The organism is Streptomyces sp. NPDC030021 (assembly GCF_055574035.1).
The window spans coordinates 184571-294381 of the sequence record NZ_JBVIAH010000006.1; the positions used below are offsets into that span (position 1 = coordinate 184571).

The window sequence follows — 109811 nt, forward strand, 5'->3', positions numbered from 1 at the left end:
CCAGGAACGACACGAAGTCGGAGACCAGGATCGTGCGACGGGCACGCGGCCAGGCGCGCTCGACGGCCGGACGCAGGGTGCGGCCCTCGCGGATCTCGTCCCGGATGCGCTCGAAGTACACGATGAACGAGTCCGCCGTGATGCCGATCGCCACGATCGCGCCGCAGACGGCCGGCAGGTTCAGCGCGAAGCCGATGCCCTTTCCGAGCAGCGACATGATCGTGTAGGTCAGGATCGCGGAGACCAGGAGGCTGACGATGGCGATGAACGCCAGGCCCCGGTAGTACATGAGCAGGTAGATCACCACGAGGGCGAGGCCGATGGCGCCGGCGATCAGGCCGGCCTTCAGCTGCTCGCCGCCGAGCGCGGCGGTGACGGTGGTGACGCTGTCCTCGCTGAAGGAGAGCGGCAGGGCGCCGTACGAGAGCATGTTGCCCAGGTCCTGCGCGGACTGCTGGGTGAAGCCGCCCGAGATCTCGGCGTTGCCACCGGTCAGCGCCTGGCTCACGGACGGGTCGGAGATGACCCGGCCGTCGAGCACGATCGCGAACTGGTTCTGCGGCATCTGCTTGGTGGCCAGCTCACCGGTGATCTTGGCGAACTTGTCGGCGCCCTTGTCGGTGAACTGCATGGTGACGATCCACTGGCCGCGCTGGGGGTCGATGACTCCCTTGGCTTCCTTCACGTCCTGGCCGTTGACCTGGGCCGGGCCGAGCACCCACTTGCCCCAGGCGTCGCCGCGCTGACCGCAGGCGATCATCGGCTCCTCGGGCTTGGCGCCCTGGCCGGCGGCGGCGCGCTGCGCCTCGTTGTTGCAGTCCAGCGCCGCGAACTTGGCCTGGAGGGCCGCGGCGGCGGCCTCGTCGCCGGTCGGCGGCGTGGAGGCGGAGGCGGACGGCGACGGAGCCTTGGTGTCGTCTGCCTTCTTCGACTCACTCGCCGAGGGCGAGGGAGTGGGCGCGGCCGGGGCCTTGAGGGCCTCACTGAGCGCGCGGCCCTGGGAAGTGGCGCTGGACGACGGGGTGGCGGAGGGGCTGGTCTTGCCGTCTCCGGCCTTGGGAGCCCCGGAGCCGCTCGCGGAGGGGCTCGGGCTCGCGGTGCCCTCGGGAGCGGCCGGGGAGCCGTCCGCAAAGGCGATGACCGGGCGGAAGTACAGCTGGGCGGTGGTACCGACCTGCTCGCGCGCCTGCTGCTCGTTCGTCCCCTTGGGGATGTTCACGATGATGTGGTCGCGGCCCTGGGTCTGGACCTCTGCCTCGGACACGCCGAGACCGTTGACGCGGCGGTCGATGATGCCGACCGCCGTGTTCATGTTGGTCTCGTTGATGGCGCTCTCTTTGCCGGGCTCGCTCTTGGCCTTGAGCGTGATGCTCGTGCCGCCGGCGAGGTCGATGCCCAGCCTGGGAGTCGTCTGCTTGGAGAGGAACATCCCCGCGGTGAGCGCCACCATCGCGATCAGGATGATCGCCAGGGCGCGCCCCGGCCTCCCCTGAGCCCCCGTGGGCCGCCGGCCCTTCTTCGGTGCTGCCACCTTGTCGTTTCTCCCTGTCCAACCGTCCCGCGCCGGGTCAGCGCGGGGACGGCCACGAAATGTGTGGTGGGGACCCCTGCCCCCCGCAGAAGTGTCACAGACGGGGACCGTGCCGGTCGCCGGTCGGGCGCCTCCACGGTCCCCCGCCGAGCGTTACTTCGCGCCGGCCTCGCCGTCGGACTTGCCGTCCTTGGGCTCGTCGTCGCCCTTGGGCGCGTCCTCGTCCTTCTTGCCCAGGTCGAGCTTGGGAGCCTCGTCCTCGTCCTTGGTGAGGTCCGCCTTCGGCGCCTCGGTCAGCGAGGAGGCGTCGTCCGGGACGACCGGCGTGTCGGTCTCCTCGTCGTCGGCGATGCCGTGGACGATGCGGTTGTACTCCGCGTCCTCCAGGACGGCACCGATGGAGTTCTTCGCGAAGATCGCGTGGACGCCGGGAGCCAGCTCGAGAGTGACCGTGTCGTCACCGATCTCCTTCACCGTGGCGTACATGCCGCCGATGGTGCGGACCCCGGTGCCGGGCGTCATGTGGTCGCGCATCTGCGCGGCTGCCTGCTGCTTCTTCTTCGCGGAGCGGGTCATCAGGAACATCGCCCCGATGAGCACGATGAACGGGAGGAGTGTCACGAGATTCACGGGACGGAGATCCTTCGCACGACCGCACGCGGACGGCGGCCTTTTCTACGGGGGTGGGCACACCGACCCGAAGGGTCGGCATCGGCGGAGTCTAGGCGAGTCCGCACCGATGGAACAACGCCCAGCATGGCACCGCAGTTCCTGAGGGGTCGAACCTCCGCGCCGTCAGGCCCCGAACAAGCCCTGTTGTCCGCTTGATCCACTCCCGCCGTGCTGCGGCGGTACGAGTCCCAGGTGAGCCCATGCGGCGGGCGTCGCCACCCGTCCCCGGGGGGTGCGCGCGAGCAGCCCCTCGCGGACCAGGAACGGCTCCGCGACCTCCTCCACGGTCTCCCGCTCCTCGCCGACGGCCACGGCGAGGGTGGACAGGCCCACGGGTCCGCCGCCGAACAGCTTGAGCAGGGCTTCGAGAACGGCGCGATCCAGTCGGTCGAGGCCGCGCCCGTCCACCTCGTACACCTGGAGGGCGGTACCGGCCACCTCGCGGTTGATCACGCCGTCCGCCCGGACCTGGGCGTAGTCGCGGACGCGGCGCAGCAGGCGGTTGGCGATGCGCGGGGTGCCGCGGGAGCGTCCGGCGATCTCGGCGGCGCCGGCGGTGTCGATCTCCACGTCGAGGAGGCGGGCGGAGCGGTGGATGACGCGCTCCAGCTCCTCGGGGGCGTAGAACTCCATGTGCCCGGTGAAGCCGAAGCGGTCCCGCAGCGGCGGGGGCAGCAGTCCGGCCCTGGTGGTGGCGCCGACCAGGGTGAAGGGCGGCAGCTCCAGCGGGATGGCGGTGGCCCCGGGTCCCTTGCCGACGATCACGTCGACGCGGAAGTCCTCCATGGCCATGTAGAGCATCTCCTCGGCGGGCCGGGACATGCGGTGGATCTCGTCGAGGAAGAGGACCTCGCCTTCCTGGAGGGAGGAGAGGATCGCGGCGAGGTCGCCGGCGTGCTGGATGGCGGGGCCGGAGGTGATGCGGATGGGCGCGCCCATCTCGGCCGCGATGATCATGGACAGGGTGGTCTTGCCGAGGCCGGGCGCGCCGGAGAGCAGGACGTGGTCGGCGGTGGCTCCGCGCTGGCGGGCCGCCTTGAGGACGAGGTCCAGCTGCTGGCGGACCTTCTCCTGGCCGACGAACTCGCCGAGGTCCTTGGGGCGCAGCGCCGCCTCGACGGCGGTGTCCTCGCCGTCGGCCGAGGCCGCGACGAGTCGCTCGCTCTCGTCTGCGTTGGTCTCGTCGTCCCAGTTCACGCTGTCAGTCTGCCTTCTCGGTTCGTACGGTGGTCGGTCGCCTGCGGGCCGGTCCCTGCGGGGCTTTCCCCACTCCGCCCCTTCGCCGCTTCCCGGGCGCTGCCCGGACCCGCTCCTCAATCGCCGGAGGGGCTGCGAGTGGCGGAGGGCGGCTAGCGGGCCCGGTTCAGGGACTGGAGGGCGGCTCGCAGGAGCTGCGGAACCGGGGCCGAACCGCCGGCGGCGATGGCGGCCTCGGCCTGCGGGGTGACGGCCGCGACCGCGTCCTCCGCGTCGCGCGAGGCGTAGCCGAGGCCGATCAGGGCGGCGGAGAGCTGCTCGGTCCAGGGGGCGGGCCCGGAGGCCGCGGCGCGCTGGGCGCCCACGAGGCCGCTGCTGCCCAGCGGAGCCCCCAGCTTGCCCTTCAGTTCGAGGAGTAGTTTCTGGGCGCCCTTCTTGCCGATGCCCGGCACAGCCACCAGCGCCTTCTCGTCGCCGGTGGAGACGGCCAGGCGCAGGGCGTCGGGGCTGTGCACGCCGAGCATCGCCTGGGCGAGCCTCGGCCCGACCCCGCTGGCGGTCTGCAGGATCTCGAAGACCTGGCGCTCGTCGTCGTCGGCGAAGCCGTACAGGGTCAGCGAGTCCTCGCGTACGACCAGGGAGGTGGCCAGCCGGGCCTGCTCCCCCATCCGCAGGCCGGAGATGGTGGTGGGCGTGCACTGCACGGCCATGCCCACTCCCCCGACCTCGATCACGGCAAGGGTGGGGGCGAGTGCGGCGACCGGGCCGCTGACGAAGGCGATCATCGGGTACGGCCTTTCGAGGCGTGCAGGGCGACCGCCTGCTGGAGGCGGTTCTGGGCGGGGGCTCGCCAGATGTGGCAGATGGCGAGGGCGAGGGCGTCGGCGGCGTCCGCCGGCTTGGGTGGCGCGTCCAGCCTCAGCAGCCGGGTGACCATGACGCCGACCTGGGCCTTGTCGGCCCGGCCGCTGCCGGTGACGGCGGCCTTGACCTCGCTGGGGGTGTGCAGGGCTACCGGTATGCCGCGGCGGGCGGCGCACAGCATCGCGACGGCGCTCGCCTGGGCGGTGCCCATCACTGTGCTGACGTTGTGCTGGCTGAACACCCGCTCCACGGCGACGACTTCGGGCCGGTGCGTGTCGAGCCATTCCTCGATGCCCTGCTCGATGGCGACGAGCCGGTGGCCCAACTCGGCGTCCGCGGGCGTCCGTACGACCCCCACGCCGATCATGGTCAGCGGCCGTCCGGCCACGCCCTCGACGACGCCGACACCGCACCGCGTCAGCCCGGGGTCAACACCCAGTACTCGCACCACCGCCACCTCCTTCTTCGCGCAGGTGTGCAGGCTACCGGCCGCCTGTGACAGTGCACCGACAGCAGGGACCGACCCGCCGGGCGGAGGGACGCGCCGGAAGTGGCGGGGACGGAAACGACGGTGGGCCGACGGGGTGTCCCCGTCGGCCCACCGTTGACGTCCGGTCAGGCGTCGACCTTCTCCATGACCTCGTCCGAGACGTCGAAGTTGGCGAAGACGTTCTGCACGTCGTCGCTGTCCTCCAGCGCGTCGATCAGCTTGAAGATCTTGCGCGCGCCCTCTTCGTCCAGCTCGACCTGCATGGTCGGCAGGAAGTTGGAGTCGGCCGAGTCGTAGTCGATGCCGGCCGCCTGGAGCGCGGTACGGACCGCGACCATGTCGGTGGCCTCGCTGATGATCTCGAAGCTGTCGCCGAGGTCGTTGACCTCTTCGGCACCCGCGTCGAGCACCGTCTCCAGGACGTCGTCCTCGGAGAGCTCACCCTTGGGCAGCAGGACGACGCCCTTGCGGTTGAACAAGTACGAGACCGAGCCCGGGTCGGCCATCGAACCGCCGTTGCGGGTCATGGCGACACGCACGTCGGACGCGGCACGGTTGCGGTTGTCGGTGAGGCACTCGATGAGCACCGCGACACCGTTCGGACCGTAGCCTTCGTACATGATCGTCTCGTAGTCGGCGCCGCCGGCCTCAAGACCACCGCCGCGCTTGACCGCGGAGTCGATGTTCTTGTTCGGGACCGAGCTCTTCTTGGCCTTCTGGATGGCGTCGAAGAGCGTCGGGTTGCCATCGATGTCGGCGCCGCCCATACGGGCCGCGACCTCGATGTTCTTGATCAGCTTCGCGAAGAGCTTGCCGCGCTTGGCGTCAACCACGGCCTTCTTGTGCTTCGTCGTAGCCCATTTAGAGTGGCCGGACATCTGCCTGTCTCCTTCGCGTCACCAACAATGTTCGCCTCAGATCCTACCGGGACGCCGTTACAGCCCCGCGCGCACCATGTCGACGAAGTACGCGTGAACGCGGTCGTCTCCGGTCAGCTCGGGGTGGAACGAGGTCGCCAGGACGTTGCCCTGGCGCACGGCGACCGTGTGGCCGTCGTACGTGGCGAGCACCTCGGCGGAGGCACCGACGGACTCGACCCAGGGGGCGCGGATGAAGACGCCCTCGACCGGGCCGCCCGCTATGCCCGCAAAGTCGATCTTCGCTTCGAAGGACTCGTTCTGGCGGCCGAACGCGTTGCGGCGGACGATCATGTCGATGCCGCCCAGGGTCTCCTGGTCCTCACGGCCGTCCAGGAGCTTGTCCGCCAGCATGATCATGCCGGCGCAGGTGCCGTACACGGGCATGCCGGCGGCCACGCGCTCGCGCAGCGGCTCCAGCATGCCGAACAGCACGGCGAGCTTCGACATGGTGGTGGACTCGCCGCCGGGGATCACCAGGGCGTCGACCTCGGCGAGCTCCTCGGGACGCCTGATCGGCCTGGCCACGGCGTCCGCCGCGGCCAGGGCGATCAGGTGTTCCCGGACGTCGCCCTGGAGTGCCAGGACACCGATCACGGGGGTGTTCGTCATGACCGATTACCAGCCGCGGTTGGCGTAGCGCTCGGACTCGGGGAGGGTGTCGCAGTTGATGCCGACCATGGCCTCGCCCAGGTTGCGGGAGGCGTCCGCGATGATCTTCGGGTCGTCGTAGAAGGTGGTGGCCTTCACGATGGCGGCGGCGCGCTTGGCCGGGTCGCCCGACTTGAAGATGCCGGAGCCGACGAAGACGCCCTCGGCGCCGAGCTGGCGCATGAGCGCGGCGTCGGCCGGGGTGGCGACGCCACCGGCGGAGAACAGCACGACCGGGAGCTTGCCGAGCTCGGCAACTTCCTTGACGAGCTCGTACGGGGCGCGCAGCTCCTTGGCGGCGGCGAACAGCTCGTTGTTGTCGTAGCCGCGCAGGCGGGCGATCTCGTTCTTGATCTGGCGCAGGTGGCGGACGGCCTCGACCACGTTGCCGGTGCCGGCCTCGCCCTTCGAGCGGATCATGGCCGCGCCCTCGGCGATGCGGCGCAGGGCCTCGCCCAGGTTGGTGGCACCACAGACGAAGGGGGTGGTGAACGCCCACTTGTCGGAGTGGTTGACCTCGTCGGCCGGGGTCAGGACCTCGGACTCGTCGATGTAGTCGACGCCGAGGGACTGCAGGACCTGGGCCTCGACGAAGTGGCCGATGCGGGACTTGGCCATGACCGGGATCGAGACGGCCTCGATGATCTCTTCGATCATGTTCGGGTCGGACATGCGTGCGACGCCGCCGTCCTTGCGGATGTCGGCCGGGACCCGCTCCAGGGCCATGACGGCCACGGCGCCGGCGTCCTCGGCGATCTTCGCCTGCTCGGCGTTGACCACGTCCATGATCACGCCGCCCTTCAGCTGCTCGGCCATGCCGCGCTTGACACGCGAGGTGCCGATCGCCGACTCGGCGGACTGGGGGGAGGTGGGAAGCGTGCTCACGGATTGACCTCACTCGAAAGGAAGACGGGGTACTGCTCTTACTACTCGGCTGAGCAAACCCCAGGGGATCAGTCCACTACAAGGGCCAATGTGGAGCCTGTGGCTCCTTGATTTGTCCCTCGCGGCCCTTGGAAGCCCTAAGTCGGCCGATCCGCAAGATCCACCGGAGGCTCGTCGTCCATTTCGAAGGCGAGCGGGAACGGCGCGTGCCCCGCCAGTCTGAACCAGCGGACCTTGCGATGCCTGCGCAGCGCGCGGGCGGCCCGTACCGAGTCGTTGAGGAAGCGCCGCGCCATCGGTACCCGGCGGACGGCCGCCGCCAGTTCCTCGGTGGCCTCCGCCCCGCCGGGGGCCGCCTTGAGCACGTCGACCTGGTCGGCATCGGCGAAGACCGCCCGCAGCGCCTGGCTCAGCTCGCTCTCGGCCACCTCACGGTGGTCCTCCTCGGCCTGCCGGGCGGCGTGCGCGGCCTCGTAGAGCACCAGCGAGGAGGCGGGGTCGAGCACCCCGGAGGTGGCCACCTCCAGCACGACGGAGGCCCGGCGCACGAGCTGCGCGTCGAGCGCGGCCCGCGCGGCGTCCATCCGCGAGTGCAGCCGGTCGAGCCGACCGGCGGTCCAGCTGAGGTAGACCCCGATGACTCCGAGAGCCAGGGCGATCCAGACAAGGGTTTCGATCACGCTGCGCGACCCTACCGCTCCACGCGCCCCCGGCCCCCATCGGCCCTGGCCCGGGCCGCTCCCGGACCCGTAGGGTTCATGATCCATAGCTATTGGGGGGACACGACCTATGAGATCGCGCCGCAGAACGTCGGCACTGACACTTCTGGCGATGGCCGCCGCCCTTGTGGCCGGCGCCTTGGTGGCGGGCGTCCTGGCCGCTTGCCTCTGGGGCGGTTCGGACGGCGGTCTCGTCGTCCTTGGCAAGGTGCGCGGCCACTTCGTCACGATGGGCTGGGTGACGCTGGTCGCCCTGATCGGGGCGGTCCTGCTGGGAGCACGGAAACCGGCGACGCGCCTCGCCGTCGGCCTTCCGTTGGTCGTGATCGGCGTCCCGGTCCTGAGCATCGCCACCTTGTTGGCCATGCTGACGGGCGGGGACGCACGGACGCGGGACCTGGCGTCCCCCGGCCGGGACGACCGACGACTGGTCATCGAACAGGGGCTGGCCGGGATCGACCCGGTGTGGACGGTGTACGTCCACCAGGGCAGCGGGCTCCTGGAGCGCCGCTGGACCGTCGGCTCCTTCAACGGCGACGCGCCCCACTACGCACTGCGCGAGACCGTGTGGACGGCCCCCGACCGGATCCGCATGACCACCGGGGGCGGGGAGGTCCACGAAGTGACCGTCGCCCCCGGCGGGCGGCCCGACCGGACTGTCTCCGCCGGGTGGTGAACCCTCAGGACGAGGTGGTGTCCTTCGAGAAGCCCAGGCGGGTGCGGAGCGGGACGCGTTCGTCCGCGGCCACCGCCGCCGCGCCGTCCGTCACCGTTTCGTAGACGGCCAGGATGTCCGCCCCGACCGTGGACCAGTCGAAGCGGCGGACGTGCGCCGAGCCGCGGGTGCTGAGCTCGGCCCGGCGCTCCGGGTCCCGCAGCAGGGTGATCGCCGCCGTCGCCAGCGCGTCGGCGTTCTCGTTCGCGAAGAGGTCGCCCGCCCCGCCCTGGTCCAGGACCTGCGCGAAGGCGTCCAGGTCCGACGCGAGCACGGCCGCGCCCGCCGACAGGGCCTCCACCAGGATGATGCCGAAGCTCTCGCCGCCGGTGTTCGGGGCGACGTACACGTCCACGCTGCGCAGCAGCCGCGCCTTGTCCTCGTCCGAGACCATGCCGAGGAACTCGACGCGGGAGCGGAGGTCCGCCGGGAGGGAGGCCACCGCCTCCTCCTCGTCACCGCGGCCCGCCACCAGCAGGCGTACGTCCGGGCAGGCCTCCGCGATCTTCGGGAAGGCCGCCATCAGCACCGGCAGGCCCTTGCGGGGCTCGTCGATCCGGCCGATGAAGCCCAGGGTCTGCCCCGACCAGTCGGGGTTGGCCTCGGCCTTGGCGAAGAAGTCCACGTCGACGCCGTTGGGAATGACGACCGCGTCGCCGCCCAGGTGCTCCACCAGCGTGCGGCGCGCGTACTCGCTCACCGCGATCCGCGCGTTGATCTTCTCCAGGGCCGGCTGCAGGATCGGGTACGCCGCGATCATCGCCCGGGACCGGGGGTTCGAGGTGTGGAAGGTCGCCACGATCGGCCCCTGCGCCGCCCAGCAGGACAGCAGCCCCAGCGAGGGCGAGGCCGGCTCGTGGATGTGGATCACGTCGAAGGTGCCGTCGTGGAGCCAGCGCCGGACCCGGGCCGCCGACAGGAAGCCGAAGTTCAGCCGGGCCACCGAGCCGTTGTACGGAACCGGCACCGCCCGCCCGGCCGAGACCACGTACGGCGGCAGCGGGGTCTCGTCGTCCGCCGGGGCGAGCACCGACACCTCGTGGCCGAGGCGGATCAGGTGCTCCGCCAGGTCCCGGATGTGGAACTGGACGCCACCGGGCACGTCCCACGAGTACGGGCACACGATGCCGATCTTCACTACGGGCGCTCCTCCAGGTCGTCCAGCCACAGCCGCTGCAGCATGTGCCAGTCCTCCGGGTGCTCGGCGATGCCCCACGCGAAGGTGTCCGCCACCGCCTGGGTCATGTGGGTGGTCTTCTCGGTCCGGGTCCCGGTCTTCGGCACCTTCACCTCGGGGTGGATCCGGCCGTACAGCTTCGGCGTGTCGCCGTAGTGCAGGGTCGCCGGGAGCAGCACCGCGCCGGTCTGCTGGGCCAGCAGCGCCGGTCCGGCCGGCATGCGCGCCGTGGCGCCGAAGAAGTCCACCTCGACCCCGGAGGCCGACAGGTCCCGGTCCGCGACCAGGCAGACCATGCCGCCGGAGCGCAGCCGCCGGGCGAGGGTGCCGAAGGCGGCGCCGCCGCTGTGCGGCAGGACTTCCATGCCCAGGCTCTCCCGGTAGGCCACGAAACGGTCGTAGAGGGTCTCGGGCTTCAGCCGCTCGGCGACCGTGGTGAAGGGCGCCTTCATGTGGCCGATGGCCCAGGCCCCGGCGAGGTCCCAGTTGGCGAGGTGCGGCAGGGCCACGATCACGCCGCGCCCGGAGTCGAGGGCCTCGCGCAGCAGGTGCTCGTCCGTGAACTGGACGTCGGTGCTGAAGCGCTCCGGGTCCATGGTCGGCAGCCGGAAGGACTCCATCCAGTACCGCATGTACGAGCGCATGCCCGCCTGCGACAGCTCGCGCAGCCGCTCCGGACCGGCGTCCGGCACCACCCGGGCCAGGTTCGACTCCAGCCGCAGCACGCTCTTGCCGCGCCGCTTCCACGCGAAGTCGGCGATGCGCCGGCCCAGGGCCACGGCGGCCGGTTCGGGCAGCTTCTTGACTCCGGCCCAGCCGAGTCCGTACAGCGAGTCGACCAGCTTGTCCTGTAGGGCGCCCATCAGGCCGCGCCGCCCTCGGCGGCCGCCGCCGCGGCGTCGGCCTCGGCCGACTCGCGGCGTACGGTGACCACCCGCTGGATCAGGGTGACGAGCGAGCCCACCGCCACGATCCACAGCGCGATCGGCAGCAGCACACCGATCCAGGACGGCACACCGAAGGTCTGCAGCCCGGACAGGCCGGCCGCGACCAGCGAGATCACCAGTCGCTCGGCCCGCTCGATGAGCCCGTTGACGGCCACCGGAAGTCCGATCGACTCGCCGCGCGCCTTGGTGTACGAGACCACCTGGCCGCTGGCCAGGCAGAAGATCGCCACCGCGCACAGCGCGTTGTCGTTCCCGTTGCCCGCGTACCAGAGCGCGAGGCCGCCGAAGATCGCCGCGTCCGCCACCCGGTCGAGGGTGGAGTCGAGGAAGGCTCCCCATCTGCTGGAGATACCGGCCTGGCGGGCCATGTTCCCGTCCACCAGGTCGGAGAAGACGAAGAGGGTGATGGTGATCGTGCCCCAGAAGAACTCGCCGCGGGGGAAGAACCACAGCGCTCCGGCCACCACTCCGGCCGTGCCGATCAGGGTGACCGCGTCCGGGCTCACCCCCCGCCGGAGCAGAAAAGCGGCGAATGGCGTGAGAACACGCGTGAAGAATGCACGCGCGTACTTGTTCAGCATGGCCTTCCCGGAGGGTCGCTGGGCCGCACGGCCACCACGGCCACCGGCTGGCCCATCGTAGCCAGCACGCCACCGCGCGGACGCCGCGCACCCACCGGTTCGTGCCACGTAAGACGTACTTCACGCCGTGGACCGCCTCCGGTGGGCCCCGGGTACGTCCCCGGTACGACGTATGGACGGGATGTGACACCAGTGCAAAGCTCGAAGAATCCCGCATTCCTCCTCCGCGGAGGCGGCCGGGACACCGATCCGGACACCGATCCCCTCACCACCCGCCCCTCCTCACCGTCACCACCGGGAGGCATGAGCATCATGGGAGCCACATCACACCAAGCCGGAGCCGCCGGCAGGGCACTGACGGCCGACCGCCCCTCTTCCATCCGGAATGTCGTGCTGGTCGGCCACAGCGGATCCGGTAAGACCACGCTGGTCGAAGCCCTCGCCCTGACCGCGGGCGCGGTCAACCGGGCCGGCCGGGTCGAGGACGGCGCCACCGTCTCCGACTACGACGAGATCGAGCACCGCAGGCAGCGCTCCGTCCAGCTGTCCCTCGTTCCCGTCGAATGGGGCGGAATCAAGATCAATATCCTGGACACCCCCGGATACGCCGACTTCGTCGGGGAACTCAGGGCCGGTCTGCGCGCCGCGGACGCGGCCCTTTTCGTCGTCTCGGCCTCGGACGGGATCGACGGCGCCACCCGCATGGTCTGGGACGAGTGCGAGGCCGTCGGCATGCCCCGCGCCATCGTCGTGACCCATCTGGAGGCCGCCCGCTCCGACTACACGCAGATGACCGCCGTCTGCGGCGAGATCTTCGGCGCCGACGACCCCGACGCGGTCATCCCCCTCTACCTCCCCCTGCACGGCCCGCCCGGCCCCGACGGGCACGCCCCCGTCACCGGCCTGCTCGGCCTGCTCTCCCGGCGCGTCTACGAGTACGCCTCCGGCGAGCGCGTGGAGCGCGACCCGGACCCGGCCGAGCTCGCCCTCATCACCGACGCCCGCGCCCGGCTCATCGAGGGGATCATCGCCGAGAGCGAGGACGAGAGCCTCATGGACCGCTACCTGGGCGGCGAGGAGATCGACCTCAAGACCCTCGTCGACGACCTGGAGCGGGCGGTGGCGCGGGGCACCTTCCACCCCGTCCTGATGGCCGCCCCCGCCACCGACGGCGCCCGCCAGGGCCTGGGCACCGTGGAACTCCTCGAACTGGTCACCGGCGGCTTCCCCACCCCCCTGGAGCGCTCCGCCGTCGCCGTCACCCGCCCCGACGGTTCCGCCCGCCCGGACGTCACCTGCGATCCCGACGGCTCCCTCGTCGCCGAGGTCGTCAAGACCTCCTCCGACCCCTACGTCGGCCGGGTCTCCCTCGTGCGCGTCTTCTCCGGCACCCTGAAGGCCGAGGAGACCGTCCACGTCAGCGGGCACGGCCTGGCCGACCGCGGGCACGAGGACCACGATATCGACGAGCGGGTCGGCGCCCTCTCCTCCCCCTTCGGCAAACAGCAGCGCGTCCTCACCCGGTGCATCGCGGGCGACCTGGCCTGCGTGGCCAAACTCACCCGCGCGGAGACCGGCGACACCCTCTCCGCCAAGGACGACCCGCTCCTGATGGCGCCGTGGACCATGCCCGACCCCCTGCTCCCCCTCGCCATCGAGGCCCACAGCAAGGCCGACGAGGACAAGCTGTCCCAGGGCCTGGCCCGGCTCGTCGCCGAGGACCCGACCATGCGGCTGGAGCAGAACCCGCACACCCACCAGGTCGTCCTGTGGTGCCTCGGCGAGGCCCACCAGGACGTCGCCCTGGAGCGGCTGCGCACCCGCTACGGCGTCCAGGTCGACCCCGTCCCGCACAAGGTGAGCCTGCGCGAGACCTTCGGCGCCAAGGCCGCCGGGCGCGGCCGGCACGTCAAACAGTCCGGCGGCCACGGCCAGTTCGCCATCTGCGAGATCGAGGTGGAGCCGCTCCCGCCCGGCAGCGGCATCGAGTTCGTCGACAAGGTCGTCGGAGGCTCCGTGCCCCGCCAGTTCATCCCGTCCGTGGAGAAGGGCGTACGCACCCAGGCCGCCCGCGGGGTCGCCGCCGGCTACCCGCTGGTCGACGTGCGCATCACCCTCCTCGACGGCAAGGCGCACTCGGTGGACTCCTCCGACGCCGCCTTCCAGACGGCCGGCGCCCTCGCCCTGCGCGAAGCCGCCGCCGAGGCCCGGATCGACCTCCTCGAACCGGTCGCCGAGCTCGCCGTCGTCGTCCCCGACGAATACGTGGGCCCGGTCATGAGCGACCTCGCCGGCCGCCGCGGCCGCGTCGTCGGCACCGACCAGGCCGCGCCGGGGCGCACCCGGGTCCGCGCCGAGATCCCGGAGATCGAGATCGGCCGCTACGCCGTCGAGCTGCGCTCCGTCTCGCACGGCACCGGCCGCTTCGCGCGGGCGTACGCACGCCACGAACCGATGCCGCCGCAGATCGCGGAAAAGGTGCGGGAACAGACCGAGAAGGGAAGCTGATTGATGTAGCACCGGGTCGGCCGCCCACCCAACCAGCTTGCGGTGGGCGGCATTTCCCTGTCCCATGACCATGGGGTGAGATCCGCCGATAGGCTCGTCGGCGCATCAAAAGAGCACGAACGCACAGCGATGGGGGCAGCGGTGGCGGACGACGGATTCGACTTCAGGCCCGGAGCACAGGTTCCGCTGCAGGGAGGCGGCGGTCAGACGGCGGCGACCAACGCCCTCGCCTCCGCCGCGTACCGGGACGGCGGCAAGGACAGCAAGCTGGAGAAGATACTCACCGCCAACGGCGAGAACCACCCGGCGACGGTCAAACCACCGAAGATCTCCCTCTTCGAGCCCAGCCTCGGCGAGGCCTTCTGCCGGGCCGTGGAGGCCCGCACCCTCGGTCCGGGCCGCAAGCCCCTCATCCAGTCCTTCGGCGCCGATCCGCAGACGGTGGTGGAGCACTGCCTGGCCGCCTCGCACATCCGCAAGGAGCGCGACCGCAGGCTCCGGCTGATCATGCTGGTCTGCGGTGTGCTGTTCCTGCCCGGCCTGCTGCTGTGGCTGGGGCTCTTCCAGCTCCGCAAGAGCCTGAGCGCCAAGGAGGGCAAGCACAGCTCCTGGATCGGCACCGCGGTCCTGGTCGGCATCGGCGCCGTGGCGGCCCTCCTGATGTTCAAGCTGCCGCTGACCGGCTTCCTCGGCCTCTACGCCCGCGGCATGATCATCGCCCCGGCCCTGGGCTGGCTGCTCGCCCGCCGCACCTGCGAGGCCACCGCCCGGGACCTGCGCGCCCGCTGGGACGGGCTGCTGTCGGGCGGCGGGGTCGGCGCCAAGATCCCCGAGGCCGTGCCCGGCAACCCCGACGAGAAGGCGCGCGAGGACCTGCGCCACCAGCTCGCCAAGCTGACCGCCGAGGACCGCAGCAACCAGGTCTTCTACGCGGGCCCGAAGGGGATCCTGGGCATGGGCACCCGGTGGGGCAGCTGGCAGATGGCCGAGGAGCTGACCCCCAAGAGCGAGGGCATGGAGATCCACCCCTTCCGCAGCTGGGACGTCATACGCGGGATCGACGCCCAGCTCCGCAAGCTGGAGCGGGGGCCCCTGCACACCGGCGGCTTCCCGCCCGCCGCGATCCAGCACTGGATCGTCACCCCGATCGGTGAGGGCGCCGCCGAGGTGGCCCGCCCCACCGGTGAGAACGTGGACGCCTTCCTCATCAAGCCGCACGAGATCACCCGGATCTGCAACGAGCAGCAGTTCAGTGCCGGCAACCGGCACTACCTGGGCATCCAGTACCCACTCTGGGACGGCCAGCTGGTCATCAACATGCTGGTCACGGTCACCGTGCTCTACAAGACGCTGCGCGTGGACGTCACCGCGCACGCCCTGGGCCCCGTGCACGGGCTGTTCACCAGCAAGTCCGCGGCCCCGACCGTGGAGGTGCCCAAGAGCATCCGCTTCTGGGAGACCGTGGAGCGCCCGCTGCCGCTGGTGGACGCGCAGGAGGTGGTACGCCTCGCCGTGCGGGCCCCGCTGACCTGGTACCCGCCGATCCTGGAGTTCTTCGGCGGCAAGCTGGTCCTGCCCGAGCCCTTCGGCCTGCGCCACGTCTGGGCGAGCTCGATGTGGCGGCACCGGTTCATGGCGGACGACGCCCTGCGTACGGTGGCGCCGGTCCTGCGGTCGATCCACGCGGCGACCTTCAAGGTGCTGGAGGAGAACGGCGTCGACACCGACCGCTTCACCAACCGTTCCTCGATCATGAGCGGGCTCATCCAGGAGCCGTCCCCGCGCAAGGCCGACGTCTACGACGCGTGACGCGCAGGCACGCCCGGCGACGCCCGGCGACGCGCAGGGACGCGTGGGTAGGCTGGAACGACGGCCGAGGAGGGACTATGACCGAGCGCAAACCACCGGGTGTCGGCGTCGAGTCCTGGGTGGACCGGCAGATCCGGGAGGCCACCGAGCGGGGCGAGTTCGAGAATCTGCCGGGCTGGGGGAAACCGCTGGCCTCGCTGGACGCGCCCTACGACGAGCTGTGGTGGATCAGGGGCAAGATGCACCGCGAGGGCTTCGCCGTCCTGCCGCCGGCGCTCGCGCTGCGCAAGGAGGCCGAGGAGGCCGTGGAGAAGGTCCGTGCGGCCCGCTCCGAACGCCAGGTACGGGACGTCCTCACGGAGATCAACAAGAAGATCGCCGCGGCCCTGCGCATGCCCCCGCCGGGCCCGCCCCTGGGCCTGACGGAGTTCGACGTGGAGGCCGAGGTGGAAACGTGGCGCCGGGGCCGCTCTGGCCGGACCTGACCAGGCCTGCGGCCCGGATCAGGCAAGATCCGGAAGAGACGGCCTAGTCGACGGGCCAGGCGTCGGCGAGCATCTGGCGGGTGTCCGCCAGGAGTTGGGGCAGCACCTTGGTGTGGCCCACGACCGGCATGAAGTTCGTGTCCCCGCCCCAGCGGGGCACGATGTGCTGGTGCAGGTGCGCGGCGATGCCGGCGCCGGCCGCCGCGCCCTGGTTCATGCCGATGTTGAACCCGTGCGCGCCCGAGGCCTTGCGCAGCGCGACCATCGCCCGCTTGGTGAGGTCGGCGAGCTCGGCCGTCTCCGGCCCGTCCAGCTCGGTGTAGTCGGCGACGTGCCGGTACGGGACGACCATCAGGTGGCCGCCGTTGTACGGGTAGAGGTTCAGCACCGCGTACACGTGCCGGCCCCGCGCGACGACCAGGCCGTCCTGGTCGGACATGTCCGGAATCCCGCAGAAGGGACAGCCGTCTCCGGCCTCCGGGCCGGTCGGCTTGTTCTCCCCCTGGATGTAGGCCATCCGGTGGGGCGTCCACAGTCGCTGGAAGGCGTCCTGCGTGCCCACACCGATCTGCTGCTCCGGCTGAGTCGTCATGGCGGCAAGCATATGACCTTGGCCTGGCGTACGAGGAAGGCCCCCGGAAAGTGATCACTTTCCGGGGGCCTCCGGGTGCTCCGGGTGCCGGATCGGACGATCAGACCTGGACGCGGTCCGCGACGACCTTGGCCAGCTTGGCCAGCGCCTCGTCCTTGGCGATGCCGTTCTCCTGCGAACCGTCGCGGTAGCGGAAGGAGACGGTGCCCGCGGCCATGTCCTCGTCACCGACGATGATCATGAACGGGACCTTGAGCTTCTGGTGGTTGCGGATCTTCTTCTGCATGCGGTCCGAGGAGGCGTCCACCTCGACCCGCAGGCCCTGCTTCTTCGCCGCCGCGGCGAACTCCTGCAGGTACTCGACGTGCCCGTCACCGATCGGGATGCCGACCGCCTGGACCGGGGCCAGCCACGGCGGCATGGCGCCCGCGTAGTGCTCCAGCAGCACGGCGAAGAACCGCTCGATCGAACCGAACAGCGCGCGGTGGATCATGACCGGCCGCTGGCGGGAGCCGTCGGGGGCGGTGTACTCCAGGTTGAACCGCTCCGGCAGGTTGAAGTCGAGCTGCACGGTCGACATCTGCCAGGTGCGGCCGATGGCGTCCTTGCACTGCACCGAGATCTTCGGACCGTAGAAGGCGGCGCCGCCCGGGTCCGGGACCAGCGGGAGACCCTGCTTCTCGGCGACCTGCGCGAGGACGGCGGTCGCCTCCTCCCAGGCCTCGTCCGAGCCGACGAACTTCTCCGGGTCCTTGGTGGACAGCTCCAGGTAGAAGTCGGTCAGGCCGTAGTCGCGCAGCAGGTTGAGCACGAAGGTGAGGGTCGTGTCGAGCTCCTCCGCCATCTGCTCGCGGGTGCAGTAGATGTGCGCGTCGTCCTGGGTGAAGCCGCGGGCGCGGGTCAGGCCGTGGACGACACCCGACTTCTCGTACCGGTACACGGTGCCGAACTCGAACAGGCGCAGCGGCAGTTCGCGGTAGGAGCGGCCGCGCGCGTCGAAGATCAGGTTGTGCATCGGGCAGTTCATGGGCTTGAGGTAGTAGTCGGTACCACCGTCGAGCTGCATGGGGGGGTACATGCCCTCCGCGTACCAGTCCAGGTGGCCGCTCTTCTCGAAGAGGGCGCCCTTGGTGGCGTGCGGGGAGTAGACGAACTCGTAGCCCTCCTCCTCGTGCCGCTTGCGCGAGTAGTCCTCCATCACCCGGCGGATGATGCCGCCGCGCGGGTGGAAGACGGCGAGGCCGGAGCCGATCTCGTCCGGGATGGAGAAGAGGTCGAGCTCGTTGCCGAGCTTGCGGTGGTCGCGCTTCTCGGCCTCGGCGAGGAAGTCGAGGTGGGCCTTCAGCTCTTCCTTCGACGGCCACGCGGTGCCGTAGATGCGCTGGAGCATCGGGTTCTTCTCGCTGCCGCGCCAGTAGGCGGCCGCGTTGCGCATGAGCTTGAACGCCGGGATGTTCCGGGTGGTGGGCAGGTGGGGACCGCGGCAGAGGTCCTTCCAGCACAGGTCGCCGGTCTTCGCGTCCAGGTTGTCGTAGATGGTCAGCTCGCCGCCGCCCACCTCGACGTTCGCGCCGTCGTCGGTCGACGCGGAGCCCTTGATGCCGATGAGCTCCAGCTTGTACGGCTCGTCGGCGAGCTCCTCGCGGGCCGCCTCGTCGGTGACCACGCGGCGGGAGAACCGCTGGCCGCGCTTCTGGATCTCCTGCATCTTCTTCTCGATGGCCTTCAGGTCCTCCGGGGTGAAGGGCCGGGCCACGTCGAAGTCGTAGTAGAAGCCGTTCTGGACCGGCGGGCCGATGCCCAGCTTGGCCTCGGGGAAGAGCTCCTGCACGGCCTGGGCCATGACGTGCGCGGTCGAGTGGCGCAGGATGTTCAGGCCGTCCTCGGAGGAGATCTCCACCGGCTCGACGGTCTCGCCGTCCTTCACCTCGTACGCGAGGTCCTTGAGCTCGCCCGCGATGCGCGCGGCGACGATGGTGCGCTCGCCGGCGAAGAGCTCCGCCGCCGTAGTGCCCGTGGCCACCACGCGCTCGTCCCGCTCGGAATCGCGTTGGATGATCACACGGACGTCTGACACCGGTCTCTCCTGACTCAGGGGGTGCGCGGGCGAACGCCGCGCGCCTGAATCGTACCGAGCGGAGTGGCTGCGCCGCTAAACGGTTACCGCCCGGGCCTGCTCAGCGGGTCCCCCGCACGCCGGAGCCGACGCGGGCGGGCCCGGGGGCCGGGCCCCCGGGGCGTCTCCTCGGCCCCGTGGGGCGCTGCCCCACCGCGAAGCGGAGCCGTGGCTCCGGCCGGGCCGGCGCAGGCGGGCCCGTGGGGCGGGGGCCCGCCGGGGCGTCTCCTCGGCTCGCGAACCGTTCGCCGGACCGGCCCGTGCCCCGGCGGTGGGTTCGCTCGGCCTGCGGGGACGCCCCGGTGTGCCCCCGCCCCACCCGAAATTCCGGGCCTGTGGGCGCGAGCCGCGGGTAGCGTGGCCCGCATGCCGCAGATACGTCCGCTGGACCTGACCGACGATGCCGCCGCGACGGCCGTACACCGGATCGGGCGGGCCGCCTACGCGGTGGAGGCGGAGCTGATCGGCTTCGACGGCATACCGGCGCTCGGCGAGAGCCTCGCCGAGATGAGGGCCCGGCCTCTGAACTGGATCGGCGCGGTCTCGGGGGACGGCTCGCTCGACGGCTTCCTCGCCTGGGAGGAAGAGGGCGAGGGGATCTCCATCGACCGGCTGTGCGTGGAACCCGGGCAGTTCCGGCGGGGCGTCGCCTCCCTGCTGCTGCGCCACGTCCTGACCGAGCTGTTCCCGGGCCGCCTGGTCGAGGTCACCACGGGCGCGGCGAACGCCCCCGCGGTGACCCTCTACGAACGTCTCGGCTTCACCCGCGGCCCTGACTTCTCCCCCGTGCCGGGGCTGACCATGGCCTCCTTCGGCCGGGCCGCCGGAGGCACCCCGTGCGATGGTGGAAGGGGATCTTCCGACCTGGCATGAGGTGACACCCATGAGAGTGACCAGGAAGACGGCTGCCCTGGGCGCCGCGACGGCCCTGCTTGCGGGCGGACTGCTCGCCGGCACCCCCGCCACGGCGGCGGCGCCGGCCGCGGCGTGTACCGGGGACCAGCTATCCGCCACCGGTGCGGAGCGGCCCGACACCACGCACGTGCGGTTCACGGTGGTCAACAACGGCCCGGCCTGTCAGCTGCGGGGCTTCCCGACGGTCGCTCTCGCGGGCCAGGGTTCTCCGGATCAGAACAAGCCGCTGCGCGTCGTCCCCCGGGGGCAGGCCCGGCCCGTGCTGCTGTCCCAGGGCGCGAGTGCCTCGACGGTACTGACCTTCACCCCGGTCCTCGGCGAGGCGGACGGCTACTGCGCCTCCGGCGCCGATCCGACCGTCGCCCCCTCGCTCGTGGTGGGCGTCGCGGGCACCGGTTTCCAGGTGGCCCCCGACGACGGCGGCCAGTTCGCCCTGTGCGGCGACACCGTCCGCGCCACCGCCTTCCGCTGACCCCTCGCACCGCCTTCGCCGGCGCCGCGCCCCTGAACCCGCGGCCCGGGTCCCGCAGCCCGGGTCCCGGAGCGGCGCCTCGCCCCGGAACGCGTCCGGTCGGGATGTCCTGTACCGGGCCGACTTCGCCGCTCCGGGTGCCCAGCCGGTGAAGATCGCCGAGCTGGAGGTGCCCATGGACGGCGCCGACAAGCACCAGCTCTCGCTGGTCGCCTGGAACTGACCGGCCTAGTCGTCGGACGGCAGCGCGTCCTCGGGGTCGAAGGCCGCGTCCAGGGACTTCATCAGCCGGTCCCGCTCGACCTCGTCCATCGGTACCGGCGTCACGTCCGCCGCGTCGGACAGCCGCCGGAAGCCGCCGCGGCGTTGCAGCCGGCCGGTGACCCGGACCGGCAGGCCCACCAGGTGGGCGTGGCCCGCGATGCGGTACGCCTCCTCGTCGAGGGCGGCCCGGACGTACGGGACCTCCGCTCCGGCCAGCACCCGCAGCCGTACGGTCCCTCCGCCCCCGGCGGCCTTGCGCCGCATCCGCACCACGGCCCCGGCGAGCCGGACCGGTACGGCGGGTTCCGCGCGGGTGTAACGGGCGGCGGCCTCGCGCAGCACGGGCAGGTCCCCCGGGGAGAACTCCACCGGTTCGGGGCGGGCCGCGCAGCCCGCCGGGACCCCGGCGGCCGGCGCCCACGCCAGGGCGATCCGGGCGCCCTCCGAGCCCCGGACCAGGGCGATGAGCGCCTCGGCGAGTTCCCGGCTGACCCCAGCGGCCACCGCCGCGTCGAAGGCCTCCATGCCGCCGGTGGCCCGCTGGTAGTCCGCCGCCTCGCGGGCCGCGTGCAGGGCGTGGTGCAGCCGGGTCACGGGTCCCCGGCCGCCGTCCACGGGGACGTACGCGGTCAGCCGGCGCCCGCCCGGGGAGGGCCCCACCAGGACCCCGTCCAGGGTGCGCTCGGCCTGCGCCTGGTGGCGGGCCCCGTAATACCCGGCCCGGGCCCGGTCCGCGAGGGCCCCCGCGATCAGGAGCCGGCGGGCGGCCGAGCGCAGCTGTTCCTGCACGGGCCAGGAGGCCTCGCCCTGGTACCCGTAGGGCCCCTCCGGGATCTCCCGCTCCCAGCGGATCTCGTCGCTGGGCACGCTCAGCCCGAGGAGCACCTCGCGCGCCGAGGGGAGTCCGCCGTGCGCGAGGGCGGTGAGCGCCTCCTCCAGCAGGTCCGCGCAGTCGGGGAAGGCGCGGCTCTCCGGGACGAGCAGGCTGGTGCCCGAGCGGCCGGGCGGGGTCCAGCGGCCGTACCGGCCTGCCGCGCCGCCGCGCCGCAGCCATCCGTGCCGGTGCAGCAGCGCTCCCAGCACCTGCGGGTCGACCTGCGCGGGATCGGGACCTCCGGGGGTGTACCGCGGGGACGGGAGCGGTTCGAGGTGCGGTGAGTGCAGGTTCATCAGGGTGTCCCTCCCGACCCGACCCGGGTCATGATCTCGCACAGCGCACGGTCGTCGAAGATCCGCGTGGTCGGGATCCGTACGGTGGTGCGGCGCCGGCCGGTCACGGGGTGTCCGGCGAGGTTGGTCCAGTAGCAGCAGTGCCTCAGGTCGAGCCGGTCGTGTCCGGCGGCGAGCCACTGCTCGCGCTCCCTCGGTACGAGCATCACGACGAGGATCTTGTGGACGGCGACGGGCGTCCGGGCCAGCTTCACCAGGTGCTCGTTGTCGAGGGTGAAGGCGAACGTGGCCCCGGCCGGCCGGGGCGGTATCTGGTAGGTCGCCTTGAGCTGCACCTTGATGGTGACCTCGTCGTCGACGACGTGTTCGGGCGCTCCGTGGGAGACGTGCCAGTCGATGCCGTTGTCCGGGAAGGGCTGGGAGAGCGAGCACCCGGCGGCGGCCGCGACGGCGTGCAGGTATCCCACCTGGAGGGTCTCCATGCAGGCGGTGGTGGCGAGCGTGCCGCGCAGGGCGCCGGTCCGCGGACCTGTCCCCTCGTGCAGCACCCCGCCCGGTTCGGGCTGTGTGAGCGCCATGGCCGGCTCCCCCATGCCTTGCGGGCTCTGCCGCGAGCGGTGCTGGGTGACGACCGGTCATACGTACGGTCCCCCAAGGAAGTTGTCTCCGCACCCGACTGCCCGCAAACGGCGTACGGGGCAAACAGCCCGGGTATCACCGATGCGGCGGGGGTCGTGTGTTCAGGAAGCTCCACCCGCCGCTCGGGGACGAGGAGTTCGCCATGACACGCTGGTACGAGGGCCCGCTGGCCGCATTCGACACGGAGACCACCGGGGTGGACGTCGAGCAGGACCGGATCGTGTCCGCCGCGCTCATCGTCCAGGAGTGTGCGGGCGGCCGGGTCCGCACCACGCGCTGGCTGGTCAATCCCGGTGTTCCGGTGCCCCCGGGCGCTACGGAAGTGCACGGGCTGACCGACGAGCACCTGCAGCGTCACGGGCGCTGGCCCGCGCCGGTGGTGGAGGAGATAGCCCGGGCGCTCGGGGAACAGCAGGTGGCGGGCCGGCCGGTGGTGGTGATGAACGCGCCGTTCGATCTGACGCTGCTGGACCGGGAGTTGCGCCGGCACCGGGCGTCGTCGCTGTCGCGGTACCTGGACAACCGGCCGCTGACGGTGCTGGACCCGCGGGTGCTGGACAAGCACCTGGACCGGTACCGCAAGGGCCGCCGGACGCTGACGGACCTGTGCGCGCACTACGGGATCGAGCTGGAGGGCGCGCACGACGCGGCGGCGGACGCGATGGCCTCGCTGGAACTGGTCCGGGCGGTGGGGCGGCGGTTCGCGGCCCGGCTGGAGCGGCTGACGCCGGCCGAGCTGCACACGCTGCAGGCGGTGTGGCACGCGGCGCAGGCGCGAGGCCTGCAGGCGTGGTTCGCGCGTCAGGGGACGCCGGAGCCGGTGGATCCGCACTGGCCGCTGCGGCCGGACCTGTCGACGGCGGCGTAGGGCGGAGGCACAGGACGGGGGCGGTGCCCGAACATGCGGAAGGCCGGTCCGTCAGTGACGGACCGGCCTGTCCCGGTGGGCGATACTGGGATCGAACCAGTGACCCCTTCGGTGTGAACGAAGTGCTCTCCCGCTGAGCTAATCGCCCGGGAACGGAGTGAACAATACAGAAGGCTCGGGGCTGGTTCAAACCGCTTCTCCCGGGCGGGCCCCCGGGCCGCACGTCAGGTACCTACTCAGGGCGCATCTGAGTACGCACGCCCATGTCCTGACTGCGTGACCGCCGCCACACTCCGGATATGAACACGCCTCTGCCGCCCGCCGAAGAGCTGGCGCTCATCGACCGCGAGCTGGCCCAACTCGATGCCCGGCGGCTGTATTTGCTGGGCCGCCGGGACTGGCTGCTGCGTCTGCTGCTCCAGCCCGGGTCCGGTCCCGCTCCCGTCCGCTGGGGGTCCGCGGTGTCCGCCGGGCCCGCCGGGTCCGCCGGGTCCGCGAAGGAGGCCTCCGCCCCGAGCGCGCAGAACGTGCTGCTCACCCTGGGCGCGGTGCTGCTGGCGGTCGCCGCGCTCGCGTTCACGCTGGTCAGCTGGGGGTCCATGGGGATCGCCGGGCGCTCGGCGGTGCTCGCCGCGGTGACGGCGGCGGCGCTGGGCGCGCCCGTGCTCCTGCTGCGCCGCGGGCTGCGGTCGACGGCGGAGTCGGTCGCGGCGGTCGGCCTGCTGCTGACGGTGCTCGACGCGTACGCGCTGTACGCGGTCGGCATGCCGGACACGAACGGCACCGGTTACGCGGCGGGGGCGGCAGCCGTGCTGGCGGCGGCGTGGGCCGGCTACGGCTCGGGGCTGCGGAAGCTGCGGAGCCCGCTGCCGGCCGCGGTGCTGGCGGCGCAGTTCGCGCTGCCGCTGGCGGCGCTGGCCGCGCGGCCGGGCCCGCAGGCGCTCGGCTGGGCGCTGCTCGCGACGGCGGCGCTGGACGCGGCGCTCGCCCTGCGGGTCAGGGCGGCGGCGATCCCGGCGGCCGTGACGGGCGCGGGCGCGCTGCTGATCGGGGTGGCCCAGTCGTGGTCGGCCGGGTCGGCGGCGCAGGCCGTGGCCCCGGCGGCGCTGCTGCTGGCGGGCGCGGCCCTCGGCGTGGCGGCGGCCTGGCGGGAGCCGCGCGCCTCGGCCGCGGCGCTGGTGGGCGCCCTGGCGGCGGTGGCCGGCCTGGGCGGGGTGGCCCGGCCGGACCTGGACCCGGCGTGGACGGTGCTGGTGCACCTGCTGCTGGCGCTGCCGCTGCTGGCGGCGGTACGGGTCTCCGCGCTCCCGGCGGCGGTCCGACGCGGGTCGGCCCGGGCCGGGGCCGCGGTGGCGTCCCTGGCGGCGCTGTCGGCGGGTGCCGTGGTGGCCACGGCCCTGGTGGCCCGGTTCCGGGTGCTGGGTGAGGTGTGGGCGGCGACGGCCCCGGACCTGGACCCGTACGGGTCGGGGGCCGCGGCCGCGGCGACCCTGCTGATCGCGGCCGGGGCGGCCCGGTGGCTCGCACGGGCGCTGTCCCGGCCGGAGCCGTTGGTGGTGGCGGTGGCCCTGGCCTGGGCAGGGCTGTTCGCGGCCCCGGTGCTGCTCGGGTTCCCGGTGGCGGCGGTGTTCGCGGCGCAGCTCGCGGTGACGGGCGCGGCGGGCGTGCTCGCCCTGCGCTCCCCGGCGCGCGGGGCCCGGATCGCGGCCGCCGTGTGCGCGCTGACGGGGGCCGCGAACGTGTCCCTGGGCGCGCTGGACGGCCGGACGGCGACGTTCGCAGTCTGGGGGCTGCTGGGCGCGGGCTGCGCGGCGGCAGCGGCCTACGGGGCGGCTTCGCGCCCGCTCCGGTCGGGGGCGGCCGTGTGCGCCGTCGGGTACGCCACGGGCCTCCTGGTGGCGGCGGGAGCGGTGTCGGACCTGGCGGTGGTCTGGTGGGCGCTGCCGGTGCTGGCGGTCCCGGCGCTGGCAGCCGCCCTCGGGCCGCGGCTGGGCGGGGTCCGGCTTCCCGTCGAGATCGCGGCGGGCGTGGCGGGCGTACTGGCGGTGGGCCTGTCGGCCGGGCGGGCCGGAACCCTGGCGCTGGTCCTGGCGCTGGCCGGGGTGGTCTGCGCGGGCGCCGCGGTGCGGCCGGACCGGCGGGTGCTGGGCTGGGCGGCGGGGGCGCTGTTCGCGGCGGCGACCTGGGTGCGGCTGGCGGAGGCCGGGGTGAGCGCGCCGGAGGCCTACACGCTGCCGGTGACGGTGCCCGCCCTCGTGGTGGGACTGCTGCGGCGGCGCCGGGACCCGCAGGCCTCGTCCTGGACGGCGTACGGCCCGGGCCTGGCGGCGACGCTGGTGCCGAGCCTGCTGGCGGCCTGGGGGGACCCTGGCTGGATGCGCCCGCTGCTGCTGGGGGCGGCCGCGCTGGTGGTGACCCTGCTGGGCGCCCGGGGGCGGCTCCAGGCTCCGCTCCTGCTCGGCGGGGCCGTGCTGGCGGCGGTGGCGGTGCACGAGCTGGCCCCGTACGTGGTGCAGGTCGCGGGTGCGCTCCCGCGCTGGGTGCCGCCGGCCCTGGCGGGCCTGCTGCTGCTGGCGGTGGGGGCGACGTACGAGCGGCGGCTGCGTGACGCCCGCCGGCTGCGGGCCGCGATCGGCCGGCTCCGGTGAAAACGCCTGAGGCCCGGAGACTGTGAAAGTCTCCGGGCCTCAGGTCCGGGTGGGCGATACTGGGTTCGAACCAGTGACCCCTTCGGTGTGAACGAAGTGCTCTCCCACTGAGCTAATCGCCCGGACGCACCGCAAACATTACCGCATGTCAGCGGTGCTCCTTGACCATCACTGGTCCTTGAGGTTCCAGGGCAGGACGAGCCCGTACTTCCACAGGTAGAAACCGATCAGCGCGCCCGCGATGACGAGGCCCACGCTGGTCAGGATGATGTTGCGGCGGCGGACCTTCGGGTCGAGCGCCTTCTGTGCGGCCTCGGTGACCTTCCGCTTGGTCCAGCGCAGCACGAGGTGGGCCCAGGCGAACTCGGTGGCCCAGATCGCCAGGCCCGCGAAGATCGCGACCCAGCCGGGGCCGGGCAGCACGAGCATCGCGACGCCGGCGGCGATCACCGCGAGGCCGACGATGAAGACGCCGACCTGCCAGCTCAGGTGCAGGCTCTTGTTCGACTTGATGAAGGCCGGGGCCTTCGATACGTGCGGCGCCTCGGCGGCGGCTTCCGCGGTGGCATCCGCGGCGGCATCCGCCGCCGGTTCGGTGGTGGCTTCGGTGGCGGCTTCGTCAGCGGCGGACCCTTGGGTTCCGCGGTCACTCCCCGTATTCATGGAGCCGAATCTACCGGAGCTCGATGCACACGGGAATGTGGGTTTGGATCCGCCGTCCGAGGGACCCAGAGGTCCGCAAAACGGTCAGAGGGGTTTACAACGGCACCGTAGGTGGCATGTCGATTTCGCCGACGTGCGAATCCCCGAGCGCACACTGAGCGAAAGGCCCTGGCGCTTATGAACACCACGGTCAGCTGCGAGCTGCACCTGCGCCTCGTTGTGTCGAGCGAGTCCTCACTGCCTGTTCCCGCGGGCCTGCGGTATGACACGGCCGACCCCTACGCCGTGCACGCCACCTTCCACACCGGCGCCGAGGAAACGGTCGAATGGGTATTCGCCCGCGACCTCCTCGCGGAGGGCCTCCACCGGCCCACCGGTACCGGCGACGTCCGCGTCTGGCCGTCCCGCAGCCACGGTCAGGGCGTCGTCTGCATCGCCCTGAGCTCACCGGAGGGAGAAGCGCTGCTCGAAGCACCCGCCCGAGCACTCGAGTCGTTCCTCAAGCGGACGGACGCCGCGGTTCCACCCGGGACCGAGCACCGGCACTTCGACCTCGACAAGGAGCTCTCCCACATCCTGGCCGAAAGCTGAGCCAGGCCCACAGCCGCTCGACACCGTCCGACTCGGGGCGACGGTGCGTGGCGGACAACCACATACGGCAATGCCGGCGCTGTTCCCGCGGAAGCCACCCGCGAGAACGGCGCCGGTGTGCTCTGCGGGACCCGCTATTGTCGGGCGGCAGCGGCGACGGCCCCCGTCGTCGCAGGCCCGGCCCCTGAGGGAGACCCCGTGCAGATCCCCCACGACACCCGTCGCGCGCTCGACGTCGTCGTCGCGCTGGTGAACACCGCGGCCGAGGCCGACCAGCCCGACGGGCTCTCGGACATCGGCGCCCTGCGCGGATTCGTCCAGGAGTACTCGATCAGCGACGTCGGCGAGCTCAGCGCCCGCGACCTGGCCGGCGTCAGGACCGTGCGCGGAAAGTTCGCCCAGGTCTTCGCCTCCCCGAACCCGCGTGCGGCTTCCATACTGATCAACGAGCTCGTGGCCACGGCCGGCACCACCCCGCAGCTGACCGACCACGACGGCTACGACTGGCACGTGCACTACTTCGCGCCGGGCGCGTCGGTGGGCGACCACCTGGCGGCCGACGGCGGCATGGCGCTGGCCTTCATCGTGGTCTCCGGCGAACAGGAGCGGCTGCGCCGCTGCGAAGCCCCGGACTGCCGGCGGGCCTTCGTCGACCTCTCCCGCAACCGGTCCCGGCGCTACTGCGACAGCCGGACCTGCGGGAACCGGCTGCACGTGGCGGCGTACCGGGCCCGGCGCAAGGAGGCCGACGCGGAGGCGTCAGAGCAGGAAGAGATCGTGCACGGCGGCGAGCAGCAGCAGGATGCCGATCACGGCTAGGAAGATCATCAGGGGCGGTTGGGAGAGCGCGAAGAGGCAGCCTCGCGGCTCCTCCACCACAGGGGCGGGTACCGGCGGGTCACTGTGCGATGTGTCGAACATGTCGGGCCGATGATGACGCAGCGCACCACCGACCGGCCCTCAACACGCCAACCTCCGCGCGGGAGTTCGCTCGATCTTGTGGACGAGGCCCGGTCCGGGCCGGATCCCGTGCTCAGATCCCGTGCTTCTTGAGGATGGCCTCGATGTCGGAGAAGTCCTCCGCGGGAGCGGCGGACTGCGCCTGCGAACCGGCCCGGGCGGCGCCCAGGGACGGCGCGGAGGCGGCCGGCGCGACGGCCCCGGCGGCCGGGCTCCCCTTGGCCTTCTTCCCGGACTTTCCGGGCTCCGCGGGCTCCCCGGACGCGGCGAGGCCGCGGCGCTCGATCGCGCGGGTGGTCATGAAGAGCAGCCAGGACAGCCCCAGCAGTCCGAAGCCGGCCCAGACGGTCGGGTTGAAGACCATCCCGGACACCCACTCCACGAACCCCGTCATCACCAGGGCGACCGGCACGAGCGCGTAAGCGGCGATCCGCGTGGCGGCCAGGAAGCGCTTGCGGTAGGCGGTGACCGCGGCGATGCCCAGGCCCGCCACTGACACCGCGGAGCAAATGGTCTCGGCAAGCATGCGGTCCTCCGGACTCTCGGCGGCTCGGCGATCTGTCCCTATCCATCCTGCACCGGCATCCGCCGCGGCGGCCAGGTTCCGGGCCCCGCCCGGACGGATCTCCGGGACATCTCCGGGTCGCGCCTCCTCCCTGGGTCCAGGTCGCCAGGCGCAGGTCCCGGTCGGTGGGGCGGGCGGGGGCTGGGAGACTGTCCGTATGACCGATTCCGTGATCCTCGACGTCTGGTGCGAACTGCAGTGCCCGGACTGCCACCGCGCCCTGGACGACGTACGCGCCCTGCGGGCCCGCTACGGCGACCGGCTGGACATCCGGCTGCGCCACTTCCCCCTGGAGAAGCACAAGCACGCCTTCGCCGCGGCGCAGGCCGCCGAGGAGGCCGTCGAGCAGGGCCAGGGCTGGCCCTACGCGGAGGCCGTGCTGGCGCGCACCGCGGAGCTGGCCGGGCGCGGTGAGCCGGTCCTGCTGGACGTGGCACGTGAACTGGGGCTCGACGTCGAGGAGTTCGACACCGCCCTGGTCGACGGGCGGCACATCCTGATCGTCGACGCGGACCAGGCCGAGGGCAAGGCGATCGGCGTGACCGGCACCCCGACGTACGTGATCGACGGGCAGCGCCTCGACGGCGGTAAGAGCCAGGACGGCCTGCGCGCCCGTATCGAGGAGATCGCCGACCGCCTGCTGGCGGACGCCGGAGACTCCCTCTAGATCAGGTCCTTGGCGTAGTTGAAGCTGGTGGGCCGGTAGCCGAGGGAGACGTACAGCCTCAGGGCCGGGGTGTTGTCGGTGAAGACCTGGAGCGCCAGCAGGCGGTGGCCGGCGGCGAGGGCGGCGCGCTCGGCGAGCGCCATCAGGTGGCGGCCGTGCCCGCGTCCCCGGTGCTCGGCCCGGACCTCGACGTCGTAGATGTACGAGCCCGCCCCGCGCGGTGCGAGCCACACGTGACCGACGGGCACCCCGGCCGCCTCCAGAACGAGGAAGACGGCTCCCGGGGTGGCCAGGCCCCGGGGCAGCTCGCTCTCGTGGTCGGCCACCGATTTGGCGCGGGCGGCCTCGGCGGACATGCCGCGGCTGTTCCAGTTCGCGGCGTAGGCCTCGACGGCCCCGGCGTACCAGCCCTCGTACTCGGCCTCCGTCATGGGGCGGCCGAGCACCCCCTCGGGGAGGGCGGGCGGCTCGGCCTGCAGGTCCTTGGCCATGTTCCGGCCGTACTCGGTGTACCCGAGGGCCTCTGCCATGCACAGGCCTGCCTCCGAGTCCGCCGGGACCGAGACGCGGACCCGACGGCAGCCCCAGCCGCGCAACACTTCCTCGGCGGCGAGCGCGGCCACGGTGGCCCTCCCCCGCCGCCGGTCGCCCTGCTCGACGTCCAGGTCGCGGATCTCGCCGACCGTCGGCCCGAACGGGGTGTCGGAGGCGATCAGCAGGGCGCCGACCCGCCTGCTGTTGACCCGGATCTCGTACGGGCGCGAACGCGCGCCGTCCGCCGTGTGCTGGAGCGGCCCGGACGGCCGCAGGGTGGTGGTCATCCCTTGAGTTCTACCCGTCCCGCGGCCGCCGCGACAGCCCTCTTCCGGCGGAAGCCGCCCGGGCCCTGCCGCTCTACGGGTCGAGGTCCGCGCCCGCCTTCACCTCGAAGATCCGCATCACTTCGGCCGTGACCGGTCCGGGGGCGGTCCCCAGCTCGCGGTCGTCGATCCGCAGCACCGCCTGGGCATCGCGCAGCGAGGAGGTCACGAAGACCTCCTCGGCCCGCTCCAGCACCTCGAAGGGCAGGTCGGTCTCCTTGACACCGGCCCAGTCGACGATCAGGGCCCGGGTGATACCGGCCAGGCAGCCCGAGGCGAGCGGCGGGGTGTGCAGTTCGCCGTCGAGTACGACGAAGACGTTGGAGCCGGTGCCCTCGCAGAGCCGGCCGAGGGTGTTGGCGAGGAGCGCCTCGGAGGCCCCGGCGCGGTGTGCGGCGGCGAGGGCGACCACGTTCTCGGCGTACGAGGTGGTCTTGAGCCCGGCCACGGCGGACCGCTCGTTGCGGACCCAGGGCACCGTGACGACGGCGGTGGTGTCCGGGCGGCGGGGGGAGTCCGCGACGGCGGCGATCAGGGTGGTCCCGGCGTCCCCGCGGTCGGAGCCGAGCGGGGAGACTCCGCCGGTGTAGGTGATGCGCAGCCGCCCGTGCTCCAGCGGGTTGGCCTCCAGTACGGCGGCGCAGGCGCGGCGGACCTCGTCGAGGTCGGGGTCCGGCAGGCCCAGGCCCCGGGCCGAGCGGGTGAGCCGTTCCAGGTGCCGGGTGAGCGCGAAGGCGCGGCCGCGCTCCGCCTTCAGCGTCTCGAAGACGCCGTCGCCCACGGTCAGACCGTGGTCGAGGACGGACACCTTCGCGGCGTCCATCTCGGTCAGGGCTCCGTCGAGCCAGATTTTCATGGTGCGGTCCTTCCGATCGTGTCGTTCGTCCCCTGCGTGCCGCTCACCTCGTGGCCCATGGCCACCCGCAGGAGCCGGGCGGCCTTGAGTTCGGTCTCCGCCCACTCGCGGTCGGGATCGGAGCCCCAGGTGATGCCCGCTCCGGTGCCGAAGAGCAGACGGGGGCCGCCGGCGGCCTCGCGGTCGATCCAGAAGGTACGGATACCGACGGCGAGCTCGGCGGTGCCCCGGTCCGCGTCGACCCAGCCGATGCCTCCGCAGTAGGGGCCGCGCGGGGCGGTTTCCAGGGCTTCGATGATCCGCAGGGCGGAGGACTTGGGGGCGCCCGTGACGGAACCGGGCGGGAAGGTGGCGGCGAGCAGCTCGGGCCAGCCGGCGCCGTCGGCGAGTTCGCCGCTCACGACGGAGACGAGGTGGACCAGGCCCGGGTGCTCCTCGACGGCGCACAGCTCGGGGACGGCGACGGAGCCCGTCGCGCAGACCCGGCCGAGGTCGTTGCGCACGAGGTCGACGATCATCACGTTCTCGGCGTGGTCCTTGGGGAGCAGGTCGTCGACGGTGCGGCCGGTCCCCTTGATGGGGCCGGACTCGATGTGCCGGCCGGACCGGCGCAGGAACAGCTCGGGGGAGGCGGTGGCGATCTCGACACCGTGGGCGGCCAGGCGAATCGTTCCTGCGAAGGGTGCGGGGTTGCCGCGCGCGAGGAGCGCGGTGAGCGCGTCGACATCGGCGCGGTCGGGGTGGGGCAGCGGCGCGGACATCACCCGGCAGAGATTGGCCTGGTAGACCTCACCGGCGGCGATGTACTCACGGACGCGCCGTACGCCGGCCACGTAGGCGGCGCGGTCGAGGGAGGAGGTCCACCGGTCGGCGTCGGGTCCGCGCCAGGCACCCGGAACGGGCGCGGGGACCGGCTCGCGGCGTACGTCGCCGAAGCGCGCGCAGACGAGCCGCCCTTCGAAGTCGGCGGACACCGCCCAGAAGCCGGTGGAGTCGAGGGCGGCGGGATCGCTGGTGACGTCACGGAGGTCGGTCGCGAGAAGGCCGCCGAAGCGGGCCATGGGAGGCAGGTCGTGCACGGCTGCGAGTCTATGACCGGTGACGGCACGGCGCCGGTGCGGTGACGGGAGGGTGACCTGTGGTGATCGAGCGGCAGCACGCTGCGGAAACGCGTTTTTGAGCTGGCCCGGTAATCCGCTAGAGTTCAACTCGTCGCCAGGGAGCGAAGGGGCAAAACCCCGGAGCGAACACGGTGACCTGCGGACGTAGCTCAGTTGGTAGAGCACCACCTTGCCAAGGTGGATGTCGCGAGTTCGAGTCTCGTCGTCCGCTCGAAGTGGGGGATCTTCCCGAGAACCCCTGCAGCTCCATGGTGGAGTGGCCGAGAGGCGAGGCAACGGCCTGCAAAGCCGTCTACACGGGTTCAAATCCCGTCTCCACCTCCAAGGACGATTAGCTCAGCGGGAGAGCGCTTCCCTGACACGGAAGAGGTCACTGGTTCAATCCCAGTATCGTCCACTGATCCGCAAGGATCCCCGCGCGATTAGCTCAGCGGGAGAGCGCTTCCCTGACACGGAAGAGGTCACTGGTTCAATCCCAGTATCGCGCACGCAGCACCTGCACCTTGTTCCACCTGCGGCTTTCGAGCTGCGGAGCCCGCGCGATTAGCTCAGCGGGAGAGCGCTTCCCTGACACGGAAGAGGTCACTGGTTCAATCCCAGTATCGCGCACCACCTGAAAGCCCCGGCCGTTCCCACGGTCGGGGCTTTCGCGTTCCCCCGCACGAGTGGGCCGGGCCCGCGGAAGCGGTACATGAAAAAGGGTGCTGCCCGTCCGACTCCCCAGTCGTACGGGCAGCACCCTTCACCTGCCGTCCGTCCGCCGCTCCCCCGTCCCCACGGGGTTCGACAGGCCGATGTCCCGGTCCGGGCCGCTCTCCCGGACCTGGAGCGCCGCTCAGCGCCCCAGCATCACGCCCACGGACGACGCCTGCGCCGCCAGCTGATCGAAGCCTCCGAAGAGGAAGAGCAGCAGAGCGGCCAGGGGGAGCACCATGGCCGCGGCCACCAGGGGGTGGCGGGTACCGGACTCGTGGCCGTTGAACGCGAATGCCTTGCGTCCTTGCCGTGCGATGTCCGCCATGGTCCTCTCCCTGTCGTCTGGCAGCGGCGGGCTCGTGACCTCGGGGGACGAGTGCGCCACCCGCCGCTTGTCTTCAACACTAGGCGGGCGGGCGGCTCCTGGCCTCATGCCCTCGTACCCATTGCCGGGCCTCCAGGAGGATGACGGGCCCTCCCCCGTGTACTCCCCTGGGTGGAGACGACTCCCCCGTTATGGGGGACTTCCCGGAGGGGATGACCGGAGGGTAGTGACTTCGCTCACTTGCGTCACTCCCTGTTGCCGCGTGTCCGCCCACCGGCCGTCGGCAAGATCGACTCGGCCGCGAGCCGCGTGCGGGCGCACCGGAGCGGGTCCGGAGCTGCTCCTGGGCTCCAATCCCCTTGGCGCAAGGGGTGCTTGGCCGGGCGGACCACCCCGGGAGCGCTCGCGGACCGCAGCGCCGACGCCCCCTCAAGTGTGCTGTGGCGCACTGACAATCGAATCCCCCGGCGAGGGCGCGGCCTCTGAGCACGCATGCCGGATGGTCCGTAAGCTGTGCCACGTCAACAGGACGACCGGTCAGCGGGGTGGACATGGCGATGATGCGGCTCCGGCGCGAGGACCCGCGTGTCGTCGGCTCGTTCAGACTGCACCGGCGGCTCGGCGCCGGCGGCATGGGCGTGGTCTACCTGGGATCGGACCGGCGCGGGCAGCGTGTCGCGCTCAAGGTCATCCGGCCGGATCTGGCCGAGGACCAGGAGTTCCGCTCGCGGTTCGCCCGTGAGGTGTCCGCCGCCCGGCGGATCCGGGGCGGTTGCACCGCACGCCTGGTGGCGGCGGACCTGGAGGCCGAGCGCCCCTGGTTCGCGACCCAGTACGTGCCCGGTCCCTCGCTGCACGACAAGGTGGCCGAGGAAGGTCCCCTGACGGCCGCGCAGATCGCCGCCGTGGGCGCCGCGCTCTCCGAGGGCCTGGTCGCCGTCCACGAGGCGGGGGTCGTGCACCGCGACCTCAAGCCCTCGAACATCCTGCTGTCGCCCAAGGGCCCCCGGATCATCGACTTCGGCATCGCCTGGGCCACCGGGGCGAGCACCCTCACCCATGTGGGTACGGCCGTCGGCTCGCCCGGATTCCTCGCACCCGAGCAGGTGCGCGGCGCCGCCGTCACCCCGGCCACCGACGTCTTCGCCCTCGGCGCCACCCTGGCCTACGCGGCCACTGCCGACTCGCCCTTCGGGCACGGCAGTTCCGAGGTCATGCTGTACCGCGTGGTACACGAGGAGCCGCACCTGCAGGGCGTGCCGGACGCGCTGGCGCCCCTGGTGCGGGCCTGCCTCGCCAAGGACCCCGAGGAGCGGCCCAGCACGCTCCAGCTGTCGATGCGGCTCAAGGAGATCGCAGCCCGCGAGGCGCAGGGGCTCTCGGACGGGCGCCCGCCGGCCCAGCGGGCCCGGGTCGAGCGGCCGACCGGGCGGCTGCCCGAGGCCGAGCGGATCGGCGGGGCCGAGGAGTACCCCGGCCGGCGTACGGAGCGGCGTACGGACGGCAGCACCACGCCCCGGGCCCAGGGCGGCTCCCCGAGCGGTCCGCACGCGCGGCCCTCGTCCTCCCGTCACCCGCAGCACCCCGGCGGCCCGTCCTCCCGGCCGACCTCGGGGCGTACGGGCGGCCGTCCGGCCCCCAGGACGACGGGGACGGGACGGCGACCCTCGCGGCCGGATCCGAAGCTGATGCGGCAGCGGCTGATCGTGTTCGTCGTGGTGACGCTGATCGTCGCGCTGGGCATCGCGGCGGCCCAGAAGCTGTAGCCCCGGCGTTCGGCAGGGCCTACTGGGCGGCGCGGCCCTGGGCCACCGCGTAGAAGGCGACCGCGGCCGCCGCGCCCACGTTCAGCGAATCCACGCCGTGCGCCATGGGGATCCGCACCCACTCGTCGGCGGCGACCAGCGCGGGCGTGGACAGGCCGTCGCCCTCGGCGCCCAGCATCAGCGCGACCCGTTCCAGGGACTGCGGAGCGGCCACGTCGATCGGCGTGGCCTTCTCGTGCGGGGTGAGGGCGAGCAGCTTGAAGCCCGCCTCGCGCACCGAGTCCAGGCTCTTCGGCCAGGCCTCCAGGCGGGCGTAGGGGACGGAGAACACCGCTCCCATGGAGACCTTCACCGAGCGGCGGTAGAGCGGGTCCGCGCAGTCGGGCGACAGCAGCACCGCGTCCATGCCGAGGGCGGCGGCGCTGCGGAAGATGGCCCCGATGTTGGTGTGGTCGTTGACCGCTTCCATGACGACCACCCGGCGGGTCGTGGAGAGCAGTTCCTCGGCCGTGGGCAGCGGCTTGCGCTGCATGGAGGCCAGGGCGCCGCGGTGCACGTGGTAGCCGGTGACGCGCTCGGCGAGCTCGGGGCTCACGGCGTAGACCGGCGCCGGGAGTTCGTCGATGACGTCGCGCATGACGTCGACCCACTTGGCGGAGAGCAGCATCGAGCGCATCTCGTACCCGGCGTCCTTGGCGCGTCTGATGACCTTCTCGCCCTCGGCGATGAAAAGGCCCTCCGCGGGCTCGCGCCTGCGCCGGAGTTCGACGTCGGTCAGGCCCGTGTAGTCGCGCAGGCGCGGGTCGTCGGGGTCGGTCACGGTGATGAGATCAGCCACAGGGTGATACTGCCTTGTCCTGGGTACGGTGCCAACGGCCTGTCAGGCGCTGGTGGTGGGGAGCGTGCGGTCGCCCGGGCCGTTCACGCGGACGACCTCGCCGATGACGATGACGGCCGGCGGACGGACCGCTTCGGCGCGCACGGTCTCGCCGACCGTGGCCAGGGTGGCGTCCACCCGGCGCTGGGTGGCGGTGGTGCCCTCCTGGATCACCGCGACGGGGGTGTCCGCGGAGCGGCCGTGGCGCACCAGCGCCTCGGCGATCAGACCGATCTTGTCGACGCCCATCAGGATCACCAGGGTGCCGGTGAGCTTGGCGAGGGAGGCCCAGTCCACGAGCGAGCGCGGGTCGTCGGGGCCGACGTGGCCGCTGACCACGGTGAACTCGTGCGCCACACCGCGGTGGGTGACCGGGATGCCGACGGCGCCGGGCACCGAGATGGAGCTGGAGATGCCGGGGACGACGGTGCAGGGGATGCCGGCCTCGGCGAGGGCCTGGAGCTCCTCCATGCCGCGGCCGAAGACGTACGGGTCCCCGCCCTTGAGCCGGACCACGGCCTTGCCGGCCTTGGCGTGCTCGATCAGGGCGTTGTTGATGGCCTCCTGGGCCATGAACCGGCCGTACGGGATCTTCGCGGCGTCGATGACCTCGACGTGCGGCGGAAGCTCGTCGAGCAGGTCACGGGGGCCGAGCCGGTCGGCGATGACCACGTCGGCCTCGGCGAGGAGGCGGCGGCCGCGCACGGTGATCAGGTCCGGGTCGCCCGGGCCGCCGCCGACGAGGGCCACGCCGGGGGTGGCCTTGTGCCGGTGGGCGGGAGCGGTGAGGGTGCCGTCGCGCAGGCCCTCCACGACGGCGTCGCGGACGGCCGCGGAGCGGCGGGGATCGTTACCGGTCAGCACGGCGACGGTGACGCCCTCGATGCGGCCGGTCGCCGGGGTCCAGGCGGTGGCGGCGGAGGCGTCGTCGGCGCGGACGCACCAGACGCGTTCGCGCTCGGCCTCGGCGGAGGCGCGCTCGTTGTCCTCGCGGTTCTGGGTGGCGATCAGCGCGTACCAGGCGTCGGCGAGGTCGCCGTCCTGGTAGCGGCGGCGCTCCCAGCGGATCTCACCGGTCTCGGCCATGGCGTCCACGGAGGGGGTGGCGGAGGGCGAGATGAGCAGGACATCGGCGCCGGCCGCGATGAGCGCGGGAAGGCGACGCTGCGCGACCTGTCCGCCGCCGATGACGACGACGCGGCGGCCGGCGAGGCGGAGTCCTACGGGGTAGGCGGGGGTGTCGGCCATGACGGTGCGGCTCCTGGTGCGGCAGTCGTTCTGTCTTGCCGCTGCGGCTCTGGAGCGGCGGTGTGCTGACGTGCGGATTCTTGGTGCGGGTCCACCATACGGCGCGGGCCGTCCCGAGGCGCGGACGGGGGCTGCGCCCCCGGACCCCGGGCCCCGCCCCGGACCTCGCGGGTCCGGCCTCTGCCGTGCGTGGGTGCCGGTCAAGGATCGGGGCTCCGCCCCGGGCCCCGCGCCTCAAACGCCGGCGGGGCTGGGGTGGGGTGGGCAGGACCGGTCTGCTGACCGGCGGTGGGTTCGCTCGGCCTGCGGGGACATCCCGGAGTGCCCCCGCCCCACGGCGGACCCGAGCACGGGCCGGATCCCCGACGGGACCCTGCCGCCGGGCCGGAGACCGACGTCTCCGGACCGGCACGGGTTACTTCTCCGTGACGCCCGCCGAGTCGAACGTGGCGACCTCGTGCATCGCGCGGGCCGCGCTCTGGACCAGGGGGAGGGCGAGCAGGGCGCCCGTGCCCTCGCCGAGGCGGAGGTCCAGGTCGACCAGCGGGCGCAGGCCCAGCTTGTTGAGCGCCGCGACGTGGCCCGGCTCGGCGCTGCGGTGGCCCGCGATACAGGCCGACAGGGACTCGGGGGCGATCGCGCGGGCCACCAGGGCGGCGGCTCCGGCGCTGACGCCGTCCAGGATCACCGGAGTGCGCAGCGACGCGCCGCCGAGGAGGAGGCCGACGATGGCCGCGTGCTCCAGGCCGCCGATGGCCGCGAGGACGCCGATCGGGTCCGCCGGGTCGGGCTGGTGGAGCTCCAGGGCGCGGCGGACGACCTCGACCTTGCGGGCGTGCGTCTCGTCGTTGATGCCCGTGCCACGGCCGGTGACCTCGGACGGGTCGACGCCCGTGAAGACCGAGATGAGGGCGGCGGAGACCGTGGTGTTCGCGATGCCCATCTCGCCCGTGAGGAGCGCCTTGTTGCCGGCCGCCACCAGGTCGCGGGCCGTTTCGATGCCGACCTCGATGGCGGCGACGGCTTCCTCGCGGGTCATCGCGGGGCCGGTGGAGAGGTCGGCGGTGCCGGGACGGACCTTGCGCGGGAGCAGGCCCGGGGTGGCCGGGAGGTCGCCCGCAACGCCGACGTCGATCACGCAGACCTCGGCGCCGACCTGGTTGGCGAAGGCGTTGCAGACCGCTCCGCCGCCCAGGAAGTTGGCCACCATCTGCGTGGTGACCTCCTGCGGCCACGGGGTGACGCCCTGGGCGTGCACGCCGTGGTCACCGGCGAAGATCGCGACCGCGGCCGGCTCCGGGATCGGCGGCGGGCAGACCCGGGAGAGGCCGGACAGCTGGGCGGCGATGATCTCCAGCATGCCCAGGGCCCCGGCGGGCTTGGTCATGCGCTTCTGGCGCTCCCAGGCCTCGCCCAGGGCCTTCGCGTCGAGCGGGCGGATGCTGGCGACCGTCTCCGAGAGCAGGTCGTGCGGCTCCTCGCCGGGCAGCGCGCGGCGGCCGTAGGTCTCCTCGTGAACCACCCAGGAGAGCGGGCGGCGCTGCGACCAGCCGGCCTGGGCCAGCTCGGGCTCCTCGGGGAACTCGTCGACGTAGCCGACGCAGAGGTAGGCGACGACTTCGAGGTGCTCGGGCAGGCCCAGCTCGCGGACCATCTCGCGCTCGTCGAAGAAGCTGACCCAGCCGACACCGAGGCCCTCGGCGCGCGCGGCGAGCCAGAGGTTCTCGACGGCGAGGGCCGCGGAGTACGGGGCCATCTGCGGCTGGGTGTGCCGGCCGAGGGTGTGGCGGCCGCCTCGGGTGGGGTCGGCGGTGACGACGATGTTCACCGGGGTGTCGAGGATGGCCTCGATCTTGAGTGCCTTGAACTGCTTCGCCCGGCCCTTGGGCAGAGACTTCGCGTAGGCCTCGCGCTGGCGCTGGGCGAGCTCGTGCATCGCCCGGCGGGTCTCGGCCGACCTGATGACGACGAAGTCCCACGGCTGGGAGTGGCCCACGCTGGGCGCGTGGTGCGCGGCTTCCAGGACGCGGAGCAGCACCTCGTGCGGGATGGGGTCGGTGCGGAAGCCGTTGCGGATGTCGCGGCGCTCGCGCATGACGCGCAGGACGGCCTCGCGCTCGGCGTCGGCGTAGCCGGGGGCCGCCTCGCCTGCGGCGGGCTCGGCCGGAACATCCGGCGCGGGCTCGCCCTGGGCGGCGGGGGTGGTGGGCTCGGCGGGGGTGGTGGGCTCGGTCTCCGGCTCTGCGTCGGGCTGCTCCGCCCGGACCGGCGCCGGGAGCACGGGCTCGGGCTGCGCCAGGGCCGGCTCCGCCGGGGCCTCCGGCTGCTCCGGCTGGACGGGCTGCGCCTGGACCGGCTCGACCACGACGGCCGGCGCCGGGAGCACCGGCTCGGGCTGCGCCTGGGGCGGCTCCGCCAGGGCCTCCGGCTGCTCCGGCTGCTCCTGCTGGGCGGGCTGCGCCTGGACCGGCTCGACCACGACGGCCGGTGCCGGGAGCACCGGCTCGGGCTGCGCCAGGGCCGGCTCCGCCAGGGCCTCCGGCTCAGCCGGGGCGGCGGCGGGCTCGGGAGCTTCGGGTGCGGCCTCGGCCCCGGCCACCGGCAGCACCGGCTCGGCGGCCACCGGCTCGGGTTCGACGGGGAGCGCCTCGGCCGTCACCGGCTCGGGCTGGGGCTCGACGGACACCGGCTCGACCGCGACCGGCTCCGGCTGCGGCTCGACCGCGACGGGCTCCGGCTCCGGCTCCAGCGGCTCGGCCGTCACCGGCTCGGCCTGGGCCACCTGCTCCGCGGGGGTCGGGACGGGCTCCGGCTCCACGGGCTGGGCTGCGGCCTCGGCGGGGGCCGGGGCGGGCTCCGCCACCGGCTCCGGCGTCCACGGGGCACCGGCCTGCGGCGGGATCTCGCCCAGCTGGGCCGCGGGGGCCGGGGCGGTCTCGGCGCGCGGGATGTCCAGGTACTCGGGTCCCGTGGTCGGGGGTCCCGACTGCCGCAGCGGGAGGGGCGCCGACGGGGTGCTCATGGCGGCCATCGGGACGGCCTGGGCGGGCGCCGCGGCCGGGCCGCGGTCGGCGAGGGACCGTACGATTCCGCCGTTGGCCTCGGGCATGGGCGGGCCCATGTGCAGGGGGCGCCGGACGGGGGCCGCGGGGGCCACCGGGGCCGCCGGGGGCGGGACGACGAGCCCGCCGAGATCGAGCGCGCCGGAATCACGGCCGCCCGTCTCGTGCGCGCCCGCGCTGTAGCCGCCGTCGGGGAACACGGGCGGGGGGAACTCGGTGTACGCGGCCGGGGCCTCGGGGTAGGCGGGCGCGGCGGCGTAGGACTGGTCCGTGTACATCGGGGGCTCGCCCAGCTGGGGCGCGGCAGGGAAGGCGGGGGCCTGCGGGACGACCTGCGGGTCGCTCCACGCACCCTGGCCGCTCGGCATCAGCAGCAGTTCCTCGTCCTCCGGCTCGGCCGGGTTGTCCATGAGGTCATGGAAGGCGTAGCCCGCGGGAATCGGTGCCGGGATCTGGACCGGAGCGGGGACGCTCTGCTGATCCACCATGCCCGCGTTGTCCGGGAGACCCTCGCCCGGGACCTGGCCGGTGTCAGTCATGCTTACCCCTCGCCCATCGGTGTTGCCTCTTCGATCGCCCGGTCGCCCACGAGACCGCCGAGCGGTTTTGCCTGCGGGGTTGCGGTGCGACGAGTTCGTCTCGCATACGCCTGCACGACAACCAGTAAGCATTGTCGCGCCCGTCGGCCACCGTGGCGGCCATAACCGTCACGGTCCTCTGTGGACTGCGCCACGTCGCGCGTCCAGGCGGTGCCGCGATGCCCGAATCGTCCGAGGCAGTACGACGATCGGCCAGCCTACCCCGGCCCTCGACTCAGCGCGTGGCGGGGCGTTCCGCTGCCAGGAGGAACACCACGGAACGGTCCTGTTCGGCCCAGGTCCGGGTGTCCAGGCCGACGGACTGGAGCAGCGCGCACTCGACGGCGTAACCGTGTTCGGTGAGTGCCCTGCCGATCGCCTCCGCCTCGTCGCGGGTGGAGGCGTGGCTGACGATCCGTTCGGGGCGGCGTTCGGCGACGGCCGCGACGACGGCGGCGCCGCCACCGCCGACGCGGACGACATCGGGCTCGGGCAGGTTCTCCAGTACGTGCGGCGCGCGCCCGGCGACGGCCTGGAGCTGCACTCCCCGCTCACGGGCGGCGGCGGTTATGCGGTCGCAGGCGGCCGGGTCGGCGTCGACCGCGATGACGGCGGCGCCGAGGGCGGCCGCGTCCACGGCCACGCCGCCGGATCCGGCGCCGATGTCCCAGAGCAGGTCGCCGGTACGCGGGCCGAGCCGGGCGAGTTGGGCCGCGCGGAGCTGGGCGGACTCGCCCTCTCCCGCGTCGGCCTGCGGTCTGGCCCAGCCGCGGTCGGCGGACCGGGCGGCGCTCTGGCCGAGGAGCCAGCCGGCGTCTGCGGGGGCCGGTCCGCCGCCCCCGATGACGATGACGACGTTCGGGTCGCGCCAGTTGTGGTCGGCGGCCTTGTCGGAGGTGAGGACGCTCACCTGCTCCCGGTCCGTGCCGAGTTCCTCGCAGACGACGAAGGTGCGGTGAACTCCTTCGAGGAGCAGTGCGAGTTCCGCGGGGCCGGCGCCGGGTGAGGTGAGGACGGCGACCTTGGCGTGGGCGCGGCAGACGTTGACCGCGCGGCGCAGGGTGCGGGGGTGGGCCACGACGACCTGGGCGTCGTCCCAGGGCATGCCGGCGCGGGCGAAGGCGGCGGCCACGGAGGAGACGGCCGGGACGACCTCGACCTCCAGGCCGTGCTCCGGGGCGCGCAGGGTGCGTACGGCGCCGAAGAAGCCGGGGTCCCCGTCGGCGAAGACCACCGCGGTGCCGCGGTGGCCGGCGATGCGGCGGGCGGCGAGGCCGACACTGCCCAGGCGGATGCGCTCCGCGGTGGGCGGTACTTCGGGGAGGGCGAGGTGGTGCGCGGCGCCGGCCACGAGGGTGGCGGCGGAGAGCGCGGACCGGGCGCCCGCGGTCAGGGGCGAACCGTCCCAGCCGATCACCGTGACCCGGTCGGCCATCGTCGTCAGTCTCCTGGTCTGGGGTAGGCGGGGTTTCGTCGGGGCGGGCACGGTGAGACTACCCGGTCATCGGTTCAGTTCCAGTCGGCGCCGACGCGCTGGCCGTTCGCGTCGGCCCGCTGCGGGAACGCGCTGCTGCGGGCGTATCCGTCGTAGCTGTCGTAGCTCTCGTATCCGTCGTATCCGTCGCCCTCGTCGAGGTCTTCGGGGACCAGGCTCCAGACGATGAGGTCGGTGCGGGTGTCGCCCCAGCCGCCGTCGGCCGTCTGCGTACGCACTATCCACGCGTTGCGCAGGACGCCCTCGCTGATGCAGCCGATCTTCTGGGCCACTTGCTGCGAGGCGGTGTTGTCGGCGGCGGTGCGCAGTTCGAGGCGCTCGAACCCCTGGTCGCGGAAGAGCCATTGGGCGACGGCCAGGACGGATTCGCTGGCGTAGCCCTCGCCGCGGGCCCAGGGGGCGGTGACGTAGCCGACCTCGGTGGCCCGGGTGCGCCAGTTGGTGTTCTGCAGGTGCACGATGCCGACGAGGCGCTGGGTGAGGAACTCGGTGACGGCGAGGACGATGCCGCGGCCCTCGGTGCGTTCGGCGTGGGAGTGCCGGGTGGCCCAGGCCTGCGCTTCGGCGTGGGTGTAGGGGTGGGGTGCGCTGGTCCAGGCGATCACGTGCTCGTCGTTCATCATCTCGGTGAGCGCGGTGACGTCCTCTTCCTCGAAGGCGCGCAGCACCAGCCGGTCCGTGCTGATGGTGACGTCCGGGAAGGTGGTAGTCATGCGCAGCTCCATGCCTGAGACCGTGGTGCGACCGTGTTGCGATGCGACCGCGGTGCGGGACCGTTCGTGCGGGACCGTGCGTGCGGTTCGTAGGCCACAGCATGCAGCATCGACCGGGTGATGTGCAGGGCCGGGTTGCCCGGGAGCGGGCAGAGCTCGGCCCCGCGCGCCGTCAGGTGCGTGCGGGGCCGAGATTCATGACCGGTCCGGGAGGAACCGGATCACGAGGTACCGGTTCAGGAGGCGGCCGGGGCGCCGAAGGCCGGGATGACCGAGCCCTGGTACTTCTCCTCGATGAACTTCTTGACCTCGTCGGAGTTCAGGAGCTTGGCCAGCTTCTGGATCCGCGGGTCGTTCTGGTTGCCGTCCTTGACCGCGAGGAAGTTGGCGTAGGGGTTGCCCTCGGCCTTCTCCAGGATCAGCGCGTCCTTGGCGGGCGACAGCTTGGCTTCGAGGGCGTAGTTGCCGTTGATGATCGCGGCGTCCACGTCGTTCAGGGCGCGCGGGACCGTGGCGGCCTCCAGCTCCTTGAACTCCAGACCCTTCTTGTCGGTGATGTCGGACAGCTTGGCGCTGGTGCCGACACCCTCCTTGAGGGTGATCAGGTTGTTCGCGGCGAGCAGCTGGAGCGCGCGGCCCTCGTTGGTGGTGTCGTTGGGGACGGCGATGGTCTGGCCGGCCTTGATGTCACCGATGGCCTTGATCTTCTTGGAGTAGAGACCGAGGGGCTCCAGGTGCACGTTCACGACGGGCACGACGTGCGTGCTGTTCTTCTTGTTGAAGTCGTCGAGGTACGGCTTGTGCTGGAAGTAGTTGCCGTCGACCTGGCCCTGCTCGGTGGCGGTGTTCGGCAGGACGTAGTCCGTGAACTCCTTGACCTCCAGCTTGAGGCCTTCCTTGGCCGCGAGCTTGTCCTTGACGAAGTTCAGGACGTCGGCGTGCGGGCTCGGGGAGGCCGCTATGACCAGGGGCTTGCTCTCATCGGCCTTGCCGCCGTCGGCCTTCGCCGAGGACGGGTCCGAGGAGCTGCCGCAGGCGGTGAGGCCGAGGGCGAGCGCGGTGGCCGTGGCGGCAAGGGCGGTGAGCTTGATGTTCTTACGCACGAAGAGTGCCTTTCTTGCTGAACAAGTACCGATGACTTGCTGGTGGTGGCCCAAGCACGACAAGTGCGGGCTCTGTTGGGGGAAAGTCTTCTCAGGCGGTCCGGCCGCGGCGGGCGAGGAGCCGGACCGCGCCGTCGCCGAGCAGCTGGATCACCGTGACGAGGGCGATCAGGACCACGACGGTGGCGATCATGAAGCCGGTCTCGAAGCGCTGGAAGCCGTAGGTGATGGCCTTGGATCCCAGTCCTTCGCCGCCGACGGCGCCGGCCATGGCCGAGTAGCCGACGAGGGTGATGACGGTGGTGGTGACACCGGCGACCAGGGAGGGCAGGGCCTGCGGGAGCAGCACCTTGCCGACCAGGGTGGGGATGCCGCCGCCCATGGACTCGACGGCCTCGATCAGGCCGTGGTCCACCTCGCGGACGGCGGTCTCGACGAGCCGGGCGAAGAAGGGGACGGCGCCGATGGCGAGCGGGACGATCATGGCGGTGGGGCCGATGAAGGTGCCGACGACCGCAGTGGTGACCGGGATCAGGAAGATCAGCAGGATGATGAACGGCAGCGAGCGGCCTATGTTCACGATCACGCCGAGGACCTTGTTGAGCGGCTGGTTCTGCAGGAGGCCGCCCTTGTCGGTGAGGACCAGCAGGATGCCGATGGGCAGGCCGCCGAGCACGGTCACCAGGGTGGACCACAGCACCATGTAGAGGGTGTCGTAGGTGCCCTGGGTGAGCAGGGGCTGCATTTCGGACCAGGTCACTTGGCACCGTCCTTGACCAGCTCGGCCAGTTCGTTGTCGATCCCGTCGACGATGTCGACCTGCAGGCCCTGCTCGCGCAGGAAGCCGACCGGCACGACGTTGTCCTCGTAACCGCCGGGCAGTTCGATGCGCATGCGGCCGATCTGCCGGCCCGCGACGGTGTCCATCGCGGCGCCGAGGATCGAGATGTCGATGTTGTACGTGCGCGAGAGCTGCGAGATGACCGGACGGACGGCGGCTTCGCCGTGGAAGGTGACGTCGACGACCGTGCGGTCGGGGCCGGTGGCGGTACCGGTGACCGGGAAGAGTTCGGCGGCGAGCTCGGAGCCGGGGGTGGCGAGGAGTTCGGCGACGGTGCCGGACTCGATGATCCGGCCGTTCTTCATCAGGGCGGCCGAGTCGCAGACGGTCTTGACCACGTCCATCTCGTGCGTGATGAGCAGCACGGTGAGACCGAGCTGCTGGTTGAGGTCGCGCAGCAGCCCCAGGACGGAGCGGGTGGTCTCGGGGTCCAGGGCGCTGGTGGCCTCGTCGGACAGCAGCACCTTGGGGTCGCCGGCCAGGGCGCGGGCGATGCCGACGCGCTGCTTCTGGCCGCCGGAGAGCTGGGTCGGGTAGGCCTTGGCCTTGTCGGCGAGGCCGACCAGGTCGAGGAGTTCGAGGGCCTTGCGGGAGCGTTCGCGGCCGGAGACACCGAGGATCTCCAGGGGCAGCTCGACGTTGGCCTGGACGGTGCGCGAGGACAGCAGGTTGAAGTGCTGGAAGACCATGCCGATGCGGCTGCGGGCCTGGCGGAGCTCCTTGCCCGCGCGCCGGCCGCGGCCGGCGAGAGCGGTGAGGTCGACGCCGTCGACGGTCACGGTGCCGGTGGTGGGGCGCTCCAGCAGGTTGACGCAGCGGATCAGGGAGGATTTGCCAGCGCCGCTCTGGCCGATGACTCCGTAGACCTCGCCCTCGCGGACGTGGAGATCGACGCCGTCCAGGGCGGTGACCTCGCGGCCACGGGACTGGTAGACCTTCGTGAGGCCCGATGTGGTGATCACAGGATTTCCGTCGCTGTCGAGTGCGCGGCGCAGCGGGCTGCCGGGCACGGGGCAAACAATCTGGGGACGCGATACGGGACGAACCGTCAGAAAATGATGGTGTCGACACGTGCGCGGGGCATGAGTGAGCCGTGCTGTTCATCAGCTGGTGACGTGGTGGCACGGCTGGTCTCGCTTCGGGGCGCGAGGCTCAGGAAGGGGCCCTCAGAAGGCGCACATTCGACACATACAACGAGCACCGGGCGTCATCGTCGCCTCGGTCGCAAGGGTGCGGCTGCTCGTCGTGGTCATGGGCCCAAGTAAAGCAGACGTCTCCCCTGACCGATCAACAACGTCCGAATAGCGGACGCATTTCGACCACATACCGGACGGCACCGGTCAGCACCGCCCCTCCGTCCCGAGGCCGGCCCCCCGCCTCCGACCTGCGCCGACACGGCCGTCCGGGGCCGTCCGGCCCGCCCGGTCCGGAGCGCGGCGACCCGGTCCGCTGTGGTCAAGACCACGGTCGGTACGCCGGGCACACGGGCAGCGCGCGGGGCTGCGGGAGACAGGGGTGCGCGCATCGGGTCTTACGGCCCGTAATACCCTCGCTGCATGCTCGACGCCCTGACGGTCGCCATCGGCGTGGCCGCACTCGCCCTCGCCGCCTGGTGCGGCCACGCCGCATGGCGGGACCAGCCGACCAAGGACTGGCACTTCATCGGTATGGCCGTCGTGACCGTGCTGGTCCTGGCGCAGCTGGTGATCGGACTGGTCAAGCTGGCCCAGGGCGAGAAGCCCGACGAGGGCACGGTGATCTTCGTGGCCTACCTGGTGGGCGCGTTCGCCGCGGTACCGGCGGCCGGGATGCTCTCGCTGACCGAGCGGACCAAGTGGGGATCGATCACGGTGGCGGCCGGCGCCGTCGTGCTCGCCGTCCTCGAAGTACGGCTCTACGACATCTGGGGAACCACCGGTGCCTGACTCCGACACGACGAACGCCACCGGCGCCGCCACCACCACCGCCGCCGGGCGCAAGCGGCTGGTCTCCGGGCCCGGTCTGCTGCTGGTGTGGCTGTACGGGGTGATGGTGGTGGGCGCGGTCTCCCGCTCGGCCTTCCAGATCTCCACCGAGTTCGACCGGGCGCCGCTGCCGTACGCGCTGTCCGCCGTGGCCGCGCTGGCCTACGCGTTCATCACGTACTCACTCGTGCGCGGCGGTGAGACGGCCCGCAAGGCGGCGCTGATCTGCTGCGCCGCCGAGCTGGCCGGTGTGCTGGCCGTGGGGACCTGGACGGTGGTGCGACCCGAGTCCTTCCCCGACACGACCGTGTGGTCCCAGTTCGGGATGGGCTACCTGTTCATCCCGGTGATCCTGCCGATCACCGGGATGCTCTGGCTGCGCAAGCGCTGAGGGATCCCTACGCGCTGACCGTGAAGTCGGTCGGGTCCTTGGCTTCCTTCTCCAGGATCACCAGCTGGACGCCGTCGGACGCGGTGCGGCCGCCGACCTTGACGTAGCCGGCCTTGCGGTAGAGGCGCAGGTTCGACTCGCTCTTGTGCCCGGTGTGCAGGCGGAAGCGGGTGGTGTGGCCGGGGCTCGCCAGGGCCTCCTCGACCGCGCGCAGCAGGCGCGCCCCGAGACCGTGACCCTGCAGGCGCGGGTGCACACAGAGCTTGGCGATCTTGCCGGTGCCGTCCTCGTCGACGTTGCCGCGCACGGTCCCGACGACCTCGTCGCCGAGCCGGGCCACCAGGACGGTGTCCGTGGCCAGCTCCCCCTTGAGGGAGTCCAGGGACTGGGTGAGCGGCTGGATGAGGTAGTTGCCGTACAGCTCGGCCTCCCGCTGGAAGGCCAGGTACTGCAGTTTGAAGATCTGCTCAGCGTCCTCGGCAGCCGCCGCCGAAATGGTCACGCTCATGCCCATGTGCGCATGCCTCCAGCTCACCTGGTAGCCCGTTGGTCTACCGCTCCTTTCCCCGCAGGCCAGGAGCCGCAACCTCTGCAGCCAGCATTCTGCGCAGACATCCCAGGCAACGGGAACGCACGGGCCCCAAACTTCCTTGTGAGATACCCAACTCTCCTGCGATTTCACGGTAAGTGAGGTCTCTGGGCGAAAGAAGTGCCTTCATCAGCTCGGGACAGCGTCCGGGCAACCGGGCGACCGCCGATCGGAGTGCGCGGTTCTCCTCGCCGTGCAGGAGGGCGTCTTCCGGCTCCGCCGCGGCGGCCGCGGCGGCCGGTGTGCTCCCGTCCACCGAGTGCTGGCGGTGGCCGTACGGGATCTCCCGGCGGGCCCGGCGCCGGGCGAGGCGGGCCTCCGCCCGGACCGCCCGGCGCAGCCACCGCGCCGGCTCCGCGGGTTCGGCCGGATCGGGGGCGTGGCGGCCGCTCTCCAGCAGCCTGACCCAGACGGCTTGTTCCAGGTCGGCCGCGTCCACTCCGGTGCCCGGGGCCTCCGCGGCCGCCTCGGCGGAGAGCAGCGGGCCCAGCTTGTCGAAGTAATCAGCCTTCAGCAGGTCCATGCCGGGCGGGACGAGTGAGCCGGGCCCGACGGTTTCCCCGCCGGGCCCGGCCCACTCGTACGGGAAGCGGCGCTCAGCGGTTGACGGGGCGTCGGCCCGGGCGGAAGGCCTCCGCCGCGAGCAGTCCGGTGTCCGGGTTGTCGGTGAAGATCCCGTCGATGCCCTGTTCGAAGTAGGTGCGGAAGGCACCGAGGGCGTCCCCGTACGCGGTGGGGTCGGCCCCCTTGCGGTACTCGGCGGGCAGGAAGCTGTTCTCGTTGCGTGCGGTGTAGGGGTGCAGCAGCAGCCCGCGGGCGTGGGCGTCCTTCACCAGGGTGGTCGGGGCACCGAGCTTGCCCGCCGCGTCGCGCGGCAGGATCAGGTCCATGGTCGGGCCGATGCCCTGGGCGAAGCCGGCGATCCACTTCAGTCCCTCGGGCTTGACCAGGTCGGCGACCGTGCGCGGGTCCTTGGCCACCTCGAAGTCCCAGGGCCGGGTGCCCGCCGCGGAGAGCAGGACCACGCGGGGCGCGGAGACCAGCCGGGAGAGCCGCTGGATGCTGGAGGGCTCGAAGGACTGGAGGAAGACGGCGGCGCCCCGCCCGTCGCGCCCGTAGCGGCGCAGGAGCTTGGCGAGGGGCTCCTCCAGGCCGAGGCCCAGGCCCCGGAAGTAGGTGGGGTGCTTGGTCTCGACGTGCAGCCACACCCGCCTGCCGCGCCGCTTGCCCTCGCGGTCGGCCCAGCGGAGCACTTCTTCGAAGGTGGGTACGGCCCACTGGCCGTCGTAGAGCGTGTTGCGCTGGCGGACGGCGGGGATGCGTTCCTTCGCGCGCAGGGTCCTCAGCTCGGCCAGGGTGAAGTCCTCGGTGAACCAGCCGGTGACCGCGACCCCGTCGACGGACTTGGTGGTGCGCCGGGAGGCGAACTCGGGGTGCTCGGCGACATCGGTGGTCCCGCCGATCTCGTTCTCGTGGCGGCACACCAGATGGCCGTCCCGGGTCGGGACCAGGTCCTGCTCGACCACGTCGGCGCCCAGGTCCAGGGCGAGCTGGTAGGAGCCGATCGTGTGCTCCGGACGGTAGCCGCTGGCTCCGCGATGGCCGATGACCGTCGGGTGGGGGAGGTCCCGGTATCCCCCGTCGCCGCGTCCGTCGCCGTACCCGCCCTCGGCCGCGGCGGCGGAACCCGCCGTGAGTCCGGTGATCCCGGTCCCCGCCGCCAGGACGGCCGCCCCCAGGACCGTGCGCCGCGCTGCCCCACCCTGTGTCATGAGTGCCACTCCTCGTCGTGAACGCCGTGTCGCGGCCCGCGATCGGCGTGCCGATGGTAGGCAAAGGGGGTGGCCGAGGAGGGTGCGGCGACGGCACATCCGGGGAACGTGGCGCGAACACGCGTCAACACTGCGTATCCGACACGTGAACCCGATGTGCGCGAGAAGCTGACCCGCGAGTATCGTCCTCACCTGCGCTACCGCCGTGTGGTGGGTGCGCGAACCGCTTTTCGATGCCGGAGGGCCCACGTTGTTCCGTACGAAGCTCATCAAAGCCACTGTCGGACCGGTCATGCGCATGATGTTCCGCACCCGCGTGGAGGGCATCGAGAACATCCCCGGCTCCGGGCCGGTGATTCTGGCGGGCAACCACCTCACCTTCATCGACTCCATGATCATGCCGCTGGTGTGCGACCGTACGGTCCACTTCATCGGCAAGGACGAGTACGTGACCGGCAAGGGGATCAAGGGCCGCGCCATGGCCTGGTTCTTCACCGGCTCCGGCATGATCCCCGTCGACCGTGACGGCGCCAACGGCGGCGTCGCGGCCCTGATGACCGGTCGCCGGATCCTCGAAGAGGGCAAGATCTTCGGCATCTACCCCGAGGGCACCCGCTCCCCCGACGGCCGCCTCTACCGCGGCCGCACCGGCATCGCCCGCCTGACGCTGATGACCGGCGCCCCCGTGGTGCCGTTCGCGATGATCGGCACCGACAAGCTCCAGCCGGGCGGCGCCGGCATGCCGCGCCCGGGCCGGGTCACCGTCCGCTTCGGCGAGCCGATGGAGTTCTCCCGCTACGAGGGCATGGACCGCGACCGCTACGTGCTGCGCGCCATCACCGACTCGGTGATGGCCGAGGTCATGCGCCTCTCGGGCCAGGAGTACGTCGACATGTACGCCACCAAGGCGAAGGCCGCGTAGCGCCGCGTGGGCCGCTACTGACGCTGGAGTGACCGGCTGACGCCCGCCGCCGTGGTGGTGGCGAGGATCCAGCCGGTCACGATCAGCAGGTACGACAGCCACTGGTGCCAGCCGCCCGGCGCGAAGGCCGCCTCCTGGCCGAAACTGACGATCGGCACCATCAGGTCGATCGTGTAGAAGACCGCGTTGAAGTCCGGCGCCTCCCCCGCCTTCAGGGCGCGCGGCGGGTCGATCCCGTACGCGATCGACCCGGTCATCAGCAGGGCCGCCAGCCAGCCCGCCGCACGCAGCGGCCGGAAGCCGTAGCCGACGGTGACGTCCTGGAGCAGCCCCCACGCCCGGGCGGCCCGGGGCAGGGTGTGGCGGTGCCTGCGCAGCTTCGCGAGCTGGACGGTCCGGGCGGCCGCCTCGTCGCCCGCCGTACGGTAGGCCGCCGCGAGCTGTTCGTAGGCGTACGTGAGGTAGCCGGACTCCTCCCGCTCCAGGGCGGGCAGCCGCTGCTCGGCGGGGAGGTGCGGGGCGAGGGTGCGGTAGGTCAGGCCGTCGATGGCGATCCGCTCGGGCCAGGCCTGCGGGTCGATGTGGAGCAGGTCGACGGTGGACCGGCGCAGGTTCACATCGCCCCGGACCGTTTCGCAGCGGCGCAGCCACAGCTCGCCTATGGCGCAGCTGGAGGCGCGCAGGGCGGTCCCGTCCGGGTTGGCGAGGTCGGCACGGGTGAGGTTGGCCTGGCCGGGTATCCGGGAGCCGGTGAGGTTGACCATGCCGCGGGCCTGCATCCGGTGCGCGCGCAGGTCGGTGCCGACGGTCAGGTTCTCGGCGTGCAGGGCGATCCCGCCGGGGGCGAGCAGCCGGGCGCGGTCGAGCTGGATCTGGCCGCCGACGGTGGCCCCGTTGAGGCGGAGCTGGCCGTGCACGGTGAGGTCGTTCGCGATGATGTCGGTGTCGACCTCGACGTGGTTGAGCTGGAGCGGGGGCTCGTCCGCCTCCTCGCCGGCGGTGGGGCCGATCACGGCCCCCTGGAGGAAGAGGCCCCCGGAGATCTTGGAGCCCTGCAGCCGCACGGGGCCGGCGATCCGGCAGTGGGACAGGCGCAGGACCACGTCGACGCGCAGCGTGGAAGCGGTCAGGCCGGGCAGCGTGGAGTAGCCGAGGACCAGGGCGCGCAGCTGGGCCCCGTACATCAGGGGCTTGCGCTCGAACCAGCAGTCGCGCAGCCGGATGGGGTGGTCGATGACGGCGTAGCGCATGTCGAGTTTGCCCACGATCTTGGCGCCCTTGACCTTGAGGCCGGGGACCCGGCCCTGCACGGCGGGGCAGGCGCCCAGCAGGATGGCCCGCAGCACCTCGGCGCGCAGGGTGCGGTCGGGGCCCCAGCCGGCTCCGTCGACGGAGCTGTCCTCGGGGGCGGCGCGGAAGTCGACCCCGTCGCCGCGCGGGAAGGCATCCCAGACGCGGCGTTCCGCCGGGGTCAGATCGTTGATCTCCATCGCGGGGATGGTGTCCCGCAGTTCTACGAACTGTCAACTCCGGCCGGAACACCACCCCTTCGGCGGAACGTCAGTGCTCGGCGCCCTCCTGGAGCCGCTGGCCCCTCAGCAGGAACCAGGCGGCCACGGCGGTGGCCAGCAGCACGGCCGCACCGACGCCGGAGGCGAGCCGCAGCCCGTCCACGAAGGCGTCCTGGGCGGCGCCCACCATCACCTGGGCGGTGTGCGGGTCGAGCGCCTTGGCGGCCTCGACGGCCCCGCCGAGGGATTCGTGCGCGGCGTCGGCGACCGGCCCCGCGACCGAGGCCGGGGCGGTGAAGCTCTGGTAGACGCCGGTGACGATGGAGCCGAGCAGGGCGATGCCGAGGGCGGCGCCGAGTTCGTACGCCGTCTCGGAGACGGCGGAGGCCGAGCCGGCCTGCTCCTTGGGCACGCTGGAGAGGATCACGTCGGCGGTGACGGTGAAGGAGAAGCCGGCACCGAGGCCGACGACGAGCAGGGCCGCGCCGAGCAGCGGGTAGCCGCTCTCCTTGTGGATCAGGGTGAGCACGGCGAGGGCCAGGCCGATGGCGCCGAGGCCGCCGGCCACGATGGTCCGTACCGAGTACCGGCGGGCGTACCGGCCCGCGATCAGGCCGGTGACCACCGCGCCGATGGCGGCGGGCAGTTCGGCGAGGCCGGCCTCCAGCGGGTCGCGGCCCTGGACGAGCTGCAGGAACTGGGAGAGGAAGAAGACCAGTCCGGAGAGCCCGAAGACGGTGAGCAGGTCGGCGAGGACCGCGCCGGAGAAGCCGCGGTGTTTGAAGAGCCGCATGTCGAGCAGCGGGGACGGCAGGCCGAACTGGCGGCGCACGAAGGCGTACAGGGCGCCCGCGCCGAGTGCCGCGGTGGCCGCGACCTCCCAGGTCACGCCGTGGGTGGCGACTTCCTTGACGGCGTAGACCACGCTGATCACGCCGACGAGGGAGAGACCGACGCTGACGAGGTCCCAGGGACCGGCGACCGGGTTCTTGGATTCGGGGAGCAGCTTGATTCCGACGACGACCAGGGCGATCATCACGGGGAGGTTGATCAGGAAGACCGAGCCCCACCAGAAGTGCTGGAGCAGGGCTCCGCCGACGACCGGGCCGACGGCCGCGCCGGCCGAGGCGGTGGCGCCCCAGATGCCGATCGCGAGGCTGCGCTCCTTGGGGTCGTGGAAGATGTTGCGGATCAGCGCGAGGGTGGACGGCATCAGGGTCGCACCGGCCACGCCCAGCAGGGCCCGGGCGACGATCATCATCTCGGGGCTGGTCGCGTAGGCGTTGAGCACGGACACGGCGCCGAACGCGGCGGCGCCGGTGAGCAGCAGCTTCTTTCGGCCGATGCGGTCACCGAGGCTGCCCATGGAGACCAGGAGTCCGGCGATGACGAACGAGTAGATGTCGCCGATCCACAGCAGCTGGGTGCCGGACGGCTTGAGGTCCTCGGAGAGTGCGGGCGTGGCGAGGCCGAGTACGGTCGCGTCGACGGCGACCAGCAGCACGGCGAGCACCAGCACGCCCAGGGCGAGCCAGCGGCCGCGGCTCCTGGTCTCCGTCCCGGTCGGGCTGGTCAGCTGCTGGATGCTGCTCATTTCTCCACACCCCGTCTGGCGCCACCGAGCAACAGCTCGATGATCATGTACTGGAAGTCCTTGCCGGCGACCCGGCCGTCCATCACGGCCCAGGCGCAGGCCCCGACGAGGGCGTAGAGCGCCTCGGTGAGCCATGCGGGGCTCAGGTCGATCCGGATGTCGCCCTCTTCCTGGCCGCGCCGGAAGAGCGCGCTGACGCGGGCGTCGAGCCGGGCCCATCCCGCATTGACCTCGTCGCCCTCGAACAGCTGGTTCTCGGTGACGAGGAAGGCCAGCAGCTGGGCGTTGGGCTCGGCCTCGGCGACGAGGCGCCTGATCGCCTCCACCGCCGTGCCCTCTTCGAGGCGGGCGTTGTCGAACGCCACCTCGAACTCCCGGATGCCGAGATCTTCGAGGGCCCGTACGAGGGCGTCGCGTCCGGCGAAGTGCCGATGGAGGGTCGCGCGCCCGATGCCGGCGGCGCGGGCGACCTCGTCCATCGTGGCGGTCGACTTGCGGGAAAGCAGGGCGGCCGCATCGCGGAGCACCTGGTCACGATCCATGGCCATGAGACAAGCATAGCCCGAATGAGACGTCACTGTCTCATTCGGCCGAAAAATGAGCTGCCGGAGAGGCGGCCGGAACGGAATCCTGCCGAAATGAAGCCACTGCTGCTGATCGACGTCGACGGGCCCCTTACCTGTGCGCTTTGATCCTGTCTCGCTGTCTCACTAGCCAGCCCGCCCACGCCCGCGACGCCCTGTCCGTGTGCGTGTCTCACTCCCGGCTGCGTAGGTGAGAAGCGGCTTTCGCTCAGGTTCCGTGGAGGGGCCACCTTGAGTTACGCATGGGTCAGTGTGTGGGCTGCCGTGTTCGCCAGGTCGTAGCTGGGCCGTACCGTCGGCCCGGCTCGACTCGGCAGGGGCGGCCCAGCCGACCGCGACCGGGTCACGGGCTAGAAGAAGCCAGCGCGCATCTGCGGCGTGAGGTTATCGAGGATCTCGCGCAGCCAAGGGCTGCGGACGGTCGGTAGCCGAACCAGGGTGTTCCGGAACGTCTCCGGATCGGCCCGGAACAGGTGACGCGGGCGCGGCGCGGGCGGATCAAAGTCGTCACGGAGGACGCCGTCGGGTAGGCCGCCCGACGCTGGTACGGGCAGGTCCGGCTCGGGGAAGGCCAGCCACAGCCATACCCCGAACGGCAGCGGCACTGGGTACGCCTCCGGATCGGCCGGAGCCCAGACCTCCCCCGTCTGTGGATGGGACGGCACAAGGAGGATGTCGGCGTCCCCGTCGGCAGCCGGCCGTCCCGGTCCGGCCAGGACGGCGCGCCGCGCCTGCGGACCCGCGGGCAGCATGGCGTCGAGCGCGCGTTGGAATACCTCCCCGACCAAGCCGTCCGGGACGATCACCGGCCGGCCCTCCGAGGCCGCCAGCAGGTGGGCGAGCGCCCGGCCGGCCGCCGCCTCCCACTGCGGGCTCCACGTCCACAAGTGGTTCGACCAGTGGCCCGCCCCCATCCGCGACCCCCACGTGGTGATCGGCTCGAACGGGGGCGTGCCCTTTCCTGCCGCCATCAGTTCCGCCCAGGAAAGCGTTGCGGCGTCAGCGCCGTCGACGGGAAGGCGGCGCACGGCGTTCGGGGCGAGCCATATCGCCTGCCAGAGCGAGCAGTCGTCGATCCGGCTCGCCACGGGCAGGGCACACTCCAGGCAGGCCATGTTGAGGCCGGCGGCCCCGTCAAGGCCGCAACAGTAGCCGCCTCCGCGTTTCTCCGGGATCAGCACGGTGTCGCGGGCATCGCCGGGCGCGATGACGATCGCGCCAGGTGCACCGTCGGACAGGGCGTAGACCGGAGCGTAGACACCGCGGGCGGCCGCTTCGTCCGGATGGATCTCCTCCCACGGCCGCCACGGCGGCCCCCAGGGCTCTGAGTCCACGGCGAAAGTGCCCGACTCCATGAGCACGGGGAGCTGAATTCCGTTCCCGTACTTCTGATGGGCGTGGACCGGCAGGACGACCTGGGACAGCGGAGCGGTCAGCTCAGCGCCGCACCCCGCACACACGAAAACGAACAACTGCCCTCCGCCTGGGAAACAGAGGCATCATCGCAGCTCGGCAGCAGCAGGCAAATCAGTTTCGGGCAGGGCTGCAGGACGGTCGGGGTGGCCACAGCCTCGGCAACACCTGGGGCCTACGAAGCGCAGACCTGCCGGAGGCTCAAGCCGCTGGCGGCCTCGACGACCGCAGCCGCCGACGCCGGTGACAGCGGAACTGTCACTTCGAGACACTCCTGTGGTCGAACTGCATCAACAACCATCACACGGCTGCCGGTTTCGCAGATATCGGGCACATCCCCATGTGTCCCACATAGCTTGCAGCGGTGATTCTCTTCTACTTCTCCAAAGCTGGTGGGGAGGATTGGGACCTCGCCTCGCCACCGCTCAACCGCGACGACATGCCGGTTCTCGTGGACGATGATCTCCGCTTCGAAGACGAGTACGGTCCCCGACCAGTGACGTTCGTCAACCGCTGGCTGCGAGAGCTACCGATCAGCGGAGCCCCTGCCGCGAGCTCGTGGAAGACCTACGCCCTGCAGTTGAAGCCTTGGGTCGAGTTCCTGTCCGCCCATGGCATCGCTCTGTTCTCCGACCGCCAGCGGCTGCGAGATGGCTTGTCCCTGTACTCCGAGCACCGCCTGTCCGGCCCACTGGAGGTTCGGCTTGGCGCGTCCAGCTGGAACCTTGCGGTCAAGACCATCGCGGCGTTCTACCAGTGGGCCGTGAGCGAAGGGCACTGTCAGCAGGTGCCGTTCTCCTACGCCATGGGTTCCTGCCTGCGCCGTGACGGCGTACGCATGGAGACCGCCCGTAACCTCGCAACCGTACGGGGTGCCAGACGGCACGCCACCCGGAAGTACCTGGAGCGGCCGTACTCCGATCTGCTGCTCAACGCTCTCGCGGGCAACGACCCGGACGGCGAACCCGATCACACGTTTCGGGGCCGCGAGACCGGTAGGAACGCCGCCGGTGGCTCGCTAGCGATTTCCACCGGCCTGCGGCTTGGAGAATGGCGGCTTCTCACGCCCTGGGAGATCCCGTCTCTCCCCCGCCAGCGCACCACCGTCCCCGTTCCGTTGTCGCTCGCGCCTCCGACCACCAAGGGGAGCAAAGGCCGACAGACCTGGGTGGAGTACGACGCCCTGGCCCGCGTCCACGACTACGCGACGCTGGAGCGGGCCGCCCATGTGGACGGATCCCGATGGCGCCCCGCCCACGCCCTCCACGTAGAAGACCCGACCTACGAAGGCGCCTACCTCAACGGCACCTACCGCCGCTGGCACCGGCTCACCCCGGCCGAACGGCTCCGCCTCGTCGGCCCCGGCGGCGGGAGCGCCCTCCTCGCCGTCCAGTCCGACGGTTCACCGTTCCTGGACTGGGCGACCACCCTCCGTCGGACCTCCGTCCGCATCCGCGACCGATGGGAACCCGCGTTTCCGCACGTTCACCCCCATATGACTCGCCACACGATGGCCATGGCCACCCTGGAAAGGCTGGTGCGCGGTTACTACCAGCAGGCCGCCCGCCTCGTCCTCGACACCGACGATGACAACGCCATGGCTCTCTACCTCACCAAGGCAGATCCCTTGCTGGTCCTGCGGGACCTCCTTGGCCATGCCAGCGTCGCCACCACCCAGGTCTACCTCCACCTGCTGGACACCCAGCGGGTCTTCCGCCAGGCATACGAAGAGGCCGACCCCGACTCGGCCGCCCGCCGGGAGGCCGCCGCCGAATTCCAGGACTCCGATGCCCGCTGAAATCCAACAGCCGCTCGCCGTTCAGTACACGCTCCCCGGTCAGCGCCCCTACCTCGGCACGCTCCACGAGCTGCCCGACTCAGTACTCGCCGGCGACCTCGCGCGAGGACTCACTGCAGCCACCCATCCCAATGGCCCGATCCGCACCCACGGCCAAGCCCGGCACGCCGTCCGGTGTGCGAGGCACCTCGCCCGCCACCTGCACAAGACCGGTTTCACCGGCACTCTCTCCGGTCTCAACGCGACACAACTCACCTGCTACTGGCTTGAGTTCGGGTTCACCTTCGAGCGGCACAGCCGTATCACCCTCAACGGTTTCCTCGCCAGTGGCGGCACCCTCCACGACGGCATCCAAGCCCACCTCGATGGAAGGCCGATCAATCAGCAGGCCGGGTCCACCCCTCATCGGCCCTACAGCGACGCAGAATGGCGGCAATTCGATCAAGCCGCCCGCACCGCCATCGACACCGGCTGGCAGGACCACCTCAAGGCTCTGGAATCCGCTGAACGCGGGGCCGACCCGATTACCCACGGCATCAGCCGGGACAATCTCGTCTGGCTGATCCGAAGAACCGGCCCCGTACCGGTTCGCACGATCCGCGCGATGGTCCCCGGTTCTCCTTGGGCTATCACAACCACGGTCCTTGAGATTCGCGACGCCCTGTTCCCATCCGGGTATACGGCACTCGTCTATAACCTCCGGCTGGCCATGCTGACCGGCGCCGTGCCCGACGGTGTCGACACCCTGTCCGTACCCGATTTCACACACACCGGCCCCGCCACGGGCTTGCTGTCATATCGGAAGGGTCGGTCCGCCCGCGAAGCCCTCAGCCTGCACGGCCCCGCCGTACGGCTCCTGGACCAGTGGCTCACCCACTCGGCACCTCTGCGCGAGCATGCCGGAGAACTCTCCGACTCCATGTGGATCAACTACAACGGCACGGCACTGTCCGCGCGTCCCCGAACGCCGTGGCAGCGGATCAAGTGGGCGAAGACCGTCGGCCTGACCGACGACAACGGCCAGCCCATGGCCCCGCACGGCGGCCGGATTCGTACGACCTTCCATCACAGGCGCGACCGGTCTGCCTGGACCGGGCGCACCACCATCGACCCCAACCACACCCCGGCGGTCGAGGGCGATCACTACCTACACCACCACACCCCCGCCCAGGTCGAGGCCATCGAGGGAGTCATCGAGGAAGCTCAGCGGGACATCCGCCGAAAGGCCGCGCCGCCGGTCATCGCCACCAGCCAGGACGCCGCCCGGTTCGCTGCCGACTTCCCCCGCCTCGTTGCGGACGCCGGACTCGACGGCGACGCCATCCAGCGGCTACTGGCCGGCGAGCAGGACGTTTTCGTCGCCTCCTGCGCCAGTCTCTACAACAGCCCCCACGCCCCGGCCGGAACCGCCTGCCCAGCCCGTCCCTGGGTGTGCCTGTTGTGCCCTCTCTCCGTGTTCACCCCCCGGCACCTGCCCAACCTGCTGCGGCTCCAGCGCTATTTCGCCGATCAGGAACGACATATGACGAACGCGCAGTTCCTGGCCATCTTCGGTCCCTACGCCGACAGGCTCAGTACCGACCTGCTGCCCCGTTTCAGCACGACAGCTATCCGGACCGCCACCGAAGCCGGGTTCGCGGCCATGACACCGGAGGAGATCCCGTGACCAGATCCGACGCTCTGACCGCCGGCCCCGGGCACAGTCCCTTCACCGGCTTAGACGTCCTCCGGACTGCTGGATACCGCACTCGGCCCGGCACTCGCCGCCCCCGCTTCGACCAGGATGTTTGGGACCTCTCCTGCGTCGCCGACGCCCCAGTGTCCTGGCCACGCAGCGAGCAGATCCTGGACTTCACCCAGATCACCAACCCCACCTGGCGAGCAGTCGCACGCACCTACTTGATGGCCCGCCTCGTCCCCACCCACCCGTCAGTCGCGGTCCTCCCGCACGCATATCGCTCCCCTCTCGCCTTGCAGACGCTCCGACACGAACTCGTCCGCCTCACGGCCTGGTTCAACCACCTCACCAAGACGGGACTCACCGGTCTCGAACAGATCCACCAACGGCACTGTGACGCCTACCTGCCCGTCGTCTCCGTCGGCCGCACCAACCCCGGCCAGCTGGTCACCCCCGGCACCATTGCCGGTTTCGTTCTGACCACTCAGGCCCTGACTGCGTACGGACCGCTGCTGCCCGAGGCCTACCCGACAGGATTCCGTCCGTGGGGCGACCGCACCGCCGCCCAGGTCGCCGGATACCAGCGTCCCAGCACGAACCAGACCCCTACCGTCCCAGACGACATCCTGCGGCCCCTCCTCGCCGGTGCGTCCTATCTCATCGACACGATCAGCCCCCACCTCGTCGAGGAAGCCACCCGCGCCCGGCAAACTATCGCCCGCCGGAGCGGCATCCGGTCGTCCCTCCGCGTTGAACACCACCAGCTCGTCATCTCAGAAATCGAACGGTGTATCGCGGCCGGTATCCCGGCCCCCCGTGCTGCCCCCTCCGGCGTCTCCCGCAGGCTCAACGCGGGTTGGAACTCCACCGACCCCCTCCTCACACTCGCCCACACGTCCTTCACCAAGGACTTCCTTGCGCTCTCCTCCACCCAACGGGATCTGGAGAGGCTCCGGCCCCAGCTGGAGGCATGGGTCGCCGCCTGCGGTATCGAGAACCCGTGGTGCCGTGATGCGGCAGTGGTGCCCCGCGCCAATGACGAAGAGCCCGTCCGCTGGGCGCTCCCGATGAATCACTTCACCCTGGACAGCACGGTGTTCGCGGTTACTTCCGCTGCCTACTACCTCACCTCGGCGCTGTCTGGCATGCGGACCTCAGAGCTGGCCGAACTCACGCATGGATGTCGCCGCAGCGAAGACCGCACCTACAGCTCCCGCCACTGGCTGGACTCCCGCCGCGTCAAGGGTGAGAAGTTCGGCGGAGTGCCTGACTCATGGGTGGTCATTGAAGACGTACACCGCGCTGTCGGAGCCGCCGAAGCCCTCGGCGGGACGGACCTCGGGGACCTGATCTTTCCTGTCGCCAACAACTCCGCCAACAGGTACACCGCGCTCCGGGACTGGATCAACGGTCCCTTCGGACAGCATCTCGACCTCACCCCGATCCCCGATGGTCCTGTCCACCCGCGGGCTCTGCGCCGTACCCTCGCTCTGTCCATCGCTCAACGCCCCCACGGCCTCCTCGCCACAAAATGGCACTTGAAGCACGTCTCGGTGGCCACCACCGAGGGCTACACCGCTCGACCAGGCGGCCACCAGGCCGCGTTCCTCGCCGAGGTCCAGGCCGAAGAGGATGTCGAACACACCCGGCTCACGGTTGCCGCCTACCACGACTACCAGCAGGGCATCCTGCCCTCCGGCCGAGGCGCACGCGACCTGGTCGCCGCCTTTCAGAGCGTGGATCTGTCCCTCGCCGGACACGACCCCGGCCCCGCCACCGTCGCTGACGACCGTCGCGTGGAGAAACTCCTCAAGACCAAGGCGAAGACCCTTCACATCGGCGTGGCGAACTACTGCTGGTTCACCGACCCCGCCAAGGCCCTGTGCCTCACCATGGCCGGCACTCCGAAAGCCAGCGAGCCTCTGCTCGGCATGTGCGACTCCGCTCGCTGCCCCCAAGCGACCCATCACCCTCAGCACCGGCAAGCGTGGGCCGCCCACGCCGAGAACACCAGAGCCGTGTTCCTCGGCAACCCCCGACTGTCCGCACCGGAGCGTCACCGCGCCCAGCAGACCTACGAGCGATCCGTGCGGATCGTGGAGTCCATCGAGGCCGCCATGACCAATAAGGAGACCCCAGGTGCCCAATGATCGCCACGCCAACGCGGAGAGTCGTTTGAAGGCCGCCATGGATCAGCTCCTGGCCGGGGACATCCCCGAGGGCCTGCGATGCGACATCAAGTCCCTCAGCATTCTCGCCGCTGTCCCCCGGGCGACGCTGTACCGCACCTACCCCCACGTCAAGGAAGAGTTCGAGAACCGGCTGGGCGCGGCTCGAGAGGCGACGGGCGAGCCGGACCCTCGCCTCGCCCAGATCGACCGCCTCAAAGCCGAGGTATCCAGCTTGAAGGGGCGGCTCTCCCGAATGAAAGAGGAGGCGTCCGAGGCGTCCGAGTTCAAAACTCTGGCGCTTTCCCGGCTCGCCGAACAGCACGACGAAATCCAGCGCCTCCGCGCAGCCCTCCAAGACAGCGGGAACGTCCGCACGCTCCCGGTGCGGGCCCGCATTGCGGCGGACCGGTGAGAACTCCGTGCTAGCGCTGCCTGTCACAGGCGGGCTGAGGAACCGCCGCCCTCCTTGAGGAGCCATTCCCTGACCGAAGGAGCACGGTCCAAGAGACGGCTGACCCGCATGCCTTCGTCTCGCGAAGTCACCCTCGGCAGCGGGGTGAAGTCGTCGGGAAGAAGGTCCAGCAGGCCCATCACATGGACTCCCGCACGCAGCGTGATCAACAGCTCGCACCGTAGCTGCCGCGGAATGGCTGGACGATGGGGCGTGCTGTTCCACAGGGCCGGCCACAGGTAGTGGACCCCGTCTGGCGCCGCATTCGCCATCACCCACCCTGGGTCCAACCGCTGGTTGAGGCCCAGCTCACCGGCCCGCTCCTCCAGCCTGAGCAGCGAGGCCGTATCGATGACCTTCACCTCACGAGGCACCGGCTGATCCGAGTTCATCGCCCCATGCTGCCCTACAACTCCTATGCCGAAGAGCCGATTCCCAGCGAGGGCCTCATCCGTCGCGAGACGGGAGGTCCCCCACAGTCCGCGAAGCTCGGCGGGACATGTCTCATGCCCGCATAAGGCCCCTGAACCCCTACGCGGCCAAGGCCCAGCGCCGCCCCGAGGGCTACCGCACCCACCGGATGCGCCCGACGGGCTGGACGGAGGCCGAGCAGGCCAAGCCGCTGCGGGTGTGGCTCAATCACGACCACGGGGCGGAGCTGCTCGCCCTCGCGGACGCCTACGAGCTGGTCTGGGCCACCACATGGAAGGACGAGGCCAACGTCTGGATAGGGCCGCACCTGGGACTGCCCGGACTCCCCTTCATCGACTGGCCGGTGATGCACGGCCGGGCGCCGCGCGGCACGTTCTGGAAGACCCAGTACATCCTCGAATACGCGGGCGAGCGGCCCTTCGCCTGGATCGACGACGACATCACGGCGATGGACCGCGAGTACGTCGACCAGCGCCACCCGGCACGGACCCTGCTGATGCGCATCGACGAGCGGATCGGACTGGTCCGCGCGGACTTCGACACCCTGGCCGCGTGGGCCGCGCCCTGACCGGGAGGGTCGGCGAGGCCGTCCGCCGGTGCCCCGGAACGCCGCAGGGGCGGTGGGAGCCGACGGGCTCCCACCGCCCCTCCGGGCGTACGGGCTACTGCTTGTGGGTCGCCCAGGCGTGCTGGATGACCAGGTCGGCCTTCAGCTCGGTGAGCTGGGTGGCGACCGCCGACGGGGCGGTGCCACCGCGGCCGTCGCGGGAGGCCAGGGCGCCCTTGACGTTCAGGACGGTCCGGACCTCGGGGGTCAGGTGCTCCGAGATCTTCACGAACTGGTCGTCCGTCAGCTGGTCGAGCTCGATGCCCTCGCCCTCGCAGACCTTGACGCACTCGCCGGCCACCTCGTGGGCCACCCGGAAGGGCACGCCCTGCTTGACCAGCCACTCGGCGATGTCGGTGGCGAGCGAGAAGCCCGCCGGGGCCAGCTCCTCCATCCGCTCCCGGTTGACCGTGAGGGTCGCCATCATGCCGGTGAAGGCCGGCAGCAGGACCTCAAGGGTGTCGCAGGAGTCGAAGACGGGCTCCTTGTCCTCCTGGAGGTCCCGGTTGTACGCCAGGGGCAGCGCCTTGAGCGTCGCGAGCAGGCCCGTCAGATTGCCGATGAGACGGCCCGACTTGCCGCGCGCCAGCTCCGCGATGTCCGGGTTCTTCTTCTGCGGCATGATCGACGACCCGGTCGAGAAGGCGTCGTGCAGCGTCACGAAGGAGAACTCCTTCGTGTTCCAGATGATGATCTCCTCCGCGATCCGGGAGAGGTTGATCCCGATCATCGCGGTGATGAAGGCGAACTCGGCGACGAAGTCGCGCGAGGCCGTGCCGTCGATCGAATTGCCGACCGAGCCCCGCTCGAAGCCCAGGTCGGCGGCGACCTGCTCCGGGTCCAGCCCCAGCGAGGAGCCGGCCAGGGCGCCCGAGCCGTAGGGCGAGACCGCGGTCCGGGTGTCCCACTGGCGCAGCCGCTCCGCGTCCCGGGACAGGGACTGCACATGGGCCAGGACGTGGTGGGCGAAGAGCACCGGCTGTGCGTGCTGGAGGTGGGTCCGGCCCGGCATGGCCACGTCGTGATGCGTCTCGGCGAGGCCGACCAGCGCGTCCTGGAGGTCCGCGATCAGACCGCCGATGATCCGGCCGTGGTCGCGCAGGTACATCCGGAAGAGGGTGGCCACCTGGTCGTTGCGGGACCGGCCGGCGCGCAGCTTGCCGCCCAGCTCGGCGCCGAGCCGCTCCAGCAGGCCGCGCTCCAGGGCGGTGTGCACGTCCTCGTCGGCGATGGTGCCGGTGAAGGAGCCGTCGGCCACGTCGGCTTCGAGCTGGTCGAGTCCGGCGATCATGCGGTCGAGCTCCTCGGCCGTGAGCAGGCCGGCCTTGTGGAGCACGCGGGCGTGGGCGCGGGAGCCCGCGATGTCGTACGGCGCGAGGCGCCAGTCGAAGTGGACCGACGCCGACAGCAGGGCCAGCGCCTCCGAAGGACCGTCGGCGAACCGGCCGCCCCAGAGCCGGACGTCACCCTTGTTGCTGCTCACAGCTACTGCTCCTCAAGACTGCATGGCTTTGACTGCTGGTAAGGCTCCGAGGGCCCGTAGGGCTCCGGATGTGCAACCGCCTCCCCGCCGCGGAGGTAACGGGGAGGCGGTACGGACTGCCGGCCGGTCAGGCGAGGTCGCGGCGGGCCGCGATCTTCGAGGAGAGACCGAAGATCTCGATGAAGCCCTGGGCCTTGGACTGGTCGAAGGTGTCGCCCGAGTCGTAGGTCGCGAGGTTGAAGTCGTACAGCGACTCGTCCGACTTCCGGCCGGTGACGACGGCGCGGCCGCCGTGCAGGGTCATCCGGATGTCACCGGTGACGTGCTGGTTGGCCTCGTTGATGAAGCCGTCCAGGGCCCGCTTGAGCGGGGAGAACCACAGGCCGTCGTAGACCATCTCGCCCCAGCGCTGCTCGACCTGCCGCTTGTAGCGGGCCAGCTCGCGCTCGACGGTGACGTTCTCCAGCTCCTGGTGGGCCGTGATCAGCGCGATCGCACCCGGGGCCTCGTACACCTCACGGGACTTGATGCCCACGAGGCGGTCCTCGACGATGTCGATCCGGCCGATGCCCTGGGCTCCGGCGCGGTCGTTGAGCTGCTGGATGGCCTGCAGCACGGTGACGGGCTTGCCGTCGATGGCGACCGGGACGCCCTCCTTGAAGGAGATGACGACCTCGTCGGCCTCGCGCGGCAGGGCCGGGTTCGAGGTGTACTCGTAGATGTCCTCGATCGGGGCGTTCCAGATGTCCTCCAGGAAGCCCGTCTCGACGGCGCGTCCGAAGACGTTCTGGTCGATGGAGTACGGGGACTTCTTGGTGGTCGCGATCGGGAGCTGCTTCTCCTCGCAGAAGGCGATCGCCTTGTCCCGGGTCATCGCGTAGTCACGGACCGGGGCGATGCACTTGAGGTCCGGGGCGAGGGCGACGATGCCCGCCTCGAAGCGGACCTGGTCGTTGCCCTTGCCGGTGCAGCCGTGGGCGACGGTCGTGGCGCCGTGCTTCTTGGCGGCGGCGACCAGGTGCTTGACGATGGCCGGCCGGGAGAGCGCCGAGACCAGCGGGTACCGGTCCATGTAGAGGGCGTTCGCCTTGATCGCCGGGAGGCAGTACTCATTGGCGAACTCGTCGGAGGCGTCGGCGACCTCGGCCTCGACCGCACCGCAGTCGAGCGCGCGCTTGCGGATGACGTCCAGGTCCTCGCCGCCCTGGCCGACGTCCACGGCAACGGCGATGACCTCGGCGCCCGTCTCCTCGGCGATCCAGCCGATGGCGACGGAGGTGTCCAGGCCGCCCGAGTAGGCGAGTACGACGCGCTCGGTCACGGGTTTCTCCTTACGGTGCATTCAACGACAGGCATAACTATGCACTACTCCGTATGTTTCGTCAATCGAGCCGCGCCGAACCACCTGACCAGCGGATATATCGCAGGCGCACCGGCCGTCCGAGCGCCTAACCTCGGCGGTGAGGACAACAGAGGGGGGCCGCATGAGCGCCAGACGGGAACGGGCCCTACGGGCGGGGTGGGCGAGCGCGGAGCGGCTGATGGACGGCGGGCATCCCGGCCACACGCCGGTGCCGCTCCCCGGGGGCGTGGCCGACACATGGATCGCCTTCGACCAGGCAGTACGCGATATCCGCCGCCACCGGTACGAGACCTCGCACATCGGCGACGACGTGGTGGCGCTGTGCCACCCCGACGGCTACGTCCGCGAAGGCGCGCTCCGGGCGCCGGATCCGGTGCTCGAACTCGTCGCGATCCGCTGCACCGACTGGGTTCCGGCCGTCCGGGAACAGGCCCGGCGCGTGCTGCGCGCCGTGCTGGACGCCGACCCCGCCGGCACGGCGCGCCGGCTGACCCCGCTCCTGCTGCGGCTGGGGCGCCGCGAGCACGGCGCCTGGGCCGCCGCGCTGCTCCCCGCGGCACTGCGCGGCGGGTCGCTGCGGGCCGAGCTGCGCGAGAGCGCGGACCTGCCGACCCGGCGGTTCGCCGCGCGGCTGTCGCTGGAGAGCGGGGAGTTCGGCATACGGGAGCTCGCCCGGCTGGCCGCCGTGGAACTGGACCCGCCGACCGCCCGGATGTGGGCGGACGCCGCGCTCGCCGCGCTGGCCACCGACGGGCCGGACGACCGGGCCGTCGACCTCCTGCTCGGCGCCCACATCCCGATGGTCCGCGCCTGCGGGGTCACCGCCCTGCGCGGGGCCGGGCGGGCCGCCGAGGCCGGGGTGTACCTGACCGACCGCTCCGGGCTGGTCCGGGCCTGCGCCCGCTGGCTGGTCCGCCAGGACGGCGGCGACCCGTACGCCCGCTACCGCGAGCTGATCGAGGACCCGGCCCGGGTGACTCCGTACGCGGTGAGCGGCTTCGCCGAGTGCGCCCGCCGCGAGGACGGGCCGCTGCTCCGCGCCCTGCTGGGGCACCCGGGCGGCCTGGTGCGGGCCGCCGCCGTCGCCGGGCTGCGCCTGCTGGACGCGGACGACGAGCGGCTGCTGCGGTCGCTGCTCGACGACCCCTCGCCGGCGGTGGCCCGCGAGGTCTCCCGCGGCCTGCGCGCCACCGCGGGGCCGCTGCCCGCCGACTGGCTGATGGCGCGGGTCGCCCCCGAGCGTCCGACGCACACCCGCCGCGCCGCCTTCCACCTGCTGCGGGCCCAGGGCGGCATCGCCTCGCTGCGGGCCGCCGTCACCCTGCTGGACGTGCGGGATCCGGGTCTGCGCGAGCTGGCCGAGGGCACCGTACGGGAATGGAACTGGCAGGGCTCCCTGCAGGCGGGCTGGGCGGATGCCGCCGAGTTGGGCGCTCTGCTGGAGCGGTCCGCGCACCTCTTCGACATCCACCAACTGGCCCCGCTCTTCGAACGGCTGGCACTCACCGAAACGGCCCGGCCCGACCGCACGGCCCGGCCGATCCGATAATGGGCACATGGGAAAGCTCTACGAACGAATAGACGGCCGGCTGCGCAAGTTCATCGAGGAGCAGCCGATCTTCTTCACCGCGACCGCCCCGCTCACGGGCGACGGTCACGTCAACCTCTCCCCCAAGGGCCGCGCCGGAACGCTCGTCGTCATCGACGAGCAGACCCTGGCCTACCTGGACTTCGGGGGCAGCGGCGCCGAGACCATCGCCCACGTCCGGGAGAACGGCCGGATCACCCTGATGTGGTGCGCGTTCTCCGGGCCGCCCAACATCGTGCGCATCCACGGCGACGGCGAGGCGGTCTTCCGCGACGATCCGCGCTGGGGCGAACTGGTCGCCCTGTTCGGCGAGGCCGACGGGCCGTCGGCGCGGGCGGTCGTCCTGGTCCACGCCCGCCGGATCTCCGATGTCTGCGGGTACGCCGTCCCCCTGATGGAGTACCAGGGCGAGCGGACGCTGCACGCGGAGTACTTCGGCCGCAAGACGGACGAGGAGTTCGCCGCGTACTGCGAGAAGAAGGAGTTCATCGGATCGAGCGTCGACGGCCTGCCTGCGCTGCCGCTGCCCCTCCCGCCCCGTACGGTCTGACATGTGCTGCGTACCGCTGTAGTCACCGTCTCACTGATCGTCACGACCCTGCTCCCGCAGGGCCCGGCGCCTCTGCCCGACCGTCTCGCCGACACCGGCGGCGGCAGTCAGCTGATCACCGCCGTCGCGCCCGCGCCGGGATCCACGACCGGCCGGGTGATCTGGTGGCAGCGGTGGGCGGGGCGCTGGCACCGGTCCGGGAGCGCGCCCGCCCGCTTCGGCGCGAACGGCCTCACCGAGGGGGCGACCCGGACCCAGGGCACCGACACGACGCCCACGGGCCTCTTCGAACTCCCCTACGCCTTCGGGATCCGGCGGGCACCGACCGGCACGGACCACGTCTACCGGCGGGTGAGCCGCGATTCCTGGTGGTGCCAGGACAATGCGTCCGCCCACTACAACCGCTGGGTCGAGCCGCTGCCCGCGGACTGCGCGCCGGGCGAGGCCGAGCACCTGGTGACGTACGAGAAGCAGTACGCGCACGCGCTGGTGATCGCCTTCAACTACGACCGGCCCGTACGCGGCCGGGGCGCGGGGATCTTCCTGCACGTCAACGGCAAGGGCGCGACGGCCGGTTGCGTGTCCGTGCCCGAGCGGGCCATGCGGGCGATCCTGCGCTGGGCGGACCCGCGCCGCCGTCCGCACATCGCGATCGGCACGGAGTCCGGGGACCTGGCCGTGACCCGGTACTGAGCCGGGCCCGGCCACATCCGGACGGGCGGTCTAGTGCTGTGACCGGCAAGGTTCACCGGGTTGCGACGCCCGGCACGGCACTAGCTCTCCTTCTGCGCCAGCCGCAGCAGGTGGTCGGCCAGGGCCTGGCCGCCCGCCGGGTCCCGGCTGATCAGCATCAGGGTGTCGTCGCCCGCGATCGTGCCGAGGATCGCCCGGAGTTCGGCCTGGTCGATCGCCGATGCGAGGAACTGCGCGGCACCCGGCGGGGTGCGCAGGACCACGAGGTTCGCGGAGGCCTCCGCCGAGATCAGCAGTTCCCCGGAGAGGCGCCGCATGCGCTCCTCCTTCGCGGACTCGCCGAGCGGGGCCTGCGGGGTGCGGAAGCCGCCCTCGCTGGGTACCGCGTAGATCAGCTCGCCGCCGGTGTTGCGGATCTTCACCGCGCCCAGCTCGTCGAGGTCGCGCGAGAGCGTCGCCTGGGTGACGCTCAGCCCGTCGTCGGCGAGCAGCTTGGCCAGCTGGCTCTGGGAGCGGACCGGCTGCCGGTTGAGGATGTCCACGATCCGGCGGTGACGCGCGGTGCGGGTCTGCGGGACGGCCTGGCCGCCTTGCTCGTTGTCCTGCGCCTGACTCATCGTCGTCTCATTCTCCGGATCCGTCCCCGTCGGCTGCGTCGAGGATGCCGGGCAGAGCCCGGACGAACGCGTCCGCCTCGGCCTCGGTGAGTACGTACGGGGGCATGAGCCGTACGACGTCGGGGGCGGGCGCGTTGACCAGGAAGCCGGCATCCTGAGCCGCCTGCTGCACCCGGGCGGCGAGCGGCTCGGTCAGCACGATACCCAGCAGTAGGCCGGAGCCGCGGACGTGGGAGACCAGGGCGTGGCCCGTGCCCTCGATCCCCGAGCGGAGCCGTTCGCCCCGGGCCTTGACCTGATCGAGCAGCCCGCCCGTGGCGATCGTGTCGATGACGGCGAGGCCGGCGGCGCAGGCGACCGGGTTCCCGCCGAAGGTGGTGCCGTGCTGGCCCGGCTGCAGCAGGTCGGCGACGGGGCCGAAGGCGACCACCGCGCCGATGGGCAGACCGCCGCCCAGCCCCTTGGCGAGGGTGACGATGTCGGGCTCGACGTCCTCGTGGGCCTGGTGCTCGAACCACTGGCCGCACCGGCCGATGCCGGTCTGGACCTCGTCCAGGACGAGCAGGGTGCCGGTGGCGCGGGTGATCTCGCGGGCGGCCGTCAGGTATCCGGCGGGGGGTACGACGACGCCGTTCTCGCCCTGGATGGGCTCGATGACGACGAGCGCGGTCTCCTCGGTGACGGCGGCCCGCAGGGCCTCTACGTCACCGAACGGGACGTGCGTGACATCGCCCGGCAGCGGCCGGAAGGGCTCCTGCTTCTTCGGCTGGCCGGTGAGCGCGAGGGCGCCCATGGTCCGGCCGTGGAAGCCGCCGTCGGTGGCGACCATGTGGGTCCGCCCGGTCAGCCGGCCGATCTTGAAGGCGGCCTCGATGGACTCGGCGCCCGAGTTGCAGAAGAAGACCTTGCCGGGGCGGCCGAAGAGCTGGAGCAGCCGTTCGCCGAGCGCGACGACCGGCTCGGAGATGAAGAGGTTGGAGACGTGGCCGAGCGTGGAGATCTGCTCGGTCACGGCGGTCACGATCGCCGGGTGGGCGTGCCCGAGGGCGTTGACCGCGATGCCGCCGACGAAGTCGGTGTACTGCTTGCCGTCGGCGTCCCAGACCTGGGCGCCCTCGCCGCGTACGAGCGCGACCGCGGGGGTGCCGTAGTTGTTAACCAGCGCTCCCTGCCAGCGAGCGCCGTACTCCTGGTTGCCGGTGCCCTTCGTCATTGCGTTCCCCCTGACTGGTGGTCGGGCACGACCATCGTGCCGATGCCCGAGTCCGTGAAGATCTCCAGCAGGATCGAGTGCTGGACCCGCCCGTCGAGCACGCGGGCGGTGTTCACGCCGTTGCGCACGGCGTGCAGGCAGCCCTCCATCTTGGGCACCATGCCGCTGGACAGCTCGGGCAGCAGCTTCTCCAGCTCGCTGACGGTGAGCTTGCTGATGACCTCGTCGCTGTGCGGCCAGTCCGCGTAGAGGCCTTCGACGTCGGTGAGGACCATCAGCGTCTCGGCGCCCAGGGCGGCGGCGAGCGCCGCGGCCGCCGTGTCGGCGTTGACGTTGTAGACGTGGTGGTCGTCGGCGCTGCCCGCGATGGAGGAGATGACCGGGATCCGGCCGTCCGCCAGCAGGGCCTCGATGGCGCCGGTGTCGATGGAGGTGATCTCCCCGACCCGGCCGATGTCGATGACCTCGCCGCCGATCTCCGGGCTGTGCTTGGTCGCGGTGATCGTGCGGGCGTCCTCGCCGGTCATGCCGACGGCGAGCGGCCCGTGCTGGTTGAGCAGTCCGACCAGCTCGCGCTGGACCTGGCCCGCCAGGACCATCCGTACGACGTCCATGGCCTCGGGGGTCGTGACGCGCAGCCCCGCCTTGAACTCGCTGACCAGGCCCTGCTTGTCGAGCTGGGCGTTGATCTGGGGGCCGCCGCCGTGCACGACGACCGGCTTCAGGCCGGCCTGGCGCAGGAAGACCACGTCCTGGGCGAAGGCGGCCTTGAGGTCCTCGTCGATCATGGCGTTGCCGCCGAACTTGATGACGACGACCTTGCCGTTGTGGCGGGTGAGCCACGGCAGGGCCTCGATGAGGATCTGCGCCTTGGGCAGGGCGGTGTGCTTGCGGGCGGTCCCGCCGGAGGTGCCGGGCTGGCCGGCCTTCTCGTCGCTCATGAGGAGTAGGCGCTGTTCTCGTGGACGTACTCGGCGGTCAGGTCGTTGCCCCAGATCACGGCGGACTCGCTGCCGTTGGCCAGGTCAGCGGTGATACGGACCTCGCGACCCTTCATGGAGACCAGGTCGCGGTCGTCGCCGACCGATCCGTTCCGGCAGACCCAGACGTCGTTGATGGCGACGCCCAGGCGGTCCGGGTCGAAGGCGGCCTTGGTGGTGCCGATCGCGGAGAGCACCCGGCCCCAGTTCGGGTCCTCCCCGTGGATGGCGCACTTGAGCAGGTTGTTCCGGGCGATGGACCGGCCGACCTCGACCGCGTCGTCCTCGGTGAGCGCACCGATGACCTCGATGCGGATGTCCTTGCTGGCGCCCTCGGCGTCGCCGATGAGCTGGCGGGCCAGGTCGTCGCAGACCTTTCGCACGGCCTCCGCGAACTCCTCGTACACCGGCACCTGGCCGGAGGCGCCGGAGGCGAGCAGCAGCACCGTGTCGTTGGTGGACATGCAGCCGTCGGAGTCGACCCGGTCGAAGGTGGTGCGGGTGGCCGCGCGCAGCGCCTTGTCGAGGGTGGCGCTGTCCAGGTCGGCGTCGGTGGTGAGGACGACGAGCATGGTGGCCAGGCCCGGGGCGAGCATGCCCGCGCCCTTGGCCATGCCTCCGACGGTCCAGCCACCCTGCGAGACGGTGGCCGTCTTGTGCACGGTGTCGGTGGTCTTGATGGCGATGGCGGCGGCCTCGCCGCCGTCCTCGGACAGGGCCGCGGCCGCCGTCTCGATGCCGGGGAGCAGCTTGTCCATGGGGAGCAGGACGCCGATCAGGCCGGTGGAGGCGACCGCGATCTCGCCGGCGTTGAAGTCCCCGCCGAGCACCTGCGCGACCTTCTCCGCTGTGGCGTGGGTGTCCTGGAAGCCCTTGGGGCCGGTGCAGGCGTTGGCGCCGCCGGAGTTCAGGACGACCGCGCTGACGGCGGCGCCCCGCAGGACCTGCTCGGACCAGTGCACGGGCGCGGCCTTGACGCGGTTGGAGGTGAAGACGCCCGCGGCGGCCAGACTCGGCCCGTTGTTGACCACGAGGGCCAGGTCGGGGTTTCCGCTGGCCTTGATCCCGGCGGCGATGCCCGCTGCCGTGAATCCCTGTGCTGCCGTGACGCTCACGGTGCGACTCCGATCGTCGAAAGGCCCAGGCTCTCGTGAAGCCCCAGGGCGATGTTCATGCTCTGCACCGCGCCGCCGGCGGTGCCCTTGGTCAGGTTGTCGATGGCGCTGACGGCGATGATCCGCCGGGCGGACTCGTCGTAGGCGACCTGGACGTGGACGGCGTTGGAACCGTGGACGGATTTGGTGGACGGCATCCGGCCCTCGGGCAGCAGGTGGACGAAGGGCTCGTCGGCGTACGCCTTCTCGTACGCGGCGCGCAGCGATTCGGCGGTGGTGCCGGGGAGCGCCTTCGCCGAGCACGTGGCGAGGATGCCGCGCGCCATGGGCACGAGGGTCGGCGTGAAGGAGACGGAGACCCGCTGACCCGCGATCGGGCTCAGGTTCTGCACCATCTCGGGCGTGTGGCGGTGTCCGCCGCCCACGCCGTACGGGGTCACCGAGCCCATCACCTCGGCGCCGAGCAGGTGCGGCTTGAGGGCCTTGCCCGCGCCGGAGGTTCCGGTGGCGGCGACGATCACGGCCTCCGGCTCGGCGAACTTCCCCTGGTAGGCGGGGAAGAGCGCGAGGGAGACGGCGGTGGGGAAGCAGCCGGGGACCGCGATGCGCCTGGTCCCCTTCAGCGCCTCGCGGGCGCCGGGCAGTTCGGGGAGCCCGTAGGGCCAGGTGCCGGCGTGCGGGGCGCCGTAGAAGGCGTCCCAGTCGGCGGAGTCCTTGAGCCGGTGGTCGGCGCCCATGTCGACGACGAGGACGTCCTCACCGAGCTGGGCGGCGACGGCGGCGGACTGGCCGTGCGGGAGGGCGAGGAAGACCACGTCGTGGCCGGCGAGGACCTCGGAGGTGGTCGCCTCCAGGGTGCGTCCCGCGAGCGGCACGAGGTGCGGTTGCAGGGAGCCGAGGAGCGATCCGGCGTTGGAGTTGCCGGTGAGGGCACCGATCTCCACCCCGGGGTGCGAGAGCAGGAGGCGCAGGACTTCTCCGCCCGCGTACCCGCTCGCTCCGGCCACCGCTACACGTACCACCATCGGACCCTCCTCATCGATGGCATGACTATACGTACTTCTGCACGTTTATGCAATGCCTTCGATCTCGGAGGAAGGGCCGCACCGGAGGGTCCGGCACACGGCGCCTCCAGGATGATGTCTAGCAGGAAAGGCCCGTCCGCGGCGGCGATTCCGCCGGTCGCGTCGGGCGCGAACCACGACGAGCCCGGCCTGATCGGCAGGACGGCCTAGGGCCGGACGGACGCCGTCCCGTCGGCGAGACGGTGCCTGACCCATACGTTCGGCTCCACGTAGACCGCATAGCCCTGCTCCGGCTCGCACCGCACAGGCGTCAGGGCTCCCGGTACGCGCACGGGTCCGGCGACGTCGAAGGGCAGCCCGGTCCACTCGCGCCACTGGGCGAGCGAGCCGGTGATCGTCATCGACAGCGGCGCCACCGAGTCGATGACCCCGCCCGCGCGGACGTGGACGCGCAGCCACGGGTCGTACGGGAGGCCGTCCTTCCGGGTCCGGTACGCGTACTCGTGGATCGGGGTGTCCGGCTCGGCCGGTTTTCCGCTGGGCCGGACCGGCGCCACCACCTCGGCGAAGCCGCGGGCCCGGGCGTTGTCCCGCATCGCGGCCAGCATGAGCCGGGAGAGCCCCTCGCCCTGCCGGCCGTCGGCCACGGTGATCTCGATCGCGCTCACCGTGTCGGGCCGGACCCCGCGGCGCAGGTCGGAGAAGGCCCACATGAGCACGCGGTCCCAGCCCTGCGCGGGCAGGACCCCGTCGCGGCCGGCCACGTGCAGGGCGAAGGGCACGCTGTAGCCGCGGGCGACCACCGCGTCCCCGTCCGTGGCGACCAGGACGTAGTCCGCCAGCTCGGCCGTCATCCGCGGGTACAGCAGCCAGGCGAGGGCGTCGTGGGCGGCGAACTCGGGCCACGTGTCGTCCATGTCCCAGAGCCGGTCCGCCAGTTCGGGCCGCTCGGCGAGGGTGGTGATGCGTATCTCGGTCATTCCCGCAGGCTAGGAGCGGTCCGAGTCCCTCTCAACCGGTTTACGCCGGGGCCTGCAGGCAGAGGTGCCACTGGCCGGACCAGCCCGTGAGGGTCATCGTGGACAGCGGCCGGACGTCCACGTTCCAGTAGGTCAGCGGGGGCGCCTTCAGCGCGTACACCAGGGCCGCCCGGACCACCGAGGGTTCCGCCACCGCCACGATCGCGCCCCCGTCGTCGGCCGGCCGGGTGTCGAGCCAGCCGCCGATGCGGGAGATGAAGGCGAGCAGGGACTCGCCCCCGTGCGGGGCGGACCGCGGATCGCTGAGCCACAGTTCCACCGCCCCGGGCTCGTGGGCGGCCACCTCGGCCAGGGTCAGTCCCCGCCAGCGGCCCATGTCGCACTCGCGCAGCGCGGGCTGGGCGAGGGGCGCGTACCCGAGGGCCTCGCCCGTGGCACGGCTGCGCGGGGTCGGCGAGCAGTACCGCAGCTCGGCCGAGCCCAGGGGTACGAGGCCCTGCGCGGCGGACTCCACCGACCGCCAGCCGGGTCCGTCCAGCGGGCGGTCGTCGTCGAAGCGCTCGGCGAGCAGCGAGGAACTACGGGCTGCGGCGACAAGCGAAACCCGAACATGCATGCGGTGATGGTGGGCCGCATACCGCAGTGGGTCAAGCGTCCGGACCGAGGCCGTCCGCCAGGCCGGTACGCAGCCGCTGGACCGCCTCGACCAGTTCACCGGGGCCCGAGACCCCGGCGAAGCTCAGCCGGACGTGCGGGCCCGGCGGCTCCGCGCAGAAGTACGGGCGGCCCGGAGCCACCGCCACCCCGGCGCGCAGGGCGGCCGCCGCGAAGGCCGCGTCGTCGCCGTACCCGGTCGGCCGGACCCACAACTGGTATCCGCCGTAGGGCAGATGCGGCAGCTCCAGCGCGGGCAGCTCCCGGCGCAGGGCACCCGCGAGCACATCCCGCCGGTGGCGCAGATCGGCGGCCACCGTCCGCAGGTGGCGCGGCCAGGCGGGCGCGCCGACCAGTTCCAGGGCGGCCTCCTGGAGCGGCCGGGACACGAAGAAGGAGTCCACGATCTGGATGGCGCGCAGCCGGTCGACCACCGGGCCCCGGGCGGCGAGTGCGCCGACCCGCAGGCTGGGCGAGGTGACCTTGGTCAGCGACCGGACGTGCACCACAACCCCGTCCGCGTCCTCGGCGGCCAGGGTCGTGGGCAGCGGACCCGCTCCCTCGTGGGCGAGGGAACGGGCGTAGTCGTCCTCGACCACGAAGGCCCCGGCGGCCCGCGCGATGCGCAGCACCTCGGCCCGCCGCCCCGGAGCCAGTACGGCTCCGGTCGGGTTCTGGAACAGCGGCTGGCATACGAACACCCGCGCGCCGGTCGCCTCGAAGGCGGCGGCCAGCAGCTCCGGCCGGACCCCGTCGGCGTCCACCGGGACGGGCACCGGCCGGCAGCCGGAGGCCCGGGCGATGGCCAGCAGCCCGGGGTAGGTCGGGGACTCGACCAGGATCGGCGCCCCGGGCGGGGCGAGCGCCCGCAGGGCGGTGGCCAGCGCGCTCTGCCCGCCCGCGGTGACCAGTACATCGGCTGCGGCGACCGCGCCGCCGATCTCCCGGGCGAACCAGTCGCGCAGCTCGGGCAGCCCCTCCAGGGGCGGCCGCCCCCAGGCTCCGGGTCGCCGCCCGGCCCGGGCCAGCGCGGCCGCCATGGCCCGCTCGGGCTGCAGGGAGCGGTGCAGGTAGCCGCCGTTGAGCTCTATCACCCCGGGCGGCGGCGCGGCCAGCGAGCCCAGCACTCCGGTCGCGTCGACGGAGCGCGGGACGATCTCCCCGGCGCCCTCGGCGCTGAGGGCGACCTCCTGCCAGGAGGTGTCCCCGGGCGCGGGGGCCGCCGTGCGCGGTGCGGCGCGGAAGGCCCCCGCACCGGGCCGGGTGACGACGAGGCCCTCGGCGGCGAGCTGCGCGAGGGCCCGGGAGACGGTGACCGGGCTGACCCGGTAGCGCTCGACCAGGGCTCGACTCGACGGGAGCTTTCCACCCACCGAGTAGCGGTTGAGTTCAGACCGCAGGGATTCGGCCAGTTCTGCCACACTGCTACGCTCGTACATGACAGCACAGAATAGCGCTACTCTCCCGACCACGATAGCGGTCAAGAACCCGGTGCGCCGGGGTACCGCCCTTGCCCTGCTCGGCGTCGTCGCCTTCTCGCTGACCTTCCCCGCCACCGCCTGGGGACTGGAGAGCTTCGGCCCGTGGTCGCTGGTCGCGCTGCGCAGTGTCCTCGCCGCCGCGATCGCCGGGGCCTTCCTGCTGGCCCGGCGGGTCCCGCTGCCCGCCCGTGAGCACTGGGCCGGGCTCGCCGTCGTCGCCGGCGGAGTGGTCGTCGGCTTCCCGATGCTCACCACTCTCGCGCTGACGACCTCCACGACCTCGCACGCCGCCGTGGTCGTCGGCCTCCTGCCGCTCACCACCGCCGCGCTGTCCGCACTGCGCACCGGAGCCCGCCCCTCGCGCGCCTTCTGGGCCGCGGCCCTCGCCGGGGCGGCGGTCGTGATCGCCTTCACGCTCACGCAGAGCGGCGGCGCCCTCTCGGCGGGCGACGCGTACCTGTTCGGCGCCCTGCTGGTGTGCGCCGCCGGGTACACCGAGGGCGGCCGCCTGGCCCGGATGCTGCCCGGCTGGCAGGTGATCGGCTGGGCGCTGGTGCTGTGCCTGCCGCTCAGCCTGGCGGGCTCCGCGGCCGGGCTCGCGTACGAGCCGGTGCACCTCAGCGGCCACGGGCTCGCCGGACTGGTCTGGGTGGCGGCCGGCTCCACCTTCCTCGGCCTCTACGTCTGGTACCGGGGCATGGCGGAGATCGGCGCGCCGCGGGCCAGCCAGCTCCAGCTCGCCCAGCCGCTGCTGACCCTCGTCTGGTCGGTGGCCCTGCTGGGCGAGCACCTCTCCCCCGCCGCACCGGCCGCCGCATGTGGGGTCCTGGTCTGCATCGCGGCGACCCAACGGGTCAAATAGCCGCATGACGACCTAAACTGCAAGCACCGGATCGGACCGCCACCGAGGAGGTCAGTTATGCGCGCGACCGAGGGCGACCAGCTGGTGCAGCACGGCAGGATCGTCGGACAGCACGACAAGGTGGGCGAGATCACCCAGGTCCTGGGCGAGAACGGAACCCCCCCGTACCGGGTCCGCTTCCAGGACGGACACGAGGCACTGATGGCTCCCGGACCCGACTGCACAGTCCGCCACCCCGAAGAGCCCGCTCACTGAATCAGCGCCGGGACGCCGCCGGGCCGTAGTGGTCGGCGACCACCCGGGCCATCGCTCCGTTGGGGTCCGTGGCCACCTGCTTCGCCGAGAAGTAGACGTGGCCGCGGACCTCCGGGAACCCGCGGGCGAACGTCAGGTGCTTCGACAGTTCCCCGGGGTCGCGCCAGGCCTCGGTGGGGCTGTCCGCGTCGCAGCGGTACAGGGCCTCCCCCACGTACAGGTCCACCTTCGTGCCGGCGACGGTCCGCGCCCACCAGGGCACGAGGTCGGCGTAGTCGGCGGTCGGGTGCCCGATGTGCCAGTAGGCCTGCGGCACGATGTAGTCGATCCAGCCCTCCCTGACCCACTTGCGGGTGTCCGCGTACAGGTCGTCGTACGTCCCGAGGCCCGCGCGGGTCGGCGAACCGGCCGGGTCCCGGTCGGAGTTGCGCCAGACGGCGAACGGGCTGATCCCGAACCGCGGCGCCGACTCGAGCGCCCGCAGCCGCGCGGACATCTCACGGACCAGGGTGTCGGTGTTGGCGCGGCGCCAGGCGGCGCGCGAGCTGAAGCCCGCTCCGTACTCCTCGAAGGCCTCGTCGTCGTCGAAGTACTCCCCCTCCACCGGATAGGGGTAGAAGTAGTCGTCCCAGTGCACGGCGTCCAGCGGGTAGCGGGAGACGGCGTCGAACATGGCGTCCTGGACGAAGCGCCGCACCTCGGGCAGACCAGGGTTGTAGTAGAGCTTGCCGCCGTACTCCACCGTCCAGCCGGAATTGCGCCGCGCCGGGTGCGTGGACGCCAGCCGGTCGAGGTCGGTGTGGTTCGCCACCCGGTACGGGTTGAACCAAGCGTGCAGCTCCAGCCCCCGGGCGTGCGCCTCCTTGACGGCCGTGCCCAGCGGGTCCCAGCCGGGATCCACCCCCTGCTCCCCGGTCAGCCACTGCGACCAGGGCTCCAGCTTCGAGGGCCAGAACGCGTCCGCCGCCGGCCGGACCTGGAGGACCACCGCGCCCAGGCGCCGCTCGACCGCGGTGTCGAGGAGGTCGAGCAGCTCCGCGCGCTGCCGCGCCGCGGAGAGTCCGCTCTCGGAGGGCCAGTCCACATTCGCCACGGAGGCGATCCACATGCCCCGGAAGTCCGCGGCGCCGGCCCGCCCCCCGGGGACCTTCGCGGAAGTCCGCGGCGCCGCGGCCGCCGACCCGGCCGTGGCGGCGGCGATCACCCCCACGGCTCCGGCCAGCAGTGCCCGTCGGCCGATGTACGTCATGTGACATCTCCGTTTCGCTGAGTGACATTGCACGGTGCCCGCTCAGCATGCCCGCCCCGGCCCGACGCCCGGCGCAAGGTCGGGAGTAACGTCGGGGGGCGTGGCGGGCGCCGGAATCGTACGGGGGACCCGCCGACGGATGAGCTGCGAAAGGCACGAAGTGACTGACCTCCCTTCCGACATCACACGGGTCGGCGTAGTGGGCTGCGGCCAGATGGGTGCGGGTATCGCCGAGGTGTGCGCCCGCAGTGGCCTTGAGGTCAAGGTCGCCGAGACCACCGGCGAAGCCCTGGAGATCGGCCGGACCCGGCTGCACAACTCGCTGACCAAGGCCGCCGAACGCGGCAAGATCAGCGAGGAGGAGCGGGACGCCACCCTGGCCCGCCTCACCTTCACCACCGACCTCGGCGAGTTCGCCGACCGTGACCTCGTCATCGAGGCCGTCGTCGAGAACGAGCAGGTCAAGACGGAGATCTTCCAGATCCTCGACCAGGTGATCACCCGCCCGGACGCGATCCTGGCCTCCAACACGTCCTCGATCCCGCTGGTCAAGCTGGCCGTCGCGACCTCGCGGCCGGACCAGGTCATCGGCATCCACTTCTTCAACCCGGCCCCGGTGCAGAAGCTCGTCGAGCTGATCCCGGCGCTGACCACGGGCGAGGAGACGGTCAAGCGGGCCGAGGCCCTGGTGCGGGACGTGCTGGGCAAGCACGCGGTCCGCGCCCAGGACCGGTCCGGGTTCGTCGTCAACGCGCTCCTCGTCCCGTACCTGCTGTCCGCGATCCGGATGTTCGAGTCGGGCATCGCCAGCCGCGAGGACATCGACAACGGCATGGAGCTGGGCTGTGCCCACCCGATGGGCCCGCTCAAGCTGTCCGACCTGATCGGCCTGGACACCATCGCGTCGATCGCCGACTCCATGTACGCGGAGTACAAGGAGCCGCTCTACGCCGCTCCCCCGCTGCTCCAGCGCATGGTCGACGCCGGCCGCCTGGGCCGCAAGACGGGCGCGGGCTTCTACCCGTACGGCTGATCCGTCCGGCCGTCCCTACGGCCGGCCGAGCCGCAGGTGGTGCAGCAGGAGCAGCCCGGCCGCCATGTTGGCGGCCGGGATCTCCCCGCGGGCGATCATGTCCGGCACGAGCTTGAGCGGGACCCACTCCCGGCGCGAGGACTCGAAATCATCCTCGGGATGCCCGATGTGCGTGGCGCCGTCCGCCCAGTAGAGGTGGTGCCGGGCATCGGTCAGTCCGTTGGACGGCTCGACGGTCATCAGGTGGTGGAGCGGGCCGGGGCGCCAGCCCGACTCCTCCTCCATCTCGCGGGCCGCCGCGGCCGCGATGTCCTCGCCGTCCTCGACCACCCCGGCGGGCAGTTCCCAGCCCCAGCTGTCGGTGATGAAGCGGTGCCGCCAGAGCAGCAGCACCTCGTCGGCCTCGTTGACGGCCGTGGCGACGGCGACCGGCCGCAGCCGGATCACGAAGTGGTCCAGGTGCCGGCCGTCGGGAAGTTCCACATCGGCGAGATTCACGTCGAACCAACGGTTCCTGTACACGGTCTGCTCACTCAGGTTCGTCCACTGCACGGTTGTGCCACCTTCCGTTCGAGTAGGTGGCAACATGGCAGCACCTCGGCTCGTCACAGTGGAACGCGCAGCGCCCCGTCGATGAGCCGTGCAGTCTCCTCCGCACCCGTACAACCACTGGTCAGAAGCTGTTCGCGGACCGCCCGCAGCCGGTCGCGCAGCCGCAGCGACTCCATGCCCTTGGCCCGCTCCGCCATCTCGGCCGCGGACGCCGCAGCCCGGTCCGCCTCCCCCTGGCGCAGCTGGATCTCGCACAGCATCGCCAGCCGGTGCACCCGCCCGCGGTCGTGCGCCGGGGTGCCGACGGCGGCGGTCGCCTGGACCCGCGCGGCCTCCAGATCGCCCAGGCTGAGCAGCGCCTCGGCGACCTGGACGTTGACGAGCCCCGGCTGTACGTAGCCGGTCTCGTCCGGTTCGCTGCCCGGGCGGATCCGCTCGGCGGCCGCCTCCGCCCTGCGGATGCAGGCCAGGGCGGCCCCGGTGTCGCCGAGTTGGGCGTACGCCTTGGCCTGCATCGCGTACAGGTCGGCGGCCAGCGCCGGGGTGGTGTGCCGCCCGGCGGCCCGAAGCGCGGCCTCGGCGAAGGCGACGGCCTGGCGGTACTCCCGCAGGTGCAGCGACTGGTTCACGATCAGCGCGATGACGTACGCGCCGAGCCCCCGGTCCCCGCTCGCCTTGGCCAGGCGCAGGGCCTGGTGGAAGTAGCGCTGGGCCAGGCCGTGGGCGTCCGAGTCGTACGCGCAGATCCCCGCCACCGCCACCAGGGACCCCGTGGCCCGGTGCAGCCGGCGGCCGAGGTCGTCGGAGTAGCTCCCGCGCAGCATGGGTGCGGTCTCACTGCCCAGGAAGCGGACGATCCGGTCCCGCGTGGCGAGCCCGCCGGCCCGGCGGTACATCAGCTCGTAGTGGGCTCGGGCGGACTTCAGGATCTCGATGTGCTCGGGACCGATCGGATGCGGGCCCTCACGGGAGACGTCGGCGTCCTCGGGCGGATTCTCCCATTCCCACACCGGGATGACGGCGGGCGTCCCGGTGACCGCCTCGGCGGCCAGCAGCTGGGGCCGGGCCTGGACGTCGGAACGCCACAGGGCGGCGGCCCGGTCCACGAACCCGCTGAGCGGCGAGGCGTGCAGCGGAACGGGCTGGTCGGCGGCGCCGAGCCCGATGTCGTCCAGCCCGAGGGGACGCCGCAGCCGCCCTCCGAGCACCTCGCAGATCAGGTCGGGAACCTGGCCCCGGGGCCGCTGACCCTTCAACCACCGTGTCACGGCGGTGTGTTCGTAACGCAGGGCGAGTCCGCGGGTGCGGCCTGCCTGGTTCACGTACGCGGCGAGTCCGGCGTGGGACATGCCCGCCTCGGCGAGGAGGGCGTCGAGCAGGACATTGGGCTGCATGGGCCGCTCCAAGGGCTCGTCGGTCTCAGGCTAGTGGGTGCGCGGTTCACACGGGGTGTGAACCGTGTACGCGCATAAATGCGATGCGCACTCTGCCGCACGGACCCCTGGAGGCGCTTCACTGAAGAGCCTCGCCAAGAGGTAGCTCGGGTCGTCGGCTCCCCCTCGTACAGTGCGACGACCCGTCACCGCGCCGCCCGTTCTGCTGTCTGCCCGACACTCCATGGCAGGCGGGCGGCGCGTTCCGGCCCCGCCGGCGCCCGGTTGGTCGCCGCGCCCCGGCAGGGGCCGGGTCGAGAGCGCGCGCCGGGCTCATCCACCGGGCCCGGCGCGCGTGTCCGGAGCCGGTGGTCAGGACCGGTCGTTGCGGAGCACCAGCAGGGCGACGTCGTCGGCGAGCCGCCCGCCGGTGTGCCGCAGCAGAGCGGCGTGCCCGCCCGCCACCAGCCGCGTGGGCGTGGCCGCCGCCTCCTGCGCGAGGACGCCCGCCAGATCGAAGAACCGACCGGCCCGGTCGCGGGCGTCCTCGGCCCCGTCGGTGTACAGGAACAGCGTCTCCCCCGGCCGGAGTTCCCCGCAGGCGCGCGGCCACACGTCCGCCGGTACGGGCACCACCCCGAGCGGCGGTAGGGTCTCACCCCCCGGCCAGCGGCAGTACCGGCGTGGCCCGTTGCGCGGAACCGGGCGCTGCCCGGACCCGGTCATTTTCCAGCCCCGCCCGGGGGCCCCTCCCAGCGGTAGCCGGGGGAGATTGAGGCGCGGGGTCCGGGGCGGAGCCCCGGCTGCGCGCAGCGCAGTGCTCCAGGACCGCCGTCGGGCGCAGCACGTACGGCCACGGGTGGCCGCAGTTCAGGGCCAGCAGGGCACCGTCCGGCGCGATCTGGAGGAGCAGGGACCGTCACGAATCTCCCCACGCGTGATCATCCGTAGGACTCCCCTCCGGCCGGATCGATTGTGTCGACCGACCGGCACCCCGGACACGGGCCACCGGGGTTCCCACCCGAACGGGTGAGGGGCACGTCCGATGGTCCGGACGTGCCCCTCACGCGTGTACGAAGCGGCTACGCGCCCCGGAGCACCGCCCCGGTCCGCTCGCCCGCCAGGGCCACCGCCGCGTCGCGCGCGGCCGTGGACTCCTCGGCGGTCAGCGTCCGGTCGGCCGCGCGGAAGCGCAGCGCGTAGGCCAGGGACTTCTTGCCCTCGCCGACCTGCTCACCGGTGAACACGTCGAACAGCCGCAGCGATTCGAGGAGTTCGCCCGCGCCCTTGCGCAGCGCGGCCTCCACCGAGGACGCCGGGACCGACGCGTCGACGATCAGCGCCACGTCCTGGGTCGCCACCGGGAAGGAGGAGATCCGCGGGGCCTGGAGGGCCTCGCCACCGGCCGCCGCGAGGCGGTCCAGGTCGATCTCCATCGCGCTGGTGCGGGCCGGCAGGCCCATCGCCTTGACCACGCGCGGGTGCAGTTCACCGGCGTGGCCGATGACCTGCTCGACCCCGCCGAGGGTGACGACCAGCTCGGCGCAGCGGCCCGGGTGCCAGGGGCCGTACTGGCCCTGGCGGACCACCAGCTCGGTGCCGGCCTCGACGGCCAGCGCGCGGGCCGCCTGGACCGCGTCCGCCCAGTCGGCCGGGCGGCCCTTGCCCCACCAGCCGGCCTGCTCGCGCGCACCGGCCAGCACGACCGCGGCGTACCGCGGCTGCGCGGGCAGGGCCGCGTTCAGGGTGGCGATCTCCTCGTCCGTGGGACGCCGGTCGACGGGCAGCCGTACGGCGACACCCGGCTGGGCTGCGGCCCGGAAGACCGAACCGGTCTCGAACAGCGCGAGGTCGTGGCTGCCCCGGCTGTCGTTGCGGCGCAGCGCGCCGAGCAGACCCGGCAGCAGCGTGGTGCGCAGCGCCGGCTCCTCGTCGGAGATCGGGTTGACCAGCTTGACGACCTGGCGGGCGACGTCGTGCGCGGGGAGCTGCAGCTGGTCGAAGACGCCCTCACCGATGAACGGGTAGCTGAGCGCCTCGACGTAGCCCGCGCCGGCCAGCGCGCGGCCGACCCGGCGGTGCAGCTGCTGCCGGGCGGTCAGACCGCGGCCGGAGGGCACCTGCGGGAGGGTCGACGGGAGGTTCCCGTAGCCCTCCAGCCGGATGACCTCTTCGGCGAGGTCGTTGGGCGCGGCGAGGTCGGGCCGCCACGAGGGGACCGTGACGACGAGCTCGTCCTGGCCGTAGACGTCGCAGCCGATCTCCTGGAGGCGGCGGACGACGGTCTCGCGGCCGTACTCCATGCCCGCCACCCGGTCCGGGTGGTCCGCGGGCATGGCGATGGTGCGCGGCGCGCCCGGGGCGATGACCTCGGTGACACCCGCCTCGGCGGTGCCGCCCGCGAGGAGCACGAGCAGGTCGACGGTCCGCTGCGCGGCCGCGGCCGCGGCCTGCGGGTCGACGCCCCGCTCGAAGCGCTTGGAGGCCTCGGAGGACAGCTTCAGGCGGCGGGCGGTGCGCGAGATCGACACGGAGTCGAAGTGCGCGGCCTCGATGACGACGTCCGTGGTCCCCGTGACCTGGCCGGTCTCAGGGTCGGTGACGGAGTCGGCGATCTCGGTGTTGGCGCCGCCCATGACACCGGCGAGGCCGATCGGCCCGCTGTTGTCGGTGATCACCAGGTCTTCGGCGTCGAGCGTGCGCTTGACCCCGTCGAGCGTGGTGAACTTCTCGCCCTGCTCGGCGCGGCGGACACCGATGGCGCCCTCGACGGACGAGCGGTCGTAGGCGTGCAGCGGCTGGCCGAGCTCCAGCATCACGTAGTTGGTGATGTCCACAGCGAGCGAGATCGGGCGCATGCCCGCCTTCTGCAGGCGGCGGGTCAGCCAGATCGGGGAGCGCGCGTCGGGGTCGAGACCGGTCACCGTGCGGGCGGTGAAGCGGTCGCAGCCGGCCGGGTCGTCGACCTTGACCGGGTAGCCGTACGAGTTCGGCGCGGGCACGTCGAGCAGCGCCGGGTCGCGCAGCGGCAGGCCGTAGGCGGTGGCCGCCTCACGGGCGACACCGCGCATGGACATGCAGTAGCCGCGGTCCGGGGTGATGTCGATGTCGAGGACCTCGTCGACGAGCTGGAGCAGCTCGATCGCGTCGGTGCCGACCTCGTGCTCGTGCGGCAGCACGATGATGCCGTGCGTGCCGTCGTCGCCCATGCCCAGCTCGTCGCCGGAACAGATCATGCCGTGCGAGGTGCGGCCGTAGGTCTTGCGCGAGGCGATCGCGAAGTCTCCGGGCAGGACCGCGCCGGGCAGCACCACGACGACCTTGTCGCCGACGGCGAAGTTCCGGGCGCCGCAGACGATCTCCTGCGGCTCGCCGGTGCCGTTGGCCTGACCGACGTCGACCGTGCAGAAGCGGATCGGCTTGCGGAAGCCCTCCAGCTCTTCGATGGTCAGCACCTGACCGACGACGAGCGGGCCCTTGAGGCCGCCGCCGAGCTGCTCGACGGTCTCGACCTCAAGGCCGGCGTCGACCAGCTTGGCCGCCACGTCACGGCCGGTTTCACCCGCGGGGAGATCGACGTACTCCCGCAGCCAGGAAAGCGGGACGCGCATCAGATCTCACTCCCGAACGGCCGGGTGAAGCGAACGTCACCCTCGACCATGTCTCGCATGTCTTCGACGTTGTGGCGGAACATCAGCATCCGTTCGATGCCGAACCCGAAGGCGAACCCGCTGTACTTCTCGGGGTCCACACCGCAGGCGACGAGCACCTTGGGGTTGACCATGCCGCAGCCGCCGAGCTCGATCCAGCCCTCGCTGGAGCAGGTACGGCACGGGCGGTCGGGGTTGCCCACCGACTCGCCGCGGCACACGTAGCACTGCATGTCCATCTCGGCGGACGGCTCGGTGAAGGGGAAGAAGTGCGGGCGCAGGCGCGTGGTGGTGCCCTCGCCGAACAGCTCCTGGACCATGTGGTCCATGGTGCCCTTGAGGTCCGCCATGGTCAGGCCCTCGTCCACGGCGAGCAGCTCGACCTGGTGGAAGACCGGGGTGTGCGTCGCGTCGAGCTCGTCGGTGCGGTACACCCGGCCCGGGCAGACGATGTAGACGGGGGGCTTGCGCTCCAGCAGCGAGCGCGCCTGCACCGGGGAGGTGTGGGTGCGCAGCACGACGCCGGACTCGTCGCCCTGGGTGCCCTCGGGCCCCCGGACGAAGAAGGTGTCCTGCATCTGGCGCGCCGGGTGGTCGGGCGTGAAGTTGAGGGCGTCGAAGTTGAACCACTCGGCCTCCACCTCCGGCCCCTCGGCGACCTCGTACCCCATGGCCACGAAGATGTCCGCGATGCGGTCCATCAGCGTGGTCAGGGGGTGCCGGGCGCCGGCGGGGACGCGGTCGTAGGGCAGCGTGACGTCCACGGCCTCCTCGACCAGCACCCGCTCGTCGCGCTCCGCCTCGAGCGCGACCGTGCGGGCCCCGAAGGCCTTGTTCACGGCGCCGCGGGCCTGGCCCACGAGCTTGCCCGCGGTGGCCTTGGCCTGCGGGGGCAGCGCGCCGATCTCGCGGTTGGCGAGCGCCAGGGGCGAGCGGTCGCCCATGTGCGCGGTCTTCGCCTCACGCAGCGCGTCGAGGTCGCCGGCGGACGCGAAGGCGGCGAGCGCCTCGTCCCGCATGCGCTCGATCTCTTCCGGTTTCAGTGCCTCGACCTCGACAGGGTCGTACGACTTGTTCGGTGCCGACATCTCTTCCCGTACTTCCGATGGCTGGCTGGTGGGTCCCCGTACGGCGCGATCAGACCGATCGACACAGAGACACAAAGGTGCCAAAGGACGAGTCTAAAGGTCGCTGGGGGTGAAGGAGCCCGTGGGCCGACTGGCGAGATGCTCAGCAGGGCTACTGCGTGAGGTACGCCGGGGCGCTCACGGGCAGGATAAATCGGAACTCGGCGCCGCCGCCGGGGCCGCGGCCGACCGTGATGGTGCCGCCGTGGGCCTCCACGATGCCCTTGACGATGTACAGGCCCAGGCCGGTGCCGCCGCGCTTGCTCCCCCGCCAGAAGCGGGTGAAGACGCGGCCCATCGACTCCTCGGGGATCCCGGGGCCTTCGTCGGTCACGGTGACGGCGGTTCCCTTCTCATGCGGCGATACACCGATGGTGACCGTTCCCTCTCCGTGGCGCACCGCATTTTCCAGGAGGTTGCCGAGGATCTGGTCGATCTTGTCCGGATCGGCCCACAGATCGGGGAGCGGGCGGCTGACGCTCACGAGGAACCGTTCGGGGTCCTGCCCGTTCGCGGTGAGTGCCTGCACGTGGCGGCCGACGGCGGTGGCGATGTCCACCGGCTGGCGGCGCACCTCCAGGCGGCCGGAGTCGATGCGGGAGATGTCGAGCAGTTCGGCGATGAGGCGGGTGACGCGGTTGGCGTCGGCGTCGACGGTCTCCAGCATCAGCCGCTTCTGGTCGTCGGTGAACCGCTCCCATTTGGCGAGCAGGGTGGCCGTGAACCCCTTGACCGAGGTCAGCGGGGAGCGCAGCTCGTGGGCGACGGTGGCGATGAGCTCGGCGTGGCTGCGCTCGGTGCGCCGGCGGGCCTCGGTACCGCGCAGGGTGACCACGAGGCGGCGCAGCGGGCCGGTGGGGTGCGTACGGACGTAGCTGGCGGAGACCAGCACCTCGCGCCCGCCCGGGAGCAGCAGGTTCCGCTCGGGCTGCCCGCGGCGGGTCGCGAGGCCCCCGTACGGGTCGGTCAGCGCCCACCAGCGGCGGCCTTCGAGGTCCTCCAGCGGGAGCGCCCGCTCGATGCGCGTGCCGAGCGCCTGGGCCGGGTCGGTCGCGGTCATCCGGGCCGCGGCCCGGTTGAAGCAGATCACGTGCCCGGTGGCGTCGGCGACGACGAGCCCGTCGGGCAGGCAGTCGGGGTCGATCCCGAAGGCGAGCCCCTCACCGGGGGCCCCGCTGCCCAGGACCGCCCCGCGGGCCGCGCCCTGCGGCGGTACGCCGCGCAGCGCGTCGGAGGCGAGTGCGGGGGGCACGGCATCAATGGGCCCGCCCGTACGGGCGCAGAGGCCGACCGGCAACGGCGGACCGGCCGTCGTGTCGGCCTCCGGCGAACTGTTCGTACCGACGGTCATGTCCCCGTACCCCACATCTCCGAGTAGCGCAGTGGGCCCCCCGGGCCGCCACATTACTAGCTGGGGGTCACAGAGCGGCACCCTCCGGGCGCCCGCTGTGCACGCGCGGACGCGTAGAGGCACACGGCGGCGGCCGTCGCCAGGTTCAGGCTCTCCGCCTTTCCGTGGATCGGGACCCGTACGACGGCGTCCGCCAGGGCCCTGGTCTCCTCCGGCAGACCCCAGGCCTCGTTGCCGAAGACCCAGGCGGAGGGCCCGCCCATGGTGCCCGCGTCCAGCTCGGCGTCGAGGTCGTCGTCACCGGCGCCGTCGGCCGCCAGGATGCGTACGCCGGCCGCCCGGAGCCCCTCGACGGCCTGCTCGACCGGAACGCCGACCGCGACCGGGAGGTGGAAGAGGGAGCCCACGGAGGCCCGCACCGACTTGGGGTTGTAGAGGTCCACGGAGGCGTCGGTCAGCACCACCGCGTCGGCGCCCGCGGCGTCCGCGCAGCGCAGCACCGTACCGGCGTTGCCGGGGTCCCGGACGTGCGCGAGGACCGCGACGAGCTTGGGACGCGCCTTCAGGATCTCCTCGAACGGGGAGTCCAGGAAGTGGCAGACACCGACCAGGCCCTGCGGGGTGACGGTCTGGGAGACCTCGGCGAGCACCTCGTCGGAGGCGTAGTGCACGCGGGCACCCGCGTCCAGGGCGGCCTCGATGATCCCGGAGTAGCGCTCGGCGGCCTCGACGGTGGCGAACAGCTCGATCAGGGTCGACGCGCCCGTGGGACCGCGGTGCTCGACGGCCTCGCGGACGGCCTGCGGGCCCTCGGCGATGAAGCGGCGCTCCTTGGTGCGGAAGTTGCGCCGCGCCAGGCGCCTGGCGGCGGCCACCCGCGGGGATCGGGGGGAGATCAGCTCGTCGGGGTGACCCATGGTGTGTGCGGTTCTCTTTCGGGGTTCCGGGCGGGACGGGGGCTGGACGGGGCGGGGCGGCAGGGGCGGCGCGGGGCGGGCGGCGCGGAAAGCACACGGACCCGCAGGCGTATGCCTGCGGGTCCGTGGGGGCCGGCCCTGGGTGAGCTGGGCCGGCTAGCCCTTAGGCAGCGGCCTTGGGGGCGTTGACGTCGGCCGGAAGCGCCTTCTGCGCAACCTCGACGAGCGCGGCGAACGCGTTGGCGTCGTTGACGGCCAGCTCCGCGAGGATCTTGCGGTCCACCTCGATGTTGGCGGCCTTCAGACCCTGGATGAGGCGGTTGTACGTCATGCCGTTCTGGCGGGCAGCGGCGTTGATGCGCTGGATCCACAGCTGACGGAAGTCGCCCTTGCGCTTCTTGCGGTCGTTGAAGTTGTAGACCAGCGAGTGGGTGACCTGCTCCTTGGCCTTGCGGTACAGGCGCGAACGCTGACCGCGGTAGCCGGAGGCCGCCTCGAGGATCGCCCGGCGCTTCTTGTGGGCGTTTACTGCCCGCTTGACGCGTGCCACTTTTTAACTCCTTGTAGCGGGGCCGTGGGTGTCTTCACACAGCCCGAAATTCGATGGGGTCCCGGTCTCGACGTGCGTCCGCTCCCGGCAGGGGGAGCGGAGACGTCAGATGCCGAGAAGCTTCTTGATCTTCGCGGCGTCGCCGGGGGCCATCTCCGCGTTGCCGGTGAGGCGGCGGGTGACACGGGACGACTTGTGCTCGAGCAGGTGGCGCTTGCCGGCGCGCTCACGGAGCACCTTGCCGGAGCCGGTGACCTTGAAGCGCTTCTTGGTACCGCTGTGCGTCTTGTTCTTCGGCATGGCGCCGTTATCTCCTCGTCGGTGGCGCTCCCACCGGTCCGGTACGGGACCGGCTTACGGGAGCGTCATGTTGTGTCGGGTGATCCTGGACGGGGTGTCCAGGAATCAGGCCTCGGCGTTCGCCTCGTCGGCCGGAGCCTCTTCGGCAGCGGCCTCGGTGGCCTCGTCGGAGGCGACCTCGGTGGTGTCATCGACCTCGACGGCGGCGTCCTCGGAAGGAGCCTCGTCTTCGGTGTGGGCGACACCCTGGCGCTCCGCCTTGCGGGCGGCCTGCGCCTCGCGGGCTTCGGCCATCGCCTCGGTCTTCTTCTTGTGCGGACCGAGGACCATGATCATGTTTCGGCCGTCCTGCTTCGGGTTCGACTCGATGAACCCGAGGTCCTCGACGTCCGAAGCGAGACGCTGCAGCAGTCGGTAGCCGAGTTCCGGCCGGGACTGCTCGCGACCACGGAACATGATCGTGATCTTGACCTTGTCGCCCTGCTTGAGGAACCGAACGACGTGACCCTTCTTGGTGTCATAGTCGTGCGGGTCGATCTTCGGCCGGAGCTTCATTTCCTTGATGACCGTGTGCGCCTGGTTCTTGCGCGCCTCACGGGCCTTCATGGCCGACTCGTACTTGAACTTGCCGTAGTCCATGAGCTTGCAGACCGGCGGGCGTGCGGACGCCGCGACCTCGACCAGGTCGAGGTCGTACTCCTGCGCGAGCTCAAGCGCCTTGGCAAGCGGCACGATGCCGACCTGCTCGCCGCTGGGACCGACAAGCCGTACCTCGGGAACGCGAATCCGGTCGTTGATGCGGGGCTCGGTGCTGATGGATCCTCCTCGGTAGCACCACACGGCTGCCTGGCAGACAGCCGCTGACGTGTATTTCCGTCAGACCGACCGCAGCGGGAGAATGAAAAAAGCCCCGCCGGGCACAGGCAGGGGCTCCAAAACAACCGGAACACCGCCGCGTGCGAACCGCGGGGCGTAGACTCGGGCAGCTTTCCATCGTCCGTACGGAACGATGGATGCCACCTGACCGGTGACCCGCCGCCCCGGAGGGCAGTCAGGTGGGAGAACGGAGCCTCCACTTGTGGGCCGGGCACAGAAGTGTCCGGCCGGTCGAAGTACATACTAGCACCCGCGCCGCAAGCCCGCCGCACGGCATATCGTGGGACGCATGACTGACGCGACACCCCCCACCGAACCCGCTGCCGACGGCACCCCCGACTACGACACCATGACCCGCGACATCGCGGACGTGCCCGCCGTCGAGGTGATCACCACGGTGGCCGTGCACCTGCTGAGCGCCGCGGCGGTCAACCTGGGCCTGGACAAGCCGGACTCCGAGCACAAGGACCTCGACGAGGCCCGCAAGCTGATCACGGCCCTGGCCGGCCTGGTCACCGCGAGCGCCACCGAGATCAGCTCCTTCCACGCCGCCCCGCTGCGCGACGGCCTGAAGTCGCTCCAGCTGGCCTTCCGCGAGGCCTCGATCGTGCCGGACGAGCCGGGCCAGGGGCCGGGCGAGAAGTTCACGGGTCCCGTCTTCGGCTGAGCCCGTACCGGAAAGACAAAGGACGACGGCCGGTGCACCCCGCGTGGGGCGCACCGGCCGTCGTCATGTCCGGGGGCCGCGCGGCCCCCGGCTCGCGGCTCGCGGTCAGCGGGTGAACAGGGGCTCGCCGGGCGGAGCCGGGGCGTCCGACGGGAGCAGTGCCAGGTCCAGCCCGCGGACCAGCCGGGCCCGCAGGGTGGTGTCCGCCGCCAGCGCCTCGGCGACGCGCCGGGCCGCCGCGGGCGCCTGCGCGCCCTCAGCCAGCACGATCGCCAGGGTGCCGTCGGAGTCTGCGCCGCCCGCGCCGAGGTGGGCGCGCAGGACGGCCGGCTCCGCGGACACGGCGGCCCGTACGGCCTCCCGTACGGCGGGATCGGCCAGCGGGCCCGCGTCGGTGCGGCCCTCGGCGAGCGCGAGCAGCGCGGAACCGGTCAGCTGGTACGTGACGGGGCCGGCCAGGTCCAGGACGACGGTGTCGGCCTTCTCGTGCGCGGCGGCCGCCAGCGCCTGGTGCAGCGGGACGGCCACCGGCCGGGCCGTGGGGTCCCAGAGCGCGAGCGAGGCGATCGAGGTGAAGGCGGGCAGCGCCCGCCGGTCGCCGGCCCGCAGGGTCGGGACGGCCATGTCGCTGGTCTTCTCGCGCTTGAGGCCCGTCTCCGGGTCGGTCTCCACCTCACCGAGGACGGCGACCACCGGGACCAGCAGGCGGGCGCCCTTGAGTGCGGCCAGCACCTCCGGCTCCTTCGCCCGGTCCTCGGACCAGGCGGCCAGGGCCGCGGTCAGCCGGGGATCGGCGGAGCCGTCGTCGTCGGAGAATCCCGGGTCGGGAATGTTCTTGTTCGCCATGTTCGCCACAGTTACCCGACCCTACTGTGCCGCGTACGGGTCCTGGCCACGGCCCCGGGTGCCCCGGCGCGGGCGCCGCGCGAGTACGGCGGCCAGGACGAGCAGCACCGCGCCCGCGACCGCGGCCGCCGGGGCTCCCAGCCGGGCGCCCCGCTCGGGCGGGCGGACCGGCTCGGGGCCGGGGCCGAAGTACGTGCTCCCGGCCGCGGCGGGCACGGGCGCCGGAGCGTCCGGGCGCATCCCCTCGGCGGCCTGGAGGGCGGCGACGGGATCGACCAGCCCGTGACCGCGGGCGTCGTCGCGGCCGCCGGCCGGTGAGTCGGAGGCGGTCGCCTCCAGCAGCTTCTTCACCTGGGCCGGGGTCAGGTCGGGGTGCGCGGACAGGACGAGGGCCACGGCGCCGGAGACGAAGGCCGCCGCGGCGCTGGTGCCCCAGCCCTCGTAGTACGAGCGGTCGGGGTCGGCGATGACGACGTCGACGCCGGGGGCGCTGACGGTGGCGTACCAGTTGCGGGTGGAGAACTTGGCCTTCTTGCCGCGGCGGTCGACGGCGGCGACGGCGATGACCCCCGGATAGGCGGCCGGGTAGGAGACGCGGTCGCCCGCCTCGCCGCCGTTGCCCGCGGAGGCCACGACGACCACGCCCTTGGCGAGGGCGTACTGGACGGCCTCGTCCTCCCCCGCCTCGTGGTGGGCGGAGTCGCTGTCGTCGCCGAGGGACAGGTTGATCACGTCGGCGCCGTGGTCCGCGGCCCAGCGAATGCCCTCGGCGAGGGAGCCGCCCTTGCTGTCGCGGGCCTTGGCGCGGCCCGGGTCGCCCTCTTCGAGGATCACCCGGACGGGCAGGATCCGTGCCTGCGGGGCCATGCCGAGGACGCCCTGGCCGCGGCTGGGGCCGTGGCCGTGCCCGGCGATGATGCTCGCCATGGCGGTTCCGTGGCGGGCCCAGGCGCGGTCGCCGGGGCCGGCCCCCATGCCGATCAGGTCGGTGCCGGCGAGGACCTGACCGGAGAGGTCGGGATGGGACTCGTCGACGCCGGTGTCGAGGACGGCGACGGTCACTCCGGCGCCCCGGGTGGTGCCCCAGGCCTCCTCGGCGCGCAGCGCCAGCAGACCCCACTGGCGGTCGCGGATGTTGTCGGCGGCGGCGGGGGTCGCGGTGGCGGACACGAGGAGGGTCGCGGCGAGCAGGGCGGCGGCCGCCTGCCCTGAGGCTCGGCGGATCATCGGCTGAGCTCCGGGGTGGGCGGTGCGGGCGTGGCGGGCGGTGCGGGTGGTGCGGCGAGGAAGGCGAGGCCGTGGCCGACGCGGTCGGCGAGCGCCTGGGCCTCGTGGCCGAGACCGGCCTGGGCGGCGGCGCCCGTGGCGTCCTTCTTCATCAGGTCCGCGGCGGGACGGGGTGCGTCCAGGGCGCGGCCGTCGGCGAAGGCGGAGACGGTGTAGACGACGACGGGTGCCTCGGTGAGTACGGAGGCGGCCCAGGCGGCGCGCTGCGTGTCGGTGAACCCGTACGCGGGCGGAGCCGGGATCCGGCCCCTGAGGGCCGTCATCGTGGGGGCGTCGGCAGGGGTGAAGACCATGCCGACGGTGACCAGCGAGCTGCGGGTGGCGTCGGTGTAGGTGGCGCGCAGCACGCGGGTGCAGCCGGTGGCGGCCAGCAGGGCCTGCCAGTCGGCGGCGAGGGCGGCCGGGCAGTCGGCGTCGGGGGCGAGCGCGATCCGGGTCCAGGTGCGGTCGGAGCCGCCGGGGCCGGCGGAAGGGCCGGTCAGGACGGGCGGGAGCAGGCTGTCGACGGGGGCGGCACGCCACAGCGACCCGGCCTTGCGGTAGGCGGCGTCGGCGGGGAGGGGGCGGGCCGCGGCGCGGTGTTCGGCCCAGGTGGTGAGGGCGGCCCCGCCGACGAGGCCGCTGCCGAGGAGCACGCAGAGCGTGGCGGCGAGGACCCGTACGGGGTGGCGGCGCGTGTTCGCTTGCGCGAGCTCGGGCTGGGGCGGGGTCGGTTCGGGCTCGCCCAGGATCGCGGTCCGCGGTGTCGTCGTGGTCATCCGGCGGCTCCGCCCCCCGTTCCGTACGGCTGCCTGCCCGTACTCTACGGCGTCGCCGCCACAAGGTGGATCCCGGTACCACCCCGGAACCACCCCCACCGCCCAATCCAGCCCCCGCCGCACCAATCCAGCCCCGCCGACGTTTGAGGCGCGCGCGGTTACCGGTGGCGGAGCCCCGACCGAACCAGCCCCGCCGGCGATTGAAGCGTGCGGGGTTCCAGGGGCGGAGCCCCGACCAATCCAGCCCCGTCGGCGTTTGAGGCGCGGGGCTCGGGGCGGAGCCCCGGTCCTTGAGGCGCCCGGCCCCGCCGGCGACCGCGTCGCGGGGCTCCGGGGCGGCGCCCCGGGAAACGGGGAAAGGGCGGGGCGGGGAACCCCTACCCACCGGTAGAGACCTCTGGCAAGCTGCCGCCCATGAACTCCCCCGCCACCGACCGCGCCCGGTACGACCGGGCGACCGCGCACCTGGACGCGCCGCTGGCCATCGTGGATCTCGACGCCTTCGACGCCAACGCCGACGATCTCGTCCGCCGCGCCGCCGGCAAGCCGGTCCGGGTCGCGAGCAAGTCGGTCCGGTGCCGCGCGCTGCTGGAACGGGTCCTCGCCCGCCCCGGGTTCGCCGGGATCATGTCGTACACCCTCGCCGAATCGCTCTGGCTGGCCCGGTCCGGGTTCGAGGACGTGCTCCTCGCCTATCCCTCCGCCGACCGGGCCGGCTTCGGCGAGCTGGCGAACGACGCCAAGCTGGCCGGCGCCGTCACGGTGATGGTGGACGACCTCGCGCAGCTGGACCTGATCGACGCCGCCCGGGACGGCGGCGCCGAGGAGGTCCGGGTCTGTCTGGAGCTGGACACGGCGCTGCAACTGCTCGGCGGCCGGGTACGGATCGGGGCCCGCCGCTCCCCGCTGCGCGAGCCCGCGCAGCTGGCCGGGCTGGCCCGGGCGGTGGCCGCCCGGCCCGGGTTCCGTGTCGTGGGGCTGATGGCGTACGAGGGACATGTCGCCGGGGTCGGGGACTCGCTGGCGGGTCGCCCGCTGCGGTCCCGGACGATCCGGCTGATGCAGGGCGCGGCCCGCAGGGAGCTGGCGGCGCGGCGGGCCGAGGTGGTGCGGGCCGTGCGGGCGGTCGTACCGGATCTGGAGTTCGTCAACGGCGGCGGTACCGGCAGCGTGCAGCAGACGGCCGCCGAGGACGCGGTGACCGAGATCGCCGCGGGTTCGGGCCTGTACGTGCCCCGGCTGTTCGACAACTACACGTCGTTCAGCGGGCGTCCGGCGGCCCTGTTCGCCCAGCCCGTGGTGCGCAGGCCCGGGGTGGGTGTGGTGACGGTGCTCGGGGGCGGCTATCCGGCCTCCGGTGCGGCCGGGGCGGACCGGCTGCCGGTCCCGTACCTGCCCCAGGGGCTCCGCTATGACCCCCAGGAGGGCGCGGGCGAGGTGCAGACCCCGCTGCTGGGGAGCCCGGCCGACGATCTGCTGATCGGTGACCGGGTCTGGTTCCGGCACGCGAAGGCGGGCGAACTGTGCGAGCGGTTCGACACCTTGCACCTGATCGAGGGCGATCGGGTCACCGACAGCGTGCCGACCTACCGGGGTGAGGGGCGGACCTTCCTCTAATACGGGCCGGATACGGGCCGGATACGGGCTAGATGCGGGTGACGGGCTTGTGGACGAAGCCGGTCAGCGGTGCGAGGACCTTCCAGCCGAGCGTTTCGTAGAGCGCCCGGCCCTGGACGGTCGCGCCCAGGATGCCGGTGGCGGCACCGTTCTCGACGGCCGCGCCGGTGAGGGCGCCCATCACGACCGTTCCGAGGCCGAGGCGCTGGTGGGTCTCCTCGGTGATGATCTGGTCGAAGACGCAGGCGGCACCGGTCAGCCCGATCTGCCCGCGCGCGGCGAGCTTCCCGCCGGCGGCCAGGACGCGCACGCTGACGACGCCGTCGGCGGTCTCGGCGGTGACGGTGTAACCGTCAGGCGGGCGCACGACGGACGGACGCAGGTCGGCGGCCATCAGGAAGCCGGGATCGGTCGGCTCCCACTCGGGCGGGAACCACGGCTCCATGACGTCGGGTGCCACAAAGGCCTTGATCCAGGTGGCCGGTTCGGTGGTCGCGCCGACGAGCCCGCGGGCGGTCCCGGCATCGGCGTCGAGCAGGACGTGCCGGACCGTCTGGGTGGGCAGCCCGACCTGGATGCTCAGCCCCCACGGCGCGTCCACCGGCTTCGGCGCCCGCCGCGAGACGGTCCATCCCTCGACCCACGAGCGCGCGAGTTCCCACATCCGGACACCCCTCCGAGTAATGACTGCCATCCGAATTCGGATGTTACACAAGCAGGGTGACAGCCATCGCCCGCCGAACCTCGTGGGCTCGATCGTCTAGTACACGGAGTCCGTCTGGTCGGGGACGACGCTCCGGTCGCCCCGCAGGACCGGTCCCTTGGTGCCGTCGTGGTCGACGTAGCCGGTCGTCGCGCACGGGTAGGGGTCGGTCTTCCGCTTCTTGGGTTCGATGAACATGGGGTTGACGATCCAGCGGCCGTCGCTGTTGTCGTACGCCCGGCACATCAGCTCGTTCTTGTTGCGGTTCACGACGAGCCGCAGGGCGGTGGCGTCGCGCAGGAACGAGATGTCGGTGTCGGAGTCGCCGGCGGCGAACACCTGGCGGCGGGCGGCGGGCTGGACCTTCTCGGCGGCCGCGCCGCGTACGCCGAAGATCTCCTTGTTGATCCAGCAGCGCTTGCCGTCGATGTAGGTGATCATCGTGTCGGCGCCGTCCCGGACGGTTCCGCAGCCCTGGAGGTGGGCGGTGAACTTGCCGCCGTACGTGGTGGTGTTGCGGATGCCTATGACGTGGTCGGCCTCGATGCCGGTGCCCTGGGCCCAGACCTCGACCACGGGCTGTGGGGAGGCAGAGCTGATCCACACGTCGAAGCCGGCCTTCTGCAGGCCCTTGATCAGGTCCTTCTGCTGGTCGTAGTAGCGGACCCAGCCGGTGGCGGTGGTCGTGGTGCCGACCCGCTGCGTGGTGCCGACGGGCGCGGCGAGGTTCTCGGTGCGGGCGGCGGCGGCGAAGCCGCGGATCTCGCGGGCGGTCCAGCCCTGCATCAGCTGGGGGAGCCAGGCGTACGAGGGTTCGGTGGTGCGGCGGTCCCAGCCGGCGAAGGCGGGGGCGCCGGCGCGGGTCGCGGCGGTGCCGTACACGGCGTTGATCTCGTCGGCGCAGCCGGCTCCGGCCGGGGTTCCGGTGGGCAGCGGGGCGCCGGGGCGGGCGAGGGCGGCGCAGGCGTCGGCCAGGGCCTTGGTGGCGGCGGGGGTGAGGTGACGGCTGGTGGTGGACCAGTCCCCGGCGGCGGGCTGGCGAATCCGGCCGTTGCGCAGGAGCCAGAACATGGTGGCGTCGCCGACGTCGTTCTTGACGACGGTGTTGTCCCAGTCGAAGACGGCGACGGGCTTGGTGCGGCCGGTCCGGTACGGGTTGCAGCTGCCGTACCGGTCGATGAGCTGCTGGAGGCGGGCCTGGTTGTCCCCGTACCAGCCGGAGCCGACGGTGACTTGGGGACAGGGGGTGTGCGCGGCCTGGGCCGGCGGGGCCGCCAGGAGGCCGGATCCGGTGACCGCGGCGAGGGCGAGGGGGGCTGCCCATTTTCTCTGCATGCTGCTCCTTCGAGGGTCGGGACAGCCCTGAGGGGCCGGCCGGGCACCTTGTGGTGCCCGGCCGGCCGGGGTGCGGTGCGGCGCGGTGCCGGTGCGCCTACAGCGGGGTCACGTACGCGCCGGAGATACCGCCGTCGACGAGGAAGTCGGTGGCGTTGATGAAGGAGGAGTCGTCGCTGGCGAGGAAGGCGACGGCGGCGGCGATCTCGGTGGGCTCGGCGAAGCGGCCGAGCGGGATGTGGACGAGGCGGCGGGCGGCGCGCTCGGGGTCCTTGGCGAACAGTTCCTGCAGCAGGGGGGTGTTCACGGGCCCCGGGCACAGGGCGTTGACGCGGATGCCCTCGCGGGCGAACTGCACGCCGAGCTCGCGGGACATGGCCAGGACCCCGCCCTTGGAGGCGGTGTAGGAGATCTGGGAGGTGGCGGCGCCCATGATGGCGACGAAGGAGGCGGTGTTGATGATGGAGCCGCGGCCCTGGCGCTGCATGTAGGGCAGGGCTGCCTTGCAGCACAGGTAGACGGAGGTGAGGTTGACGTCCTGGACGCGCTTCCAGGCCTCCAGGCCGGTGGTCAGGATGGAGTCGTCGTCCGGGGGCGAGATGCCCGCGTTGTTGAAGGCGATGTCCACGGAGCCGTAGGTGTCGAAGGCGGTCTTGAAGAGCGCCTCGACCTCCTCGGGGCTGGTGACGTCGACCTTGACGAACAGACCGCCGACCTCCTCGGCGGCGGCCTTGCCGGCCGTCTCGTCGATGTCCGCGCAGACCACGTTGGCGCCTTCGGAGGCCAGGCGGCGGGCGGTGGCGAGGCCGATGCCGCTGCCGGCTCCGGTGATGACGGCGGTGCGGCCGACCAGGCGGCGGCAGATGATCTCTTCGTTGGACATGTGCTTCAGGCCTCCGTGCTGATGAAGACGTTCTTGGTCTCGGTGAATGCGGTGAGGGCGTCGGGTCCGAGCTCGCGGCCGAGCCCGGACTGCTTGTAGCCGCCGAAGGGGGTCCAGTAGCGGACGCTGCTGTGGGAGTTGACGGACAGGTTGCCGGCAGCGACGGCGCGCGAGACGCGCAGCGCGCGCCCGATGTCGCGGGTCCAGAGGGAGCCGGAGAGGCCGTACTCGGTCGCGTTGGCCAGGCGTACGGCGTCCTCCTCGTCCTCGAAGGGCAGGACGACGGCGACCGGTCCGAAGACCTCCTCGGCGGCCACGGGCGCGGTGGGGGCGACGTCCGTGACGAGGGTGGGCGGGTACCAGAAGCCGGGGCCTGCGGGGGCGGTGCCGCGGATGGCGGTGAGGTCGTCGGTGACGAAGGACCGTACGCGGTCCAGCTGGGTCCGGGAGATCAGCGGGCCCATCTGGGTCTTCTCGTCGAGCGGGTCGCCCACGGTCACGGCCGCGATGCCGGGGGCGACGAGCTCCAGGAAGCGGTCGTAGGCGGAGCGCTGTACGAGGATGCGGGTGCGGGCGCAGCAGTCCTGGCCGGTGTTGTCGAGGAAGGCCATGGGGGCGGCGGCGGCCGCTGCTTCGAGGTCGGCGTCGGCGAAGACGATGTTGGGGCTCTTGCCACCGAGTTCGAGGGTGACGCGCTTCACCCGGTCGGCGCACTTGGCCATGATCTGCTTGCCGACGCGGGTGGACCCGGTGAAGACGATCTTCGCGACGCCGGGGTGTTCGACGAGTGCGTCGCCGGCGACGTCCCCACGGCCGGGGAGCACCTGGAAGAGGTGCTCGGGGATCCCGGCTTCGAGGGCGAGTTCGGCGAGGCGCAGCGCGGTCAGCGGGGTGGTCTCGGCGGGCTTGAGGATGACGGCGTTGCCGGCGGCGAGCGCCGGGGCCAGGCCCCAGGCGGCGATCGGCATGGGGAAGTTCCACGGGGCGATCACGCCGATGACGCCGAGGGGTTCGAGGAAGGTGATGTCGATGCCGCCGGCGACGGGGATCTGGCGGCCGGAGAGCCGTTCCACTCCCCCGGCGGCGAAGTCGAGGAGGTCGCGTACGTTGCCCGCTTCCCAGCGGGCGTTGCCGATGGTGTGGCCGGCTTCGCGGACCTCCAGCTGGGCCAGTTCCTCGATGTGGCCGTCGACGACCGCGGCGAAGCGGCGCAGCAGCCGGGCCCGGTCGGCGGGGGCGGCCGCCGCCCAGGCGCGCTGGGCCGCGGCGGCCCGGGCGACGGCGGCGTCGACGTCGTCCCGTGTGGCGGCCGGGACGACGGCGACGGTTTCCTCGGTGGCCGGATTCAACACTTCCAGCGCGTCGGACACGTGGTGCCTCACAGTTTCGTTCGGTGGCGTGCGGTGGCTACAGGCGTTCGAAGGAGCGGCGCAGCTCCCAGTCGGTCACCGCGGAGTCGTAGGCGTCGAGTTCCACGCGGGCCATGTTCCGGTAGTGCGCGACCACTTCGGGGCCGAAGGCGGCCTTGGCGATCTCGCTGTTCTCCCAGAGCTCGGCGGCCTCGCGCAAGGTGGCGGGGACGTGTGCGTAGTCGGCGGTGTAGGCGTTCCCGCCGCAGGCCTCGGGGAGCTCCAGGCGGTGCTCGATGCCGTAGAGCCCGGCCGCGACCAGGCCGGCGACGGCGAGGTACGGGTTGACGTCTCCGCCGGGGAGGCGGTTCTCGAAGCGCATGGAGCGGCCGTGGCCGACGACCCGGAGCGCGCAGGTCCGGTTGTCCACGCCCCAGGCGACGGCGGTCGGCGCGAAGGATCCCGGCCGGAAACGCTTGTACGAGTTGATGTTCGGGGCGTAGAGAAGGGAGAAGTCGCGCAGCGCGGCCAGCTGGCCGGCCAGGAAGTGCCGCATCACCGGTGACATTCCGCCTGGGCCGTCCCCGGCCATCGCGTTGTGTCCGTCGGCGTCGGCCAGCGAGAGGTGGATGTGACAGGAGTTGCCCTCGCGCTCGTCGAACTTGGCCATGAAGGTGAGCGAGACACCTTCCTGGGAGGCGATCTCCTTGGCTCCGGTCTTGTAGACGGAGTGCTGGTCACAGGTGGTGAGCGCCTCGTCGTAGCGGAAGGCGATCTCATGCTGGCCGAGGTTGCACTCCCCCTTGGCCGACTCGACGATCAGGCCCGCGGCCTGCATCTCGTTGCGGATCCGGCGCAGCAGGGGTTCGATGCGGCCGGTCCCGAGGACGGAGTAGTCGATGTTGTACTGGTTGGCCGGGGTCAGGCCGCGGTAGCCCGAGTTCCAGGCCTGCTCGTAGGTGTCCTGGAAGACCATGAACTCCAGCTCGGTGCCCACCATCGCGGTGTAGCCGGCCTCGGCGAGGCGCTCCAGCTGGCGGCGCAGGATCTGCCGGGGCGCGGCGACGACGGGCGAGCCGTCGTTCCAGGCGAGGTCGGCGAGCAGGAAGGCGCTGCCGGGGTTCCACGGGATGCGGCGCAGGGTGGCGAGGTCGGGGTGCATGGCGAAGTCGCCGTAGCCCCGGTCCCAGGAGGACATCTCGTAACCGTCGACGGTGTTCATGTCGGTATCGACGGCGAGGAGGTAGTTGCAGCCCTCGGTACCGTGCTCGAGGACCTCGTCGAGGAAGAACTGTGCGGCGAACCGCTTGCCCTGGAGCCTCCCCTGCATGTCGGGGAAGGCCAGGACGACTGTGTCGATCTCACCACTGGCGACGAGGGAGCGGAGCTCCTCGGGCGCGAGCGGCGGCTTGCGGTCTACCACTGGAATCTCTCCTTCGGTGAGCCGAGGAGGCCTAAGGTATTGAATAGAACCATTGCTTGGGAAGGGGAGGAGCCGAGATGACCGATACGGCGAGCGAAGGCGGCGCCACCGCACGACTGAATCCCGTGCTGCGGCAGGTGCGGGCGGGCAACGGTTTCGAGGAGGCGCTGGAGCAGATCCTCCAGGTGGTCCGGCTGGGTCTGGTGCCGGGCGGCGAACGGCTGCCACCCGAGCGCGAGCTGGCGGAGCGCATGGGGATCAGCCGGGTGACCCTGCGCGAGGTGCTGAAGGTGCTGCAGGACCAGGGGCTCGTGGAGGCCCGGCGCGGGCGGTACGGCGGAACGTTCGTGCTGCCCCGGCCCGACACCCCGGCCGGCGGCGCCGAGGAGGAGCTGCGCCGGCGCGTCGCGGGGGTGGACATCGAGGACGTCCTGCGGTTCCGCGAGGTCCTGGAGGTGGGGGCGGCCGGACTGTGCGCCTCCCAGGGCCTGACCGAGGAGGGCACCGAACGACTGCTCGGCGCCCTGGCGGCCACCCATGACGCCCCGCTCGCCGACTATCGCCGCCAGGACACGCTCTTCCACCTCACCCTGTGCGAACTGGCCGGGTCCGCCACCCTGACGGCCCAGTACGCCGCCGTCCGGGCCACCGTGAACGACCTGCTGGACTGCATCCCGCTGCTCGTACGCAACCTGGAGCACTCCCAGCAGCAGCACAGCACGCTGGTGGAGGCGGTGCTGGAGGGCGACGCGGCCGGGGCCCGGGAGACCATGCGCGAGCACTGCTGCGGCACGGCGGCGCTGCTGCGGGGCTTCCTGACCTGAGCGGCGCCAGGGGCGGCCCGAGAGGGTTTCGTAACTTCTGTTTAACGCAGAGGTCTTGCGCACTCCGCCCCTCTAAGGCAAAGGTACGCCCCACAACCATTGCCCTGAGGCAGGAGCGCACGATGGCCGACGACATCGAGGCACGGCTCGCCGCCGTACCCGCACCCACCAAGTCCCCCGACGGCGGGGACAGCCCCGACGAATATCTCGCGCGCCGGACGCTGCGCCGCGGCAGCGCCGGCTGGCTGCTCCTCACCGGTCTCGGCGTCGCCTATGTCGTCTCCGGGGACTTCTCCGGCTGGAACGTCGGCCTCGACAAGGGCGGCTTCGGCGGCCTCGCCATCGCCACCGTCCTCATGGGCGCGATGTACGCCTGTCTGGTCTTCTCGCTCGCCGAGCTGTCCACCATCCTGCCGACCGCGGGCGGCGGCTACGGCTTCGCCCGCCGCGCGCTCGGCCCGTGGGGCGGTTTCCTCACCGGCACCGCCATCCTCATCGAGTACATCCTGGCCCCGGCCGCGATCGTCATCTTCATCGGCGACTACGTCGAATCCCTCGGCCTCTTCGGACTCACCTCCAGCTGGCCCGTCTACCTCGGCTGCTTCGTCATCTTCATCGGCGTCCACCTCTGGGGCGTCGGCGAGGCGCTCCGCTTCAGCCTCGTCGTGACCGCGATCGCCGTCGCCGCGCTGCTGATCTTCGCGGTGGGGGCCTTCACCGAGTTCGACGCCTCCGGCCTGAACAACATCCCCGTCGACGCGGCCGCCTTCGGCTCGAACTCCTGGCTGCCGCTGGGCGTCCTGGGCATCTGGGCCGCGTTCCCCTTCGGCATGTGGTTCTTCCTCGGCGTGGAAGGCGTACCGCTGGCGGCCGAAGAGGCCAAGGACCCGGTCCGCTCGATGCCGAAGGCCCTCTCCATCTCCATGGGCATCCTCGCCCTGCTCGCCCTGATCACCTTCTTCGCCGCGACCGGCGCCCAGGGCGCCGACGCCGTCAAGGCCGCCGGCAACCCGCTGGTCGTGGCCCTGGAAGGGGACGGCGGCCCGACCGCGCTCAGCCGCTTCGTGAACTACGCGGGCCTGGCCGGCCTGGTGGCCTCCTTCTTCTCCCTCATCTACGCGGGCTCGCGCCAGCTCTTCGCCCTCTCCCGGGCCGGCTACCTGCCCCGCTTCCTCTCGCTCACCTCGAAGCGCAAGGCCCCGTACCTGGGCCTGATCATCCCCGGCGCGATCGGCTTCGCCCTTGCCGCGGCCACCGGCGACGGAGCCCGCATGCTCAACATCGCGGTGTTCGGCGCCACCATCTCCTACGCCCTGATGGCCCTCTCGCACATCGTGCTGCGCCGCCGGGAGCCGGACCTGGAGCGCCCGTACCGCACCCCGGGCGGGATCCTGACCTCCTCGGTGGCCTTCGCACTCGCCCTGTCGGCCCTGGTCGCCACCTTCCTGGTGGACAAGGACGCCGCGTTCATCGCCCTGGCCGTGTACGCCGTCGCCCTGGCCTACTTCGCCTTCTACAGTCGGCACCACCTGGTGGCCTCGGCCCCGGAGGAGGAGTTCGCGGCTCTCGCGGAAGCCGAGGCGGAACTGACCCGCGACTGAAACCCTGTTCCTGCCCTGCTCTGCCCCTGTCGGAGGTAACGAACGTGCCCAGGCCGCTCATCGGCATCACCACCTACGTCGAGGATTCCACCCGCTACGGCGTGTGGGACCTCCCGACATCCCTCGTACCGACCGGGTACTACGAACTCGTCCAGGCGGCGGGCGGCGCGGCCGTGCTGCTCCCGCCGGACGAACCCGGATCGGCGGCGGAGGTGCTGAGCCGGGTGGACGGCCTGGTCGTCGCGGGCGGCCCTGACCTGGACCCGGTGCACTACGGAGCCGCGCGCGACTCCCGTACGGGCGCCCCCGCCACGGTCCGCGACCACTGGGAGCTGGCCCTGATCGCCGCCGCGCTGGACGCGGACCTGCCCCTGCTCGGCATCTGCCGCGGCATGCAGGCCCTGAACGTGGCCCTGGGCGGCACGCTGATCCAGCACATCGACGGCCACTTCGAGACGCCGGGGGCCATCTCCTGGCACCCGGTCCGCCCGGTCCAGGGCACCCGGTACGCGGACCTGGTCGCGGAGGAGGCGCAGGTCCCGACCTACCACCACCAGGCCGTCGACCGGCTGGGCCGCGGCCTGGTCGTCTCGGCCCACGCGGTCGACGGCACGGTGGAGGCGATCGAACTGCCCGACCCGGAGCGGTGGGTGCTGGGCGTCCAGTGGCACCCGGAGCGGGACACGGACACGCGGGTGATGTCCGCCCTGGTCGAGGCGGCCTCCGTCCGCACCCCGGTACCGGTGGGCTGACGGCCCGCACCCCCTCCGCCCCTCCCTCGCGCCCGACGGCGCGGGGTGAGGGGGTGTCTTGTCGGTCAGGCCGGACACCGCGAGCCCGGCCTGACCGGCAACACACCCCCTAAGGGCGGAGGTGCGTGGCCGCCCGGCCCGATTGGCCGGCCGCCCGGCGGGCGCGCAGGCTGGGAAGGTGCGGACCGAGGCAAAGGGCACGGCATCCGGCCCGGTGTCCGGGTTCCTGGAGAACCCGGTCATCGGAATGGCTCCGTGGATCGTCTTCTCACTGCTGGTCGGCCCGGGGCGGTTCGAGCTCGCGGTCGGACTGGCGCTGGCCACGGCCGTCGCGCTCATCGCGGCGAGCCACCTGATCAACCGCGGCAGCAGCTGGAAACTCCTGGAACTGGCCGACGTGGTGTTCTTCGCCTCGATGGCCGTCGTCGGAGCCCTGGCGAGCGAGGGGACCCTGCGCTGGCTGGAGACGTACGCGGGCGAGGTCGCGAACATCACCCTGGCCGTGATCGCCTTCGGCTCGATGGCCGTGGGGACGCCCTTCACCCTCCAGTACGCCCGTGAACAGGTCGATCCCTCGCACTGGCACGCGCCCGGCTTCATCCGCGCCAACTACGTGATCACGGGCGTGTGGGGTGCGGCCTTCGTGGTGGCGGCCCTCGCGGGAGCCTACGGGGACCTGGTCCTGCACAACCCGAACAACATCTGGACCGGCTGGATCATCCAGATCCTGGCCATCGTCGCCGCGCTGAAGTTCACCGTCTGGTACCCGGACGTCGTCCGCGCCCGCGCGGTCCGCGAGGCCACCGGCGAGGGCCCCGAACCACCCGGCCGGGCCGGACTGTTGCTGCCGCTGGCGGGCCTGCTGGTGCCGATCGGGATCGCCGTCCTCGTCTTCGACAACATGTGGTGGCTGGGCGTCGCGCTGATCGTCGTGGGCTCGCTCCTGACGAAGCGGCTCAGCTCGGAGAGCTGAGCCGCCCCGCGCGGCTCCGGGCCCGGCAGCCGTTCGTCACTCGGGCCGGACGAAGACCACCGACCGCAGTTCGAGGCGCTCCGTGCCGTAGCCCGTGCGCGGCCGCAGCGTGAACTCGCGGCCCGTGCAGTCCGGCTCCGTGAACACGAGCGCCACCTCGTCGGTCCGGTTGCGCGGCGAGTGCGCCGGGGAGCTGGCCGAGGGGTCGGCCACCTCGGGCAGCGTGATGCACTCCCCGCTCGGCGGGTTCTCCAGTACGACCCTCAGCGGCATGCCGTCGAGACCGGAGACCGTGTACTGGAACTGTCCCTCCGCGGCCGAGGCCGACGTCGGGATCGTGAGCAGCAGGGTGACAGCGCCGAAGGCGGCGACGGCGGCATGGCGAAGACGCATCTGGGTTCTCCTCGGGAGAGCGACAAACGTGCAGGAGCCACCTTTGCCGCGTCGCGCACCTCGGTCACCATCCGCACCGCGGCGAATCGATCCCTCCTCGCCCGAACGGACCAGAACGGGCGTCGACCGACGGCCTAGATCCGGCGGTGGGTCAGGGACAGCAGGTCACGGGCCGGGCCCGCCGGGCGGGAACCGGTCGGCCAGACCGCCCGCAGGGCCCGGTCGAGCGGCGCACCCGGCACCGGGACCTCCACCAGCCGCCGCGCGCCCAGTTCATCCCCGACCGCCAGCTCCGACAGCACGCACGGCCCCGCACCGCTCAGCGCCGCCGCCTTCACCGCCGTGGTCGACGCCAGTTCCAGCAGCGGCGCGGCCAGCCCGCCGGCCGAGGCCAGCGCGGCGTCCAGGACCTGTCGCGTGCCGGACCCCCGCTCGCGCAGGATCAGCGGGGTCGAGGCCAGTTCCGCCACCGCCACCCCCTTGGCGCGGCGGGCCCAAGGGTGGCCCGGAGCCACGGCCACGACCAGGCGGTCCTGCGCGATCACCGCCGAATCCAGTCCCTCGGGCACGGTCAGCCCCTCCACGAAGCCGAGGTCGGCCTCGTGCGCGAGGACCCGTTCGGCGACCACCGCCGAGTTCCCGGCGTGCAGGGACACCGCCGTGTCCGGGCGCTGCCCGCGCAGGGCGATCAGCCAGCCCGGCAGCAGGTACTCCGCGATGGTCATGCTGGCGGCCACCCGCAGCCGCGAGTCCCGCCGCCCGCGCAGCGCCTGCGCCCCCGCGTCGAAGGCCTCCGCCGCCTCCACCACCCGCCGGGCCCAGTCCGTGACGAGCGCGCCCTCGGCCGTCAGCGTCGACCCGCGCGGCGAGCGGTCGACCAGGGCCACGCCGAGCCGGGTCTCCATCGCCCGGATCCGGCTGCTCGCGGCGGGCTGGGTGATGCCCAGCCGCCGGGCCGCGCCGCTCAGGCTGCCGACCCGCGCGACCGCGAGCAGCAGTTCCAGCGCGCCCAGGTCCGGTACCCGGTGCGCCAGCGGAACCCACTCCTCATTAGCCATAACATCAGTTTATGGCCTCATAGGGAGATGGTCTCTGCCGCCCCGTCCGCCCGGGCACGAGGCTGGATCCATGGCCACCACTCTCGTGCGACCCCGCACTCACACCACTCCCGCGGTCCGGGCCCACAAGGCCCCCGCACTGCGGCACCTCGGCCCCAACTGGTACGCCTGCGTCATGGGCACGGCGATCCTCGCCAACGCCGGCGCGGCCCTCCCGTACCAGCTCCCCGGCCAGCGCGTGGCCTGCCAGCTCGTCTGGGCGCTGTCCGCCGTCCTCCTCGCCGTCCTGCTCACGGCCCGCGCCGGGCACTGGCTCCACCACCGCGACCAGGCCCGCGCCCATCTCCTCGACCCGGCCGTCGCCCCCTTCTACGGCTGCCTCGCGATGGCGCTGCTGGCCGTCGGCGGCGGCACCCTCATCGTCGGCAAGGACCTCATCGGGACCGGCGCCGCCGTCGCCGTGGACGCCGTGCTCTTCACCGCGGGTACCGCGATCGGCCTGGTCATGGCCGTGGCCGTGCCCTACCTGATGGTCGTACGGCACAAGGTCGAGCCCGGGCAGGCCACCCCCGTCTGGCTGCTCCCCCTGGTCTCCCCCATGGTCTCCGCCGCCCTCGGCCCGCTGCTGATACCCCACCTGCCCGCCGGCCAGCCCCGCGAGACCCTGCTGCTCGCCTGCTACACCATGTTCGGGATCAGCCTGCTCGCCACCCTGCTGATGCTCCCCCTGATCTTCGGCCGGCTGATCGTGGGCGGCCCCCTCCCCCTGGCGCTGACCCCGACCCTGTTCCTGGTCCTCGGCCCCCTCGGCCAGTCCACCACCGCCGTGAACCAGCTCGCCGATGTCGCCCCCCACTCGATCGACGGCACCTACGCGGGCGCACTGGGCGCCTTCGCCCTGGTCTACGGGGTCCCCGTGCTGGGCTTCGCCCTGCTGTGGCTGGCCCTGGCCGCGGCCATGCTGGTCCGGGCGGCCCGGGGCGGCATGGGCTTCGCGATGACCTGGTGGGCCCTGACCTTCCCCGTCGGCACCTGCGTCACCGGCGCCACCGGCCTGGCCCACCACACCGGTCTGACCGCCTACGCCTGGCTCGCCACCGCCCTCTTCCTCGGCCTGCTGACCGCCTGGCTCCTGGCCGCCGCCCACACCCTCCGCGGCCTCTTCAGCGGCGCACTGCTCCCCCGCTAGGTCGTCCCTTTCGGATCTTGCCGGGCCCGCGACGCCCGGCAAGATCCGAGAGAGACGGCCTAGCCGACCCGGAGGTCGTAGCGGACCGAGGTGGAGGCCGATCCGGCCGAGCCCTCGATGGTCAGGGCGCCCGAGTCCCAGACGGGCCCCAGGCGCACCCACAACCCACAGCCGTACGTGGTCACCGTCCCCGCCTTCCGGGTCAGCGGGTTCCCCTCGACCCCCTTGATCCGGATGGTGGTGGGCTCGATGCGCTCCACCGCCACGTCGGTCCGGCCCCACACGACGGTGCCCCGCGCCTCGGCCAGCCGCGCCGCGCACTCGGCCTTCGTGCCGGTGAAGTTGAGCACCGGAAGGACCACCGGCCGGCCCTTGGGGATCGAGCACCGGCGCTCGGCCCGGCTCCCGACGGTGCCCGCGAGGTACCACACGTCGGCCGGCTGGTTCTCGGCGCAGAAGCTGCCGTCCGGGTCCGCCACCGGGTTGGAGCGGGCCGGGCTGGAGGCGGCCCAGCTCCACCACCGGCTCTGGAGCTCGCCGGTGCTGAGCTCGCCGATGCCGGGCGGCGGACGGCGGGGGTCTGCCTCGGGGGCCGCGCAGGCTCCGGCCAGCAGGGCCGTCGCCGCAAGCAGAATTAATGATCTTCCGGTACGCATCCCGTGAGGGTACGTCGCTCAGCGGGCCGCGCGCAGGGCCCTTGCCAGTACCTGCGGGGCCTCGGCCAGCGAGGGCCCGTACCAGGTCAGGTGGCGGCCGCTGACCAGGGCGGCGGGCAGGCCCGGGAAGGCCTGCAGGCCGTCCTCGGCCGTGAACCGGTACGGCTCGTCCGGGAGCACCACCAGGTCGCAGCCGGCCGCCGCGAGTTCCTCCACCGGCACCCGGGGATACCGCTCCGGGTGTCCGGCGTAGACGTTGCGGACCCCGAGCCGCGCCAGCAGGTCCCCGGCGAAGGTGTCCCGGCCCAGCACCATCCACGGCCGCCGCCAGATCGGCACGAAGGCGGTGAGCGCACCGGTCGGCTCCACCCCGGCCCACGCGCGCTCCGCGTCCGTCAGCCACCCCGGCCTCGTCAGCCCCAGCGCCCCCACCAGCACCCGGTCCAGCTCCCGCAGCGCCTGCGGCAGGTCCCGGACCTCGGTGACCAGCACCTCCACACCGGCCGCGCGCAGCGCCGCCAGGTCGGGGGCCCGGTTCTCCTCCTCGTTGGCGATCACCAGGTCCGGCCGGAGCTCCGCGATCCGCCGTACGTCGGGGTTCTTCGTCCCCCCGATCCGTACCGCGTCGCCGAGGTCCCCGGGGTGCGTGCACCAATCGGTGACCCCGACCAGCAGCCCCGGCGCGCTCACGGCCACCGCCTCGGTCAGCGAGGGCACCAGCGAGACGACCCGCCGCACGCCGCTCAGTGTCCCGGCGACGGGGGCTCGGAGGTCGCGTGGATGTGCTCGCCCACCGCGACGACCAGGATCCGGGTGTCCTCGGTGACGGCCCGCCAGCGGTGCCGCACGCCGCCGGACAGGAACAGCGCGTCCCCGCTCTCCAGCCGGTACGCCCGCCCTTCCGCCTCGACCTGGCAGGCACCCTCGACCACGTACATCAGTTCGTCGTTGCGGTGCTGGTACT

105 protein-coding genes and 7 tRNA genes (2 of these 112 running past the window's edge) are annotated in these 109811 nt (G+C 72.1%); 38 read left to right on the forward strand and 74 right to left on the reverse strand.

What is annotated here, in order from left to right:
- From secD to ACZ4YL_RS14165, 9 genes are all read right to left on the reverse strand, one after another.
- Positions 1–1531, reverse strand: partial view of a protein translocase subunit SecD gene (gene secD / locus ACZ4YL_RS14125; protein WP_468116517.1) — the 5' portion only. 260 nt of this gene lie to the left of the window's left edge; only the first 1531 of its 1791 coding nucleotides appear in the window; its start codon is at positions 1529–1531; its stop codon lies off the left edge, out of view.
- A 153-nt stretch (positions 1532–1684) separates the two neighbouring features.
- A complete protein-coding gene (gene yajC / locus ACZ4YL_RS14130; protein WP_468116518.1) occupies positions 1685–2161 on the reverse strand; it encodes a preprotein translocase subunit YajC in 477 nt (158 codons plus the stop codon).
- A gap of 165 nt (positions 2162–2326) precedes the next feature.
- A complete protein-coding gene (ruvB, locus tag ACZ4YL_RS14135; RefSeq protein ID WP_328791222.1) occupies positions 2327–3400 on the reverse strand; it encodes a Holliday junction branch migration DNA helicase RuvB in 1074 nt (357 codons plus the stop codon).
- A gap of 152 nt (positions 3401–3552) precedes the next feature.
- Positions 3553–4185 carry a Holliday junction branch migration protein RuvA gene (gene ruvA / locus ACZ4YL_RS14140; protein WP_468116520.1) on the reverse strand — a complete coding sequence of 211 codons (633 nt, stop codon included), beginning with the start codon at positions 4183–4185 and terminating at the stop codon, positions 3553–3555.
- Entirely contained in the window at positions 4182–4712 is a 531-nt protein-coding gene (ruvC, locus tag ACZ4YL_RS14145) for a crossover junction endodeoxyribonuclease RuvC (RefSeq protein ID WP_468116781.1), read from the reverse strand. Before ruvC ends, ruvA begins: the two co-directional genes overlap by 4 nt.
- Before the next feature lie 167 nt (positions 4713–4879).
- The gene (locus ACZ4YL_RS14150; RefSeq protein ID WP_189740212.1) at positions 4880–5632 is read right to left on the reverse strand and encodes a YebC/PmpR family DNA-binding transcriptional regulator; all 753 of its coding nucleotides are present in this window, start codon (positions 5630–5632) and stop codon (positions 4880–4882) included.
- Between the two features lie 57 nt (positions 5633–5689).
- A complete protein-coding gene (pdxT, locus tag ACZ4YL_RS14155; RefSeq protein WP_351162737.1) occupies positions 5690–6283 on the reverse strand; it encodes a pyridoxal 5'-phosphate synthase glutaminase subunit PdxT in 594 nt (197 codons plus the stop codon).
- Positions 6284–6289: 6 nt separating this feature from the next.
- Positions 6290–7207: a pyridoxal 5'-phosphate synthase lyase subunit PdxS gene (gene pdxS, locus ACZ4YL_RS14160; protein WP_030010552.1), complete on the reverse strand. Its 918-nt coding sequence runs from the start codon at positions 7205–7207 to the stop codon at positions 6290–6292.
- Positions 7208–7344: 137 nt separating this feature from the next.
- Positions 7345–7887, reverse strand: coding sequence for a LemA family protein (locus ACZ4YL_RS14165; RefSeq protein WP_030010553.1), 543 nt, complete (start codon positions 7885–7887; stop codon positions 7345–7347).
- Positions 7888–8038: 151 nt separating this feature from the next.
- Between ACZ4YL_RS14165 and ACZ4YL_RS14170 the strand changes: the two genes are divergently transcribed.
- A complete protein-coding gene (locus ACZ4YL_RS14170; RefSeq protein WP_468116523.1) occupies positions 8039–8602 on the forward strand; it encodes a hypothetical protein in 564 nt (187 codons plus the stop codon).
- Between the two features lie 4 nt (positions 8603–8606).
- On the opposite strand, the gene ACZ4YL_RS14175 is transcribed toward ACZ4YL_RS14170, so the two are convergent.
- Genes ACZ4YL_RS14175 through pgsA form a run of 3 tightly spaced genes read right to left on the reverse strand, consistent with a single transcriptional unit; the run spans position 8607 to position 11346 of the window.
- Positions 8607–9779, reverse strand: a complete 1173-nt coding sequence (locus ACZ4YL_RS14175) for a glycosyltransferase family 4 protein (RefSeq protein ID WP_468116525.1) — start codon at positions 9777–9779, stop codon at positions 8607–8609.
- The gene (locus ACZ4YL_RS14180; protein WP_468116527.1) at positions 9779–10681 is read right to left on the reverse strand and encodes a phosphatidylinositol mannoside acyltransferase; all 903 of its coding nucleotides are present in this window, start codon (positions 10679–10681) and stop codon (positions 9779–9781) included. The genes ACZ4YL_RS14175 and ACZ4YL_RS14180 overlap by 1 nt, the downstream gene beginning before the upstream one ends.
- The gene (pgsA, locus tag ACZ4YL_RS14185; RefSeq protein ID WP_327386380.1) at positions 10681–11346 is read right to left on the reverse strand and encodes a phosphatidylinositol phosphate synthase; all 666 of its coding nucleotides are present in this window, start codon (positions 11344–11346) and stop codon (positions 10681–10683) included. The genes ACZ4YL_RS14180 and pgsA overlap by 1 nt, the downstream gene beginning before the upstream one ends.
- Positions 11347–11658: 312 nt before the next feature.
- Here pgsA and ACZ4YL_RS14190 point away from each other — a divergent pair, with 312 nt between their 5' ends.
- The 3 genes from ACZ4YL_RS14190 (at position 11659) to ACZ4YL_RS14200 (ending at position 16148) form a co-directional block, all read left to right on the forward strand.
- Positions 11659–13854 carry an elongation factor G-like protein EF-G2 gene (locus tag ACZ4YL_RS14190; protein ID WP_468116782.1) on the forward strand — a complete coding sequence of 732 codons (2196 nt, stop codon included), beginning with the start codon at positions 11659–11661 and terminating at the stop codon, positions 13852–13854.
- A 141-nt stretch (positions 13855–13995) separates the two neighbouring features.
- Complete coding sequence (locus ACZ4YL_RS14195) at positions 13996–15663, forward strand: hypothetical protein (protein WP_468116529.1); 1668 nt, start codon at positions 13996–13998, stop codon at positions 15661–15663.
- Between the two features lie 77 nt (positions 15664–15740).
- Positions 15741–16148: a DnaJ family domain-containing protein gene (locus ACZ4YL_RS14200; protein ID WP_468116531.1), complete on the forward strand. Its 408-nt coding sequence runs from the start codon at positions 15741–15743 to the stop codon at positions 16146–16148.
- 43 nt (positions 16149–16191) lie between these two features.
- On the opposite strand, the gene ACZ4YL_RS14205 is transcribed toward ACZ4YL_RS14200, so the two are convergent.
- Together ACZ4YL_RS14205 and thrS are read right to left on the reverse strand one after the other, a co-directional pair.
- Positions 16192–16752: an HIT family protein gene (locus ACZ4YL_RS14205; protein WP_030010101.1), complete on the reverse strand. Its 561-nt coding sequence runs from the start codon at positions 16750–16752 to the stop codon at positions 16192–16194.
- Between the two features lie 88 nt (positions 16753–16840).
- The gene (thrS, locus tag ACZ4YL_RS14210; RefSeq protein WP_030387175.1) at positions 16841–18817 is read right to left on the reverse strand and encodes a threonine--tRNA ligase; all 1977 of its coding nucleotides are present in this window, start codon (positions 18815–18817) and stop codon (positions 16841–16843) included.
- A gap of 405 nt (positions 18818–19222) precedes the next feature.
- Between thrS and ACZ4YL_RS14215 the strand changes: the two genes are divergently transcribed.
- Positions 19223–19729: a GNAT family N-acetyltransferase gene (locus ACZ4YL_RS14215; RefSeq protein WP_468116533.1), complete on the forward strand. Its 507-nt coding sequence runs from the start codon at positions 19223–19225 to the stop codon at positions 19727–19729.
- A gap of 10 nt (positions 19730–19739) precedes the next feature.
- Positions 19740–20243, forward strand: a complete 504-nt coding sequence (locus ACZ4YL_RS14220) for a DUF4232 domain-containing protein (protein WP_468116535.1) — start codon at positions 19740–19742, stop codon at positions 20241–20243.
- A gap of 228 nt (positions 20244–20471) precedes the next feature.
- Here the strand turns inward: ACZ4YL_RS14220 and ACZ4YL_RS14225 are convergent, their stop codons facing one another.
- Positions 20472–21677 (reverse strand): hypothetical protein, encoded by a 1206-nt coding sequence (locus ACZ4YL_RS14225; protein ID WP_468116536.1) that lies wholly within the window; start codon positions 21675–21677, stop codon positions 20472–20474.
- Positions 21677–22255 carry a DUF4365 domain-containing protein gene (locus ACZ4YL_RS14230; protein WP_389116813.1) on the reverse strand — a complete coding sequence of 193 codons (579 nt, stop codon included), beginning with the start codon at positions 22253–22255 and terminating at the stop codon, positions 21677–21679. Before ACZ4YL_RS14230 ends, ACZ4YL_RS14225 begins: the two co-directional genes overlap by 1 nt.
- Before the next feature lie 203 nt (positions 22256–22458).
- Between ACZ4YL_RS14230 and ACZ4YL_RS14235 the strand changes: the two genes are divergently transcribed.
- Complete coding sequence (locus tag ACZ4YL_RS14235) at positions 22459–23184, forward strand: 3'-5' exonuclease (RefSeq protein ID WP_328964038.1); 726 nt, start codon at positions 22459–22461, stop codon at positions 23182–23184.
- Positions 23185–23260: 76 nt separating this feature from the next.
- Here the strand turns inward: ACZ4YL_RS14235 and ACZ4YL_RS14240 are convergent.
- Positions 23261–23332 (reverse strand) — tRNA-Val (locus tag ACZ4YL_RS14240).
- Positions 23333–23483: 151 nt separating this feature from the next.
- Between ACZ4YL_RS14240 and ACZ4YL_RS14245 the strand changes: the two genes are divergently transcribed.
- Positions 23484–25832: an SCO7613 C-terminal domain-containing membrane protein gene (locus ACZ4YL_RS14245; RefSeq protein ID WP_468116538.1), complete on the forward strand. Its 2349-nt coding sequence runs from the start codon at positions 23484–23486 to the stop codon at positions 25830–25832.
- A gap of 50 nt (positions 25833–25882) precedes the next feature.
- Here the strand turns inward: ACZ4YL_RS14245 and ACZ4YL_RS14250 are convergent.
- Positions 25883–25954: transfer RNA gene (locus tag ACZ4YL_RS14250), tRNA-Val, on the reverse strand.
- 46 nt (positions 25955–26000) lie between these two features.
- Positions 26001–26495 (reverse strand): TIGR02611 family protein, encoded by a 495-nt coding sequence (locus tag ACZ4YL_RS14255; protein WP_468116540.1) that lies wholly within the window; start codon positions 26493–26495, stop codon positions 26001–26003.
- 177 nt (positions 26496–26672) lie between these two features.
- Here ACZ4YL_RS14255 and ACZ4YL_RS14260 point away from each other — a divergent pair, with 177 nt between their 5' ends.
- Together ACZ4YL_RS14260 and ACZ4YL_RS14265 are read left to right on the forward strand one after the other, a co-directional pair.
- Positions 26673–27086, forward strand: a complete 414-nt coding sequence (locus tag ACZ4YL_RS14260) for an SsgA family sporulation/cell division regulator (RefSeq protein WP_030011909.1) — start codon at positions 26673–26675, stop codon at positions 27084–27086.
- Positions 27087–27284: 198 nt separating this feature from the next.
- Positions 27285–27905, forward strand: a complete 621-nt coding sequence (locus ACZ4YL_RS14265) for a CGNR zinc finger domain-containing protein (protein ID WP_468116542.1) — start codon at positions 27285–27287, stop codon at positions 27903–27905.
- A gap of 214 nt (positions 27906–28119) precedes the next feature.
- Here ACZ4YL_RS14265 and ACZ4YL_RS14270 read toward each other — a convergent pair whose 3' ends face one another.
- Positions 28120–28572, reverse strand: coding sequence for a hypothetical protein (locus ACZ4YL_RS14270; RefSeq protein WP_468116544.1), 453 nt, complete (start codon positions 28570–28572; stop codon positions 28120–28122).
- Positions 28573–28768: 196 nt separating this feature from the next.
- Here ACZ4YL_RS14270 and ACZ4YL_RS14275 point away from each other — a divergent pair, with 196 nt between their 5' ends.
- A complete protein-coding gene (locus ACZ4YL_RS14275; RefSeq protein ID WP_468116546.1) occupies positions 28769–29278 on the forward strand; it encodes a DsbA family protein in 510 nt (169 codons plus the stop codon).
- On the opposite strand, the gene ACZ4YL_RS14280 is transcribed toward ACZ4YL_RS14275, so the two are convergent.
- The 3 genes from ACZ4YL_RS14280 to ACZ4YL_RS14290 all read right to left on the reverse strand — a co-directional run bounded on the left by ACZ4YL_RS14280 (position 29275) and on the right by ACZ4YL_RS14290 (position 32073).
- Positions 29275–30099, reverse strand: coding sequence for a GNAT family N-acetyltransferase (locus ACZ4YL_RS14280; protein ID WP_468116548.1), 825 nt, complete (start codon positions 30097–30099; stop codon positions 29275–29277). The genes ACZ4YL_RS14275 and ACZ4YL_RS14280 overlap by 4 nt on opposite strands.
- A gap of 73 nt (positions 30100–30172) precedes the next feature.
- The gene (locus tag ACZ4YL_RS14285) at positions 30173–30994 is read right to left on the reverse strand and encodes an aminotransferase class IV (RefSeq protein ID WP_468116550.1); all 822 of its coding nucleotides are present in this window, start codon (positions 30992–30994) and stop codon (positions 30173–30175) included.
- The gene (locus ACZ4YL_RS14290) at positions 30991–32073 is read right to left on the reverse strand and encodes a chorismate-binding protein (protein ID WP_468116552.1); all 1083 of its coding nucleotides are present in this window, start codon (positions 32071–32073) and stop codon (positions 30991–30993) included. The genes ACZ4YL_RS14285 and ACZ4YL_RS14290 overlap by 4 nt, the downstream gene beginning before the upstream one ends.
- Positions 32074–32253: 180 nt before the next feature.
- On the opposite strand from ACZ4YL_RS14290, the gene ACZ4YL_RS14295 reads away from it, so the two are divergent.
- The 5 genes from ACZ4YL_RS14295 (at position 32254) to ACZ4YL_RS14315 (ending at position 32727) form a co-directional block, all read left to right on the forward strand.
- Positions 32254–32326: transfer RNA gene (locus ACZ4YL_RS14295), tRNA-Gly, on the forward strand.
- A gap of 39 nt (positions 32327–32365) precedes the next feature.
- Positions 32366–32439: transfer RNA gene (locus tag ACZ4YL_RS14300), tRNA-Cys, on the forward strand.
- Position 32440: 1 nt separating this feature from the next.
- Positions 32441–32512 (forward strand) — tRNA-Val (locus tag ACZ4YL_RS14305).
- A 19-nt stretch (positions 32513–32531) separates the two neighbouring features.
- Positions 32532–32603: transfer RNA gene (locus ACZ4YL_RS14310), tRNA-Val, on the forward strand.
- A gap of 49 nt (positions 32604–32652) precedes the next feature.
- A tRNA-Val gene (locus ACZ4YL_RS14315) sits at positions 32653–32727 on the forward strand.
- Positions 32728–32950: 223 nt separating this feature from the next.
- Here the strand turns inward: ACZ4YL_RS14315 and ACZ4YL_RS14320 are convergent.
- A complete protein-coding gene (locus tag ACZ4YL_RS14320) occupies positions 32951–33160 on the reverse strand; it encodes a hypothetical protein (protein ID WP_371589784.1) in 210 nt (69 codons plus the stop codon).
- A 527-nt stretch (positions 33161–33687) separates the two neighbouring features.
- On the opposite strand from ACZ4YL_RS14320, the gene ACZ4YL_RS14325 reads away from it, so the two are divergent.
- Complete coding sequence (locus tag ACZ4YL_RS14325) at positions 33688–34902, forward strand: serine/threonine-protein kinase (protein ID WP_301372311.1); 1215 nt, start codon at positions 33688–33690, stop codon at positions 34900–34902.
- A gap of 19 nt (positions 34903–34921) precedes the next feature.
- On the opposite strand, the gene ACZ4YL_RS14330 is transcribed toward ACZ4YL_RS14325, so the two are convergent.
- The 8 genes from ACZ4YL_RS14330 to ACZ4YL_RS14365 all read right to left on the reverse strand — a co-directional run bounded on the left by ACZ4YL_RS14330 (position 34922) and on the right by ACZ4YL_RS14365 (position 45781).
- On the reverse strand, positions 34922–35740 hold the full coding sequence (locus ACZ4YL_RS14330; protein ID WP_351159171.1) for a TrmH family RNA methyltransferase: 819 nt from the start codon (positions 35738–35740) through the stop codon (positions 34922–34924).
- Positions 35741–35782: 42 nt separating this feature from the next.
- A complete protein-coding gene (gene cobA / locus ACZ4YL_RS14335; RefSeq protein ID WP_468116554.1) occupies positions 35783–37027 on the reverse strand; it encodes a uroporphyrinogen-III C-methyltransferase in 1245 nt (414 codons plus the stop codon).
- Positions 37028–37442: 415 nt separating this feature from the next.
- Complete coding sequence (gene cobT / locus ACZ4YL_RS14340) at positions 37443–40628, reverse strand: nicotinate-nucleotide--dimethylbenzimidazole phosphoribosyltransferase (protein WP_468116556.1); 3186 nt, start codon at positions 40626–40628, stop codon at positions 37443–37445.
- Between the two features lie 274 nt (positions 40629–40902).
- Positions 40903–42102 carry a precorrin-6y C5,15-methyltransferase (decarboxylating) subunit CbiE gene (gene cbiE, locus ACZ4YL_RS14345; RefSeq protein WP_468116558.1) on the reverse strand — a complete coding sequence of 400 codons (1200 nt, stop codon included), beginning with the start codon at positions 42100–42102 and terminating at the stop codon, positions 40903–40905.
- A gap of 74 nt (positions 42103–42176) precedes the next feature.
- A complete protein-coding gene (locus tag ACZ4YL_RS14350; protein WP_468116560.1) occupies positions 42177–42875 on the reverse strand; it encodes a GNAT family N-acetyltransferase in 699 nt (232 codons plus the stop codon).
- Between the two features lie 236 nt (positions 42876–43111).
- The gene (locus ACZ4YL_RS14355; protein WP_301372302.1) at positions 43112–43978 is read right to left on the reverse strand and encodes a MetQ/NlpA family ABC transporter substrate-binding protein; all 867 of its coding nucleotides are present in this window, start codon (positions 43976–43978) and stop codon (positions 43112–43114) included.
- A 91-nt stretch (positions 43979–44069) separates the two neighbouring features.
- A complete protein-coding gene (locus ACZ4YL_RS14360; RefSeq protein WP_030010866.1) occupies positions 44070–44738 on the reverse strand; it encodes a methionine ABC transporter permease in 669 nt (222 codons plus the stop codon).
- Positions 44735–45781, reverse strand: coding sequence for a methionine ABC transporter ATP-binding protein (locus ACZ4YL_RS14365; protein WP_468116784.1), 1047 nt, complete (start codon positions 45779–45781; stop codon positions 44735–44737). Before ACZ4YL_RS14365 ends, ACZ4YL_RS14360 begins: the two co-directional genes overlap by 4 nt.
- Before the next feature lie 594 nt (positions 45782–46375).
- Between ACZ4YL_RS14365 and ACZ4YL_RS14370 the strand changes: the two genes are divergently transcribed.
- Both ACZ4YL_RS14370 and ACZ4YL_RS14375 read left to right on the forward strand, forming a co-directional pair.
- Entirely contained in the window at positions 46376–46744 is a 369-nt protein-coding gene (locus ACZ4YL_RS14370; RefSeq protein ID WP_030013085.1) for a hypothetical protein, read from the forward strand.
- Positions 46737–47174 (forward strand): hypothetical protein, encoded by a 438-nt coding sequence (locus ACZ4YL_RS14375; RefSeq protein ID WP_468116562.1) that lies wholly within the window; start codon positions 46737–46739, stop codon positions 47172–47174. Before ACZ4YL_RS14370 ends, ACZ4YL_RS14375 begins: the two co-directional genes overlap by 8 nt.
- 7 nt (positions 47175–47181) lie before the next feature.
- Here ACZ4YL_RS14375 and ACZ4YL_RS14380 read toward each other — a convergent pair whose 3' ends face one another.
- The 3 genes from ACZ4YL_RS14380 to ACZ4YL_RS14390 all read right to left on the reverse strand — a co-directional run bounded on the left by ACZ4YL_RS14380 (position 47182) and on the right by ACZ4YL_RS14390 (position 49535).
- Positions 47182–47688, reverse strand: coding sequence for a GNAT family N-acetyltransferase (locus tag ACZ4YL_RS14380; RefSeq protein WP_150256638.1), 507 nt, complete (start codon positions 47686–47688; stop codon positions 47182–47184).
- Between the two features lie 37 nt (positions 47689–47725).
- Positions 47726–48286 carry an RNA polymerase sigma factor gene (locus ACZ4YL_RS14385; protein ID WP_468116564.1) on the reverse strand — a complete coding sequence of 187 codons (561 nt, stop codon included), beginning with the start codon at positions 48284–48286 and terminating at the stop codon, positions 47726–47728.
- A 73-nt stretch (positions 48287–48359) separates the two neighbouring features.
- Positions 48360–49535, reverse strand: coding sequence for a glycerophosphodiester phosphodiesterase (locus ACZ4YL_RS14390; protein ID WP_468116566.1), 1176 nt, complete (start codon positions 49533–49535; stop codon positions 48360–48362).
- 292 nt (positions 49536–49827) lie between these two features.
- Here ACZ4YL_RS14390 and ACZ4YL_RS14395 point away from each other — a divergent pair, with 292 nt between their 5' ends.
- Positions 49828–50457, forward strand: a complete 630-nt coding sequence (locus tag ACZ4YL_RS14395) for a lysophospholipid acyltransferase family protein (protein ID WP_468116568.1) — start codon at positions 49828–49830, stop codon at positions 50455–50457.
- Positions 50458–50471: 14 nt separating this feature from the next.
- Here ACZ4YL_RS14395 and ACZ4YL_RS14400 read toward each other — a convergent pair whose 3' ends face one another.
- The 4 genes from ACZ4YL_RS14400 to ACZ4YL_RS14415 form a co-directional block, all read right to left on the reverse strand.
- Entirely contained in the window at positions 50472–51947 is a 1476-nt protein-coding gene (locus ACZ4YL_RS14400) for a membrane-associated oxidoreductase (RefSeq protein ID WP_468116570.1), read from the reverse strand.
- A gap of 70 nt (positions 51948–52017) precedes the next feature.
- Positions 52018–53562 (reverse strand): MFS transporter, encoded by a 1545-nt coding sequence (locus ACZ4YL_RS14405; protein ID WP_468116572.1) that lies wholly within the window; start codon positions 53560–53562, stop codon positions 52018–52020.
- On the reverse strand, positions 53559–54110 hold the full coding sequence (locus ACZ4YL_RS14410) for a TetR/AcrR family transcriptional regulator (protein ID WP_468116573.1): 552 nt from the start codon (positions 54108–54110) through the stop codon (positions 53559–53561). Before ACZ4YL_RS14410 ends, ACZ4YL_RS14405 begins: the two co-directional genes overlap by 4 nt.
- A 386-nt stretch (positions 54111–54496) precedes the next feature.
- Positions 54497–55618 (reverse strand): hypothetical protein, encoded by a 1122-nt coding sequence (locus ACZ4YL_RS14415; RefSeq protein ID WP_468116575.1) that lies wholly within the window; start codon positions 55616–55618, stop codon positions 54497–54499.
- Between the two features lie 305 nt (positions 55619–55923).
- On the opposite strand from ACZ4YL_RS14415, the gene ACZ4YL_RS14420 reads away from it, so the two are divergent.
- From ACZ4YL_RS14420 to ACZ4YL_RS14435, 4 genes are all read left to right on the forward strand, one after another.
- Entirely contained in the window at positions 55924–57357 is a 1434-nt protein-coding gene (locus ACZ4YL_RS14420) for a tyrosine-type recombinase/integrase (protein ID WP_468116577.1), read from the forward strand.
- A complete protein-coding gene (locus ACZ4YL_RS14425) occupies positions 57347–59023 on the forward strand; it encodes a hypothetical protein (RefSeq protein WP_468116579.1) in 1677 nt (558 codons plus the stop codon). The genes ACZ4YL_RS14420 and ACZ4YL_RS14425 overlap by 11 nt, the downstream gene beginning before the upstream one ends.
- A 305-nt stretch (positions 59024–59328) precedes the next feature.
- On the forward strand, positions 59329–61185 hold the full coding sequence (locus ACZ4YL_RS14430; protein WP_468116580.1) for an integrase: 1857 nt from the start codon (positions 59329–59331) through the stop codon (positions 61183–61185).
- Positions 61175–61618, forward strand: coding sequence for a hypothetical protein (locus ACZ4YL_RS14435; RefSeq protein ID WP_008743338.1), 444 nt, complete (start codon positions 61175–61177; stop codon positions 61616–61618). Before ACZ4YL_RS14430 ends, ACZ4YL_RS14435 begins: the two co-directional genes overlap by 11 nt.
- A gap of 23 nt (positions 61619–61641) precedes the next feature.
- Here the strand turns inward: ACZ4YL_RS14435 and ACZ4YL_RS14440 are convergent, their stop codons facing one another.
- Positions 61642–62049 carry a hypothetical protein gene (locus tag ACZ4YL_RS14440; protein ID WP_468116583.1) on the reverse strand — a complete coding sequence of 136 codons (408 nt, stop codon included), beginning with the start codon at positions 62047–62049 and terminating at the stop codon, positions 61642–61644.
- 107 nt (positions 62050–62156) lie between these two features.
- On the opposite strand from ACZ4YL_RS14440, the gene ACZ4YL_RS14445 reads away from it, so the two are divergent.
- The gene (locus ACZ4YL_RS14445; RefSeq protein ID WP_468116584.1) at positions 62157–62657 is read left to right on the forward strand and encodes an HAD domain-containing protein; all 501 of its coding nucleotides are present in this window, start codon (positions 62157–62159) and stop codon (positions 62655–62657) included.
- A gap of 94 nt (positions 62658–62751) precedes the next feature.
- Here the strand turns inward: ACZ4YL_RS14445 and argH are convergent, their stop codons facing one another.
- Positions 62752–64179 carry an argininosuccinate lyase gene (gene argH, locus ACZ4YL_RS14450; protein ID WP_468116586.1) on the reverse strand — a complete coding sequence of 476 codons (1428 nt, stop codon included), beginning with the start codon at positions 64177–64179 and terminating at the stop codon, positions 62752–62754.
- Positions 64180–64306: 127 nt separating this feature from the next.
- Positions 64307–65500 (reverse strand): argininosuccinate synthase, encoded by a 1194-nt coding sequence (locus ACZ4YL_RS14455; protein WP_030009472.1) that lies wholly within the window; start codon positions 65498–65500, stop codon positions 64307–64309.
- A 163-nt stretch (positions 65501–65663) separates the two neighbouring features.
- Here ACZ4YL_RS14455 and ACZ4YL_RS14460 point away from each other — a divergent pair, with 163 nt between their 5' ends.
- Genes ACZ4YL_RS14460 through ACZ4YL_RS14470 form a run of 3 tightly spaced genes read left to right on the forward strand, consistent with a single transcriptional unit; the run spans position 65664 to position 68373 of the window.
- Positions 65664–67091: a hypothetical protein gene (locus tag ACZ4YL_RS14460; protein ID WP_468116588.1), complete on the forward strand. Its 1428-nt coding sequence runs from the start codon at positions 65664–65666 to the stop codon at positions 67089–67091.
- A gap of 7 nt (positions 67092–67098) precedes the next feature.
- Positions 67099–67680 carry a pyridoxamine 5'-phosphate oxidase family protein gene (locus tag ACZ4YL_RS14465; protein ID WP_468116590.1) on the forward strand — a complete coding sequence of 194 codons (582 nt, stop codon included), beginning with the start codon at positions 67099–67101 and terminating at the stop codon, positions 67678–67680.
- A gap of 6 nt (positions 67681–67686) precedes the next feature.
- Complete coding sequence (locus ACZ4YL_RS14470) at positions 67687–68373, forward strand: L,D-transpeptidase family protein (protein ID WP_468116785.1); 687 nt, start codon at positions 67687–67689, stop codon at positions 68371–68373.
- Between the two features lie 80 nt (positions 68374–68453).
- Here ACZ4YL_RS14470 and ACZ4YL_RS14475 read toward each other — a convergent pair whose 3' ends face one another.
- The 8 genes from ACZ4YL_RS14475 to ACZ4YL_RS14510 all read right to left on the reverse strand — a co-directional run bounded on the left by ACZ4YL_RS14475 (position 68454) and on the right by ACZ4YL_RS14510 (position 76396).
- Positions 68454–68990: an arginine repressor gene (locus tag ACZ4YL_RS14475; RefSeq protein ID WP_030010023.1), complete on the reverse strand. Its 537-nt coding sequence runs from the start codon at positions 68988–68990 to the stop codon at positions 68454–68456.
- A gap of 7 nt (positions 68991–68997) precedes the next feature.
- Entirely contained in the window at positions 68998–70203 is a 1206-nt protein-coding gene (locus tag ACZ4YL_RS14480) for an acetylornithine transaminase (RefSeq protein WP_468116591.1), read from the reverse strand.
- Entirely contained in the window at positions 70200–71144 is a 945-nt protein-coding gene (gene argB, locus ACZ4YL_RS14485) for an acetylglutamate kinase (protein WP_314249527.1), read from the reverse strand. Before argB ends, ACZ4YL_RS14480 begins: the two co-directional genes overlap by 4 nt.
- A complete protein-coding gene (gene argJ / locus ACZ4YL_RS14490; protein ID WP_468116592.1) occupies positions 71141–72298 on the reverse strand; it encodes a bifunctional glutamate N-acetyltransferase/amino-acid acetyltransferase ArgJ in 1158 nt (385 codons plus the stop codon). Before argJ ends, argB begins: the two co-directional genes overlap by 4 nt.
- Positions 72295–73323, reverse strand: a complete 1029-nt coding sequence (gene argC / locus ACZ4YL_RS14495) for an N-acetyl-gamma-glutamyl-phosphate reductase (RefSeq protein ID WP_468116594.1) — start codon at positions 73321–73323, stop codon at positions 72295–72297. Before argC ends, argJ begins: the two co-directional genes overlap by 4 nt.
- A gap of 206 nt (positions 73324–73529) precedes the next feature.
- Positions 73530–74303: an N-acetyltransferase gene (locus tag ACZ4YL_RS14500; protein ID WP_468116595.1), complete on the reverse strand. Its 774-nt coding sequence runs from the start codon at positions 74301–74303 to the stop codon at positions 73530–73532.
- A gap of 40 nt (positions 74304–74343) precedes the next feature.
- The gene (locus ACZ4YL_RS14505; RefSeq protein ID WP_301372279.1) at positions 74344–74919 is read right to left on the reverse strand and encodes a histidine phosphatase family protein; all 576 of its coding nucleotides are present in this window, start codon (positions 74917–74919) and stop codon (positions 74344–74346) included.
- A 31-nt stretch (positions 74920–74950) separates the two neighbouring features.
- Complete coding sequence (locus tag ACZ4YL_RS14510) at positions 74951–76396, reverse strand: aminotransferase-like domain-containing protein (RefSeq protein ID WP_468116597.1); 1446 nt, start codon at positions 76394–76396, stop codon at positions 74951–74953.
- Between ACZ4YL_RS14510 and ACZ4YL_RS14515 the strand changes: the two genes are divergently transcribed.
- Together ACZ4YL_RS14515 and ACZ4YL_RS14520 are read left to right on the forward strand one after the other, a co-directional pair.
- The gene (locus ACZ4YL_RS14515) at positions 76395–77300 is read left to right on the forward strand and encodes a DMT family transporter (RefSeq protein ID WP_468116599.1); all 906 of its coding nucleotides are present in this window, start codon (positions 76395–76397) and stop codon (positions 77298–77300) included. The genes ACZ4YL_RS14510 and ACZ4YL_RS14515 overlap by 2 nt on opposite strands.
- 57 nt (positions 77301–77357) lie before the next feature.
- Entirely contained in the window at positions 77358–77555 is a 198-nt protein-coding gene (locus ACZ4YL_RS14520) for a DUF1918 domain-containing protein (RefSeq protein ID WP_314249515.1), read from the forward strand.
- A 1-nt stretch (position 77556) separates the two neighbouring features.
- Here the strand turns inward: ACZ4YL_RS14520 and ACZ4YL_RS14525 are convergent, their stop codons facing one another.
- Entirely contained in the window at positions 77557–78804 is a 1248-nt protein-coding gene (locus tag ACZ4YL_RS14525; RefSeq protein ID WP_468116601.1) for a glycoside hydrolase family 10-like protein, read from the reverse strand.
- Between the two features lie 139 nt (positions 78805–78943).
- On the opposite strand from ACZ4YL_RS14525, the gene ACZ4YL_RS14530 reads away from it, so the two are divergent.
- Positions 78944–79837 (forward strand): 3-hydroxybutyryl-CoA dehydrogenase, encoded by an 894-nt coding sequence (locus ACZ4YL_RS14530; protein WP_373043712.1) that lies wholly within the window; start codon positions 78944–78946, stop codon positions 79835–79837.
- Positions 79838–79852: 15 nt separating this feature from the next.
- On the opposite strand, the gene ACZ4YL_RS14535 is transcribed toward ACZ4YL_RS14530, so the two are convergent.
- The 10 genes from ACZ4YL_RS14535 to infC all read right to left on the reverse strand — a co-directional run bounded on the left by ACZ4YL_RS14535 (position 79853) and on the right by infC (position 90497).
- Complete coding sequence (locus tag ACZ4YL_RS14535) at positions 79853–80389, reverse strand: NUDIX hydrolase (protein ID WP_468116603.1); 537 nt, start codon at positions 80387–80389, stop codon at positions 79853–79855.
- Between the two features lie 53 nt (positions 80390–80442).
- Positions 80443–81783, reverse strand: coding sequence for a transcriptional regulator (locus ACZ4YL_RS14540; RefSeq protein WP_468116605.1), 1341 nt, complete (start codon positions 81781–81783; stop codon positions 80443–80445).
- A 351-nt stretch (positions 81784–82134) separates the two neighbouring features.
- Positions 82135–82398 carry a SpoIIE family protein phosphatase gene (locus ACZ4YL_RS14545; RefSeq protein WP_468116607.1) on the reverse strand — a complete coding sequence of 88 codons (264 nt, stop codon included), beginning with the start codon at positions 82396–82398 and terminating at the stop codon, positions 82135–82137.
- Between the two features lie 446 nt (positions 82399–82844).
- Positions 82845–85373, reverse strand: coding sequence for a phenylalanine--tRNA ligase subunit beta (gene pheT / locus ACZ4YL_RS14550; protein ID WP_468116609.1), 2529 nt, complete (start codon positions 85371–85373; stop codon positions 82845–82847).
- Positions 85373–86500, reverse strand: a complete 1128-nt coding sequence (gene pheS / locus ACZ4YL_RS14555; RefSeq protein WP_109780890.1) for a phenylalanine--tRNA ligase subunit alpha — start codon at positions 86498–86500, stop codon at positions 85373–85375. The genes pheT and pheS overlap by 1 nt, the downstream gene beginning before the upstream one ends.
- A 151-nt stretch (positions 86501–86651) precedes the next feature.
- A complete protein-coding gene (locus ACZ4YL_RS14560; RefSeq protein ID WP_468116611.1) occupies positions 86652–87890 on the reverse strand; it encodes a sensor histidine kinase in 1239 nt (412 codons plus the stop codon).
- Between the two features lie 56 nt (positions 87891–87946).
- A complete protein-coding gene (locus ACZ4YL_RS14565; protein WP_393782212.1) occupies positions 87947–88807 on the reverse strand; it encodes a TrmH family RNA methyltransferase in 861 nt (286 codons plus the stop codon).
- Between the two features lie 163 nt (positions 88808–88970).
- Complete coding sequence (gene rplT, locus ACZ4YL_RS14570; RefSeq protein WP_007263143.1) at positions 88971–89357, reverse strand: 50S ribosomal protein L20; 387 nt, start codon at positions 89355–89357, stop codon at positions 88971–88973.
- A gap of 105 nt (positions 89358–89462) precedes the next feature.
- Positions 89463–89657 carry a 50S ribosomal protein L35 gene (rpmI, locus tag ACZ4YL_RS14575; protein ID WP_030012385.1) on the reverse strand — a complete coding sequence of 65 codons (195 nt, stop codon included), beginning with the start codon at positions 89655–89657 and terminating at the stop codon, positions 89463–89465.
- Between the two features lie 105 nt (positions 89658–89762).
- The gene (gene infC, locus ACZ4YL_RS14580) at positions 89763–90497 is read right to left on the reverse strand and encodes a translation initiation factor IF-3 (RefSeq protein ID WP_468116614.1); all 735 of its coding nucleotides are present in this window, start codon (positions 90495–90497) and stop codon (positions 89763–89765) included.
- A 325-nt stretch (positions 90498–90822) separates the two neighbouring features.
- On the opposite strand from infC, the gene ACZ4YL_RS14585 reads away from it, so the two are divergent.
- Positions 90823–91200, forward strand: coding sequence for a DUF1844 domain-containing protein (locus ACZ4YL_RS14585; RefSeq protein ID WP_301372249.1), 378 nt, complete (start codon positions 90823–90825; stop codon positions 91198–91200).
- Between the two features lie 105 nt (positions 91201–91305).
- Here ACZ4YL_RS14585 and ACZ4YL_RS14590 read toward each other — a convergent pair whose 3' ends face one another.
- From ACZ4YL_RS14590 to ACZ4YL_RS14600, 3 genes are read right to left on the reverse strand one after another with little or no spacing between them, the layout of a single operon-like run.
- Positions 91306–92046, reverse strand: coding sequence for an SseB family protein (locus tag ACZ4YL_RS14590; RefSeq protein ID WP_468116616.1), 741 nt, complete (start codon positions 92044–92046; stop codon positions 91306–91308).
- Between the two features lie 21 nt (positions 92047–92067).
- Positions 92068–93273, reverse strand: coding sequence for a type VII secretion-associated serine protease mycosin (mycP, locus tag ACZ4YL_RS14595; protein WP_468116618.1), 1206 nt, complete (start codon positions 93271–93273; stop codon positions 92068–92070).
- Entirely contained in the window at positions 93270–94091 is an 822-nt protein-coding gene (locus ACZ4YL_RS14600; protein ID WP_468116620.1) for a hypothetical protein, read from the reverse strand. Before ACZ4YL_RS14600 ends, mycP begins: the two co-directional genes overlap by 4 nt.
- Positions 94092–94505: 414 nt before the next feature.
- Here ACZ4YL_RS14600 and ACZ4YL_RS14605 point away from each other — a divergent pair, with 414 nt between their 5' ends.
- Positions 94506–95708: an amino acid deaminase/aldolase gene (locus ACZ4YL_RS14605; RefSeq protein ID WP_468116622.1), complete on the forward strand. Its 1203-nt coding sequence runs from the start codon at positions 94506–94508 to the stop codon at positions 95706–95708.
- A 28-nt stretch (positions 95709–95736) separates the two neighbouring features.
- Here the strand turns inward: ACZ4YL_RS14605 and ACZ4YL_RS14610 are convergent, their stop codons facing one another.
- The 5 genes from ACZ4YL_RS14610 to ACZ4YL_RS14630 all read right to left on the reverse strand — a co-directional run bounded on the left by ACZ4YL_RS14610 (position 95737) and on the right by ACZ4YL_RS14630 (position 101401).
- Entirely contained in the window at positions 95737–96372 is a 636-nt protein-coding gene (locus ACZ4YL_RS14610) for a GNAT family N-acetyltransferase (protein ID WP_468116624.1), read from the reverse strand.
- 96 nt (positions 96373–96468) lie between these two features.
- Complete coding sequence (locus tag ACZ4YL_RS14615; protein WP_468116626.1) at positions 96469–97746, reverse strand: haloacid dehalogenase-like hydrolase; 1278 nt, start codon at positions 97744–97746, stop codon at positions 96469–96471.
- A gap of 97 nt (positions 97747–97843) precedes the next feature.
- Positions 97844–98629, reverse strand: coding sequence for a 3-oxoacyl-ACP reductase (locus ACZ4YL_RS14620; protein WP_314249478.1), 786 nt, complete (start codon positions 98627–98629; stop codon positions 97844–97846).
- 5 nt (positions 98630–98634) lie between these two features.
- The gene (locus ACZ4YL_RS14625) at positions 98635–99999 is read right to left on the reverse strand and encodes an aldehyde dehydrogenase family protein (protein WP_468116627.1); all 1365 of its coding nucleotides are present in this window, start codon (positions 99997–99999) and stop codon (positions 98635–98637) included.
- Positions 100000–100036: 37 nt separating this feature from the next.
- Positions 100037–101401, reverse strand: coding sequence for a glutamine synthetase family protein (locus ACZ4YL_RS14630; RefSeq protein ID WP_351159062.1), 1365 nt, complete (start codon positions 101399–101401; stop codon positions 100037–100039).
- A 77-nt stretch (positions 101402–101478) separates the two neighbouring features.
- Between ACZ4YL_RS14630 and ACZ4YL_RS14635 the strand changes: the two genes are divergently transcribed.
- The 4 genes from ACZ4YL_RS14635 to ACZ4YL_RS14650 all read left to right on the forward strand — a co-directional run bounded on the left by ACZ4YL_RS14635 (position 101479) and on the right by ACZ4YL_RS14650 (position 105551).
- Positions 101479–102225 carry a FadR/GntR family transcriptional regulator gene (locus tag ACZ4YL_RS14635; protein WP_382550406.1) on the forward strand — a complete coding sequence of 249 codons (747 nt, stop codon included), beginning with the start codon at positions 101479–101481 and terminating at the stop codon, positions 102223–102225.
- Between the two features lie 122 nt (positions 102226–102347).
- On the forward strand, positions 102348–103826 hold the full coding sequence (gene eat, locus ACZ4YL_RS14640) for an ethanolamine permease (RefSeq protein WP_468116630.1): 1479 nt from the start codon (positions 102348–102350) through the stop codon (positions 103824–103826).
- 44 nt (positions 103827–103870) lie between these two features.
- Complete coding sequence (locus ACZ4YL_RS14645) at positions 103871–104578, forward strand: gamma-glutamyl-gamma-aminobutyrate hydrolase family protein (protein WP_468116632.1); 708 nt, start codon at positions 103871–103873, stop codon at positions 104576–104578.
- Positions 104579–104756: 178 nt separating this feature from the next.
- Positions 104757–105551, forward strand: a complete 795-nt coding sequence (locus ACZ4YL_RS14650; protein WP_468116634.1) for a hypothetical protein — start codon at positions 104757–104759, stop codon at positions 105549–105551.
- Between the two features lie 36 nt (positions 105552–105587).
- Here the strand turns inward: ACZ4YL_RS14650 and ACZ4YL_RS14655 are convergent, their stop codons facing one another.
- Positions 105588–105944: a hypothetical protein gene (locus ACZ4YL_RS14655; protein ID WP_468116635.1), complete on the reverse strand. Its 357-nt coding sequence runs from the start codon at positions 105942–105944 to the stop codon at positions 105588–105590.
- A gap of 134 nt (positions 105945–106078) precedes the next feature.
- The gene (locus tag ACZ4YL_RS14660) at positions 106079–107002 is read right to left on the reverse strand and encodes a LysR family transcriptional regulator (RefSeq protein ID WP_468116637.1); all 924 of its coding nucleotides are present in this window, start codon (positions 107000–107002) and stop codon (positions 106079–106081) included.
- Between the two features lie 70 nt (positions 107003–107072).
- Here ACZ4YL_RS14660 and ACZ4YL_RS14665 point away from each other — a divergent pair, with 70 nt between their 5' ends.
- Complete coding sequence (locus tag ACZ4YL_RS14665; RefSeq protein WP_468116638.1) at positions 107073–108191, forward strand: TDT family transporter; 1119 nt, start codon at positions 107073–107075, stop codon at positions 108189–108191.
- Positions 108192–108250: 59 nt separating this feature from the next.
- On the opposite strand, the gene ACZ4YL_RS14670 is transcribed toward ACZ4YL_RS14665, so the two are convergent.
- The 3 genes in view from ACZ4YL_RS14670 to ACZ4YL_RS14680 are tightly spaced (at most 18 nt apart) and all read right to left on the reverse strand, a layout consistent with a single transcriptional unit that may run on beyond the window.
- A complete protein-coding gene (locus tag ACZ4YL_RS14670; RefSeq protein WP_468116640.1) occupies positions 108251–108847 on the reverse strand; it encodes a signal protein in 597 nt (198 codons plus the stop codon).
- 18 nt (positions 108848–108865) lie between these two features.
- Positions 108866–109594, reverse strand: a complete 729-nt coding sequence (locus ACZ4YL_RS14675) for a helical backbone metal receptor (RefSeq protein ID WP_468116786.1) — start codon at positions 109592–109594, stop codon at positions 108866–108868.
- Positions 109591–109811, reverse strand: the 3' portion of a protein-coding gene (locus tag ACZ4YL_RS14680) for a helix-turn-helix domain-containing protein (RefSeq protein ID WP_468116788.1). It continues 394 nt past the right edge of the window; the window shows 221 of its 615 coding nt (coding positions 395–615); the start codon falls outside the window, past its right edge — the gene reads right to left on this strand; it ends in the stop codon at positions 109591–109593. Before ACZ4YL_RS14680 ends, ACZ4YL_RS14675 begins: the two co-directional genes overlap by 4 nt.

What these genes read in the sequence shown, in the direction of transcription:
- ACZ4YL_RS14605 (WP_468116622.1), top strand. Translation starts at nt 94,506, where the DNA reads ATGAACTCCCCCGCCACCGACCGCGCCCGGTACGACCGGGCGACCGCG.
- ACZ4YL_RS14275 (WP_468116546.1), top strand. Translation starts at nt 28,769, where the DNA reads ATGACCGATTCCGTGATCCTCGACGTCTGGTGCGAACTGCAGTGCCCG.
- ACZ4YL_RS14615 (WP_468116626.1), bottom strand. Translation starts at nt 97,746, where the DNA reads ATGCAGAGAAAATGGGCAGCCCCCCTCGCCCTCGCCGCGGTCACCGGA.
- ACZ4YL_RS14560 (WP_468116611.1), bottom strand. Translation starts at nt 87,890, where the DNA reads ATGACCGTCGGTACGAACAGTTCGCCGGAGGCCGACACGACGGCCGGT.
- ACZ4YL_RS14540 (WP_468116605.1), bottom strand. Translation starts at nt 81,783, where the DNA reads ATGCAGCCCAATGTCCTGCTCGACGCCCTCCTCGCCGAGGCGGGCATG.
- ACZ4YL_RS14525 (WP_468116601.1), bottom strand. Translation starts at nt 78,804, where the DNA reads ATGACGTACATCGGCCGACGGGCACTGCTGGCCGGAGCCGTGGGGGTG.
- ACZ4YL_RS14225 (WP_468116536.1), bottom strand. Translation starts at nt 21,677, where the DNA reads ATGAACCTGCACTCACCGCACCTCGAACCGCTCCCGTCCCCGCGGTAC.
- rpmI (WP_030012385.1), bottom strand. Translation starts at nt 89,657, where the DNA reads ATGCCGAAGAACAAGACGCACAGCGGTACCAAGAAGCGCTTCAAGGTC.
- ACZ4YL_RS14445 (WP_468116584.1), top strand. Translation starts at nt 62,157, where the DNA reads ATGTCTCATGCCCGCATAAGGCCCCTGAACCCCTACGCGGCCAAGGCC.
- mycP (WP_468116618.1), bottom strand. Translation starts at nt 93,273, where the DNA reads ATGATCCGCCGAGCCTCAGGGCAGGCGGCCGCCGCCCTGCTCGCCGCG.
- ACZ4YL_RS14220 (WP_468116535.1), top strand. Translation starts at nt 19,740, where the DNA reads ATGAGAGTGACCAGGAAGACGGCTGCCCTGGGCGCCGCGACGGCCCTG.
- ACZ4YL_RS14170 (WP_468116523.1), top strand. Translation starts at nt 8,039, where the DNA reads ATGGCCGCCGCCCTTGTGGCCGGCGCCTTGGTGGCGGGCGTCCTGGCC.
- ACZ4YL_RS14520 (WP_314249515.1), top strand. Translation starts at nt 77,358, where the DNA reads ATGCGCGCGACCGAGGGCGACCAGCTGGTGCAGCACGGCAGGATCGTC.
- ACZ4YL_RS14370 (WP_030013085.1), top strand. Translation starts at nt 46,376, where the DNA reads ATGCTCGACGCCCTGACGGTCGCCATCGGCGTGGCCGCACTCGCCCTC.
- eat (WP_468116630.1), top strand. Translation starts at nt 102,348, where the DNA reads ATGGCCGACGACATCGAGGCACGGCTCGCCGCCGTACCCGCACCCACC.
- ACZ4YL_RS14655 (WP_468116635.1), bottom strand. Translation starts at nt 105,944, where the DNA reads ATGCGTCTTCGCCATGCCGCCGTCGCCGCCTTCGGCGCTGTCACCCTG.
- ACZ4YL_RS14350 (WP_468116560.1), bottom strand. Translation starts at nt 42,875, where the DNA reads ATGACTACCACCTTCCCGGACGTCACCATCAGCACGGACCGGCTGGTG.
- ACZ4YL_RS14670 (WP_468116640.1), bottom strand. Translation starts at nt 108,847, where the DNA reads ATGCGTACCGGAAGATCATTAATTCTGCTTGCGGCGACGGCCCTGCTG.
- ACZ4YL_RS14395 (WP_468116568.1), top strand. Translation starts at nt 49,828, where the DNA reads ATGCGCATGATGTTCCGCACCCGCGTGGAGGGCATCGAGAACATCCCC.
- ACZ4YL_RS14270 (WP_468116544.1), bottom strand. Translation starts at nt 28,572, where the DNA reads ATGCTTGCCGAGACCATTTGCTCCGCGGTGTCAGTGGCGGGCCTGGGC.
- ACZ4YL_RS14590 (WP_468116616.1), bottom strand. Translation starts at nt 92,046, where the DNA reads ATGGCGAACAAGAACATTCCCGACCCGGGATTCTCCGACGACGACGGC.
- ACZ4YL_RS14665 (WP_468116638.1), top strand. Translation starts at nt 107,073, where the DNA reads ATGGCCACCACTCTCGTGCGACCCCGCACTCACACCACTCCCGCGGTC.
- ACZ4YL_RS14215 (WP_468116533.1), top strand. Translation starts at nt 19,223, where the DNA reads ATGCCGCAGATACGTCCGCTGGACCTGACCGACGATGCCGCCGCGACG.
- cobA (WP_468116554.1), bottom strand. Translation starts at nt 37,027, where the DNA reads ATGGCCGACACCCCCGCCTACCCCGTAGGACTCCGCCTCGCCGGCCGC.
- ACZ4YL_RS14510 (WP_468116597.1), bottom strand. Translation starts at nt 76,396, where the DNA reads ATGTACGAGCGTAGCAGTGTGGCAGAACTGGCCGAATCCCTGCGGTCT.
- ACZ4YL_RS14325 (WP_301372311.1), top strand. Translation starts at nt 33,688, where the DNA reads ATGGCGATGATGCGGCTCCGGCGCGAGGACCCGCGTGTCGTCGGCTCG.
- pdxT (WP_351162737.1), bottom strand. Translation starts at nt 6,283, where the DNA reads ATGACGAACACCCCCGTGATCGGTGTCCTGGCACTCCAGGGCGACGTC.
- ACZ4YL_RS14465 (WP_468116590.1), top strand. Translation starts at nt 67,099, where the DNA reads ATGGGAAAGCTCTACGAACGAATAGACGGCCGGCTGCGCAAGTTCATC.
- ACZ4YL_RS14530 (WP_373043712.1), top strand. Translation starts at nt 78,944, where the DNA reads ATGAGCTGCGAAAGGCACGAAGTGACTGACCTCCCTTCCGACATCACA.
- ACZ4YL_RS14610 (WP_468116624.1), bottom strand. Translation starts at nt 96,372, where the DNA reads ATGTGGGAACTCGCGCGCTCGTGGGTCGAGGGATGGACCGTCTCGCGG.
- ACZ4YL_RS14260 (WP_030011909.1), top strand. Translation starts at nt 26,673, where the DNA reads ATGAACACCACGGTCAGCTGCGAGCTGCACCTGCGCCTCGTTGTGTCG.
- pgsA (WP_327386380.1), bottom strand. Translation starts at nt 11,346, where the DNA reads ATGCTGAACAAGTACGCGCGTGCATTCTTCACGCGTGTTCTCACGCCA.
- ACZ4YL_RS14390 (WP_468116566.1), bottom strand. Translation starts at nt 49,535, where the DNA reads ATGACACAGGGTGGGGCAGCGCGGCGCACGGTCCTGGGGGCGGCCGTC.
- cobT (WP_468116556.1), bottom strand. Translation starts at nt 40,628, where the DNA reads ATGACTGACACCGGCCAGGTCCCGGGCGAGGGTCTCCCGGACAACGCG.
- ACZ4YL_RS14460 (WP_468116588.1), top strand. Translation starts at nt 65,664, where the DNA reads ATGAGCGCCAGACGGGAACGGGCCCTACGGGCGGGGTGGGCGAGCGCG.
- ACZ4YL_RS14620 (WP_314249478.1), bottom strand. Translation starts at nt 98,629, where the DNA reads ATGTCCAACGAAGAGATCATCTGCCGCCGCCTGGTCGGCCGCACCGCC.
- ACZ4YL_RS14600 (WP_468116620.1), bottom strand. Translation starts at nt 94,091, where the DNA reads ATGACCACGACGACACCGCGGACCGCGATCCTGGGCGAGCCCGAACCG.
- ACZ4YL_RS14400 (WP_468116570.1), bottom strand. Translation starts at nt 51,947, where the DNA reads ATGGAGATCAACGATCTGACCCCGGCGGAACGCCGCGTCTGGGATGCC.
- ACZ4YL_RS14230 (WP_389116813.1), bottom strand. Translation starts at nt 22,255, where the DNA reads ATGGCGCTCACACAGCCCGAACCGGGCGGGGTGCTGCACGAGGGGACA.
- ACZ4YL_RS14505 (WP_301372279.1), bottom strand. Translation starts at nt 74,919, where the DNA reads ATGCATGTTCGGGTTTCGCTTGTCGCCGCAGCCCGTAGTTCCTCGCTG.
- cbiE (WP_468116558.1), bottom strand. Translation starts at nt 42,102, where the DNA reads ATGGCCGACCGGGTCACGGTGATCGGCTGGGACGGTTCGCCCCTGACC.
- ACZ4YL_RS14425 (WP_468116579.1), top strand. Translation starts at nt 57,347, where the DNA reads ATGCCCGCTGAAATCCAACAGCCGCTCGCCGTTCAGTACACGCTCCCC.
- ACZ4YL_RS14565 (WP_393782212.1), bottom strand. Translation starts at nt 88,807, where the DNA reads ATGGGTCACCCCGACGAGCTGATCTCCCCCCGATCCCCGCGGGTGGCC.
- ACZ4YL_RS14200 (WP_468116531.1), top strand. Translation starts at nt 15,741, where the DNA reads ATGACCGAGCGCAAACCACCGGGTGTCGGCGTCGAGTCCTGGGTGGAC.
- ACZ4YL_RS14440 (WP_468116583.1), bottom strand. Translation starts at nt 62,049, where the DNA reads ATGAACTCGGATCAGCCGGTGCCTCGTGAGGTGAAGGTCATCGATACG.
- ACZ4YL_RS14150 (WP_189740212.1), bottom strand. Translation starts at nt 5,632, where the DNA reads ATGTCCGGCCACTCTAAATGGGCTACGACGAAGCACAAGAAGGCCGTG.
- ACZ4YL_RS14255 (WP_468116540.1), bottom strand. Translation starts at nt 26,495, where the DNA reads ATGAATACGGGGAGTGACCGCGGAACCCAAGGGTCCGCCGCTGACGAA.
- ACZ4YL_RS14380 (WP_150256638.1), bottom strand. Translation starts at nt 47,688, where the DNA reads ATGGGCATGAGCGTGACCATTTCGGCGGCGGCTGCCGAGGACGCTGAG.
- ACZ4YL_RS14500 (WP_468116595.1), bottom strand. Translation starts at nt 74,303, where the DNA reads ATGACCGAGATACGCATCACCACCCTCGCCGAGCGGCCCGAACTGGCG.
- argC (WP_468116594.1), bottom strand. Translation starts at nt 73,323, where the DNA reads ATGGTGGTACGTGTAGCGGTGGCCGGAGCGAGCGGGTACGCGGGCGGA.
- ACZ4YL_RS14635 (WP_382550406.1), top strand. Translation starts at nt 101,479, where the DNA reads ATGACCGATACGGCGAGCGAAGGCGGCGCCACCGCACGACTGAATCCC.
- ACZ4YL_RS14190 (WP_468116782.1), top strand. Translation starts at nt 11,659, where the DNA reads ATGGGAGCCACATCACACCAAGCCGGAGCCGCCGGCAGGGCACTGACG.
- ACZ4YL_RS14410 (WP_468116573.1), bottom strand. Translation starts at nt 54,110, where the DNA reads ATGGCCATGGATCGTGACCAGGTGCTCCGCGATGCGGCCGCCCTGCTT.
- ACZ4YL_RS14405 (WP_468116572.1), bottom strand. Translation starts at nt 53,562, where the DNA reads ATGAGCAGCATCCAGCAGCTGACCAGCCCGACCGGGACGGAGACCAGG.
- ruvA (WP_468116520.1), bottom strand. Translation starts at nt 4,185, where the DNA reads ATGATCGCCTTCGTCAGCGGCCCGGTCGCCGCACTCGCCCCCACCCTT.
- ACZ4YL_RS14515 (WP_468116599.1), top strand. Translation starts at nt 76,395, where the DNA reads ATGACAGCACAGAATAGCGCTACTCTCCCGACCACGATAGCGGTCAAG.
- pheS (WP_109780890.1), bottom strand. Translation starts at nt 86,500, where the DNA reads ATGTCGGCACCGAACAAGTCGTACGACCCTGTCGAGGTCGAGGCACTG.
- ACZ4YL_RS14235 (WP_328964038.1), top strand. Translation starts at nt 22,459, where the DNA reads ATGACACGCTGGTACGAGGGCCCGCTGGCCGCATTCGACACGGAGACC.
- pheT (WP_468116609.1), bottom strand. Translation starts at nt 85,373, where the DNA reads ATGCGCGTCCCGCTTTCCTGGCTGCGGGAGTACGTCGATCTCCCCGCG.
- argB (WP_314249527.1), bottom strand. Translation starts at nt 71,144, where the DNA reads ATGAGCGACGAGAAGGCCGGCCAGCCCGGCACCTCCGGCGGGACCGCC.
- ACZ4YL_RS14180 (WP_468116527.1), bottom strand. Translation starts at nt 10,681, where the DNA reads ATGGGCGCCCTACAGGACAAGCTGGTCGACTCGCTGTACGGACTCGGC.
- ACZ4YL_RS14245 (WP_468116538.1), top strand. Translation starts at nt 23,484, where the DNA reads ATGAACACGCCTCTGCCGCCCGCCGAAGAGCTGGCGCTCATCGACCGC.
- ACZ4YL_RS14585 (WP_301372249.1), top strand. Translation starts at nt 90,823, where the DNA reads ATGACTGACGCGACACCCCCCACCGAACCCGCTGCCGACGGCACCCCC.
- ACZ4YL_RS14205 (WP_030010101.1), bottom strand. Translation starts at nt 16,752, where the DNA reads ATGCTTGCCGCCATGACGACTCAGCCGGAGCAGCAGATCGGTGTGGGC.
- ACZ4YL_RS14385 (WP_468116564.1), bottom strand. Translation starts at nt 48,286, where the DNA reads ATGGACCTGCTGAAGGCTGATTACTTCGACAAGCTGGGCCCGCTGCTC.
- ACZ4YL_RS14480 (WP_468116591.1), bottom strand. Translation starts at nt 70,203, where the DNA reads ATGACGAAGGGCACCGGCAACCAGGAGTACGGCGCTCGCTGGCAGGGA.
- ACZ4YL_RS14475 (WP_030010023.1), bottom strand. Translation starts at nt 68,990, where the DNA reads ATGAGTCAGGCGCAGGACAACGAGCAAGGCGGCCAGGCCGTCCCGCAG.
- ACZ4YL_RS14660 (WP_468116637.1), bottom strand. Translation starts at nt 107,002, where the DNA reads ATGGCTAATGAGGAGTGGGTTCCGCTGGCGCACCGGGTACCGGACCTG.
- ACZ4YL_RS14280 (WP_468116548.1), bottom strand. Translation starts at nt 30,099, where the DNA reads ATGACCACCACCCTGCGGCCGTCCGGGCCGCTCCAGCACACGGCGGAC.
- ACZ4YL_RS14285 (WP_468116550.1), bottom strand. Translation starts at nt 30,994, where the DNA reads ATGAAAATCTGGCTCGACGGAGCCCTGACCGAGATGGACGCCGCGAAG.